Here is a 106,593-nt window from a genome sequence, read left to right on the forward strand (position 1 = left end):
GAAATGGACAGCAGCAGCCTTAAACGCAACAAATACCGCTTTATGGTGTTTGGCTTGGCCACGTTCATCGTTCCCTTCGTACTCATTTACCTCTTGGGAACAACGTTTTTGCATTACAGCATGCCTGCCTCGCTGCTCTTGGCCACGCTCATGGCGTCGAATACACTTATCGCCTACCCCATCATTGGCCGCTACGGACTTCAACGAAACTCGGCCGTATCGCTCAGTGTAGGCTCCACCATGATTGCGTTGTTCCTCTCCTTGGTGGTGCTGGCCATGATAGTGGCCGCCCACAACGAAGGCGGAGGCGGGCTGTTTTGGCTTTGGTTCGTGGTAAAAGTGGTGGGATTTTGCGTGGCAATGGCCTTTTTCATCCCCCGACTAACGCGTTGGTTCCTGCGCAGATACAGCGATGCCGTGATGCAATTCATCTTTGTGATGGCCATTCTCTTCCTTAGTGCGGCCGTTTCTTCAGCCATTGGGCTCGAAGGAATATTCGGAGCGTTCCTTGCCGGCCTTATTCTTAACCGCTATGTGCCGCGACTTTCGCCACTGATGAACCGCATCGAGTTCATCGGCAACGCCATCTTCATTCCCTATTTCCTTATCGGTGTGGGCATGCTCATCAATCTTCGCCTGCTGTTTCAGGGGCAAGGCATCGTTTGGGTGGTGCTGGCCATCACCCTTGTTGGCACATTGGGCAAGGCCATTGCGGCCTACATCACCAGTTGGCGTTTCAAAATGCCCGCCCCTTCTGGGCAAATGATGTTCGGTTTAACCTCTGCCCACGCCGCCGGAGCTATCGCCATCGTGATGGTTGGCATGCACTTACAGGTTGAACCTGGCCGTTACCTCATCACCGACGACATTCTTAACGCCGTGGTTATCATGATTTTGATAACCTGCATCATCTCTTCGGTGATGACCGAACGGGCTGCCAAGACCTTTATTCTTAGCGAAAAGAACATACCAGCAAGCGAAATAAGCGAGCAAGACGACGAAAGTATGCTCGTACCCGTGAAATATCCAGAGTACGCCAACCGACTTATGGGCTTGGCCATCATGATGCGCAACCCAAAACTAAACCGCGGTATCATCGCATTGAACCTTGTTTACGACGACGAGAACATGCGCGCCAACCAAGAAAAGGGGCGACAACTGCTAGACCAAGTGTCGAAATACGCCGCCGCCACCGACGTGCGAACGCAAACGCAGGTGCGCATAGCGGCCAACATTGCCAACGGCATTAAGCACGCCTTTAACGAATTTCATGCCTCGGAGATTATCATCGGCTTGCATACGCATAAGGAAGTGTCGCCAAAGTTTTGGGGGCAGTTCCACCAAAGCTTATTCAACGGCCTGAATCGGCAGATTATCATGGCGCGTTTAAACCAGCCACTAAGCACCATCCGTCGCATACAAGTGGCCGTTCCGTCGCGTGCGCAGTACGAACCGGGTTTCTATCGCTGGCTCGAACGTCTGGCGCGCGTGGTGTTGAACCTCGAATGCCGCATCGTTTTCCACGGTCGTCAAGACACGTTGGCACTTATCAACGAGTTTGTTCGCAACCGCCATGCCTCTATGCGTGCCGAATATGCGCTGATGAACCACTGGAACGAACTGCCTTCGCTGGCTGCCACCATCGCCCCCGACCACCTTTTCGTGGTGGTTACGGCACGAAAGGGAACCGTTAGCTATAAAACGGCGCTCGACAGACTGCCGGATGAGATAACCAGACATTTCTCTGGAACCAATCTGATGATTGTGTTCCCCGACCAATATGGCGACGGCATCGAGGAACTTACCTTTGCCGAGCCACAACATACCGAGGGCACCAGTGCCTACGAGGACGTTGGAAAGTGGGTGAAGAAGTTGAAGAAGTAGTCTGAGTTGTAAAGTAATAAGGAGAAAGTAGTAAGTAGTAAGGGAACAAGGAGGAAGTAGTAAGTGATGAAGAGAAAGGAGGAAGTAGTAAGTGATGAGGAGAAAGAAGAAAGTATTAAGCAATGAGGAGGAAGTGGTAAAGCAATATGGAGTTATTTGAGGAATTAAGCCAATATCTTTATGGGGTTAGCTGGCGCGGTTACAAGTTAACGAATTAACAAGAGTATTTGCCATTCTGCCTCATAAGCATTTGCACTTACTACTTTACTACCTTACGACTTTACTACTAAAAATATAATTCATTATGATAACAATAAAATCTATAACCAAGAGTTTCGGATCGTTGCAAGTGCTTAAAGGCATCGACTTGCAAATCAACAAGGGCGAAGTGGTGAGCATCGTTGGACCTAGCGGTGCCGGAAAAACCACGCTGTTACAAATTATCGGTACGCTAGACCGACCCGATGGCGGCGAAGTGGTGGTGGACGGTGTGGACGTTGGCACACTATCGAGTAAGAAGTTGAGCGATTTCCGCAACCAACACTTGGGCTTTATCTTCCAGTTTCACCAGCTGCTGCCTGAGTTTACGGCTCTCGAAAACGTAATGATACCAGCCTACATCGCAGGTAAGAAGAAGAGCGAGGCCATGCAAAGGGCTAACGAACTGCTCTCTTTTCTTGGCCTTGCCGACCGTGCTAACCACAAGCCTGCCGAGCTATCGGGGGGCGAAAAGCAAAGGGTGGCCGTGGCGCGCGCACTGATTAACGGGCCTGCTGTGGTGTTGGCCGACGAGCCTTCGGGCAGTCTGGACTCGAAGAACAAGGCCGAACTACACCAATTGTTCTTCGATCTGCGCGACAAGTTCGGCCAAACGTTCGTCATTGTCACGCACGATGAAGAGCTTGCCAAACTTACCGACCGCACCATTCATCTACGCGACGGCATGGTGGAGCGCAATTTGGCAACCGAACAACCATCAGAAACAGCTGAACAAAACGAAGAAGTGGCATTGTAAGCGGCCTTTGAAGTTGGCAAGTTTACGCACTTGTCCGTGGATTAGCCCCAAACGGACTTGAATTTTCGTAAGCTTGCCAACTTATAATATAACAAATGGCCTTAAAATGGCGTGCAAAAGGGGGCGAACTTAAACCCCGATGCCCCTTAACAACAAAACTAATGCGTTTGGAATGGTACACGAAAGGCTATCTACTTGCAACCAAAAAACATCATAACAAAACAAGTAACGCCTTCAAAAACACATGAAAACTTTTTACAAAACACACATTTCCTGCCACCCATTCTAGAAAGCGAAACAGCCAAAAAGCAAGAAATTAGGCCGATTTTTTCGGTCTAAGGCTCCTCCATCGCTGTCCATTTTAAGGAAATCTAATGCATTTTGCACCATTTTACCTTTCTAGATTGCGCGCCGATCGTCATTTTCATCACCCAAAATCCATGCTAAAAGCAGCAAAAAACCACCTTTTAAAGCAACTTCTAGCCCCAAAACACGTCTGTTTTCAATCAAAAGTCATGATAAAACGCTCCAATCCCAGTGCATTAATATACACTTGCGCACACCATTTGCCCCATATCACCCCGCGTTTTGGTGCATTTTACACTGCGTTTTGGTGCATTTCGCATTGTGTTTTGGTGCATTTTGCACTGCGTTTTAGTGCATTTCGCACTGCGTTTTGGTGCATTTTGCATTGTGTTTTGCTACATTTTGCCCTGCGTTTTGCTGCAAATCGCAAGTCGCGCCATAGAGATTGCATATTGATGTAATAAAAAATGGGGCTGCATACATGTATATGCAACCCCATTTTGTATCAAAAACAACTCGCGCAAGAATCGATTAATTGCAACCGAGTGGACAATCGGCTGGAAAAACGGCAGCCATTAAGCGGTTATTCGTTCGGAAGAAGTGACATTATTGAGGAGTTAAAGGAGTTATGGAGTTAAGGAGTTAAGCCAATTGCTTTGACGGCGTTAGCCATTTTTTCACCCTTTCACCTTTTCACCTTTTCACTCTTTCACCTTTACATATACCCCAATGCGCGGAGCACATCGTTAAGGTTAGCCATAACCATTAATATAATAAGAATGGAAATGCCTGCATACTCGGCGCGCACCATGAACTTTTCGCTGGGTTTGCGCCTTGTAATCATCTCGTAGAGCAAGAAAAGCACGTGACCACCATCGAGAGCGGGTATGGGAAGAATGTTCATAAAGGCGAGAATGATGCTAAGGAAAGCCGTCATAAGCCAAAACATGTGCCAATCCCACATTGGAGGGAAAAGACTTCCTATCGCGCCGAAACCACCCAACGACTTAGCACCATCGGCCGAGAACAGGTATTTCATGTCGCCTACATAGCCTTTAAGCACCTTTACGCCATAGGCTGCGCCAGCAGGAAAGCTCTCAAAGAAACCATATTCCACGTGTGTTTCCTTATATTTGGCCAGTCCGTTGGTGAAAACCATACCAAAAAGCAAGTCGGCATTAAGCTTAACAGCTGCCGTGGTGGCCGTTGTGTCGCCCTGATGAACAAAGGATATGGTGGTGTTTAGTGCCTTGGCACTGTCGGCAGGAGTGGTTGCAGCGGCCAAAATATCGCCCAAACGCTCTTTCTCGAAATTAAAATCGTTTTGCGAATCAATGGGTTTTCCTGCAAAAGCCACAATCTTATCGCCAGCTTTCAGACCCGCTTTGGCTGCAATGCTGTTGGGCATTACGCTGTCGATGGTGTTGGGCATCATTATCATTACAAAGCGGGGCGACGATTTAAGCATGTTCAGCAAGTCGAGATTGCCAGGCATGGGCAGGCTCATGTGCTTGCCTTGGCGCACCAAATCCACACGAGTGGCAGTGGCCAAATCGCGGAAGAAGTCGGCATCGAAAGTCTTAAACTCGCCTTTCTCGGTGCCAAGAAGTACGTCGCCATCTTTAAATCCAAGGGCTTTTGCCTCCGAATTAAACTTCATTCCGGCCGTCATGTCCTTCACTTGCACGTAACTGTCGCCCCAATGGAACAGCACCATCGAATAGATAAACAAGGCCAAGAGGAAGTTAACGATAACGCCGCCCAACATAATGAGCAGCCTTTGCCATGCCGGTTTAACCCTAAACTCCCACGGTTGGGCGGGTTTGGCCATCTGTTCTGTGTCGAACGACTCGTCTACCATTCCCGAAATCTTGCAATATCCGCCCAAAGGCAGCCAGCCCATGCCGTAGGCCGTGCCGCTTTTCTTAGACTTAAACTCGAAAAGATGAAACCAAGGGTCGAAGAATAGGTAGAACTTTTCTACCCTTACGCCAAACAAACGGGCGAAGAAGAAATGCCCCCCCTCGTGGAGTAGCACCAAAATAGATATGGCCAGCATGAACTGCAACAGCCTAATGAGAAATATTTCCATGTTTGTTTTATTGTTTTCTGTATTAATTAGGATGCCAATGGGTAAGCATCAAGGCTCTTTATGGCATATTCCTTGGTATTATCCGCTGCGGCAAAAGCCGCTTGGCAGTATGGGTTTCAACGCAGTTGGGCAACCAGTTCGCTGGCCTTTCGGCGCGATTCGGCATCCGTTTGCAGGTATGTATCTAACGAAGGAGCCGCATCGAAAGGCACTTTTTGCATCGTTTCTTCGATAATTCGCGGCATGTCTAAAAAGCCAATGCGGTCGGCCCTGAATGCCTCGTTCACCACTTCGTTGGCTGCATTGAGTATGCAAGGCATGTTTCCACCGCGGTTAATGGCATCGAAGGCCAATTGCAAGCAGCGGAACTTACGCATGTCGGGTTCGAAAAACTCCAACGGCTGTGCAAAAAAGTCGAGCCTTGGCCCGTTAAGCGGCAGCCTATCGGGGTAAGAGAAGGCGTATTGTATGGGCAAACGCATGTCGGGCATGCCTAGTTGCGCCTTTACCGAGCCGTCTTCGAACTGCACCGCGCTATGAACAATGCTCTGCGGATGCACAAGCACCTGTATCTTTTCGGCCTCAACGCCGAACAACCACTTGGCCTCAATCACCTCGAAGCCTTTGTTCATCATCGTGGCAGAGTCGATTGTTATCTTCGCACCCATGTCCCACGTGGGATGGCGCAAGGCATCGGCCTTGGTAACTTTGGCCAATTGCTCTTCGGGCAGTAGGCGAAATGGGCCTCCACTTGCCGTAAGCAATATCCGTTCGATGGCATTATCGCCCTCGCCCACTATGCTTTGGAATATGGCCGAGTGCTCACTGTCTACGGGAAGTATGGGTGCGCGGTTGGCTATGGCCAACTCGTTGATAAGTTCTCCGGCCACAACAAGCGTCTCTTTATTGGCCAAACATATCTTCTTATGCGCTTTAATGGCATGTATTGTGGGTTCTAAACCGGCAAAACCAACCATCGCCGTAAGCACCATGTCGATGGGTTCGGCCTCCACGATGTCGCAAAGAGCCTGCTTACCAGCGTAAACCTTAACTTCGGGAAGGTCGGTTAAGAGGTCTTGCAGCTGCTGGTAGCGACTTTCGTCGGCCACAACAACGGCCGCCGGCCTGAACTTCCGTGCCTGTTGAGCCAGTAATTCAACGCGTGTGTTTGCCGTTAGGCAGTACACTTCGTACTTGTCGGCGTGTTGTGCAATCACGTCGAGGGCTTGCGTGCCTATCGAACCCGTGCTGCCAAGAATACATATTTGTTTCTTCATTTGTTCAGTCTAGGTCTAGTATTCCATCTGGAATGTGCATCGTTATTTCACGTTTCTTTGCGTCAACGCCTGCAATCAAGTCGTAAGATGCAGGCAATAGCAGGGGTGCAGAACCGTTAACGTCTACTTCAAAAAGGGTGTTCACCGTGCTGTCGTCTACGGCAAGGAGGGTGCCCAGCCGCTTGTTGGTGGCCGCATCCTTAACGGTAAAGCCCACAATGGCCGCCCATGACAGTTCGGCATCGGGGTTATCGGCCTCCTGTCGCGGAAAAAACACGTTGCAGCCCGTTAGTTCCTTTGCCCGTTCTTGCGTGTCTATGTTCACGAATTTCACCAATGCCGTCTTGCTACCCTTAAAACGATACTCCTCGAAAAAGAAGGGAACAAGCAGCCCCTCCACTTCGAGCGCAAGGAAATCGGCCTCTATTCGGTCGAAGATGTCGTCGTCGAAGTGGAAAGATATTTCGCCTTTCACGCCGTGCGGCTTGCCAAGCTTGCCTATCTTATAGAAGTTGTCGGCTTGCCATTGCGGTCGTGTGGATGATTGTTGGGACATGTGGTGTGGGGTATATGTGGCTTTTAATGTTTGTTGGGATGGGCTGTTGCGCGACTCTTGCTTTCGCTTTTTGCTGGGCTAAACGCGTTTGATACTGGCTCCGAGGGCGTTAAGTCGCGCCTCGATGTCTTCGTATCCGCGGTCTATCTGTGCGATATTGTCTATCTGACTGGTGCCGTTGGCACTTAATGCGGCGATAAGCAAGGCGATACCTGCACGTATGTCGGGGCTAGTCATACGGCCTGCGCGCAGTTGCAGCTTGTGGTCGTGACCTATAACTACTGCTCGATGCGGATCGCAAAGTATGATTTGCGCGCCCATGTCGATTATCTTGTCTACGAAGAACAGCCTACTTTCGAACATCTTTTGGTGGAACAGCACGCTGCCGCGCGCCTGAGTAGCCACCACAATGAGTACCGAAAGGAGGTCGGGAGTTAGTCCTGGCCACGGTGCATCGGCCAAAGTCATTATCGAACCGTCGATAAATGCCTCCACTTGATAATGTTCGTGGTGTGGGATAAAGAGGTCGTCGCCCTCAATATTAATCGTAATGCCCAATCGTTTAAAGGTATCGGGTATCAGTCCGAGGTTCTCTACAGACACGTTCTTGATGCGTATGCCCTGCCCAACCATAGCGGCCATACCGATGAACGAGCCTACTTCAATCATGTCGGGCAACACTTGGTGGGTTGCTCCGTGCAATGTTTCAACCCCTTCGATGGTAAGCAGGTTGCTGCCTATGCCGCCAATGCGTGCCCCCATGCGGTTAAGCAGTCGGCAAAGCTGCTGTATGTAGGGTTCGCAAGCAGCATTATAGATGGTGGTTGTGCCCTTAGCCAGCACTGCGGCCATGATAATGTTGGCCGTTCCTGTTACCGATGCCTCATCAAGCAGCATGTAACGCCCCTGCAATTGGTTGGCTCGCAGTTGATAAACGTTGCGGTTGGGCAGCTTTTCAAAGCTTGCACCGAGCATGCGAAAGCCCCAAAAGTGAGTGTCTAGCCGGCGCCTGCCAATCTTATCGCCACCAGGTTGGGCCACCATCGCTTGGCCAAAGCGCCCCAAAAGCGGACCGATGAGCAGCACACTGCCACGCAAAGCCGCACATTTGCGCACGAACTCGTCGCTAGAAAGGAAGTCGAGGTTCAGCTCGTCGGCCTTAAACGAATAGTCGTTACGCGCATGCCGTGTCACCTTCACGCCGATGTCCGCCAGCAAAAGGATAAGGTTGTTCACGTCTAAGATGTCGGGAACGTTGCTGATACGCACCTCTTCGGCAGTTAGTATGGCCGCGCAAATCACCTCCAAGGCCTCGTTCTTGGCTCCTTGCGGCGTGATAGTGCCTTGCAAAGGGCGTCCGCCCTCGATGAGAAAGGATTGCATGGCTACTTCTTCTTGCGTTTTTTCTCAGGTTCTTTTGCAGGCAATTTCTCGAACTTAAACGTATCTAGGTCGAGCTGTATCTTGCCATTGGTGAACGCAGCAAGGTCTGATGCCACGCGTTCGTTATCTGCTGCGCCGTGTCCCCACTGCGCCAGCGAACGTTTCATTTGGTTGGCAGTGAGCCTAACCAGTGCATCGCGTTCGTCTCCGGCAGGCATGTCTTTCAGCCTTTCAAATGTTTCGAAGAGCAATTTGCCATAATGGCGCACAGGAATGCGCGACGAAGTGTAGCCCACATGCTGGGGTTTGGTGGTGGCACGCGTGGCCTCCGACACGTCGAACGGGTAGTCGATGTCGAGTTTAAAGTCGCTCATGATGGCCAAATGGTCCCACAATTTGTGTTCTAGGTCTACGGCATCGTACCCTTGCGGAAAGAGAATGCTCATCGTTGCGATGATAGACTCGGCGCAAGCTTGCCTTTCTTGTTTGGTTGGCAGGGTCATTGCGTGGTTCACCATCTTTTGTATCTCACGTCCGTACTCGGGAAGTATCAGCCGTTCGCGTTGCGTGTTATAGTCCAATCCTTCTATGTTCATTATCTTAGTGGTGGATGTTCGGTTGTTCATTCTTTATTCGTTATTCGGCATTTGGTTTGCCATTGCAGTTAGAGTAGCGGCTTGGCGGCTTTCGCCACAAAGTCTTTTAGGTAGAACGGCACAAAGTATGCCACATCTTCAAAACGCTCTTCGGCCATAGCTTTCTCTGCCAATGGTGTCATATTCTTGGCCAAAGGCTTCACATTGTCGATGAAGTGGGCGTTGGGGTGAACGATTTCGGCCTTGCACTTGTCGGCTCCGTTGCCGAAGAAGAACACGTGATGTTGGTCTAGAAAGGCCTTGTAGGTGTCGGCCTCCACGATGTCGGCTCCCACAGACCTTACTTCTTTCAGTGCCCTATCGTAGAGGGCGGCATACACTTCCATGCGTCGGGCGTCGAGCATGGGACAAAGCAGGGCGTCGTCGGGCGTTATTTGTTCGCGCAACAGCAGCGGAACGCACAGCAATTGCAGCGTTGGCACGGCCAATAGCTTTGCGTTGCGAGCGTAGCACACGCCTTTGGCCATCGAAACGCCAATGCGCAGACCCGTGTAAGAGCCCGGACCGCAACTCACCGCCACGGCATCGAGCGGCAAAGCGTGACTGTCGGCAAACGAAAGGGCCTCGTCTACGAACGTACCTAGCTTTATGGCGTGGTTCGGACCATCGTGGTCTTCGGCGTTAAAGATGCACTCGCCATCGTTACTAACGGCCACCGAACACACCGCGGTACTTGTTTCTATATTTAATATGCACGACATAATCCTATTCAGTATATTTATATTAAAGTGCAAAATTACGCTTTTTCCGTTTAAAATGTGTACATTTGCAGAAAATTAACGCGCAAACTATGATACAATCCATGACGGGTTACGGCAAGGCTGTCGTGACCTTTAACGACAAGAAAATAAACGTAGAGATTAGATCGCTTAACAGCAAGACGCTAGACCTTTCTACACGCGTTGCTCCACTGTATCGCGAAAAGGAGATTGAGATGCGACAGATGGTGGCAAAAGCACTCACTAGGGGAAAGGTTGACTTCTCTATATGGGTGGAAAAAGACGCGGTGGCGGACGCAACGCCCATAAACGCCGCATTGGTTGAAAACTATTACCAACAGATTAAGGAGATTTCGGCCAGAACAGGCATTCCCGAACCGCAAGATTGGTACGCCACACTGCTGAAAATGCCCGACGTTACCACCCGCACCGAAATGGAAACGCTGGACGAAGACGAATGGAAGGCGGCTGCCGAGGCCATAAAGCAGGCCCTTGAACACATCGTGGCTTTTCGCAAACAGGAGGGCATGGCCCTGCAAAAGAAGTTTGAAGAGAACCTGCAAAACATCGGTAAGCTGATGGCCGACATCGAACCGTACGAGAAAGCGAGGGTGGAGAAGATTAGAACACGTATTGTAGACGCGCTGAAAGACATCCCCGAAGTGGACTACGACAAGAACCGCTTGGAGCAAGAACTGATATATTATATTGAGAAGTTGGACATTAGCGAAGAGAAACAGCGACTGACCAATCACTTAAAATACTTTGCCAAGACCATGAACGATGAAAGCGAACAGGGCAAAAAACTGGGGTTCATCGCACAAGAGATGGGTCGCGAGATTAACACAACGGGCTCTAAGAGCAACCAAGCCGAGATGCAGAACATCGTTGTGATGATGAAAGACGAGCTGGAACAGATTAAAGAGCAAGTGCTGAATGTGTTGTAAGTTTATAAGTTTTTGAGTCGGTGAGATTTTGAGGTTGTGAGTTTGTGAGGTTTTAAGTTTCTAAGTATTTGCGTATTTAGTCTTACGAACGATAAACTTAGCAACAAGATAAGGCCGAAGAACGCACAAACCAGCTTTCTGCAATAAGCCCAACCCCATCAACTCACCAACTTAAAAGCTCAAAAAAATCAGAAACTTACCCACCCATCAACGCAAAAACTCAAATAAAAACTCCCCTCTCATCATCTCAAATAAACTCAAAGACTATGGACAATAACCAGCATATCGACCCAAACGGGCAGTCTTCTACACAGCACAAAGGTGCTTTGGTGATATTCTCCGCACCATCGGGTTCGGGCAAAAGCACCATCATCAATTGGCTCATGCAAAGCCATCCCGAACTGCGGCTGGCCTTTTCCATATCGTGTACCAGCAGAGCACCGCGCGGAACAGAACAACATGGCGTGGAATATTTCTTCCTTTCGCCCGAAGAATTTAAGCAACGCATTGCCCAAGACGAGTTCTTGGAGTACGAAGAAGTGTACAAAGACCGCTTTTATGGCACGTTGAAAGAGCAGGTTCAACGCCAATTAGACGCTGGGCAGAACGTTGTTTTCGACGTTGACGTTAAGGGCGGATGCAACATTAAGCGATTTTATGGCGACAAGGCGTTGAGCATTTTCATCCAACCACCATCAATCGAGGCCCTGCGCCAGCGACTTGAAGGGCGCGCAACCGATGCACCAGAGGTGATAAACGACCGCATTGCACGAGCCGAATACGAGCTGTCGTTTGCTCCGCAGTTTGACAAGGTCATCATAAACGACGACTTGGAGACGGCCAAGAGCCAGACTCTCGAAGTGATTAACGCCTTTCTTTCGCGCCCATGATACGCACTGGTTTCTATGGCGGCTCGTTCAACCCCATACATAACGGGCACATCGCCTTGGCTCAACAGTTTTTAGACGACATGGGATTAGACGAAGTGTGGTTTGTCGTGTCGCCTCAAAACCCCTTTAAACGCAACGCCAACGACCTGATGGCCGACAAAGCCCGGCTCGAAATAGTGCGCGCTGCCACGGCCAACGAGCCTCGTTTCTGCGCCACCGACTACGAACTGCACCTGCCAACGCCTTCGTACACCTGGCGAACGCTGCAAGCTTTGGCCCACGACGAGCCGCAACGCTCGTTCGTTCTCCTTATCGGAGCCGACAATTGGGTGTCGTTCCCCAAGTGGAATCACCACGAAGACATACTCGCCAGCCACGACATCGCGATATTTCCACGCCGTGGCTACGACATAAACGCTAACGAACTGCCCGCCAATGTAACCCTTCTCAACACGCCCTTCTACGACATTTCGAGCACCGACATCCGTCATCGCATCGCCGAAGGCCTGCCTATCGACCACCTTGTGCCGTCTGCGGTGAAAGACATGGTGATAAAGACGTATGCAAATGGCGATATGACACAAAGAGAACAATGAATATTCCACGAATTGAATAACGCTAAAAGACAATGAACACAACAAAAACCGACAAGGAAGAGGTAATACGTACAGTCGTAAGTGCATGCGTAGAATGCTACGCTTCAGGCTTTTCGGATAGACATCTCGCTGAACGAGACGATGCCGATGGCACAATAAACATGAAGATACACAACGTTTTCATCGCCGCTCTTGGCCCAGAAATACAATATTATTCGGCTTTGGCTCGCTCATTGGATAGTTCTTTGGGTAACATGCTTGAGAAAATGGCAATCAAAATCGCCTCCTTAAATTATGAAGTGAGTCAACATGTAGAAGGTATATTATACAAACAGCAAACAGACAAGATTGCTGAGTTACTCGAACGCTATAAACGGCACGACTTAAAACCCAGCGTTGACGATTATACAGGGCTGTCTAAAATGACAGGCGAAGTAATTGAGAAACGACATGAGAGTGATTATTACCTTATAGATAAGGAGACGGGGATGCGTTATCTCATCGAATTGAAAATCGGTGGAGACCTAGACAACAAGAAAGCGCGTTCTGAAAAGGAGGCGTTACTTGAACAATATTGCATCCTGACCAATAGCTTAGGGAGCGAAGAACAAGTAAAAATACTTTTTGCAACAGCTTATAACCGTTATGGTGAGGGGCATCCGTGGACACAAGGACGTGTCAGACAATTCTTTGCAGAAGAAGAATTATGCATCAGCAGAGATTTCTGGAACCTCGTTTGTAAGTCGGAAAATGGATACGACATTGTTATCGACGAGTATAGAAAGAACGCTCACTTCATCAATGAGGCACTAGAACGAATAAAGAAAACATACCTACCAAGCGTTTAATGGAAGTTCCTAATTGGAAAAAGTGCTTGATACAAGCCGACAGCAAACAGGTTCTGCGGAAGATCCCCGACCAATCGGTTGATTTCATCTTTACGGATCCCCCTTATAATATAGGGAGGCACTCCACGGGCAACATCCCCTTGCCTGGCAGAGCGCCTATGAACAACGACGTTGCAGATTGGGACTGGGTGGATTTCTATCCAGAAGAGTGGGCAGATGAACTTGTAAGAGTATTAAAACCAACAGGAAACCTCTTCATTTTTACGTCTTACAACCAACTAGGTAAGTGGTATGAGTGCCTGGATCACCGGTTTGACACATCCAACTTTATGGTTTGGCACAAGACAAACCCCGCTCCCAAAATCTTCAAGGCTGGTTTCTTGAATAGCTGTGAGATGATATTTACATGTTGGAACAAACGCCATACATGGAACTTCATTTCCCAAAAAGAAATGCATAATTTCATAGAGAGCCCCATTTGCATGCGCCCAGAGCGATTAAGTTGTCCCAAACATCCCGCTCAAAAGCCAGTGAGCATATTAAAAAAGATAATTGAAATAGCTACCAATGCAAACGATATTGTTCTCGACCCCTTCATGGGAGTAGGCTCGATAGGGGTTGCAGCCCTAGCTTTGGAGCGCAGATATATCGGAATAGAGATAAATAACGAATATTTTAAAGCAGCAAAAAAAAGAGTAGAGAGTATGCTTACACCAATGTATGAAGAAACTGATTGGGCATGCGAAAACCCAAAATCAAACGAAACGAATGGCTATGTCAACAGCGACACCTTGCCATTCGAGTACGAAAATAAGGCGAATGACACGCAACCAGACGTGGTCAACCGCCATTTACGTCCACTCTTGAAGTGGGCTGGTGGGAAGGAACGAGAACTGCAATACATTCTTCCCAACCTGCCTACTTTTGAAAGATATTTCGAACCCTTTGTGGGAGGGGGAGCCGTTTTTACAGCTGTGCATGCGAAACGTTACTTTGTGAACGACCTCTCGCAAGAGCTGACCGACATCTACCAATACATCGCAACACAAGATGAACTTTTTTTCAAATATGCCAATGCAATTGTAGATACATGGGACATGGCTAAGGACTTCTTTTTGCAGAACTCTAATCTGCTAAGTCTGTACCAAAACTACCAACGCGGGGTGCTTTCGCGCGCTAATTTGGAACAAGCAATAACCGTCTTTTGCAAGGATAAGAACAAAGATATTGCTGCAATGCTTGGGAAAGACCTACAATGCGCGCAGAAAGTGCTGCAAACAGAAATAAAAAAGAACCTTCAACGCAAGATGTTACGCATGCGAAAACTTGAAGAAGAACGAGGAGAATTGCCTGTAAAGGACATTGAAGACAATTTGGAGACAGCCATCAAAAGTGCACTTTACATGGCGTTAAGACATCTTTATAACGACAAAAGCATTACCTCTGGCAACCGAAAATTGCATGGCGCATTGTTTCTTTTCATCCGAAACTATGCGTACAGTGGCATGTTTAGATACAATGCACGGGGGGATTTTAACGTGCCATATGGTGGAATTGGCTATAACAGCAAGTCTATGCGAAAGAAACTAGACTACTACTTGTCTGCACCTTTGCACGACCTCTTTACTCAAACAACCATATTCAACCAAGACTTCGAAGTGTTTCTCAAAAGAAACACCCCAAGCAAGAACGACTTTATCTTTCTCGACCCACCCTACGATAGTGAGTTTAGCACATACGCACAAAACGAATTTACCCAATCCGATCAGCAACGCTTAGCAAATTATCTGCTAAACGAATGTCAAGCGAAGTGGATGCTGGTTATCAAGAATACTGATTTCATTTTTGGTCTATATAATAAAGACGGGATACACATCCGTTCTTTTGAGAAATCGTATGCAGTTAGCTTCATGAATAGAAACGACAAACGTACTACACACTTGCTCATCACCAACTACAGTTGACACGAAAAAGCCTCTTATACAACAAGTGTAAGAGGCCCAATGAACAATTATGATGAAATGTGCCGCCTGTTAGAACGAGGCGGCTTGCAATTCCGATTTAATATTATCTACGCAGGCCGACAAACGCTTGTACGTTTTCTCACCTGCGGTTTTAATTCCACTACTATACTGCCGCATTAAAGAGGGGTTTATACCTGCCCGTTTAGCTATTTCAGTAACATTAAGGAAGTTGAAATAGTTGAAAAACGATTGCAAATCGTACTGATACTCAAACTCCACATCCGGCATTTCCTTGCCTTCCGCCTTCATATCAGCTTTGGCCTCCTCATAACACTCCAACAAATCAGCCTTCGCAGAGGCTACATCCTTACCACATGCGTTTAGTCCAACACCTGCAATGTCCGTCTCTGTTCTACACCAAAAAGCACCATCCGAAGACTGTTCTACTATAATAATAACCTTTTGCATTGTATAATAGCGGTATAATTCACGTCTATGCAAAGATAAGAAAAAGGCTGCAATTGCGTAAACAACCAGATAACATTTTTGTTATAACCCGCTTTCACCACCTCTCTTAACGCAAAAAACCTCGTTCCCAGAGTTTGGAAACGAGGTTTCTTTTTTGTGTGGGCGCTGACGGATTCGAACCGCCGACCCTCTGCTTGTAAGGCAGATGCTCTAAACCAGCTGAGCTAAGCGCCCCCAATGCTCTTGTTTTTCAAAAGCGATGCAAAGGTAAGGAGATTTCGCCACACCACCAAACAAAACGCGAAAAAAATGTTTTGAACGGCCGATTTTGTGGAAAATGCGGCCGTTTTTCGCATCAAACGTAAAATAAAGCTAATCAAACAGACGACAATAAGCACTTTTTTATTACATTTGCACAACAAACCCCAAACAGAAATAAGCAAATGACAAGACCCATATATACACTTACCCTACTGTTTTTCGTGCTCACTACGATATGCGCACGAAACAAAAAAGCGGATGCAAACTGTATCGGCAACATCTTTCCTGCCACCGAAACGGATAGCACACAACTGTATATTGAGGAGGAAGACAAGACCGACTACTCCAAGTTTGCCATTCAACCCATACGCGTAGACACCATTTGGGGAGACTGGGAGATACATGCACACCAGTTTTACGACGGCAATAAGTTCACCTACGATAAGGAAACGCACGCCGATTATGCCGTGAGGTTTAACGTATTCAAGGGTGGCAAGCCTGTGTTTAAAGGCTACAAAGTAAACTCCAAGTCGCTTATGGGTCCTAACTACATCAAAGGTTTCGAGCTGGGCCTATTCGAACAGTTCGAGATTACCCCCACATCGGTGTACATTGGCTTTGGCTATTGCGAACCCGAAACCGACAATTGCCTTGAAAAAGTATTGGCATTGAATGCCGATGGCACGGTGCGCAAGTACGAAACGTCCATCGCCTCGGCCGAAGGAGATATAGATATGTACGTCACCGACATTTATTGGCTTTACACTTTGTACGTAAACGAACTAAGCCTAGCTACACCTAACGCTGCCAGCATACAGAAAGTGCTGAACAAATACTGCACAACAGACTTTGCTAAACGACTGCAACGAGAGACGTTGAAGAAGAACTTGCTCTTGGGTTCGGACCAATTCGATTACCAATGGCTGCGCTCTTTGGAGGTGCACTTGATGGACGAGAAAACAAACACGTGCATCGTTAACTACAAACGCGCTGACGGTAAGATGGTTTACAAACGCATTCACCTGCAACTTAAACCAGAAACGGAGTACGAATACTTGGTTAGTGGCGTGTCTGATGCCACCGAAAAAGACTTGCCCACGATGTAGAATGGCAAAGAATGGCCTGTTGACGACCGACGATGTATTGCGCACTTAACACGCAAAAGCATAACCATACGCATGCACAACGGGCAAACAACCCCGTCATTGGCACGCCTGCGAAGACCCACCGCTCAGTCTGAAAAACCCTCCAAGCTGACAACAACAACTGAACAAAGCGTTTGAAATGCGCGATTATTTGGTAGAAAAGTCCTTTTTCTGCGTTGTATGCATAATAATAGGGAGCAGATGGGCGGCAATAAGTGTTTTTTTTGCTACATTTGCAGCACTAACCCACATAGAAATTGACAAATGAAAAAACTCGCACTAACATTTTCCCTCATCGCAATTACATTGTTAACAGCCTGTTCGGGAAATAAAAAAGCCGATGCAAACGGCGCAGGAAACGACTCGATTGCCGCCAAAACAGACAGTGTGCCGCTGTATGTAGAGGAAGAAGACAAGACAGACTACTCGAAGTTTGCCGTTCAGCCCACGCGTATAGACACCACCGTTGGCGATTGGGAAATACACATACGCGAATTTTATGACGGCAAGAAGTTTAAGCTTGGCAACCAAGTCTTCGCCAATTATTCTTTAAAGGTCAACATTTTTAAGGGAGGTAAGCCCGTGTTTAAAGACCACAAGATAGACGCTAAGGCGGTTGCAGGCTCCAATTACATAAAAGATTTCACCCTTGGCGTGTCCGAAAATGTTTTCGTTACCGAAACAACAGTGTACCTAGACCTATCGTACTGCGAACCCGAAACCGACAATTGCCAGATGTACACCTTGGCTTTATGTGCCAACGGACAAGTAAGAAAGGTTCAAACAGCCGCAGAATCGTACGAAGGCGACATGGACGGATATGTGTTTGACGTCTACGACTTCTATGCCATGTACGTAAACGAACTTACCCAACCCCAGCCCAACAAGGCCGCCATACAGAAAGTGCTGAACAAATACTGCACAAAAGGTTTCGCACAAAAGATGCAAAGCCACACCAGTAAGAACAATCCGCTGCTCGGCTCTGGCAAGTTCGAGTTCCAATGGCTACGTTCTTTCATCGTACACAGCAAGGAGGCAGGCACAAATTCGTGCATCATACACTACCAAATACCCGGTGGAAAGAAGGTATATAAACGTGTGCTGCTGCAAAAGAAACCCAGAACAGAGTACGATTTCATCATCTCTGGCGTGCAGGATGCCACCGAAGACGAACTGCCCTCGATGTCGGATGGCGAAGAAGAGTATGCAGAAGACGACGAAATGTAAGCTTTTCGTGGCCCAACAAGCAAACCTACACCCGTCGGCGAAGGCCGAACCGCCTTGCATCTACACGTAGATGGGGGCGATTTTGCCGCTCGCAAGCCCAGCCTGTACCCACTAAACGCAAGAGGGAAAAAGGTTTCAAATGCTCGATTATGCTGCAAAGAAACCTTTTTCCACATGCCGTTTGCAAAACAATCAAAGCCTAATAGGCGGCGATAGATGTCTTTATAACCCAAAAGCAGTAGTTTTGGAATGACATTGCCTTATGGGCCTGTTTGCCCATATCGGGCGCAAGCATCAGTACACAGCACCTTGTACTCACACTACAAGCGTCTTGTACAGACACTACAAGCACCTTGTACTGGCACTACAAGCAGCTTGTACTCGCGCTACAAAGTATCTTGTACTCTTGCTACAAAGTGCTTGTAGTGTCTGTACAAATAACTTTTCGCTGCGCTGCCAATGCTGTTGCTTTGATACATGGATGGCAAAGTGGGGTATGCTAACCCACTTTCTAAACTCAATTCCTTCTAACTATATATTGCCCTTGCTGCACCAACCCGCATGGAGATAACAATGAAAAAGCTTACCTTTACCCTTTCGTTCATCGCAATTACCCTGCTAACGGGCTGTTCGGGAGATAAAAAAGCCGATGCAAACAGCACTGGCAACGACTCGATTAGTGCAAAGACAGACAGCGTACAGCCGTATGTAGAGGAAAAAGACACAACCGACTACTCGAAGTTTGCTAACCCACCCACACGCATAGACACCACTGTTGGCGATTGGGAAATACATGTACGCGAGTTTTATGAGGGTAAGAAGATTAATTATCCAGAGAGATACATGTCGTATACTTCTTTGAAGGTGAACATTTATAAAGCAGGTAAGCCCGTATTTAAAAACTACAAGCTAGACATTAAATCTCTTGTAGGCAAAGACATCAACAGCAGCTTCACCCTCTTTGCGCCCCAAGAAGTTTACGTAACCCCAACAACAGTGTACCTAAGCCTATCGTATTGCGATGAAATTCTCGCCTTAGACCGTATATACACCCTGGCCTTTTGTGCCAACGGACAAACCAGAAAGGTTGAAATAACCAACGAATCGTACGAAGGAGAATACAACAGGTATATATTTGACCTCTACAACTTCTATGCCATGTACGTAAACGAGCTTGCTCAACCACAACCTAACCCTGCCGCCATACGCCAAGTGCTGAACAAATACTGCACAAAAGGTTTCGCACAAAAGATGCAAAGCCATACAATCAAGAACAATCCGCTGCTTGGTCCGGGCATGTTCCAGTTCCAATGGCTACGTTCTTTCGCCGTACACAGCAAGATAGCCAAAACCAATGCGTGCTTAATACACTATCAAACACCTGGCGGAAAGAAGGTGTATAAACTGCTACAATTGCAAAAGAAACCCAAATCAGAGGACGATTTCCTCATCGACGGCGTATCGAATGCCACCGAAAACGACCGCCCCGTGATGGATTATGACGACGAAACATTTGTAACAGACAACGAAATATAAGGCTTTCTTGGCGTAATAAGCAAAATTTTACTACATTTGCACACACTAGCCCACATTAAAAATAAGCCCCAATCAGTTTGTTAAACTGCTTATCAAATGTTTTAAGTCGTTTCCATTACGTCCTGTTCACCTTTCGTTTGCCTGTGGGCATCTTGTCTGCCTTATTCTCTCGATGTAGTCCACTATACCTTTAATAATAAGACAGACAACATACGCAACAATCAAACAATGTCCGCGCAGGCTCCAACGACCGATTTGAATGAAGATGAAAATGCTTACATTACACCATAGGCAACGTGTTGGGCACCCCCAAAACAGAACGCCAATAACAACATAACAATGAAACTGCACAAGAAACAAGCATTGCTTTTAGCCCTACTTCTCATGCCCTTGCATGGGTTGCAAACCAGCGCGCAACCCCAACCTGCGCCCTCAACACAGCCCTTACCGACGGCAGCGCCCACCTTATGGGGGGCAAACGCAAAGACATACGCAGGCCACTTGCCCGTGCATGTAGACAGCGGACGTATATATATGGAGATACCCACTGCCTGCATTGGGCGCGATGTGCTTATCAGTGCGCAAGTAAACCGCGGTTTCGACTTCAATGCTCACCCCATAAAGTCGTTGGGCGTGGTGCAAATTGTCGCTCCCAACACCGAAACCATCCTTCTAAAACCACTGAAAAATGTAGCAGAAGGCGAAATGATAGTAGTGAAAAATGAGGCCGATCGGGGCATCGCGTACCCTGTTTTGGGGCGCACAAAGGCAGGAGCAGCCGTCATCGACATTACCAACGAACTGCTAACGGGCAAGCAATGGTTCAGCTATCAAGAGCTGTACACCATTCGCGAGATGGTTCCCGACCTCTCTTCGCTCTTGGATGTAAAGGTCAACAATGGCATAACGCAGTTTCGCATAAGGCGTTATCACGGGCAGCAAGCCGAAGAAGGCAACTTTTCTAGCTCGATGATCGTGTTGCCCGAGGGTAGCGTTCCCTTGGAGTTAAGTTGTCGCGTACAACTTCTTCCGCAGACTTATGCTCCCATAAGACTGGCAACAAAGGGCGTTAAAAACCTTACTGTGCCCACCGAAAGCACTTCGCCAACCGCCGAAAGCAACATGCCCATTCAGCGTTGGGCACTCAATCGTCCGCTAACATTCTACATAGACAGTCTGTTTCCGCCCCAATACATCGGTGCAGTAAAGGCAGGCGTGGCGGCATGGAACAAGGCGTTGGCCGATGCTGGCATACCCAACGCGCTGCAAGTTGAACAGGTTACGCCCCAAACAGACGTCACTCAACCACGCATGTACGTTTCTTTCGAGCTTGGCCAGCATGAAACTACGAGCAAAATGCTGTGCCACCCACTCTCTGGCGAATTGTTACGCGGTTGGATTAACGTGGGTAAAGCCGTGTTGGAGGGCAGGAAACTCGACTATTTCCTTTACCTACCCCACTTCGACATGCGTTTTTGGGACGAGAACAGCACCGATGCCATTGTTCAAGAAACCATTCAAGGCAGGGTGATGGCGAAGGTGGCGAAGGTGTTGGGCATATCTACAGAAACCGATTACGGACCAAGTGCGTTGCAACTAACCGATGCCGACAGGCGTGCTGTGGCCTATGCCTACGCCACGGCGCAAGGGAACACACCCTACGAGCAGCGTGCCGACCTGATAAAACGCCTTTCCATCAAACCGCAAGCCGCAACTGGCGATACGCCTGCCTTTGACAAGCGCGTGCGGATAATGGATAATGTGCTGCAACTGATGCCACAAATCGACCAAAAAGCCAACATGGCGAAGTTTAAAAAAGAACAAGGCTTTGCCCTATGGCATCTTTATCGTGATGCCGTGGACACGTACGGCGATCAACTGGTGGCCTTATCCGAAACTTTCTATAAGGAGGACCCAACGCCATTACAACGCAAGGCCATGCGTTTGTTGTCAAAATACATCATGCTAGCCGACAGTGGACTAGAAAGTAAGCGAATAAACGAAAACCAATTGGCCAGTAAGGGCCATGAACTAAGTATGTCGCTCGATGGCGTTTTCGGCAATTTGTTTAGCACCGACACCTTCAACATGCTGTTAAAACAAGGCACAAAGAGGGGTGGATACGGCATTAACGAGCACATAGGCATACTTTGCGATGCCTTTTTCAACAACATCGAAACATCGCGCATGCCCTCAAACTATCTTGCCAACCTGCAACTACGCTATATAATGGCACTGAACAAGGCGGCGAAAGATGCACATAAAGGCAGCAAACTGCAACTATGGCTACAACACAAGATAGCAACCACGCGCACGATGCTGGCAACGATGGCACAAAAATGCAACTCGAACGAGGGAAAAGCATGGTACAAGCTGTTGCAAGATAGGCGTTAGCACAACGCCTTTCGGTAAACGTTCTTTACGAATAAACTTGTTCCTACCGCTCCATTCCAAAGAAAAACCCAATACAACAAAAGCTTTTAAATATTGGGATTTGCAAGTTTAAAATCGGGTACGAGTGCCCCCATGCCCTCCTCATTAAAAGAAAGGCTTGTCCATAAGCGGTTTCAACACATCTTCGTACAAAGTTTTTCTGTCTATTAGTGTTCTTACCTCATTGCCCACTATCTGAGACGGGGGGATAATACAGATGATGTAAGCACAGCCGTCTATAAAGTATGGAACGGCATACAAAGGCGCTTTGCATTCTTCAACCATGAATTTTTCTCTCTTAAAAGCACTGATGCTCCACCGCGTTTCGGCAGACTTGAAGGCCATGACGCTTATTACATCTTTCTCTACGCCGTCTCTAAGCAGCCACACATCCTTTACCGTAACCCAAAGAGCGTGCCTCAACCAATTAGGATTCATGCCTTTCATCACAGCTTTTATCAGCCACGTATTGCCTTTGTTTTTGTGTCTGCCGGTAAAAGCCTTGCCCGTCCACCGCAGTGTGTCGGTGTTCTCAACAGATAACACACGATAACTTGGCGTATTGCTCTCTCTCACGGAGTCCACCTGCCGTGTCTCACTCTTGTTTTGCAGCGTCGTGTCTGTTGAAGTCGGCGCAGTTTGTGCTTTGCAATTGCAAAGCATACCCATTAGGCATATAATATGTAACGCTAATCTCTGCATAATTTTAGATTATTATTTTGCTGTAAAGGTAGCGTTTTTTCTGTTCGCCACTCAACTCTCTCGCCTTAATTATCCTTAATTGTATGGGGGGGGGTAAGTTGAAGAGTAAACGAGTTGACAAGTTGATAAGAGCGAGGTTGGGCGCGTGGCCGTTTTCTTTTACCAAACAAATTAAACGCTTGCATTGGCGGTTATCAATGATAAAAAGTGTAAATTTGCATAATATTACGAACCGATACCGCATTTTAGAACAATGCGCAGACGTGTTCCATGCGGCACACAACAGGTCTGAACAAGCTGTTGTGCGCCTATTTGTGGCAATATACATATATAAAGAAAAAAGGAACTAAAAAGAAATGACCTTAACAGTATTGAGAAAAAAAATCTTTGGCTACGTGGTTAAACCCCTACAAATCAATGCGCCGTTCTTCGTGTCGATGTACCTCTTGGGCGTGATTTGTGCATGGCTAACCCTCCCCCACAGTGCAAACGAGAAAATCTACAGGCACCTTTACACCGAGCTACTGGCAGACCTCTACACCCTTTGCCTGCTTTTAAGTATCTTGCCACAACGTATCCGCCCGTGGGTTCGCGGCGTTCTATACCTTATCTTATACCTAACGACGGCCGTCGACGTGTTTTGCCGCGTTCAGTTAGACTCCGTCATCACCCCCACCATGTTGCTTTTGGTGGGCGAAACCAATGGTCGCGAGGCCACAGAGTTTCTTTCCAGCTACCTTTCTTTCAGCATTCTGTTTAGCAAATTTGGGTGGATTGTGCTTTTCGCCCTTTCTCATTTGGCCTATACGTTACGCCGTTTCGCCCCCAAGCGGTTGAAGGCGGCCTGCCAAAAGCTTTCGGGCAAACTTCCCACCATCAGCACACCATTGGCCAACAAGCTCAAAAGGTATGCCCCCATCGGCTTTACTGGCATTCTGATTTGGAGTTTTTGCGTTACCGCCGGCAACAAAGTGGCCCTTTGGAAACTGATGCATGGCAAGAGCGTTGGCGAAGTGGAACACATGCTTACCGAGCAAAACCACGGAGAATGCTACCACCCTGTGCACCATTTAATATTCTCGATATATGCCAACTCATTGGCATCGCAACAGCTAAACAAGCTCATTGCAGCCGCCAAAACGGCAAAAGTAGACAGCTGCACGTACACCAGCCCGCACATCGTGCTGATTATCGGTGAGAGTTTCGGCAAACATCATTCGCAGCAATACGGATATGTGCAACCCACAACGCCACGGCAAATACGCCGCGAACGCAGCAAACAACTGGTGAAATTCAACGATGTGGTGTCGCCTTGGAACCTTACCAGCTACGTTTTCAAACATGTTTTTTCGCTCTACGATGTGGGCGACCGCGGAGAATGGTGCGACTATCCGCTCTTTCCCCAACTGTTTCGCAAAGCGGGCTATCACGTAACGTTCATCACCAACCAATTTTTGCCCCAAGCAAAAGAAAACGTTTACGATTTTAGCGGCGGCTTTTTTCTGAACAACCCCACACTGAACAAGGCCATGTTCGATACGCGAAACGACAGCTTGCACATCTTCGACGAAGACCTGGTGCGCGAATACGCACGCTTAAAGTCGCAAGAAGGCCGGCACAACCTCACCATTTTCCACCTCATTGGGCAGCACGTAGGGTACAAATTCCGCACGCCAAACGACCGCCGGCGATGGAATGGCACCGACTACAAAACACTTCGCCCCGACTTAACCCCCGGTCAGCGCAGCGTCCTGGCACTTTACGACGATGCCGTGCTATACAACGACTCGGTGGTTGACCTTATCGTGAAGCAGTTTGAAAGCGAAGATGCCATCGTTATCTACATGCCCGACCACGGCGAAGAATGTTATGAGGAGAACCGCGGCATCGTTTGCCGCAACCATTCGGCTGCCATCGACTACCCTTTGGCAAAGTATGAGTTCGAAATACCTTTTTGGATATGGTGTTCGCGAACCTACATCGCCCGCCATCCCGACATCTATCGGCAGATACAAAACGCGCGCAACCGCCGTTTTATGACCGATGCCCTACCCCATTTGCTGCTCTATCTGGCCGGAATAAAAACCAAGAGCTATCGCGAAGAGAACAATTTGATTAGTCCGAAGTACAACGAAAATCGGCCTCGAATACTCAAAGGCACCACCGATTACGACAAATTGCCGCGCCCCAAGCCCAAAAGTGCAGCATCAAACATCGGCCAACGCCTTACAACACATTAACCTTAACCCATCATTATGCCACCAAACGAGCGACACAAAGAAGAAAAAAACGCTGTGCAAACCTGCCAACAGCAGGCCACGGCGCATGCCAACAGCCACGCCAACAAGTCCACTAGCGGCCAAAACGCCACTAGCATCAACGCTTGTATGCGCGGCCTGGCCATCATAGGCATATTCTTGCACAACTATTGCCATTGGCTTGGCCCGATAGTTAAGGAGAACGAGTACACCTTTAACGCCGAAAACGTAACGCGCATGAACCACGCCCTGGTGCATCCCGATGCACAACTACCCATGCACCTGCTATCGTTCTTCGGTCATTACGGCGTGCCCGTGTTCCTTTTCCTCAGCGGATACGGCCTTTTCAAGAAGTATCACGGCGTTCAGGTGCCTGCGGGCAAGTTCCTGTTTAGCCATTATCTTAAACTGTTTCGCATGATGGCGGTGGGCTTTGCGCTCTTTATCGTCGTAGACACGCTTTATCCGCCCAGCTGGCATTACGATAGTTTGAAGGTTATCTCTCAGCTATTGATGTTCAATAACCTGCTGCCCCGTCCCGACAAGATGATTTGGCCTGGCGCTTTTTGGTTCTTCGGGCTGATGATGCAGTTCTATTTGCTCTATCGTTTGGTTCTTCATCGCCGTCATTGGGGCATAACTGCGCTGCTTATGGCGTTGTGTTTGATTGTGCAATTGCAGCTTTCGCCCCTAGGCGAGCCAATGAATCGCTACCGTTACAACTTCATGGGCGGCATGCTACCCTTTGGTCTAGGCTTGCTTTATGCCCAATTTCAAAAGTCGGCCACGCTGTGGGGCGACGACAACGTTAAGCAATCGGCCGCCCTTTTAGTGTGCATCGTCCTGACTTATTACCTCAGTCAAACATTCTTAGGGTGGACTTTCGTCCCTGCCGTTATTTGTCTTGCAACCCTCTTAACCGCCAATTTGCTGGCCCGCGCCCCTGTAATGGCGTGGCTTTATCGCGCCCTTTGCTGGATGGGCGGCATCTCGGCGGCTCTCTTTGTAACCCACCCCGTCACCCGAAAGCTCATCATTCCCATCTCGCGCCAAGGCCAACCCTACCTCGGATTGCTGCTCTACATCGTGGCATCCGTTGCTTTGGCCTGGGCTACAGATAAGCTTATCAGGCGCATTCCGCTACCCAAACGTTAACATCCGCAACCAATGATCCCAACAACAAACGGCATCCGCTTTGCCAACATCAGCCTACATCGAAGTGAACTAATGGGTCTGGCCATGATATCCATTGTGCTTTTCCATGTCAGCTTGCCCCGTTTGTCGCCCTTCTATGGGCTTTGGCGTATGGGAAACATCGGTGTCGACGTGTTTCTTTTCCTTAGTGGCGTGGGACTTTGGTATGCCCTAACAGGCAACAAGTCGCTCAAACGTTTCTTCACACGCCGCTATCTGCGCATCTATCCCACGTGGTTTCTCGTGGCGTGTCTTTACTATGTGCCGCGCTTTTGGCAAGGTCAACACGGTTGGAAACAGGTTATAGACCTTGCTGGCGACGTGCTGGTGAACTGGGATTTTTGGCTACACGATGAGCTAACGTTTTGGTACATACCAGCAACAATGATGCTCTACTTCTTCGCTCCCGCCTATGTGCGACTCGTTTCACGCCATCCTGCCTACCGCTGGTTGCCTGTTTTGATGATTGTTTGGTGCGTGGCCGTGCAATGGGTAAGCCCCATACACGATGCAGTTGGCCACATCGAGATATTTTGGAGCCGTGTTCCCATCTTCTTTATTGGCATCAATTGCGGTGCGTTGGTAAAGCAAGGACTAACACTCAGCCCCCAAAGCGTTTGGCTTTTGCTGGCTGCCGCGGTGCTCTCTCTTGGCGTAGACATCTACTTAGAGCAGACAAGGCACGGACTTTTTCCGCTTTTCATCGGGCGGATGCTCTACATCCCCGCCACGTTCAGCCTTGTTTTGCTATTGGGAAACTGGCTTACGGCCGTTCCGCAGCGCATAAAACGCGGTCTGCGACTGGTTGGAACCGTGAGCCTAGAAATGTATCTGCTGCACGCCCACTTCGTATTGGTGTACATAAAGCGGCTGCAATGGGGCTATTGGCCCACGTTCTTAGCCTGTTTCGCCATCACGCTGCCCTTGGCATGGCTGCTAAACAAGGGGATGGAACAACTAACAAAGCGATTTGAAAGATGAAAAAAACGCTCTTACTTATTCGTCCGCAACAATGGATTAAGAATGGGTTTGTGCTCATTCCCATGTTCTTTGGTGGACGACTGCTGAATGCCGACGATGTCATCGCAAGCGTCGTTACTTTCTTTGCATTCAGTTTTGCGGCATCGGCTATTTATTGTTTCAACGACATCGTTGACGTAGATGCCGACCGCCGACACCCCGTAAAATGCCACCGACCCATTGCATCGGGCGCGGTAAGTGTGCCAACGGCCTATGCCTTAATGGCCGTCTTGGCGTTGTTGTCGGCCTTATTGCTGTTCTTCCTACCCCAACGGGCAGGCGAAACGGCAGGCATCGTGGCCTTTTACTTCTTGCTTAACATGGCTTATTGCCTATGGTTGAAACGCCATGCCATCATAGATGTGTGCACGGTGGCCTTTGGTTTCGTGCTACGAATACTGGCTGGCGGCATGGCTTGCGATGTGGCGGTGAGCAATTGGTTGGTGTTGATGACCTTCCTACTTGCGCTTTTCCTTTCGTTTGCCAAACGGCGCGACGACGTTTTGCGCATGAACGAGACGGGCGAACCGCCTCGCCGCAACACCATACGCTACAATCTCACCTTCGTAAACCAAGCCATCACCGTTACGGGTACCGTTACTTTGGTGTGCTACATCATGTACACGGTGTCGCCCGAGGTGGTTAGTCGGTTCCATGCACCCTACCTTTACCTCACCAGCATTTTCGTTTTGGTGGGTCTTTTGCGCTACATGCAGCTCACAGTGGTAGACGAAGTGAGTGGCGACCCTACCAAAATACTACTCCGCGACCGATTTACGCAAGCCATTGTAGTGGCATGGATCATGGCGTTTCTGTTGATCATATACTAGGAGTAAAGGGAGTAAGGAGGTGAGGAGTAAGTAGGTGGGTGAGGAGTAAGGAGTTAAGGAGTTAAGGAGTTAAGCCAAATGTATAGGTAGTGTTAGGCTAATAGGATAAGTCTGACCAGTCTGACTTGTCCGACCTGTCCGACCTGTCCGACTTGTCCGAAAGCTAGAATGAACTAGAAACCTAGAAACCGCTAGACACCTTTAAAGGCGTTAGCCATCTTTTCACCCTTTCACCTTTTCACCCTTTCACCCTTTCACCCTTTCACCCTTTCACCCTTTCACTTTTAAAGATGAGACCGATTATATGATGACTACAAATTCTACAACGTCCATACGCGTTTCACTTTTCGACTTCGACGGCACGCTAACCACGCTCGACACCCTGCCCGCCTTCATCGCCCATGCTGTGGGAAGGTGGCGAATGCTCGTGGGATTTGGGCTTTACCTGCCCCTGATCGTGCTGATGAAGTTGCACCTATATGCAAACGGACGAGTCAAAGAACGGCTATTCGCCCACTTCTTCAAAGGGATGACGCTCGAAACGTTCGATGCACACTGCCAATCGTTTGCTAAAAACAACGTACACATACTGCGCCCGCAAGGCATGAAAACCGTAGAGGAAGCCTGCCAACGGGGCGAAAGCGTGCTGATTGTTAGTGCCAGCATCACCAATTGGGTGCTACCCTTCTTTCGTCAACTGCCACGAGTGCAGGTTATCGGCACACAAATAGCCGTAGAAAATGGGAGGCTGACGGGGCGATTTGCCTCGCCCAACTGTCATGGAGCAGAAAAAGTGCGGCGCGTGGAAAACCTTTTCGCACCCCGACATCAATACTATATCACTGCCTACGGCGACAGCCAAGGCGACAAAGAAATGTTAGCTTATGCAGATGAACCACATTACAAACCCTTCAGAACAAAATAAACGACAAAGCTTAGGCGAAATGTTGCGCTTCGGCATCGTTGGCTTGACGGCCACCGCCATACAATACGCCACTTATTGGGTGGGGTTGCAGTTTACCAACCACAACCTAGCCATGACCGTGGCTTATCTTCTAAGCTTTGCCTTTAACCTCTGGGCCAGCCTGCGTTACACCTTCCGTGTGGGCGCAACTCCTGGCCGTTGGGCTGGTTTTGCCGTGGCTCATGTGGTGAACTATCTGTTGCAAATGGCCACACTCAACCTTTTTGTTGACCTTGGCGTAAGCAAAACACTCGCGCCCTTGCCCATGTTTGCCGTTTGCGTGCCCATCAACTTCCTGCTGGTACGTTTCTTTCTCAAACACAACGGCATACGTATGTTTGCCGTCTTCAAGGTTCGGCGCGAAGAATGGGGCGTTGGTGCGCCTTTGCTTATCCTCTTCGTGGGACTGCACGCCCTGCTCATCGCACATTATTACGCGCTTTTCACGCCCCTGCAAGCCCATTACTGGGACCTTTTCATACGCAACTTCCACCTTTCGGGGTTCGACCCCATCACCTACGTCGTGGTTAGCGATTGGCAAGTCGGCTACAACGTGTATCGCCATCCCCTACTAGCCTTCTTCATGTATGTGCCATACATGATTAACCAAGGCCTGATGTGGCTCACGGGCATCAACTGCGCCATCTTCGTTGTGGCTGCGTTGCAAACCTTCGCCGCTTTCTATTCATTGGTGTTTCTTCACAGGTTGTTGCGCCGCATTATGGGGCTAACCTTGTTCGATACCCGTCTGCTAAGCTTGTTTTTCTTCGCCTTGGCCTACATCATCGTATCGGCCATTGCGCCCGACCACTTCATCCTTTCGCTCTTTGCCCTGCTACTCACCCTCTTAGTAGCCGCCAACCACCAACAACAAGCCACAACCATGCCCACGTGGAAGGCCCTTTGCCTATTCGTTCTCACGGCTGGCATATCGCTTAACAATGGCTTAAAAGTATTCGTTGCCGCACTTTTCGCCAACGGCCGCCGCTTTTTCCGCCCCCGTTTTCTACTCTTTGCCGTGCTACTGCCTTCGGCCTTGATATGGGTTTTCGCCCGTTTCGAGTACAAACGCTTTGTTTGGCCGGGCGAAGTTAAGCGGCATCAGGCACGCGACAAGCGTAAGGCTGAGGCCAAAAAGAAAGCCGAAGAGGAGGCCCGAAAACGCCAATTGGCATGGGAAGAGGCCGTGCGAGAGGCGAAAAAGAAAAATCCACATAACCCCAAATTACCGCCACGCCCCACCAACACCACTACAAAGAAAAAACCAAACAATGGCGCAGCTGCCAAAATGGGCAAGCCCTTGATGCAAGGAGAGTTTATGCGATGGACCGACATCAGCACTTCGCGACTGCAATCGGTTACAGAAAACCTCTTTGGCGAGAGCATTCAGCTGCATCGCGACCATCTGTTGGAAGACATGTATGGGCGTAGGCCTGTCATTGTGCACTATCGTTGGGCCATCAACTACGTGGCCGAAGGGTTGCTGGTGCTGCTCTTCGTGGTAGGACTTTGGGTGGGACGGCGCAACAAACTGTTGCTCATGGCCCTGGCCTTTGCCGCAATGGACTGGGTGTTACACGTGGGATTGGGTTTCGGTCTTAACGAGGTGTACATCATGACAGCCCATTGGGCCTACGTGTTGCCTTTGGGTTTGGCCGCCCTTTTCGTAGTTGCCACAGGCCGAAAGCGCACCTTTCTGCGCATCGCCATTGGCTCGCTCACCCTTTGGCTATACGCTTGGAACTTATACTCTGTGGTAGATTATCTGCTCAACAGCTAGGCACACACCCATAAATAAGTAATTATATTTTACAAACAGTGCCCTATTTGCCACCCACTTCTAGCGAAAATACGGGCTAAAAAGCAAGCAATTGGTCGCTATTTGCAGCCTTGGGCATTTCTTTTTCTGTCCAATTTTAAGAACATCAGCTGCATTTAGCACCATTTTGCCTTTCTATTTGGCGTTTGGTTCGTTGTTTTTGCACCCCCAAAAACCTGCATTTAGCCCCTAAAATGCCACTTTTTAATGGATATTTTGCCCTTTTGAGCCATGTTTTTCATGGTTCGAAAGGGTTTGTTTATACCATTTGCAGTGGATGTTTATGCTTTTCGCCTTGCATTTAGCACCAAAACGCACTGCGTTTAGCACCATTTTACCTTGCGTTTAGCAGCAAAACGCACGGCATTTAGCGGCAAAATGCACTGTATTTTGCTGCAAATTGCCCCAAAACGGGTGCAAATGGCGGTTCTTTTAAATAAAAATTCATTTTGCCGCATGCACAAGCTAACCCCATTTTGCACCAAAACAAACCTTCGCGAGAATTGGATTTTTGCGGCAAGGTGAGCAGTTGGTGGATAAAAAGGGCACTTTTAATGTTAAAATTCTTACTGAAAAGTAGACAAATTTCGGACTGGTGAGTTAGTAAGGGAGTTTTTAAGGTTATAAGTTTATGAGTTTGTGCGTTGTCAACTTTACAAGTTAACGAGTTAACAAGCCAGCAAGCAAATTACATACCGCCCGAACTTTTTGTGATATAATGTGGTCCTCTCTATATAAAAAATGCTACATTTGCATATATAAACCATTTAAGGCAGGTTCTAAAAGACGGCTTGTTTGGCACATAGCCCAAGCCGTAAGGCACGCATAACATATACTTAGAACACATGTTAAAACTAAGAAAAGAAGAAAAACCACTGGCCCTAGTGGCCTTCTTGGTGTTTGCATTGCAAAATGCACTCACCCTATATAAGTACCACGACCTTTTTACACGCGTGGGATTTAGGGGCTATTGGGTGCTGTTTCACGAGATGTTCCATGTTTCGGGCTACGATGCCTACTCGTGTATCTATCTTTCAAACGGCAAAATATACTACGAACTCTCGCGCCATCCGCTGTTCGGTCCGTTGCTCGCACCGTTCTATTGGCTCAACGATGCCATCATCAAGCAATTCGATTTCAACGCCGCCAGCTACATCATGGCCGTGTTGCTAACACTCAGTGCCACCCTCAGCGCGGTGTTGTTGTTTCGCATTTTGCGTTCGCAAATAGGCTTAAAGCTGGCAGATGCACTTGCGCTTACCGCACTGTTGTTTTCGTTTGCATCGATTATGTTGGCCGTCATGCTACCCGACCATTTTTGCTTTTCGTTGCTATTGCTCATCCTCACCTTATATATAGCCAACAAAGGCAAGGCCATGGCATGGTGGCAAACGGCACTGCTGTTGCTGTTTACGGCCGGCATAACGCTTAGCAACGGCGCAAAAACACTCTTGGCCGACCTCTTCGGCACGGGTAAGGCCTTCTTTAAGCCACGCCGCCTGCTGCTGGCTGGCGTGTTGCCGCTAGTTGTTTTGGGTGCCGCCTTCTATGCCCAATACACGCTACAACTGCTACCACGCGAGCAGGAGTCGGCAAGGATTGAGGCGCAAGTGCAAAAAAAGAACCCCAATGCCATTAAGCGGAGTGTGGCACACGAGGCCCGAAAGGAACGAATTATCGGCAAACCAATGGGTAACGACCCCGTACTTAAATGGACCGACAAGGACACACCACGACTAACGAGCGTGGTGGAAAACGTGTTTGGCGAGAGCATACAGCTGCATCGCGACCATTTATTGGAAGATCTGTTTATCTCGCGCCCTGTTGTTGTGCATTACGAGCATTGGTTTTTCTACGCCGTGGAGGCTTTCGTGGTGGTGCTTTTCGTTGCAGGACTGCTTTGCGGCATGCGCCAAAGGCTGCTTTGGCTCTGCCTGTCGTGGCTGGGGGTAGACATCTTTTTGCACATTATTCTGGGGTTCGGGCTGAACGAGGCCTACATCATGGGCACCCATTGGCTGTTCATCATCCCCATCGCCATAGCCTTTATGTTCAAGCGTATGTCGGCCAAGCCCGCCCTTGTGCTGCGCTGGGCAATTGTGGCATTGGCCCTCTATCTCTACGTTTACAACGCACGGCTCGTCTTCCAATTTATGTCTCATCCCTTAACCATTGGCTAAATACCACAGCGCAACATGCCCAACCCACGCACATACATCACTGCCGACGAGTTGTTTCGCCGCATCGACCACACCTTATCCACGGCAACCACAAACCCCGAAAGCATCAACAAGCAACTGCACGACACCCTTTCGCTGGCCTGCGACGGTGCATTGCAAGACAGTTTACAGGCCTTCGGCAATTTATTTTCCAAGGTAGACTTTCTTTGCAAACGGCATCGCATCGCCCTGCGCGATGTGGTGGCCATACAACAGATGCGTAGGGAGAGCAATAAGGCACAGCCCATACCCGCGGCAGACGTGCCATATCATTGTAGGGCACTAGCTATCTTCGTGTCGGCTGTGTACAACAAGCACATCCCCAGCATGCTTGTTGGGCGCATCGCACCCACAAACAAGCCGCCAAAAGAGTTGCGACACGTGGACTTTCGCTACCTGCGCTGCATTGTAGACCAATGCGACGGCAACCAAATAATGGTAAAAATAGACCACGAAAGCTATGAAGAGCCTATGGTTCTGAACTTAGAGACAGAAGAACAAACCTACCTTAAACCCCTGCTCCGCATGGGAATGCAACTCAACTTGCTAGATTGCACCAAGCAAGGCCATGCGCTTTTGCCGCGATTGGTGGTGATAGAGCCCGACTTCTTGCTCGACATCAGTGCCATTGCACGCTGTTTTACCGATTATGGACACCACCCCTTGGCCTATACCGTCAACAGAATGGGGGCCAATGCCAATTCGCAAGCCATACTGGTGGGTAGCTTTGCGGGCGCGGCACTAGACGACATCATTAACAACAACACCGATTACGACTGGCGACAAACCTTTACCAACACCTTTAAAGAGCGCACAATGGACTTTTGCACCTGCCCCGACCTCAACGTGCGAGAGCCTTTTCGCGAGGTGGCAGTTAACCAAGCCAACAACATTGAAGAGATTGTAGACCGCCTTTTCGATAACGAACAAGAGGGGTTCGACCGCTCGAAAGCCTTGCTCGAACCCTCGTTTGTGTGCGAAGAACTGGGCTTGCAAGGTCGCGTTGACCTCATGACAAGCGACTTTCGGCTGCTGGTGGAACAGAAATCGGGCGCTAATTACAACATTCAGCGCAACCAACCCAACGAGTTTGGCAGCTTTCAAAAAGAAGACCATTATGTGCAATTGCTGCTATATTACGGCGTTTTGCGCCACAACTTCCGCCTGTCTAACCATCAAGTAGACATCCGTCTGCTTTATTCCAAATATCCTTTGCCTGGCGGATTGGTGGTGGTGGCCTATCTGCAACGCCTTTTTCACGAGGCCATACGCCTGCGCAACGAAATTGTGGCGCAAGAATTTGGCATCGCCCAACAAGGCTTTGACAGCGTTATCGACAAGCTTTCGCCCGACACGCTGAACCAAAACCAACTCTGTTCTACCTTCTATCATCGTTATCTCGAACCCCAAATTGCAGCCGTAACCACACCACTGCATAAGCTAGAAACACTGGAACGCGCCTACGTCTGCCGCATGCTTACCTTCGTTTACAACGAACAGTTGTTGGCAAAGGTTGGCGCACAACAGACGCAAGGCCACAGCGGAGCCGACCTTTGGAACATGCCGTTGGCCGAAAAAAGAGAAACAGGAAACATTTTTACCGCCCTTAAACTACAAAAGGCAGAGAAAAGCAACAGCTATAATGGGGTGGACACGCTGACGTTCGACGTTCCTGAACAGGCCGACGACTTCCTTCCGAACTTTCGTCGCGGCGACATGGTGTACCTCTATGCCTACGAACCCGATGCCGAACCCGACGTGCGGCAAAGCATTTTGTTTAAAGGCGTGCTGGTAGACATCGCCGTTGGGCAGATTGTTGTGCACCTGAACGATGGTCTGCAAAACGAAAATTACTTGCAAGGCGATAAGCATTTTGCCATAGAACATGCCACAAGCGACGTGGGTAGCACATCGGCCGTGAAGGCTTTACATAGCTTTGCCACGGCCAACGCTCAGCGCAAAGCCTTGCTACTGGGGCAAAGGGCACCGAAATACGATGCCGCGGCGGAACTGTCGCGAAGTTATCATCCCAGTTACGACGAGGTGCTGTTGCGCATAAAACAAGCGCGCGACTACTTTTTGCTTGTTGGTCCGCCTGGAACGGGCAAGACTTCGATGGCCCTGCGCTTTATCGTTGAAGAGCAAGCGGGTAACATTCTGCTGATGTCGTACACCAACAGGGCGGTAGACGAGATATGCGACATGCTGCTATCTGCGGCTATTCCTTTTCTTCGTATCGGCAACGAATACAGCTGCGACGAACGTTTTCGCCCCTTTTTGCTAGACCGACTGGTGGACAGCGACCCCAAATTGAGCCTTATCAAACAGCGTATCGCGGCCTGTCGCGTATTTGTTGGCACAACATCCACCATGCAATCGCGCTCCAACATCTTTGCGTTGAAACACTTCGACCTGGCCGTTATCGATGAGGCATCGCAGATATTAGAACCCAACATCGTGGGTTTGCTCTCTGCCAATCTGCCTCACGACACGGCCATGGCCCATGGATTGCGCCCCCAAAGCGACAGTTTGCCAGCCATAGACAAGTTTGTGCTTATCGGCGACCATAAGCAATTGCCCGCCGTGGTTCAGCAAAACGCCGCCCAAGCCGCCGTGAACCACCCGCAACTAAATGCCATCGGCATAACCGATTGTCGCCAATCGCTCTTCGAACGGTTGATACATTGGGAACGAAGTCAAGGTCGTACGCGTTTCATCGGCACACTTAACCGCCAAGGACGCATGCACCCGCACATCGCACGTTTCCCCAACGAGATGTTTTATGCCCACGAACGGCTCGATGTGGTGCCGTGTCCGCATCAGGAAGAGCAACAACTTGACTACAGCCAGCCATCGCAAGACGTGCTAGACGACCAGCTGAAAGCCCATCGCCTGCTGTTCTTCGCGGCAGAAAACAACGAAAACGAAAGCCCATCAGACAAGGCTAACCCTGCCGAGGCGCGCATCGTGGCTCGCATATTGGGGCGCATCCACCGCTTTTACGGCAAGCACTTCGATGCCAACCGCACTGTTGGGGTCATCGTTCCTTACCGAAACCAAATTGCAATGATACGTCGCGAGTTGCAAAAGTTGGGTGTTGCCGAGTTGAACGGCATCACCATCGACACCGTTGAACGCTATCAAGGGTCGCAAAGAGACGTCATTGTCTATTCGTTCACCATCACTCACCGCTACCAACTGGACTTCCTCACTGCCAATTGCTTTGAGGAAGACGGCCGAATTATCGACCGTAAACTGAACGTGGCACTCACACGAGCACGCAAACAGATGATTATAACGGGACACATTCCCACCCTAAGCCATAACAGAACATTCAAGGCACTTATACAACACGTAAGGGAAAATGGATTGGTGGTGGAAGAAGAAGGGTAAGACAACAAGCTTATGAATTTGTGGGGATGAGAATTTCATCCTACTCATCCTATATATACGTGCCTACACGCACATGAAAGGCATCAGTTTAAGATAACAAACAACGTCCAATGCGTTTATTTCTTGGCCTTTCTCCAGGTGAAAGCCACCTGCTCAAGACAACAAATAACTCATAACAACCCATGTACATGTTAGTGGCGTTGCACCAACTATCGCTATGCGGTAGGTAGTGCAACGCCACTCAAAACGTTTAATATGAGAGAAAATGTGGGCCTCAATACTCCGTCTTCTCCACCTTCGCCTCCCACATTTTAAAGGCATTGATGGCCTCGTTGGGCAGCAACAGTTCCATATTCTTGCTGCGTTCGCTGGGTTTCAACGCCATTTCGTGGTAGATAAAATCATCGTCGAAACCGATGTTGGCGGCATCTTCGCGGTTGTTGGCGTAGTAAACGTTGTCGAGACGCGCCCAATAAATGGCACCCAGACACATAGGACAAGGCTCGCACGAGGTGTAAATGTCGCACCCCGAAAGGTTAAACGTGCCCAACTTACTACTAGCCAACCTAATGGCGCTTACCTCCGCATGCGCCGTAGGGTCGTGATCTAAGGTAACACGATTGGCTGCCTCGGCAATAATCTCGCCTTTGCGTGCAATCACCGCCCCAAAAGGGCCTCCTCCGTTTTTCACACTTTCTTCGCTCAGAGCTATTGCCCTGCGCATCAGTTCCTCATTGTTCATTTTTATTCTTTCTGTATAATCTTAAGGTAATCGTCGTACGCGATAAACCGCCCACCCATCGAGCGCAAGTGCGGCGTTTCGAATTGGCAGTCGATTATTAGGCCGCCATGGTCGCTCATATAATGCGCCAAGTGGATAAGGGCAAGCTTGCTAGCACTGGGTGCCAACGAGAACATACTCTCGCCAAAGAAACAACGGCCGAGGGTTACGCCGTAAAGACCACCCACAAGTCGGTCGCTTTGCCACACTTCAACACTGGCGGCGAACCCCTGTTCGTGCATCTTGCGGTAGGCTTTCACCATATCAACCCCCAGCCAAGCCCCATCTTCCTTGATGCGTAGTCGACTGCAATGTCTTATCACCTCGTCGAACTCTTGGTTAAAGGTAACATGATAGGTCCCTCTGTTTATCAACGAGCGCATGGAATGCGACACATGAACCTCGGCAGGGAAGATAACAAACCGCTGCATGGGGCAATACCACAATATTTCGCGGTTGTAGCGGAACGAGTACCACGGGAAAATGCCATAGCTGTAGGCCAGCAACATGCGGTCTACCGACAAGTCTCCGCCAACAGCCAGCAAGCCGTCGGGTTCACCCAAATGCGGGTCGGGGAACGAGAGTGTTTTATCTAACGCGAACACCATAGTTAATTAGGAATTTGGTTAACACCATCAACGCTCCAAAACGTCTTCGCCGCATATACGGATACGGCAAAGGAAAAGATTGTTTTTGAAACGCAGAATTCCCCCCTCAACGACCTTTTCAGCCCATTGTATGCGTAAAGATTGCTATATGTAGAAACAAACTTGGGCATTGCGAGAGAGATTTTTAAAACGATGTTAGCGGTTGTAGCAGCTCATTTAGGCACGTCGAGCACCAGCTGCACATTGGTGTCGTCGGGTGTTGGCGGTTCGTGGCCTTTCGTTTTCACGATGGCCTTGCCGCCTTTTTTCAGCTTTCCGAAAAGCATTTCTCGGGTAAGCAGAGGTTTTAGCAATGCGGCGATAACGCGATCCATTTCGCGTGCGCCATACTGCGGTGTGAAACCCTTTCGCAACAGGTAGCTTTCGGCCGCACCATCGAGCGTAAGCTCCACGTTGCGCGCAGCCAACTGCTGTTGCAGGGCCTTTACTTTCTTCTTCAATATCAGTTGCGCCATAGGCTCGTCCATATCGCGGAACACCACGGTGGCCGAGAGGCGGTTGATAAATTCGGGTTTAAACGTCTTCTTAACCTGCGCCATCATAGCCTCGCCACGCGACACATTGCCGGCAAATCCCACGCTGGCTTGCGAGGCAAATTGCGCACCGGCGTTGCTCGTCATGATGAGAACTACGTTGCGGAAGTCGGCTTTCTGACCTTTATTATCCGTCAATCGGGCATAATCCATCACTTGCAGCAGGATGTTGTAGATGTCGGCGTGTGCCTTTTCTATCTCGTCGAGCAGCAATACGCAGTTGGGTGTCTTGCGTATCGCATCGGTAAGCAGACCCCCATCTTCGTATCCCACGTATCCCGCAGGCGAACCAATGAGCTTTGCCACAGCATGTTTCTCGGTGTATTCGCTCATGTCGAACCGCACCAATTCAATACCAAGTTCGGTGGCCAACACGCGTGCCACCTCCGTTTTTCCCACGCCCGTAGGTCCAACAAACAGCATGGCAGCCAGCGGTTTCCCCTCTTCGGTAAGTCCGGCCTTAGCCGTCTGTATGGCTTGCGTAACCAATTCCACGGCTTGGTTCTGACCGTAAATCAGTTCTTTCATGCGCTTTTCCAGCGTAAACAGTGCCTCGTTGCCATCGTCTTTCAAGGCAACAGCCTGCACCTTGCACACCTTCGTAAGCACATCGGCCACCAAGGCCTTGTCCACTTTCTGCCGTTTTGTGGGCAAAGGGTGCATTTGGCGGTAGGCCCCAGCCTCGTCAATCAAGTCGATTGCCTTGTCGGGCAGGAACCTATCGTTAACATACTTGGCACTGGCATGCACGGCAAAGTCGATAACATCGGGCGAATAGTGCACATTATGGAACTTCTCGTACTGCCTTTTCAGTCCGTTAAGTATCTTGATTGCCTCTTCGGGCGACGGTTCGGGTACGTCTATCTGTTGGAAACGGCGCACAATACCGGCACTCTTGGCAAAATATCGGTTGTATTCGGCATAGGTGGTGCTGCCGATAAAGCGCACATCTCCCCCTTCCAGATAGGGTTTGAGCATGTTCGATGCGTCCATTGAGCCTTCGCTCGAACGGCCCGCGCCCACCAAGTTGTGTATTTCGTCGATGTAAAGGATGGTGTTTCCCTCCGTCAGCAGTCCGTTCATCACCTGCTTAATGCGCTTTTCCAAGTCGCCCCGAAATTGCGTTCCGGCCAAGATGGTGCCCATGTCCATTTGGTAAATGCGGCATCCCCTCAGCCTTTGCGGCACGTCGCCCCGCTCTATCATGGCCGCCAGCCCATACACCAAGGATGTTTTGCCCACACCAGGTTCGCCCACATGCAGCGGGTTGTTCTTTTCCTTGCGGCACAACACCTGTATGGTGCGTTGCAGTTCTTCTTCCCTTCCAATAAGCGGATTATGTTTTTTGTACGTGTCGTTCACGCATGTAACGAGCGAACGCCACGGTGCCTCTTCCTCATCTTCCTCATCATCGTTGCCGAAGACGGGCATGTCGTCGTCTTCATCATACAGTTCCACCAGTTCGGCCACGAAGTTAGAGGCATTCTCGCCCAGCTGTCTGCTCAGCAGATAAGCCGCATCAGAGTTTTGCAAACCTAGAAGTGCCGTTACCAAATGCGGCACTTGCAGCATGTCCACATCGGCCATCATGGCCAGCTTGCGGGCATTGGTAAGCACTTCGGCCGTCTGCACCGAATTTTCCGGCACATGAAACCACTCCGTGGGCACCTTTTCCATCTTCCCCACCACGTTGTCTAGCTGGGCCATCAGCCTAGTGGTGTTGCCCCCCGATGCTTGTAATGCAATAGAAAAGTTATCTAAGTTTGTCATGGCCATGAGCAGATGCTCGGGTGTGACAAACTCGTTTCTGTACAACATGCAATAGTTCAACGCACTATTGAGTACTTGGTCGGTTTCATGAGAATTGATATATATTGGCATGGCGGTTATCCAGGTTGACAGGTTAAACGTAGCGGGTAGCCGGCATGGCGCGCCATGTCTGTGGCCTTACTCACTTTCGACATGGCCACATCGTAGCTATAAACGCCCACAACGGCCTTGTCGCTTCTATGCACGGCAAGCATCAGGGCCTCGGCTTCGGTCTCCGACTTAAAGAACACAACTTTCAGTATCATCACAACGAAGTCCATTGTGGTGAAGTCGTCGTTATGAATAAGCACCTTATATTTGCGCGGTTCGCGCAGATTGGTGCGTATGCGCTCTCTAATTGCCTCTTGTTGCTTTGCCATACAAGTGCAAATATAGTGCGAAAGCACGAAAGTGCAAAATTTTTTAGCTTAAAACATTAACCCAAAATGTAGTTTTTCCTAATGTGATACAACCTTTCAGCCATGTAGAACAAGATGCAAGGGCTTTGAACGGGGAAAAATGCATACCAAAACACATAGCATTGCTTTTCGAGGGATGGAGCCGTGTTGAATTTAAACTCCAATCAACTGTTATGGTTCGTGCAGATTTTGTTTGCTTGTTGAGCATATTGCCTGCCTCATTCTTAAAGGCATGACGGGGTGCGTGGAGAGGACAAGACCGACTAGATGCCCACAAGCAAACGAAAGAAGAACACGAAACGACGGGAGAAACCTAAACGATTGATAAGTGACCTGACGGCCGATTGGGTTTATCGCCAAACAGAACTGCTATTGGAAAATTGTTGTTAGAAGAATGTGAGATGTGCGTAGCATGGCATCAAGAAACCCTTACGCAAAGGAAAAAGGCAGCCATTTTATTTGCTTACAATGCTCAGCTGGCTTTCCAAATCCAATTTTGTTTAACGCTAAACACGTCCATAAATTGAATGGAGCTTGTTTCTTTATGCCACAAACACAATACCAACACGCCCCACGTGCAAGGCATAGCCAAACAGAATTGCTTTTGGAAATTTGTTGTTAGAAGGTTGCAAGATGTACGTAGCATGGATAAACAAGCCCCTACGCAGGCGAAAATGAACACTTTGGTTTGCTTACGGCATATTTTATGGTTTTCCAAGTACAACCCTGTTTGACCATAAATCCACTCACAAGCCTATCCACTCACAAGACTCAACAACTCCCGAACGCATCAACTCATCAACCAGCAAACACAAGAACTCATAAACTTAACAACCCACAACCTCATCTAACCCACCACCCCACCCTTCTTGTCAGCCCGTCAACTTGCCAACTCGGCAACCAACGAGCCCACCAACCCACCACTCTTGTCAACTCGCCAACTTGTCAACTCATCAACTTGTTAACTCGTCAACTATCAAACCCACCAACCCACCACTCTTGCAGACCCGTCAACTCGTTAACTCGTCAACCAACAAACCCACCAGTTCAAACCTTAAATTCACACTTTTTACTTTACAAATCCCATCAATTTTTCACGCCATTCTAGCGAAAATATTGGCTAAAAGGTAGGATAATTCCTACCATTTTCACCCTCTCACGCCCCTCACCTTGTCCATTTTTAAGAACAGCACCCGCATTTTGCACCATTTTGCCTTTCTAGTTTGGTTGGAAGACCGAATTTTTTCAACCCCAATTACACCCATTTTACCCCTAAAAACCCACTTTTCGACAGACATTTTGCCCCTATGAGCCATATATTTCATGGTTCAAGAAGGTTATATTCATACCATTCCAGCGGATATTTATGCTTTTCGTCTCGCATTTAGTGCCCTTTTACACTGCATTTAGCACCATTTCACCTTGCATTTTGCACCAAAACGCACTCCGTTTTGCACCAAAACGCACTGCATTTTGCACCAAAACACACTGCATTTAGCACCAAAACGCACCCCATTTAGCTGCAAATAGCCCCAAAATGGGTGTTAGTGGCGGTTAGTTTAAATAAAAATTCATTTTGCCTGCATGTACAACTAACCCCTTTTTACACCAAAACAAACCTCCGCGAGAATCGATTTTTTGCGACAAGGCGGGCGATTGATTACCAGAAAGGGCACTCATAATGTTAAATTTCTTACCAAAATCAAGACAAAATCAAGTGTGGCCCACACACGCACATCTGCAACGACACGGAAAACACATACACCTACTGCCGCCAACGCGAGCTGTTGCTGGGCATACATTAAAGGTCAAGACCACTTCATTGTTCTGCATCAATCCCTATATTTTTTGCTTAAATGTTTGAACAAAACAAGAATAATCGCTATATTTGCATCTGTAACATTAACCGACTTACTCAAACAATTTATCAACACCAAATGTTCTTTTGTATGACGAAACTTATACAGAAGTGCCGTGTCGCACAACAAGGTGGGCATTGAGGGACTCTACACCTATGGGCTGTCGCACAACCTGAAAGACGTTGGCCAGCTTGCGCAAATAAGGTACGCATATAGGGGAAGTGAAGATGAATTTTAACAACAGAAGAATGAGAGTTGCGCTATGAACAATAAATTAAAAATGATTTTGTTATCAACCCAAACGCTAATGCTTACGGGCTGCCCGATGATAGACAGCGAGAGTGTAAATATAAAAATCATTAATCGGAGTGATAAGGAAATCTCATTTCAACCCTATGAGTTTGCGTACCCTTTTTCGAAGAAAGATACGCTGCTGCAAAATCACATACCCGTCTGCGGGATAAAGGCCAAGGGGCATTATCTGTATTCTGCAACAACAAATTCGGATTGGAGGAGGGAGCTGTATGGAGGGAGGATTTTACAAATCCTTGTGATTGAAGATGGCGACCAATTCCTAAAATACTGGCCAAGTCATGAAGATACGTTACGAAAGTATGTGCCGGTGGTGCAACGCTATCATTTGACAATAAAAGATTTGGAACGATTGCACTGGACTGTTTCCTATCCGCCAACAGAGGACATGAAAGACGTTAACATGTGGCCACCCTATAAGAAATAAGTATTGACATAAACAAATATAGATATGAAGTTTTGTTGTTTCGCTTTTGAAATGTATTATACGTTAGAGAACCAATATTGCTACAATATCAGAAAGGTAAAGCTAACGTCTCCCCGCCTGACAGAATACGGCATGATGAAGTATTATAACATACCCTCCTTGCGTGGAACCAGACATAAGCGAGCGGACATTTGTTTCGTTATGACGATGGGCTATGATACATTTACATTTGACGCACCAACGGTGTTCATTTCGTTCTGCCCATTTTGTGGTGTGAATTTGTACGACTACTACAAGAGTGACGAATACGTGAATGAGATAGAAGGAGAAACCTTTAAGTTCTTTAAAGACCAATGAGGGGTGTAGTATTATGATGTAGCTAGTTTCTACTGCCATTGTGCAAGGCATAAAGACAAGCAGAGCGATGAGGTTGCGTTGGCATTTTAAGGGGAAACAAGCAAGAAAGAAGGGTTTTGGCGTATCGATGGATGCTCCAGCAGTTAACGGAAAGGATGGCAAGCCATTGCTTATCTGGTTCAGATGCAAAACAGTGTATACAGAACGGAGGAGGAGTTTTGGCGAGCAGTGAGGGATTTCTTCGAACGCATCACCGATGACAAAGAAGAGTTGGGGGCGTTTCTAACTCTCAATTTCCGATTGGTTAATTCCAAAACCATTTCGTTGTAACTATAAACTATCCATGCGAATCGTTTTTAGGACAGGAAAATTGGCCAAATTTCATAATTTGGCGCAACATGACGTAAGTTTTACAAAAAAATAATTGACACTACTGGAGAATTTTCTTACCTTTGCCATGACAAGGCAAGTGTCAACTTAAAAATAGATTTAGGTGAAAATAGTGACAATATCCTTTGCTCTTTAAATTAAGGTTAGGATTTGTCAATTTAAAATCGTTTTAATAAACAAGGCCTTAAGCCTTATTCCTGTATAGACCAATACAATATTGAACTTATTATCATATGATAAAAAGAATAATTGCAATCATAACTATATTGATTTTAGTAAATACCAATCTTATAGGCCAAACCGTTATCGAGATGGAGCCTTATGGTGGGGTGTATCGTATCCCGTGCACAGTCAATGGTGCAAGGATGAAATTTATTTTCGATACTGGAGCAAGTAATGTTTGTATTTCAAAAGCCATTGCTGAATATTTGTTAGATAATGGCTATCTAACAAAAGAGGATATCTATGGTGTCGGGCATAGCTCAGTCGCAGATGGTAGCATTGTGGACCATATTAAAATTCGGCTCAAGGATGTTGAGATTCAAGGTACTCATCTAAAGGATGTTGATGCGATTGTCATTGATGGACAAAACGCTCCACTTCTTATGGGGCAAAGTGCCATACAAAAACTTGGTATGATCGAGATTCATGGCAAAAAGTTGATTATAAATAATGGTACTCCGAGAAAAAGAAGTAGCCATATTACCAACAATCCGAGCGATTACAAGTATATTGATACTTATCTCAACAAAGAACATGTGTTGACAAATCTAAGACATAATGCCCAGAGCTATGTAAAATTTAAAAGATGGGATGAAAGCAAAGCAAGTGAGTTTTATTCAGCATTAGAAATTTTTATAAAGGCTATTGACGCGGGGCGTTTATCGTCTGATTTACAGGGAAATATCAATGATTCGGCTGGGCTAATAGATGATGGCACAGCAAACTGGAGAAACCAGTATGGAAGGGTTTTGACCGAAGAGGAATTTCAAAAATTAAGTAAAAGAGACAAGGCAAAATGCACAAAGAATTTCTATCCAAACAGGGAAGTCGCACTATATATTAATACTATCGTCAAGTCTATGTTTAGCCGTTCTCGGGATTAGGTTAAGTTGATAAGCATCAGGCTCATGCACGAATTGCGTTAATTTTGTTGCATACGCCGAGTAATAATATTCGTTGGTGGAATAAAATCAAATCAATAAATGTAGATTAAAAAATTGGGAACCGTCTTTCATTTCACTTGCCAAGGCAAGAAAGAGAATTGAAACGCTTTTCTCACAACTCACCGACCAATTCTCACCATAAGAAATTACGCCAAGATAACGAGTGGCTTGTACGCCAGAATCATTGCCAAAATTAGCGCACTAACCATTCCTCAGTATGTGAATTCCATTAACAACAAACCCATCGGCAGAATTAAGTATGCCCTAAATTAATTCCACTAACGGGTTAACGATACTATTACCGATGGCTTTAGAACTGGTTATGTTTACTTGGGCTGTAGCGATTGCAAAGTGCACAAGTCGATAATGATTGAAATTGTTAAGAAGGAATGTGAAAAGCAATAATTATGGAGTTGTCTTGACCTTGCCTTTCATCCTTTCATCTGAATAAGTGCGAGAGACATAAAATATCGCACAGAAAACAAGCATAATGAGCACCACATATCATAACCCCTTATCGGTTCATTAAACTGCTTGTCAATTATTCTTGTCTGTTTCCATCGCCTTCTGTTTGCCTTTCGACTTGGGCTTGAATGTCGACAGCCTCCCCCACGCTCCCCTTTACTTAGTACCCCGCAAGTAAAAGCCAAAAATATTTACCTACCATTCGGTATTGCGAAAGTTGTAATTTATTAAGACCTTTGCAAGGATTTTTCAATACAGTGCAATTCAACAGCTGTTAACGCAAAGGGAATATCAACACAAGCACCTATCGCCGTTCGAAGAGGACAACGGTTACTTTCGTTCCACCGCAAATTCAGGGATGGCAGTGAGAGTCTTTACGAACAGCACATGGTGCAAACTCCTTAATATCAATAAGGTGGTTTTCAGAAAAAGGCAGTGCCTAGTACAAACCCACATAAGGTTTTGGAGCGACATGTCAAAGCCACCTTGGCAACCGAACGACGAGCATCATCAGCCAGATAAGCAGGCAAAGGCACGCACGCGCCGCCCTGTTCTCGCTTTTGCAGGATAGCACCGCCACGTTCAAGGGTTGCCGTTTACAAGCCAAAACACATCTACTCAAAGAAACGGGGCAGGCCTTAGAACCCCCCATAACGAGGTTATACCACATTAACAGGGAAACTGTAACATTCCCTATATCAGGAACTAAAATGAAGAAAAACGAGAAAGACGAAAGGTTCACAGACACTTCCGCAAGCATAGCCGGGCATGCCACGCTATGCCTGGCACTGCTGTTGTGCTTAGGAGGAAGGCCACAAGGGGCATTTGGAAGTCCAAAGCCAGGTGCAGAGGTGCACGTCAACGCAGAAGAAACCACACAAACCGTGGTGGTGAAGAGCGAAAGTACAGGCGAACCCATTGCGGGAGCCGTGGTGAGATGCGACGCCGCCGCTGCACCCGCCGTAACAGACATTAACGGACTATGTCGACTGCAACTGAAAGGCAAGACCGAAAAGGTCAAGATAGAGGTATCGTCGGTGGGTTACAAACGCCTTACGCAAACCATTACGCCCACCCCTAAGCAAACGCTGACGCTGAAAATGGTCGACGATGCCAAGATGATTGGCAACGTGGAGGTGACGGCACAGAAACGACATACCACACAATTGCAACAAACGGCCACCATCGGCAGCGACGCTTTGGAGAAAGGTGGAGCCACATCGTTGGCCAAACTGCTGGAAACGGTGCCTGGCGTAAGCTCGATCAGCACCGGAAACACCATCGCCAAACCCGTAATTCAGGGCATGCACAGCAGTAGGATATTGCTGATGAACAACGGCGTGAGGCTGGAAAGCCAGAGTTGGGGCGCCGACCACGCACCCGAATTAGACTACACGGGGTCGAGCATGGTTGAAGTTGTGAAGGGAGCAGAATGCATACGCTATGGTTTCGGTGCCATGGGCGGCGTGGTATTGCTCAACGATGCACCGCTGCCTTGGGGCAACAAGCGGGTGACAACCAAGGGAAACGTGAACATGGGGTACGACACCAATGCCAAAGGGGCAAGCGGAAGTGCAACCGTAGAGGCGGGTTACGGCCCGTGGGGAGCGCGTGTGCACGGCATGTACACCAAAGGCGGCGACTATCGCACGGCCGACTACCGCCTGAACAACACGGGATACAACACCATCAGCCTGTCGGGCATGGTGGGGTTTGAGGGAAAACACATTACGGCCACACTCTTCTCCAGCATTTATTATCAGCGTAGCGGCATCTACTATGCCAGTAAAGTGAGCGACCTGGACCAGCTGGTGAAACGATTTGAGTATGGCCGGCCCGACCCACAGACCATCCAACCCTTCTCGTACGAGATAAAACCGCCCTTCCAACAGTCGCAGCATGTCACCCTGAAAGGCGAAGTGAAATGGCGACTCAACCCAAGCCATCAGATTGATTTCACCCTCTCGTTCCAAGAGAACCTCCGCCAGGAGTTTGAAAACCGCAAGAAAGCGCAGTGGAGCTGGATACCCGTGCAAGACCTCATCCTTAAAACCTACAAGGTAGACGTGCTTTGGCATGCCAAGTGGAAGCTGTGGAAGATGACCACCGACGCAGGCCTTTCCAACACTTACCAAACCAACTACAACTACCCAGGGACAAAACAGCCGGCCTTCGTGCCCAACTTCGCCGCCCTTTCGATGGGAGGCTACTTCCTGCACAAGGCCGAATGGGGACGGTTGCAAATGGCGTTGGGCATGCGTTACGACTTCCGCGTGATGTCGGTTAACGGCTACACCAGCCTGAGCAACTACACCTACTACGACGACTTTAAGCTTTACAGCAACTTCACGGCCAGCCTTGCAGGCCATTACCAGATAGACGACAACTGGGACGTAAGGGCAAACATCGGATGGTCGTGGCGTCCGCCAGACATCAATGAGCTTTATGCCATCGGCCTGCAAGAAGGCTCGTACTGGGTGGTGGGCAACAGACACCTGGCCAGCGAGCGTGGTTACAAGTCGGTAGTGGGTGCGCGATACCGCAACACATGGCTCAACGTAGAGCCCAGTTTCTTCTACCAACGCATCAACAGCTACATATACGACCACATCGGAACGGGCAAAAACCGCTTTCACAACCACCCCAGCGGCAAGTATCCCAAGTTTATTTACGACCAAGACGACGTGCGGCTCATGGGCGGCGACATTGAAGCCACAGCCAAACCCATCGAAGGCCTATCGCTCGTGGCAAAGGGCGAGTGGATGTTTGCGCGAAACATCACCCGCGACGACTGGCTGCCCTTCATGCCCTCAGACCGCTACGGGCTCTCGGCCACCTACACGCACGCCATAGACAAAAGCGGGAAATGGCGCGGAACGGTGTCGCTCTCGGGCATATACGTAACCAAACAAACACGGTTCGACCCCGACAAAGACCTTGTAAGCGACTCGCCCGCCCCCTACTTCCTGCTCAACGGCACGGCCGAAGTGGCCTTGCGCATGCCCCAACACCGCGAGCTGAAACTCATGCTCGTGGGCGACAACATCCTGAACAACCTTTATAAGGAGTACACCGACCGATTTAGGTACTACGCACACGAACGTGGAGCCAACTTCTCCATCAGGACACTCTTTAAATTTTAATTCCTAACGTTCTCCATATAACGCAACAAAAGCGACAACATCATGCAACGCATACACCTTAAAACAGCGGCAATGGCCATCGCCCTTTCGGCCCTTTCGGCAAGCTGCACCAACGAACAAGTGGACGATTTCTTCAAGAAAATCGTGCAAGCGCCCCCTTCGTCCATCGAACGCGACGTAAAGGGGCACGACCAAATATACAGCGTACACGCCATCCTGCGAATGGGATACAAGGGCGGACTTATCGGCGTGGGTCCCAATGGCGACGATTCCGTTAGGGTTTACAACACCTATCACGTGGCCGCCGACACCACCGTGATACCCATAACGCAAGAAATAGACATCGCCAAAGACGACAATGGCGAAATGACCGTCACCACGCAACGCCGCCAGTTCGACGTGGTGGCATCGCCAGACATCTATTATGGCCTGGAACTGAAATACTACGACCAAAACGGAATGCTCATCAACCACCAGTTTTCCACCTATCCCTTCACCAAAGACAAGGAAGGCGTAAGCGTTCCCGACGAGAACAGCTCCACCCTCATGATGCACCAACACTTCTTCGGCATAGGCAACACCACGCTAGGAGGTGAAACAAAAGAGACCGACAAGGCCGAAACGCCCGACCAACAGGGGCTGCAGCTGGCCTATCCGCGCTCGCTGGACGAACCCGCCACCTACATAGACCGCTACACTTTCAGGCAAAACGGCGGCCAACCTGTACCGGCCACCAAGTTTTCGGCCACAAATGTCTTCGCACCCAGCGGTTTCGAATACGGAAAGAACAACGTGCCATACAGCCCCGAGTTGGCTTGGAAAGCCATAGAACGCTCTGGAAAGCCCGAAGCCACACAACCCTACACGGCATCCGACGGTAAAACCTATAACCTATTTCGGGTGATGGACATGATGGAACTCAACAAAATAACGCCCGAAGTGTTCACCTACGAATATCGGGACACCGACCCCGTGGAGGAAGAACTGGGAAAACTCTTCGTAGACTCGTACAACGACGACTTCATCGACCCCGACACCGATGCCCCAAGACAACGCTATGGCGAAACCGTGGGGTTGCTCAGGCAGGCACGGAGCCTAGATGCAGGCGCACCACTCGATAGGCTGGGCTTCAAGGGCGTGCTGCAATTCAAGCAAGCCCACATCTGTTTCTCGCTTCAAGTGAAAATCTGCAACATCCTCAACAAAGGTCAGCAGCATGTGGGCGAGCCCGAAAAACCGGCCAAATACGTGAATACGGCCAACAGCGAGAATGGTTACCTGTGGGACTTCAACCAAATACAATCGGGCTGGGACAGTTTCGACATCGACTATCCCCTACCCGTGCGCGTCATCGCCGACGTGAAAGACGGTCAAGCCAAATGCGTTCAAGATGCCAAACGTTTCTATCCCTCGGCAGATGCGGCGCAACTATGGCTCCTCTTCACACAACCCGCCACCTTCTTCTACAAACACCGCAAAAGCGTGGTGGCGATGTAACGGGTGCACACACACCGCACAAACCTATCCAATGGGGCACACCCAGCAATTCAGAAAAGAAACAAAGACATGGATAAAACAAACCAACCAAGCAACGCCAATAAGGCAAATTCGCAAAGAAACGGTGCCGCATGGCGCGCGCGAACCATCGTCACAATGCTTGCAGTTGCCACAACGCTCGTCTTCACCTCCTGCGACGATTTCATCTTCGGCAACGTAAACATCAACTACAACGACAATCCGTTGGAGGCAAAACCCATACCGCACAGCGGAGCCGACAAGTATGTAGACAGCCTGAAGAAGATACGCACCACCCAACCTATGGCCAACCCCGACCCCAATGGGGCATTCGCCAACTGGGCTACGTGCCTGGCCATGTTCAAAGAAGGGCACTCGCACGGCGACGGTATGATGCACGGCAACTTTGTTTACCACAACGCACCGTGGCGACAAGAGCAGTTTGTCATCGTACACAACGGCACCGACAAATGGCCTAGCGTACAAGTGCAACGCCAAAGCACCGTTACCTACCTCGAACAATATGCGGGAAAACAAGGTCCCGACTATATCCGCATCATCGGCGGAAAGCTAAAACGTTGGGGGTTGTGCCTCTATTTCTTCGACAAGGAGGGCAAACTCATGAACGACGACATACTGAACCACTCGGACGAATACCAGATTTTCTTCACCGTAAGCGATGTCGACGACAAGGGAACCCCCTACGAAGTGACCGACTGCCGAGGCACGTGGCATCCCAACAAAAACAAGTTCGGCGAATGGAAAAAAGGTGGAACGGTAGACAACACGCCCGTTCCGTCGCCTTTCTTCGCCGACAAAACCACGTGGAAACAACGTGCCGACGCAACACCCAAAATATTCGAATACACCTATCGCGACACGTGGATACACGATGCAATGGGCGACGGCGCGCGAGAGCTGTTCAACCAAAGGCTGCTACCACCACTTACGCGCAAAGATGCCGACTGGGCCGTGGCCCCATACGACCAAGACCGCGTGGGACTTAAAGGCCATTTCAACTTCGACCTCGATGCCGACGAAAACGACAAGCTGCACAGCGAATGGCCGTTCGAGATAACCAAACGTACCGACCCCGCCACAGGAGAGGCCGGCAAATACACTCGCCCATCCTACTTGCTGCCCAAGTTCTACCTCTCGGTAAGGGTTATGAAATGCCCCAAGGGGAAGAAAGCGCTCATACCACGCGACGAATACCTCAAACGCCATTCCACTTACGAGTTCATCAGCAAGCTTATCTGCGCCGACTGGTTCAATCCCGACGAGCCTAAGGAATACGGTGCCGACTCGCAGTGGCAAGAGGTGATACGCTTCAACATACCCATCAAGGTTTATTGCAGTAGTTTCGACACCGACCCAACGGCCATCGACCCCAACGACCCCTTTTATTATTACCTGGGATTGGAAATAGGACTGTCGCCCGCCGATGCGCTGGAAGCATCGCAAAACCTGCAAACCCACGGCGTGGGAGGCGGCTCGGGATTTGGCAACTGGTTCCTCTAAACCAAGCATGCAAGCAGCCAACGCCGAACATCAACACAACATTAAAAGACAACACAACATGAAACAACTTGCAACACTCGTTTTACTGGCCCTACTCGCGGGCTGCGTACGAAACGAATTGCCCACCAAGCAATCCAACGCCAAAAGCAAGGTAGACCACCTTATCATCAAGGAGGTGTTCTACATTGGGCACTATTGGGTGCGCGACGTGAGCAAATGGGGATTCAAAAACACCAACAACAACTACAACGACGACCAATACATCGAGATATATAACCCCACAGACCAGGTGCAATACCTCGACAACATGGCCCTTTGCGCCCATGCCATCGACCCCACGAAGGTTATCACCTTCGCCCCGAAAGACGATTTCGTGAACCGATACTACGGCGTGAACGCCATCTCGTACTTCCCCGGCAGCGGACACGACCTGCCCATACAGCCCAAACAATCGATAATCGTGGCGAAATACGCCACAGACCATAAGGCGATGTTTGAGAAAGAACTCGAAGGCGAAGACCTCTCCTTGTACAAGGGGCTAGACGCTTTCTTAGACCTACGCAAAGCCAACTTCGAATGGACAAACGCCAATTACGACCACTCGGGAAAGAACAACCCCGACGTACCCGACTTGCAAGCCATCATGACACGTAAAGACAAAAGCGGCAACACCATACCTTCGTACGAGATGCAAGAAATATCCGAACACGGAGGATTGGCATTGGTGAGGCTGCCGTGGACGCCCGAAGACTTTGCGAAAAACTACAAGGACACCAAAGACAAGCGAGGATACCTGCACTACATCACCGTCACCAGTAGTGCCTTCGCCGACTTCGAGGCAATAGAAATCCCTTTCGAATACGTTGTAGACTGCATCACGATTTGCCCTAGAAGCCAATTCCAGATGCGCCCCAGCAAACTGGACAAGGGTTACAACGCCGTAACCGACGTACCTTTCGTCAGTCTCAAGAACAGCGACTATCCCACTTACTCGGGATTGGCCCTAACCCGACGATGGGATGGGAGGAAATTCGTTGACGACGACAACACCAAATCCGACTTTAAGGTGCAAGTGGCATCGCTCTCTAGAAAAGACGACAAGGGAAATCCCATCAAATAACTTTATCCGTTGGCGGTGCATCCGGATTTGTTCCGAATGCACCGCCAACCGTTTTTCGCATCAGGGCGGAACATTCTCCCCCGCATACACCTAAACAAAAGCAAAAGGTTAATTGCTTGAAACCGCTGCACCCCCTCGGCAAGGATTTTTTAGAACAAGAGCTTATTGATAACTCATGCCAGTTTTTTTTAGCATATAGGGCTTTTCAGAAATCTCCGCTTGTTTGTTTTCAATGTTATCTTGTGGAGAAATGGGAATAAGCGCATCTAACATTTAGGCTTTAACAAATTGTGGAATTTATCCTAGTTCTCCTAATTATTCTAACCCTTCGAGGGGAGCTAGTTCTTATAGCCATTCTACCCATCCTAGCCTTCCTGTTGTCCTAGCCTCAACTATCACACGCAACCATCTTGTTATCTTTGTGATACCAACACAAGGTAAACTCTCCGCACGTACACGATGTGCAGAACAAATCAACTAACGGGCTTTTAAACGTACGAAAGCCCAACAATTCCCTAATACATCAACTTACAAACAGAAAAACTCACAAACTTACAAAGAGGAAAACCCAAAAAGAGGAAAACTCAAAAAATCATCAACTCAGAAACTCACAAACACAAAAACTCATCAACTCATAAACTTGACAACTCACAAACATATAACCTTAAAAACCCACTTCTCAACTCGTCAATCCGCCCCTATTGTCAACTTTTCAGCACGAGTTTTAACATTATGAATACCCTTTCCATTCACCAATCGCCAACCTTGCCACAAAAAATCGATTCTCGCGAAGGTTTGTTTTGATGCAAAAAGGGGGTAGCTATACAAGCAGGCAAAATGAATTTTTATTTAAAGCAACCGCCATTTTCATCAGTTATTGGGCTGTTTGTTGCTAAATGTAGTGCGTTTTGGTGCTAAACGCAGTGTAATATGCCGCTAAACGCAGTGCGTTTTGGTGCTAAATGGAGTGCGTTTTGGTGCTAAACGCAAGGTAAAATGGTGCTAAATGCAGTGTAAAATGCCGCTAAACGCCATTCGAGAAGCATAAATATCCACCGCAATTGCATAAACAAAACCTTATCGAACCATGAAACACATAGCCGAAAAGGGCGAAATGGTGGTTAAAAAGTAGGATTTTAGGGTCTAAAAGTGGGTATTGGGGCCTGAAAAATTACGAGCCGTCAACCAAACTAGAAAGGCAAAATGGTGCAAAATGCAGGTTTTGTTCTTGAAAACAGACAAAGCAAGAGACGTGAAAAGCCAGAAATTGGGGCTATTTACCCGTTTTATGGCCAATATTTTCGCTAGAACGGGGTGAAAAATAGAGTGAGATTGTAAAACAAAAGATAACAATTTAAGCTTTTGAGTTAGAGAGTTGGTGAGTTGGCGAGCTAGCCTTTCTAGCTAACCAAGCCTTCCTAGTTATCCTTGCCTTTCTAGTTATCCTAGCCTTTCCAGTTAGCCTAGCCTTTCCAGTTATCCCAGTCTTTCTAGTTATCCTAGTCTTTCTAGTTATCCCAGTCTTTCTAGTTATCCTAGTCTTTCTAGTTATCCCAGTCTTTCCAGTTATCCCAGTCTTTCCAGTTATCCCAGTCTTTCCAGTTATCCTAGCCATTCCAGTTATCCTAGTCTTTCCAGTTTTCCTAGCCTTTCCAGTTATCCTAGTCTTTCCAGTTTTCCTAGCCTTTTCTGTTATCCTAGTCTTCCTAACTATCCTTGCCTTCCTAGTTATCCTTGCCTCAACTAGCCCATGCAGCCATCTTTTCCCCTTTTTCACTTTTAGGAGTTAAGGAGTTAGGGAATTAAGGAGTTAAGCCAAATGTACAGGTGGCGTTAGCCATCTTTTCACCCTTTCACCTTTTCACCTTTTCACTTTTAAAGGCGTTAGCCATTTTTCCACCTTTTCACCTTTTCACCTTTAAAGGCGTTAGCCATCTTTTCACCCTTTCACCTTTATAACCCTTTTCACCTTTATAACCTCCATTTCAAAAAAAAGCCTTACCTTTGCATCGTTATTAAGGATAAGGCCTGCCTTTGCAGGCCAGTGCAAACATAAATAAGCATTCGTTCATCGGCTATAATGGCTAAACAGTTTTTCGTTATTTTCGGATGTCTTGCCCTCGGCGAGGTTGTCGTTTGGGCGACAGGCATCAAGCTACCATCGAGCATCATTGGCATGCTGCTCCTCACCTTCTTTCTCAAAACCAAGATAGTAAAGCTAGAATGGGTAGAGAAACTCTCCCAGTTTCTGCTTGCAAACCTTGGTTTCTTCTTCGTGCCCCCTGGCGTGGCCATCATGCTCTATCTCGATGTTATCCAAAAAGAGCTGCTGCCCATTGCTATGGCCACCCTGCTAAGCACCATACTCGTATTGGTAGTAACGGGACACATGCACCAGTTCGTTGTGAAGGCCGAGCGGAAACTGCTGGCCATGCACATGCGCAGGCATAAGAGAAAGCAACAAGACCACACACAAGCCGTTGCGTCCACCAACGACGACGAAGTATAACCCCACAGTCACCAATCACTTATAGCGGGCCAACAGGCCCAACATCACATACCCCACACGCAAATGCAACAGCTTTTCTCCAACCAATACATCATCTTGGCCCTCACCTTTGCCGTATTCTACTATTTCCGCCGACTGCAATATCGCACGGGTTGGGTACTGCTTAACCCCATACTCATAGCCATCGTGCTGCTCATAGCCTATCTGAAACTAACGGGCGTATCGTTCGAAACATTCGAACAGAGCGGTCAGCTCATCGACTTTTGGCTCAAACCAGCCGTCGTGGCCTTGGGCGTGCCACTCTATTTACAGTTCGAGGCCATTAAGAAGTTATGGTTCCCCATCGTTCTGTCGCAGTTGGTGGGTTGTCTGGTGGGCATTGTCAGCGTAGTTGTGGTGGCCCAGCTTTTCGGTGCGTCTAATGTGGTTATCATCTCCATGGCCAGCAAATCGGTAACAACGCCCATCGCCATGGAAGTAACCCAAGCCCTTGGCGGCATCCCCTCGCTCACGGCGGCCGTAGTGGTAATAACAGGCATCTTGGGTGCCATACTGGGCTTTAAGGCTTTGGCCTTAGGCCACGTCAGCAGTCCCATTGCCAAGGGGCTGTCCATGGGAACGGCTTCGCATGCCGTAGGGGCATCCACGGCTATGGGCATCAGCAACAAGTATGGCGCCTTCGCATCACTGGGAATAACCCTCAACGGCATTTTCACCGCCCTGCTTACGCCTACCATACTTAGGATAATGGGGATTATATAGGGGTTGAGGTGTTAAGGAGTTAAAGGAGTTATGGAGTTATGGAGTTAAGCCAAATGCTTTGGTGACGTCAAGCTAATAGTACCAGTCCGACTTGTCTGACCTGTCCGACCTGTCCGACCTGTCCGAAAGCTAGAATGAACTAGGACTCTAGAAACCGCTTAGACACCTTTTAAAGGCGCAGCCATCTTTTCACCCTTTCACCCTTAAAAGCTAAACACCTTGTTTCCACTTGCTGAACACATCGTACCAATGGGTTAAATGCAATGCCTAGGCAAGTGAAAACAAGGTATTTGGCAAATGATAGCGGGTCGATAACCAACTGTTGTTGCTTAGTTTATTATCGGCCCACTTTACTAATGGTGTATTCTTCTTCCGAAAGCAGGAGCGAACATGCCGTTCGTAAACCCGAACGGTTTTAACGCCTTACGGCACTTATGCTTGTGCACGTGTGGCAAATGTGGAAAAACGATGCGGCTGTTCAGTGCGCTATTCCGCGGCCTTTACTTTACTTCAACGGTTGTTGAAGGCTGGCTTTCGGCATTGTCCTTTTTGCTTACGGCCGTAACAAAGTAAGTTCCAGTTTCGTTTAGCGTAACCTCTTGTTGGTATGTAACGGCTATTGTTGTGGCCTCTTTGCCCGCTCCGTTGCTGCGATATACCGCGAAATAGGCACCGTCTGCCCCATTCCATTGCAGCGTTTTGCCGTTGGCGCGCACGTTGGTGGGCGCAGAAGGCGGTGTGGCTTGCTGTTTCCCAAGGTACGGCAGCACGGCAGGATGCTTGTAAACGTCCTTAATCACCGAGAGAATGCCAACCGGATTGTTCAGCAAGTCTTTGGCACTGTAAAGCACGCTGCCCTTTACTTTGTGGAACTTTTGGGCAAAAGCGAACTGGTTAGCCAGTTCGGCGGAACTCTGATAGGCCGCTGCCTCGTCTGAACCAAAACGATAAGTGCCATATCCAACAAAAAGCGCATTGTTATATGTAAATTGCGACCACCAATGTAGGCGGTGGTTGAAACCAGACTCGGCACTACCCATGGGGAAATAGAGCTGTGGGATGATGGCTTCAGACCAACCCTCGCGCGACCATTTCAGCACATCGGCATACATGGTGTTGAAGTTGTAGTCGGGGTCTCCCGCCGGACTGATGGTGAAAGCCACCTCGGGGCGCGTAGCCTGTATAACATCGTGTATGCCCTTAACGGTTAAATCCACGTTGTTACGGCGGAAATCTTCTACCGTGATGGTGGGTTTTCCATCCTTATCTTTAGCTACATACTGCTCATATTCTTTCTCATCCTTGATGGTTTCGCCAGATGCGAGCGAGGGATAGAAGTAGTCGTCGATGTGCACGCCGTCCACATCGTATTTGGTGATGAGTTCTTTCACGATGTCGAAGATGCGTTGGCGCACCTCGGGCAAAGCGGGATTGTACATCCTAATCGTTTTATAGTCTACTGTCATGGCCTGGGGTATGCGACTGTCTAGCGCAGGGAATGCCGCTGCATCTGCCTTTTTTGTGGCTACGCGATAGGGGTTTAGCCATGCGTGGAAGGCTATTCCGCGCTTGTGGGCCTCGTCTATCATGAAGCGCAGCACGTCGTATCCCGGGTCTTTGTCTGCCTGACCCGTGAGATATTGGCACCACGGCTCGTAGGCCGACTTATAAAATGCGTCGGCCATGCCCCTTACCTGCACGAACACGGCATTGATGTTGTTTTGTTTAAAGAGGTCCATATAGGCGATATAGCTGGCCTTTTGGGCTTCGGCATCATACTCGCCCTGTGGCCAATCTAGTCCCCACACGGTGGCCATCCATACGCCACGCAATTCTTTCTTGGGCAGAATGGGTTGGTTGGAGAGGTCGGGCTGGTCGTTATTGTCGTCACGATGACAGGCCACAACCAACAATACGCACAGGGCTAGGGCTACTTTCTTCCACGTTTTCATAATTATGATGTTTTAAATGTTTCGCACACGCGGCTTTGAAAAATTACAGGAGTTAAGAGGTTATCACTCGCTTGGCTCGTTGGGAGCTAAGACTTTTTTGAGTTGGGAAGTTGATGAGTTGATGAATTGGGGAGTTGATGAGCCTGGGAGCTAATGAGTTTATAAGTTGAGGGGTTGGTGGGGTTGACGTGCTTTGTCGTCCATCCCGCAACAAGTCATTCGCCTAAACCTTTGTCACTTCAACTTTTCGATTCATTGTCTCAACAACTTATAACTCATAAGTCCACAAACTCACCAACGTCAGATTAATCATCCTTATCTTGCGCCATAGGCACTTCAACGATGACGAAACCCGATTCGCCTCGCGATGCGAAGAGATAAAGTTTGGCATCTTTACCTTGTGCATCGCGTTCGATATAGAAGTTGGTGCAAGGCGAGGGGGCACCGTTCCCAGCCCCACCTAAGATGAAGGAGTAAACGGGCTCGTGTTCGCTAGCAGCATCAAAGCGTTCGAGAGCCTCAGCCAAGTTGTTGCCTTTGCTGATGTCGAAGACATAGAGCGTGGGCGTGGCCTTGCTTGCGCTGCCGAAACCGGCGGAACAGGTGATGAGGTAGCGTTTGTTGTTGAACATGAATGCGCGGGCGGCAACGGCCTCTGCGGGCTGGTGCTCGGCTGAAAGACTGAACTTCTTTTCGGCAGCGTTGCCCGAAAGGGTGATGGGCATGGCCAAACCGCTATACAGATAGTCACCCGTATTTTCGTAACGATAGATGTTCATTGCCACCTTCATCTTCGGGTCGGCAGACAAAATGGTTGGCTCTGACACAGTCTTATGGTTTGAAACAGTGAGGCGAAGAATGTTCTGCGCCGTGTTTTCGCCAAAGAAGATGTGCCCATCGCCGTTCTTGTCGATGTTGAGCGACATGTTATCGCCATAGCGTTTGCCCGATTCGGGTATGTCTTGCACAGTGGAACTGAATATCACTTCGGGTTTCGATGTGGGCGTTTCCCAATAATAAATCTTCAAGGGCGAGGGCTTTCCGCCAGCAAGTGTTGCCATATAGATGTGCCCGTTGGCCAATGCGCCCATGTTGTAGGGGAACGTTCCGCCCGAAACATCGGTGAGGTCAAGCGGTATTCGGTTGATGTTACCCGCTTTGAGGTCGTCTACTTTCAGCAAGTGTGGCTTGTTGTCCGTACGTGTTACCACCAGCACATGCTGTCCATCGAAGTCGGCACAGCGTGTATATAATGTTTTAAAGTCTTCGTAACGATTGTCGCCAGCGAAACTATACACCTTAGCATCCTTAAAGTCGGCACCTATGGGCGGAATGCGTTTGCGCACAAACATGAAGTAGTCTTTGTACCTGTTGTGGTTAAGCACGCGTATGGTGAGTTTCTTTTGCTCGTCGTCGGGTGTCATCTTGCAGTCTATCTCGGTCTTGTCGAGTTGTGCACCGTCAGATAGTTTCGCTTCTAGTCGCAGTGCGGCGAAGTTGGTGAGCGTGTCTAGCTTGGGGAAGTTCACTTCTTTCTTATCTTCGTCAATTCTTCCTTCCACCACTTGGTCGCCCTTTTCGCCCGCGTTCATTATTTTAATGCCGAGCAAGTCGGTGTCGTAGGGCGCGTCCATGCTGTCGGGATAGTTGTCGCCACACGAAACAAATGCCGTCGCCATCATCATGGCAATGGCTGCCAGACCTATGTTCTTTATCTTGTACATGCCTTCTTTTGTTTAAAGTTTGTTGTTTGTTGAGGGGCTTTTTAAAGGAGTTATGGAGTTATGGAGTTATGGAGTTAAGCCAAATGCCTAGATGGCGTTAGCCATTTTTTCACCTTTTCACTTTTAGAAGTTAAGGAGTTAGGGAGCTAAGGAATTAAGCCAAATGCCTAGATGGCGTTAGCCATTTTTTCACCTTTACACCCTTTCACCTTTTCACTTTTAGGAGTTAAGTCAAATGCTTGTGAGCAGCGTAACTAATATCCTTTTTTCTCGTTAACTGAATCTCCTTGTTAACTCGGCAACTAAATTTCCTTGTCAACTCGTAAACTTATCAACTAAATCTCCTTGTTAACTCGTCAACCTCATTTCCTCTTCCCCTCGTCAACTAAATTAATATCCTTCGGGCCATCCCTTTGTTTGTGAGAGGTGATAGCCTCGTTCGGCGTATTTCCGAATGTCGTTGTAGCCGATGGGCGAGAGATAGGGGTTCACGTTGGGCAGGTTAAGGAAAGGAAGTCTGCCAATTGTCTCCTTGGGATAGAAGAAACCCTTCATGTCTTTGGCGTTCTTGCCATTGTAAGTAACGAGCTTGCCTGCCGCATTTTGTACACGATAGGCTCCCACAGTCTTTTCGTTTAGCACGCCGGGCAGTTCTGTTGGGAAGTTCACCCATGCGCCAAGAAGCAAGTCGGGGTTAGCATCGGTATCCATGTAGTTCAGCTTTTTCCATCGGCGCAAGTCGATAATGCGCGAGAACTCGAAAGCAAGTTCCATACGTCTTTCGCGTCTAATCTCCCACAACAGTTGTGGAACATCGGCATCTCGCTTGGGGTCGTTGTTCAGTTGGTCAAGTTTCATGGCTGCCGTTTGTTTTACGTGGCGTTGCATCGCCTCTGCATCGAGCGGCCTTTTGCGAATGGCGTTGACGGAGATGTCGATGTCGGCCTGTGTAACAGCCGCCTCGCCCAGCGTGGCTAGCTCGGCTTTTGCCTCAATCCAGTTAAGCAGCACTTCGGCGTAACGCATAACAGGATAGCCCGTAACGTTCTTGTCGCCCTGGAATTCGGGTGCAGGCGTACCTCCTTCGATGTTGAGGTAAGACAAGGCCGAACGTGGAATGAACTTCGTAACATATAGTCCGCAGCTTTTGGCATTCTCCGTTGGCTTGTAATAGAAGGTGGCTTCGAAACGCGGGTCGCGGGTCTTGATAAGACTGTCGAGCGTGAAATCCTTAGCGGCTGCCATTGTGGTGGAGTTCCAATCCTTACCATCGTTGCAGATAAACGCCTTGATCAGGTCGAGGTTGGGACCAAGGTCGGTGGGGTTGCTGGGCAGGCAATAGGATGCCACGCAGTGCGTAACGCCTTGTTCGGCATCGTATTTGCGATAGAGGATGCAGTCTTTCGAGTCGCTCAGGTTTGTAGAGCCGAAGAGCGAACGGAAGTCGGTAGCGATGCCATATTTGCCGCTGTCTATAATCATCTGTGCCGCCTCTGTGGCCAGTTTGAAACAAGCTTTGGCGCGTTCGTTGTCTTGATAATGGTATTTTTGCCAGCTCCCTTCGAACAAGGCCCACCTAGACACGAAGGCGGCCACCACGTAACGGTTTACGTTTTGTGCGCCATCGTTCAGGCGAACGTTCTGCATGGCGTACCTGAAATCGGAGAACACCGAGTCCATCACCTCGTTGCGTGGGGTGCGGTCTTTGTAAATTTCGTTCAGTTCGTCGCGATGTATCTCGTGGTTATAGTACGGCACGTCGCCGAACACGTTCACCAAGCGGGCATATTCCAATGCGTGGAAGAATCGTGCGATGCCCAACCAGTGGCGATATTGCTCGTCGGTGAGCTTGTCGGCCATCAGTTGCGCAATGCGGTCTTTCATCACATTGGCTTTCCTCACCCATGCAAAGTTCCATGTTGGCCCGCTGAATTGACTTTCCCAACCGAGCGACAACGTAGTGCTTCCCTTCGAACTGGGCACCGCTTTCGAGAACTGCGGCTGTGTTCCTTTCAGCACTACGTCGTCGTTAAAGTTGTAGTTGTTGTTCGGGGTGTATGCCGTAACCCCATACCCCACCCCATATCCGGGGAAGAAATTGGGATAAAAGGCATTGGCATAGAGCCTCACGTTGTTCTCGCTAACCCAATATTCAGGGTCTTCGGCCGAGGTAAGCGAGGGTCGGTCTAAGACGTCGTTGCACGCTGAGCAAACCAAAGTGCAAACGGCGATAAATGAAAATATTTTTAGTTTCATAGGGATTGCTTTTTAGAATGTGAGCTGTGCGCCAAACGAAAGCGACTTGAACACGGGCGTTCCCGTACCTGTTCGCCCGTTGTTGTAGTTTTGTTTAGAGGTGAACATCGAGTAACCGGAGATGGCTTCGGGGTCGATGGGCAGTCCGCGCAGGTTGTCGAAGGTGAAGAAGTTCTCCAACGAGAGATAGAGCCTTGCCCTTGTTAGGCCCACTTTGCTTATCCAATTCTGTTGGAACGAATATCCAAAGTTGATGTTCTTCACGCGGAGGTAGGCCATGTTGAGCAAGTACTTGCTCTGACGCTGCATGCTGAACCCCGTGCTATTGTTGCCTAGGTTCCATGCCCGCGGATAGAAGGCGTCTGTTCTGTCCTCTCGCCAGTAGTCGGTAGCGAAGGTCTTGGGGATTGCTCCTTCCTTGGCATTAAATCCGGGGATGGCCAACTGACCTTCTCCCCATATCTTACGCTTGCCAATGCCTTGGCAGAAGATGGAGAGATCAAATCCCTTATAGTCTACGCCGATGCGGAAACTATACTCGTAACGCGGCGTAGAGTTGCCTATCACGGCCAAATCGCCGTGGTCGCCGTTGGTTCCTGCACCTCCAGAGATGTATCCGTCGCCGTCAAGGTCTTTGAATTTCACGTCGCCCGGTGCAAAAACCAGCTTGTCGCCGTCTTCGTATTGCACTTGGTAAACGGGGTGGCGAGCCGTCTGCTTGTTGGTAGAGCGCAACGTACCTTTATATATAACGTTTGTGCGGACGATGTTCTTGCCGTCGGCATCGTATTCAAAGTCGTCCTTTTGGAAGAGTCTGTCGGTTACAAGGCCATAGATGTCGCCATAGCGGCGGCCTGTGGAGTATTGGTCGTAAACACTTCGCAGTTCCCACGGCTTTTGATAGTCGGCACCTTGAATAACGGTTGTGATGGCATCCGCCAGTGTGAAGTTGGCATTAACGCCCAGTCCGTTGGCGAAACGGTGATTGAAGTCTACAGAAACTTCCCAACCTTTGGTTTGCAAATGTCCGAAGTTTCCTTTTGGCGACGATGTTCCGAGGGTTACAGGCAGGTCGTCGCCGGGTACAATCATGTTTTTGGTGTCGCGCTTAAACCAATCGAACGTTACCCCAATCTTATTGTCGAGGAAACGCAGGTCTACACCAAGGTCAAGCGTTTCGATGCGTTGCCAGGTAATGTTCCTGTCTATTAAGGCGGGCGTTCCGAACAGCGGCACGCGCTTGTTGTTGCCGTCGAGCCACGTGCTAGAACCACTTTCCATCACGGCCCGATAGAGCGTGTTGGCCACAGACTGGTCGCCGATGCTACCCCACGATGCCCTGAACTTACCAAAGCTAAGCACTTTGATGATGGGTTGGGCCAAAGGTTCGTTGGTAAACACCCATCCGGCCGAGAACGAGGGGAAGGTTTGCCAGCGCAGATGCTTGGGGAACTTCGACGAACCGTCGCGCCTTACGTTGGCTTCTAGCAGATAACGGTCGGCGTAGGCATAGTTCAGGCGGCCGAAGAAGCCCAGTTGTGCCTCCCAATTGCGGTTTCCGTCGCCGTCATAGGTGCCTCCTGCCAAGTGGAACTGCGGGTTGGTTTGGTCGATAAGCCCGTTGCGCAGGGTTTCGTGTGAAGTCCATTTGCTGGTTACTTGGTTCATACCGGCCATGAATTTAAAGGCATGCTCTTTCTCTGCACCCAGCCTTAGGTTGTACGTGGTGTAGGCGTTGATGGTGTTGTTGTCTGTTGCCCTGCTGGACTGTTGCACATAGCTCGATGCCACATTCGAGTAATAGTCTGCAACGGGAAAACGATATGCAGGTTTTCCGCCTGTGTCTGTGCGGTTTCCGTTTTCGTCTACGTACACGGGATAACCGTTTTCAAGCCACTGAACGGGGTTGTACCACACTTGCCCTGCGCGGTATTGAATGGCCGACTCGTTCGTTTCCTGTGCGTTGTGGTCGTAAGTGTAATCCAGCTTAAAGTCCCAATTCTTGGTGATGTTTACGGTTACGCCGAGGTTGATGTTGAAATACTTGTTCTGTATGTTGTCGGTGTTAGCCGCACCCAGTTCGTAAGAGGGTTCGTGTAGCGGACTGCCATTGCTGGTTACGCCGATGGGGAACTGCGGGCTCCAACGGTAAAGGTAGAGCCAGGGGTCGGCAGATGTGGTTCCAACGCCGGGATAACGCTTGTTACGGTCGGAATAAAGCGAGCTCATGCGCACCGTAACCCACTGGTTAATCTCCGATTGCAGCGACAGCGTTGCATTGTAGCGGCGGAAGTCGTCTTTCTTTGCCGTGCGCGACATACCATCCTGGGTGAAGTAACCCAGCCCAATGTTATAAGAGGTGTTGCCCGACTTGCCGTTCACCGACAGGTTGTGCGTCATCGTTGGTGCCCAGTCGCGCACCATCGCTTTTACGCCATCGTAAAGGCGGTAGCCGTATTTCTCTCCGCCAATCACTTCCCAGTCGCGCCCATAAAGCACGGGGTCGTTCCATTTAACGCTGCCTCCGTATTTCTCTTGCCATTCGCGCATGCGCTTGATGCTTTCAGGACTTACGCGCCACATACCGCCGGCAGGCAGGGGCGCGCCGCGGTTTATTTGTGCATCGAGCGTGTATTGCAAGCCGTCGATGCCGCCCATCTCCAATTTCCTTGCGGTGCTTTGGAACGAGAAGTTGTTAGAGTAGTTCACCTCTAAGCGGTTGCTCTTGGCGCCGTTCTTCGTGGTGATGAGCACAACACCAAAGGCAGCCTTTGCACCGTAGATAGAGGCCGAGGCCGCATCTTTAAGCACCGATATGCTTTCTACATCGTTGGGGTTAACCACTTGTATGCTGGGTATCTCCACATTGTCGAGCAAGATGAGCGGCGCATTGCTGCCTTCGATGGAGCCAATCTGTCCGCGTATCTTGATAAGCGGGTCCGAACCCACCTCGCCAGTGGGTACGCGGATGTTCATGCCGGGCACAACGCCTTGCAGGCCGCGGCCGATGTCGGCAATGGGTCGGCTCGAAAGGTTTTTGTTAACGTCTACACTCGTTACCGCCCCCGTAAGGTTGGCTTTCTTTTGTGCGCCATATCCCACAACCACCACTTCGTTAAGTGCCTTGCTGTCTTCTTTCAGCACGATGTGCATGTTGGTTGTAGCCCTAAGCGTTTGGGGCAGGAAACCCACATACGACACCACGACTTGGGCGTTGGCAGAGGATAGGCGCAGTTCGAACTCGCCGTTTACGTTGGTTACATAGGCGTTGTTTGTGCCCTTTTCGGTAACACTTACGCCGATAAGCGGTTCGCCGTTGCTGTCTGTCACCACGCCCTTGGCCACCTTGCTTTGCTGTTGCAGGGCTATCGGGTTAGGCAAAAGGCCGTTGGCGGGCGTGCTGTTGGCAAGCGCCGCAGACGGCATGGCCCCAAGCGAGAGCGCGAGGGACAACATGAGCGTAGTTCGCATGGGTGCGGAACTAAGCGCAAGTCTTTTTCTTTGGAGTCCTTTGTGAAGGTTGTCCGATTGGGTAGATTTCTCGTTCATCTCATTTACATCTATTAAGATTCAACGTTTTTAGTTCTTTGTTGAGCGTGGCATCGCTGCCATTGCCGTCTCCTTTTTCTCGTCATTTGCTGTTTGTTCGCCAGCTAGTTGGGGTTGTATCAGTTGGCCGTTGTAGGCGAACAATACGTTCGGCAGGCTACATGGCCGTGTTTGCGAGTTAGGCGGACGAAGGCGACAGTTTAAGAATGTTTGGGCATCTGGTGCAGACCAAGGGCATTGCGCCGCGCTTGTTAAATGGTCTGATAGAGGGTGAAAGCGGCCTATTGTTAGGCTCCATCGCTTTGCGTATGGTGGTTCGTTGGTTGCGGTAAAGGCATTTGGGCGTTACGGTTTGGCCTTTTTGTCGGCATGCCGGTGCCTGCAACCACTTGTATAACGTGGTGTTGGCATTAACTACTGGTGTGCAGTAGGTTATTTGTTGCCATTGGGGATGTTGCTGTTTGGGTTGTATAGGTCATGTGTAGGATATTTTTGTATGATTGATACTTCTTAGAAAGGTTTTACAAATATAAGCTAAATATCAATAGGTTGGTTTGTTTTGATTGATTTTTAAGGCTTGTTTTCATATTGTTAATAGATTTTAATGTTTAAGACGGGTTAACTTCTAGTCTGCCTATCAATTGAGAGGCGTTTGTTGTCTTTGTGACACAAAACCAAGGCGAACAGAACCCGATTGTAAACCAGTATTGATAGGAGTATATTATCTTTTTGATGCAAAACCAAGGCGAACAGAACTCGATTGTAAACCAATATTGATAGGAGTATATTATCTTTATGATGCAAAACCAAGGCGAACAGAACTCGATTGTAAACCAGTATTGATAGGAGTATATTATCTTTGAGATGCAAAAACAAGACAGCCACTCCTCTCAGGTACGAAGTACTGAACAAGGATACGCTAAAATCCAAAATTCTGCCCCATTTGCCTGCTGAAAACCATGGCAAGGGTGCAAAAAAGTAATATTTTCAGTAGAAAATTCAACGCCATGAGTGCCCATTTTGTCCCCAATCGCCCAACTTGCCGCAAAAAATCGATTCTCGCGAAGGTTTGTTTTGATGCTAAAAAGGGGCAGTGTGTGAATGCGACAAAATGAATATTTATTTCAAAAGGTCGCCATTTGTACCCCTTTTGGGGCTGTTTGTTGCCAAAAATGGTGCAATATGGTGCAAAACGCATTGCGTTTTGGTGCTAAATGCAATGCGTTTTGATGCTAAATGCATTGCGTTTTGGTGCTAAATGCAGTGCGTTTTGGTGCTAAATGCAAGGTAAAACGGTGCAAAATGCCGTACAAAATGGTGCTAACCGCAAGGCAAAAAGCATAAATATCCGCTGAAATGGTATAGATATAACCCTCTCGAGCCAGTAAAGGAATGACTCGAAGGGGCAAAACAGCCCTCAAAAAGTGGTTTTTTGGGGGTAAAAAGTGGGTAATTGGACCTAAAAAATCGCGAGATGACAACCAAACTAGAAAGGCAAAATGGTGCAAAATGCAGCTATTTTGCCTAAAAACAGACAAAAGGAAAGACGTGAAAGAGGAGAAATGGTAGTAATTTGCCTACTTTATGACCTATTTTTTCGCTAGAACGGAGTGGAAAACAGACCGCTTTTGTAAAATAAAAGCAATGATTTAAGTTGACGAGTTGAGAAGTTAACAAGTTAACCAGTTAACCCGTCAACTTGTCAACCTGGTTATAGTTAAACAGAATTGCATTTGGAAAATAGTTGTTTGAAGAATGCAAAACGTGCGTTGCATAACATCAATAAGCCCTTACGCAGAGGAAAAGGAGTACTTTTGTTTGCTTACGATGCAGCTATGGCTTTCCAAATCCAATTCTGTTTGACTATAACTCGTTAACTAGTCCACTTGTTAATTCGTCAACCTGGTTAACTCGTCAACTGGTTAACTTGTTAACTCCCCAACTCGTAACCTCTACCTTATAAAGAGCAGTTCTCGATATTTGGGCAGCGTCCACAGCTCGTCGGCCACCAGCAGTTCCAGCTTATCCACTTCGTAGCGAATGGCCTCCATTCTTGGTGCGATATTGTCGTGATAGGCAATTGCCTTCTCTCTTTCGCATTGAATATTGTTAGCCACCTTACGTGCCGCAACCAGTTCTTCCACCTTCGTTTCGATGGTTTGCGTGCGTTGAGCAATCTCTTCGATGATTTTCACGTTGCGCGAAGTAAGTATGCGCGCCTTTTCGCTGGCGAAGATGCCGAACATACTCTGCACGTTCTTGGCCAATCTGCTTTGATAATGTGTGGCCACGGGTATGATGTGGTTCATGCAGAGGTCGCCCAGCACGCGCGCCTCAATCTGTATCTTCTTGGTGTAGGTTTCCCATTTCACTTCGTTGCGGGCTTGCAATTCGTTTCGGTGCATCACGTTCAGACTCTCGAACATCTGCACACTATCCTCGTCGAGATACCTGTCGAACACCAACGGACAGCTTGTTTCTGTGTCCAACCCGCGACGTTTGGCCTCTCGCACCCACTCTTCCGAATAGCCATTGCCGTCGAACACGATGGGGCGGCAGGCCCGTATGTCATCGCGCAACACGCTCACGATGGCGCGTTTAAGGTCAATGCCCTGCTGCACAAGTGCGTCTACGCGTTGTTTAAAGCTGTTGAGTGCCTCGGCAACGGCAGAGTTTAGCACGATGAGTGCCGACGAGCAGTTGGCCTCCGAGCCAAGGGCGCGAAACTCAAAGCGGTTTCCCGTAAAGGCAAAGGGCGAAGTGCGGTTGCGGTCGGTGTTGTCGATAAGCAGTTGGGGAATTTGGTCGATGTCTAGTTCCACTCCCTTTTTGCCAGCCACGGCAAAGCACTCGTCGTCGTCGGCACGCTCGATTTGTGCCAACAGCGTGCTGAGTTGCGTGCCCAGAAACGAGGAAATGATGGCTGGCGGAGCCTCGTGACCGCCCAGGCGGTGGGCATTGGTTGCACTCATTATCGATGCTTTCAGCAATCCGTTGTGGCGATACACGCCCATGAGCGTTTCTACGATGAACACTACGAAGCGCAGGTTGTCGTCGTAGCCCTTGCCAGGTGCATGCAACAGCACGCCCGTATCGGTAGACAAGCTCCAATTGTTGTGCTTTCCGCTGCCGTTAACGCCGGCGAAAGGCTTTTCGTGGAGCAGCACGCGGAAACTGTGCTTGCGTGCCACTTTCTTCATGAGCGACATCAATAGCATGTTGTGGTCTACGGCCAGGTTGGCCTCTTCGAAGATGGGCGCCAGTTCAAATTGGTTGGGCGCCACTTCGTTGTGGCGCGTTTTGCAAGGTATGCCTAGTTCTAGGGCCTGTATTTCGAGGTCTTTCATAAAGGCCTGCACGCGTTCGGGAATAGTTCCGAAATAGTGGTCGTCCATCTGTTGGTTCTTGGCCGAGTCGTGTCCCATGAGCGTTCGGCCTGTTAGCATTAGGTCGGGACGGGCAAAGTAAAGGCTCTCGTCAACCAAAAAATACTCTTGTTCCCAGCCTAGGTTGCAGCAAACCTTCTTCACATTGGGGTCGAAATATTGGGCCACGGCGGCGGCAGCGGTGTTAACGGCCTGCAACGAACGCAGCAGCGGCGCCTTATAGTCGAGCGATTCGCCCGTGTAAGAAATGAAGATGGTGGGGATGCAAAGCGTGTCGTCGATGATGAAGACGGGCGAAGTGGGGTCCCACGCCGAATAGCCGCGAGCCTCGAAGGTGTTGCGGATGCCGCCGTTGGGGAACGAAGAGGCATCGGGTTCTTGCTGAACGAGCAGCTTTCCCGAAAACTCTTCAATCATTCCACCCTTGCCGTCGGGCTCCACAAAGGCATCGTGCTTTTCTGCCGTGCCCTCTGTTAGGGGCTGAAACCAGTGTGTGTAATGTGTCACCCCGTTTTCGTTGGCCCATTGTTTCATGCCTTTGGCCACTGCATCGGCGATGGAACGGTCTAAACGGGTGCCGTTGTCGATAACGTCGGTAAGCTTTTCGTAAACGTCGGCGGGTAGGTATTTGTACATCTTTGCTCGGTTGAAGACGTACTTCGCGAAAAACTCAGATGGTCTTTCGGCGGGTGTAATCACTTCCAGCGGTTTCTTCTTGTAGGCTTCTGCCACAACTTCAAATCTCAAGTTTGCCATTGTCGATATGTTTTTTATCTATATTGTTGTGCTGATGATGGGCGAAGGTGGCCCCTTTATGCTGCCGCACTGACGCCCTATGCCTACAAAAGTACAACTTTTTGCGCGAAAAAGTGGCGTGTTGACGGCATAATGATGGGAAGGGAAAGGGGAAAAGGGTGAAAGGGTGAAAAGGTGAAAAGGTGAAAAGGTGAAAAGGTGAAAAGGTGAAAAGATAAAAAGATAAAAAGATAAAAAGTGAAAAGGTGAAAAGGTGAAAAGGTGAAAAGACGGCTAACGCCACCTAGGCATTTGGCTTAACTCCTTAACTCCCTAACTCCTTAACTCCTAAAAGTGAAAAGGTGAAAAAATGGCTAACGCCACCTAGGCATTTGGCTTAACTCCTTAACTCCCTAACTCCTTAACTCCTAAAAGTGAAAAGGTGGAAAAATGGCTAACGCCACCTAGGCATTTGGCTTAACTCCTTAACTCCCTAACTCCTTAACTCCTAAAAGTGAAAAGGTGGAAAAATGGCTAACGCCACCTAGGGTACATAAAATGCCCATGCGCGCCTTCCGGTTTGCTCCGAAAGCGGCATGGGCATAAATAAAAATAAACCCCAATCGGTTCATTAGACCGCATATCAAACATTTTAAGTTATGTCCATCGCTTCCTGGTATATTCCGTTCGCTTGTCGACATCTTGCCCATCTTATCCTTTAAACGTAGCCTGCTACGCCTTCAAGAACAAGACAGACAATAGTTTCAACAATCAAATGAAATCTGCACAGGCTTTAATGAACCGATTTGGGGTTAAACGTTATGGACTATTACTATTTCTTCACGAAGACGGGGAAAAAGAAGTCGGCCAAGACGTATTTAAATCCGTTGTTGTTCTTAGGCATGCCTGTTGGCGGCACATTGTCGTGCAACACGAAACAAAAGCGCGTAATGGGCCGTTCTTCCCTCCCTTCAAGGAAACCAGTTGGCCTTATGCTAAGTTTCCCTTCGGCGTTAGGCAATATACGACCAGCTATGGTTGTGCTCGTTGTAAGATACGACCAAAGCCTTTGGTAGTCGGCCACGAGATAGAGCAACGGCGTGTAATTGTCGAGTTTACCCCCGCATCTGACGCTACCGTCGAGCATGAACCTGGCGGGAATAGACTTCTTTAAACGGAATGGGATGGACACCTTGCCGTGGTTTGCACTGTTTATCCGAATGGAATCCTTGTCGAAAGTGCAGTCTATTTGTTGGCGTGTAAGGCCAGTGGTATCCAATTTTGAAAAGTAAGTCAAAGTCCAACTGCCGTTCATCTGCGTTTCTACATCCCAATTTTGCTGGATGTTGATACGTATGGGAAACCTTCTGCCCGAGCTGATGTCAACATATCCGTCTCTTTGCTTGTTGCCGTTGTTGGCGGCCACCTTGATGATTACCTTGCCGTTCTCTACTGTGGGCGAAAGCCATTCTCCCTGCTTGTGGGTAGTGACAGATACCCCATCGATGTGCCGGAAACTGATGACAATGCTGGTATCTTTGTTGCTTACCAGGTATTGGGTTCTTTCTCCTATGGTAAATCCGGGCAGCCCTTGTTGGTGAACAGGCACGTTAATGCTGTCGGTGCCAACCCAAATGGTGAGGTTAGCTACCCTAGAAGTGAACGACGTGTTTTGCGTTGCCTCAACGGTGACGACGTTTCCGCTGAACGTGCTTTTGCACCAATCGTTGGAAACGGCCGTTTTTGTAATGGGACCTGCGGCCTTTACGGTAACCCTTCCTGTGGAAGGTGCATCCGTGAAGGTGACGCTCGAGCTGTCTATGGTGATTGCCTTGTCGCCAAACGTTCGTCCCACATTGTCGTCATGGCTGCAAGCCACTGTTGCAAACAGGGCAACGGCGGCAAGGAATGCTCTGAAAATATTTTTCATATTGATATTCTCTTTACGTTTGTATTATTGCCTTCTTTTAAGTTTGAGCAACTGGTCCAGTCTCTCGTATGCGCGACCGAAGAGGTAAGCATTCGGCACTTTGAGTGCCTTGGCGTTGCCCAAGAAAGACCATTGACTATCGTATACGCCTAAGAACCAGCCGGATGAGGGGTATCCCCATTCCCCTTTGGGGCGGAAAACGTAAGCATTAGCCGCGTTGTCCCACTTCAATGAGAAACAGGCGCTGGGCGAAGTGGTAAGGCGCCCGGCAGAAGTTGAGAAAGTTGTTAACATCAATACGTTGCCATCTGGAAATCTTCTTATTTGTTGCGGCGCAACAATCATCGCCTCCTCTTTACGGTCGAACGTCAGCCTGATATTATATCCCAGCAACGCTCCCTCCATCTCGTAGCCCTTGTAGTCGGCTGTGAGTTTCAAGTCGACATCGAGTTCCACGCTGTAGTCCGTGTTGTTGAGGGAATAGACGGCCTCCAATGTGTATTTTCCTGCGGCATTGGCGTATGCCGGAAACCACTTCGGCTGTTCGGCTTTCAGGATTATCTCCTCATTGTTGGCGCCCTTGGCCCGATAGGTTGAGTCGGATGCGTTGAAGGTAAGCTCGCCGAAGGTTGTGCCACCTATTTGCAATGGGCGGTAGGTTCTAACGCCCCTGTCGGTAAAGGCGATGGCAGTGGTTTCCTCCTTTTGGCCGGAGTTGTAGGTCAGTTTCAGTTCCGAAGCATCCAGTTCGCCCTGAACATCAGTGCCATTCACCTTGCCTTTAAAAGACCAAAGCCCGGTGGGGGTGAAGTCTGCGCTGAAACTGTCCACCTTATTAATATACTTGGCTGCGGGCATGTCTAGCTTTCTCAGATACATCACGTTCTTTGTGCGGTAGCCGTGCACTTTTATGAGGTTCTCCGACACACTGTCTACCACGAACTCGAAGTCGCCTTTCAAGGCTTGGAATCTGGCCGACGACGGGTTGGAGAAATAATGCATCAAGGGGTTGTAGGTGTCGAAAGTGATGGCAGGCCCCACTTCGGAGGTCATTTTATAGTAAGACTCGTCTTCACGACTTGCGTCCAGCACGCTCCGCACCTTGCATTTCTCTCTGTCGAACTTTAAGGTGAAGGCGTATCCCCCATAGGCCTGTGTCCGTTCGGGATAGATGTCGAAGGCCCACCCATAGGGTGCATCCACTAGGGTTTTCTGCGTTTTGTCTAGATACTCTTGCAGGCGCAGCGACGATGCGTTGTCGAACACGTCGGCCTGGTCTTTTAGGCACGATTGCAAACCCAGCGTTACGGCGAGCGTCAGCAGTGCCGAAAGTATATGATGAATTTTCTTCATTGTTGTATGCGTTAGGTTTTGTTATAGTGAAATGTTGGTGAGGTCTACCTTTCCCTTTACGATATCGTCTTCTCTCCTAAGGTACACGTCGCGAAGTTTGTCGATGTCGATGTTCCAGGATTCACGCATGTAGTTCCGAACATAGTCTAGTTTGGTTAAGATATTGTCCTTTTGTCCTTTTGCATTGGCAATATCCAGCCAGGCGTTCCACTTTTTCGGAGAGCTGGTAACGTAGATGGAGAACATCTCGGCGAAGTCTTCCACGTCTGAATGTTGGGCATAGGCCGAGATGAAACCATGCTCGTAGCAATAGTTGGTGTTGGCGTATGGGCTCTCGCTCCATTTGTCGGCCACGTACCCTGAGCCTGTAACCAGTTTGAAGTCGGCCGAATAGGGCTTCGTTTGGTTCAGGATGTGGGTGAACTCGTGATAGACGGTCTTGAGGTAATAGGTATTGATATCCTCGGCACTTTGGATGAACTTGTCTATGAAGTTGGTGCCAGCAAGCAATATTTTCTTTCCTCCCTCGGCCGTACCCAGAATAAATGTGCCGTTGTTCTTGTATTCCCAGTTGCCGGTGAGGTAAATCAGTTTGGGGAAATTGGCCTTCGTGAAGTCGGGTCCGGCCACTTCGTCGAATGCTTCGAGGCAAGAATACTTCACGAGGTTGGCCATCTTTATGGCCATTTGGTAGCTTGCGGGCACGGTATAATACTTCATGTCGCTTTCTATGTCTTCGTATCGATACTTGAAATTGATGTTGTACGTAGACACATAATATCGGTCGAGCCAAAGGTCTAGTGGTGTGGGCGTACGCTTGTCGGCAGTTATTACGCTGTTGGGTGAGAGTTTCTCGTCAGCGCACCCCGCCATCGTCCCTATGCAGATAACAGATGCGAGGATATATAATAATGTATTCTTCTTCATTGCTGTTTTGTTAAGCGTTGGTTTGGTGTTGTCTCACTCATTTATTGCGTGGGTTCATCGGCACACCGGCATCCCTCACGTCTTGCGGCAGCTGTATGGCTCGCCTTGGATCATCGGGTGCCAAGCTGTCGGTAAGCTCCTGGGGCGTGCCGTTTTCGTTGATGAGGCGCCGCATCACGGTGATGTTGTAGCGTTTGATGTCGAACCATCGTGCGCCCGTTTGAAGCTGTTCGATGCGTTTGAAACCCAGCACGCATTGCAACATACACTCTTGCAGGCTACCCTCGGTGTCGATGGCGAACTTGGGATGTAGGTGTTTCTTGATGGTGGACTGCAACTTCTTGTCGTCACTGTACGAGTAGTCTATGGGTTTATAGAATGCCTCAATGCTTGTGGGGGTAAGCACCACGTTCGTGTTGACGATGTTCTGCATCCACGTCGTGAGGTCGGCCGCCGCCAAGTCGTATTTCTTAAGCATGATGTAGGCCTCTGCACGGTTGAGCAACGTCTCGTCGGTGGTGAGTATGGGCATAATCGAAGATTGGTAACCAGTGCCCGCCACGGGGTCGGTGTATTGGAAAAGATAGGGTATGCGCCAAGTGATGTCGTAGGTTTCTGTGGCGCCGACCCGGTAGAAGAACGGCCCGTTGTCCCAGTAATTGGCCTCTCCCCAAATGTTTTTGGCCAACATCGTCTCGTTGTTGTCTAGGTAAGGGCCGTGGGCGTATTTCTTACCTCTGGAGTAGTTGTTGAACAACAGGCCCGCTTCCGTATATGCTTTTTGCATAAGCAGGTTGCACTTGTTCTCCGTGTTGACGTACTTTAGGGTGTAGGCCTCGATGTTGCGTGTCATGCTTTGGTAGCTTCGCCAGTCTCTCAACAACGTTTGGGGCGAGCTGCCCAGGCATTCGTTGGCGTATTTTACTGCCTTCTCCCATTCTTCGTGGAAGAGGTAAAAGCGTGTGGCGAAAGCGTAGGCCGCCTTCTTGTTAAAGTGGAACTTGGGCACTTTAAGGTGCGCGTCGCCCACTAAGGGCAGGCCTTCTTCCAAATCCTTAGCTATCTTTTGGTAAACCTCGGCCACCGTTCCGCGCGGGTTCACTTGTCCGATGCGCGTGTCGGTGTCGTACATATAGTATATGCCCATGTCCGTGTTGCTGTTGGGCATTCCATAGTTCATGCAAAAGATATTGGCGAGCATGAAGTGGGCATAGGCGCGACAGAGCAAGGCCTCTCCCTTGCACAGTGCGAGCAACTCTGTTTTCGGGCCGCCCAGTTTGTCGATGGCTTTCAGTGCCTCGTTGGCATTGGCGATAGACGCGTAATATGTGCGCCACAGCCTGTCGGGCGAGTCGTTGGTGGTTTGGGTGGCGTCTTTCCAACGGTAGTATTCGTCTAGCGAGACGTCTGTCCTGGGGTTCTGATATTCGTCCACGTTGTCCGACATGTACTCGGCCATCACGAAATACGAGTTCTCAGGGTATGCCGAAACAAGAACCTGCCTCACCTTCTCGGGCGTGTCTATCTGCGTGCGGTTGTCGGGGTTCTCGTTCAAAAAGTCGTTGCAAGAGCCCAACAGTATTGTACCTGTGGCCAGTGCCAAACAGATGATATGTTGTTTTTTCATTGTTGTGTTCCTTTCGAGTGTTTAGAGTCCTACCTTAAGCGTAAGCGTAAATTGTTTGGCCATAGGTACGGCCACACCTCCTGTATTGAAGAACTCCGGATCTTGTCCGTTGAGTTTCTTGTCGGCATAAATTAGGAAGAGGTTCGTGCCTTGTACCTTAACCGATGCCGTTCGCAAACCGAGGTACCCCACCAGTTTCTGAGGGAAATCGTAGTTCAGCGAAAGTTCCTTCATGCGGATAAAGTCGCCCTTGGCGATGCGTGCGTCCGAATAGTTGTAGGCATTATATGCCCTGTACAGATTGGGATTGTCGTAAACCTGACGCAAGGTGGCGATGGTGGGTATGTCGGTGTACGCCTCGTCTCCAGGCGTGCGCCAGCGGTTGCGGAACTCTTTGGGCATGGCCGAGAGATCTGTATACCTAGACTTGAATGCGGGGTAAAGGCGCACAACGTTACCAAACGAATAGGTGACGAAGACGTTAAGGGTGAACCCCTTGTAGGTGAACACGTTGCCAAGACTACCCGTGTTGGTGGGGTCCGTGGGGCCTTCGTACTTCAAGAATTTCAGTTTCTCCGGGTCCGACTCCTGGAAGTTCACGTTGGTAATGCTGATGTTTCCCTCCTGATCTCGGAACGTTGGCAGGCCATCGCCCGTCAATCCCATGAACGGAACGGAAAACAAGGCACGCGAAGGGTAGCCCTTGCGAGCGTAACCCACACCGCTGATAAAGTTTATCATACGGCTACGGGCTTTCAAGTCGGTAATTTCGTTGTGCACATACGAATAGATGAAGTTGGTTTTCCAGCTGAAGTCTTTCGTCTTCAGGTTCGTCGTAGAGAGGCTCAGCTCCACACCGTTACTCTTCATTGCGGCCACATTACCGTATTTTACGAGAAAGCCGTCGGTGCCGTCGGTCGGGATGGGGCCAACCAAATCGTAGTTGTTGCGCTTATACCAGTCTACCGACATGTTGATGCGGTTGTTCAGAAATCCTGCATCCAACCCCAGGTTAAGCTCATGTTTCTTCTCATAGGTGAGGTCGGGGTTGGCCGGGCTCGTCCTTTCAAGTCCTGTTTCAGTGTTGCCGGTTCTATATCGCCATGGCGTATTGGCCTTGATGATGGCGAGGGCGTTGGTAACGGGCGGACGGTCGGCTGTGAGCGAGTACGACGCTTTGAGCGTGAGGTGCGACAACACCTTGCCCAACTTTTGGTCGAACCAGCTTTCTTCGTGGGCGTTCCACGCTCCCGACACGTTCCATGTGGGCAGCCAACGCGACTGGCGCGACAGGCCCAAGCCGTTTGTGCCCTCATAGCGCAGGGTGCCATTGATGGTGTAGCGGCCTTTCCAAGAGTAGGTTACGTTTCCGAAGAAAGCCGCACTGCGTGTGTTGGTGTTGCCCAGACCATAATAGTCGTTGCCGCCTTCTTGCATTTTCTTGAAGTTTTGGTAAGCCCAGTTGGCCTCTTCACCCAAGTCGTATTGCAGGCCATAGCCCTTGAACCAGGTGTTGTGCCTAGTGTACGAGTTCGTTTCCATGCCGGCGTAGGTGTTCAGGATGTGGTCTTTGTTGAACACGTCGTTGTAGCTTACCGATGCACGGAAGTCCCAGCCGAACATGCGGTTGTCTGCGCGCGTGATTATACCGCCATAGGGCATCACGCTAAAGGGTAGCGCAAAGATGTTGTCGGGGTCGTGGTAAAGGTAAGAGTTGGCTTGCCTTATAACCGTTGTCTGCATCGCCCTGTAAGCTTCGGCTTGGTTGGAATATTCGGTTACGTGGTGTTCGCGCGATGTACCTGCGTATTTCACTGCGCCCAGCACGCTGATGTCTACCTTGGTGATGGGCTTGTAACTAAGCTTGGCCTGTGCGCGGAAGTCGTTTACGTTTAGGTCCATAAAGTTGTTCTGCAACTCATGGAGAATGTTGAAGGGCGCGTAGTTGCTGGTGTAGAAGGTGTTGCGGTCTAGTGTTCGCGACGTGTTTACGGCATACGAGTAGGGGTTGATGTCGAAGTCGCGGCTCACCTCGCCCGTAACCACGTTGGTGCTGGCAGCTAATGTTCCGGGTGCCTCCTGCTTGCGGTAGTTGCCCGTGCTGATAAGGTTCAGTTGTAATTTTTTGCTAAGCTTGAAGGTGGCGTTGAGATTGGCCGTATAGCGTTGAACGTTGCTTCGGCGTGTCCATCCCGGGTCGAACATGGCGCTTAGCGAGGCATAGTATTGGGCCTTGTCGCTTCCGGCCGAGATGCTTACCGAGTGGTTGTGCATCACGGTGTTGGAGAACAGCTCGTTGAACCAGTCTGTGTTGCGGAACTCGGCATTGCGCAGGTAGGCTGCTTTGGCATCGGGTGTGTTGGCCAATGCAAACTGCCCCGTAACAGGGTTGTATTCGCTCAGCATCTGGTACATCTTGCCATATACGCCCGAGTTGGAAGCGTTGGCCGTCTCGGCATATTTCAGCCAGCCCTTTTGCTCCATGTCTTGGTACACGTCCATCTGCTCTTGCGAGTTCATCAGGTTAAGTTGTCTGTACGATGGTATCAGGCGCATGGTATATTCGCCCATGTAGTTGATGTGTGCCTGTCCGGCCTTTCCTCTTTTTGTAGTAATGACGATGACGCCGGCCATGGCGCGCGCACCGTAGATGGAGGTGGCCGAACCGTCTTTCAGTATTTGGAAACTCTCAATGTCGTCCGAGTTAAGTCCGGCGATGGCCGATGAGATGAGCGTTTCGGCATCACCAGAAGAGAGTTGGTCGGCACTGACATCCACCACGTCTTCCATTATCACCCCGTCTACCACCCATAGGGGCTTGCTGTCGCCGTAGATGGAGGTTGCTCCGCGTACGCGTATCTTCGGTGCCGTACCGAATGTTCCGCTTACGTTTTGCACACTGACGCCCGCTGCGCGCCCTTCCAACGAACGGCTCACGTCGGCCATACCGTTAATCTTGGCATCGGCCGCATCGATTTTGGTGGTAGAGCCCGTAAACAGGCGTTTGTCTGTGGTGGTCATACCCGTCACAACCACCTCTTGCAGGGTTTGGTTGGGGTTCATCCGCACGGTCATGCCGTTTTTGGCTTTGAGCGTTTGTGTGGCCATACCCACATAGCTCACGACGATTGTGGTTCCCTCGTTGACGTTGAGGGTGAATGCCCCGTCGACATTGGTAACGGTTCGCACGTTACTGCCTTGCACGCTGACGGTGGCTCCGATGATGGGTTCATCGTTTTCTGCCGAGATAATTGTTCCCGTGAGTTTACTTTGGGCCACTACTGTTCCTATAAACAAAAATAGGAAGGCCCAAAAAACGCTAAGTCGCTTTTTTTTCATACTTGGTCCTCATGTTAAGTTAAGCATTAATGAATACGTATCATATCAGTCGCAAAAGTATGAAACATATTTATATAGTGCAAGAAAAACGAAGTGGAAAATACATCTTTTTGCAGAAATATTACAGATAAGGAGTACTATTTGTATTACAGAACAGAAAAAACGCTAATTTATAAGAATTTACGATGTGGCAGATGTTGTGGTAGCGGGTACGTGTGCAGATAGTGCTGTGACATAGGCCAACAGGCTGCCTATTTAAGGTCAAGCCGGCCATTGGAGCCTGTGCAGATTCTGTTTGTTTGTCGGCATCTTGCCTGTCTTATTCTTGAAGGCGTAGCAGGCAACGTCGAGAGAACAAAATTGGCAAGATGCCCCACAAGCGTACGAAAGACAAACAAGCAGCAATGCAAACAACTTAAAATATCTGCCAAGCGGCCTAATGCCCCCATTTGGGTTTAATGCGCCTATAACAGAAGGGTTTGTTGCCTTTGCTATACCGACTCTAGATAAACTCTCCTTTCATATACAACGTTCAGAACTAACCAGCTCAATGGATTATAAACACACGAAGACACAACAACTCACGAATGCGCCAACCCATCAACTCAAAATATCATCAACCCATCAACTCAAAAAAATCAACCCACAAACTCAAAACTCATCAACCCATCAACTCAAAAAAATCAACCCACAAACTCAAAAACTCATCAACTCAAAAACTAAAAAACTCATCAACTCAAAAACTAAAAAAATCATTAACCCCAAAAATCAGAAGCTCATCAACCCACAAACTTATCAACCCATCAACTCAAAAACTCAAAAAATCATCAACTCAAAAACTAAAAAAATCATCAACCAAAAAAAATCACAAGCTCATCAACCCACAAACTCAAAAACTCAAAAACTTAAATTATTATTTTTTATTTTACAACAACGCTCTATTTTTCGTACCATTCTAGCGAAAATTTGGGGTAAAAAGTAGGTATTCAGGCACTATCTTCAGCCTTCCACGCCTTTCAAGATGTCTACTTTTAAGAACAAAACCTGCATTTTGCACCTTTTTGCCTTTCTAGTTTGGTTGCCAACTCATAATTTTTAATGCCCAACAACTCGCTTTTTACCCCTAAAAAGCCCCATTTTAATGACCATTTTGCCCTTTCGAGCCATTAAAAACGCAACTCGTAAAGGTTTTGTTTATACAATTTCAGTGTATTTTTATACTTTCCGTTTCGCATTTCGCACCATTTCGTACTGCATTTAGCACCATTTTACCTTGCATTTAGCACCAAAACACACTGCATTTAGCACCAAAACGCCTTGCATTTAGCACCAAAACGCACTGCGTTTAGCATCAAAACGCACTACATTTAGCAGCAAACAGCCCAATAACTGGTGCAAATGCCGGTTGCTTTAAATAAAAATTCATTTTGTAGCATTCACAGGCTACTCCCTTTTTGCATCAAAACCAACCCTCGCGAGAATCGATTTTTTGCGGCAAGGTGAGCGGTTCGTGGGCAGAAAGGGCACTCAGAATGTTAAATTTCTTACCAAAAATTAGACAAACCGCCTAAGTGGGAGGTTAAAAGTAAAGGCAGTTTCATTGTGCGTTTATTTGTTGGCAGGTGTCTAAGTTCATGCCTTTGTAAGGTTACGTACAAGTAAGTTTACGCTGGTTCGGGATAAATGTCGCTTTACGCGGCATACAAACAAACCGCTATGGCAAACTCACCATAGCGGTCTTATTTGTGCAAAGCGGTCTACTATTAGGGCTTAGCCTGCCCGCCCGTCAAAAGATGTAGCCGAAGCCCACATTCAGATAGATGGGGTGCATGGCAAAGGTGATGGTGTGGAAATCGGCATTAAAGATGTTGTTAAAGCCGTAAGTAAGGTCGGCGTTCACCGTGAAATGCTTGAAAGCGCGCCACGAACCGCCCATTTGCCAGCCCCAAAGCCAGCGGCGAAGGTCGTTAGAGAAGTTGTAGGCGGCCGTTTGCCCATTGGTGAAACCAACTTTCTCGCCTATGGGCGACCCACTGCGCAGGTATCCTTCGCTCACAAAACCCGAAAACTCGCCGTCCATTCTGTACGATACATACAGGCCTGCACGCAACTTCCAGCTGTCGCCCAGCCTATAAGCCCCTAGTACGGGCAGCGTAACGAACGAACTCTTGTAAACGGTGTTCACATCGCCCGTCCAATACCCCGAAATGCGTTGGCCGCCGTCTATTATCTCCATGCCGTAGTTTTTCACTGTGGCGGCTGTTTCCATGCCTTTCTCTTCCAACCGTAGGCCAAGGGTTATGCCCAAGTTCCTGTTGCAATCTAACCATTTGGTCATCATGCCCGCAATACTTCCGTTAAACTTAGGACTATAACTGTTTATCTTCCTTATTTCTTTTGGCAACGGCATCGGACTTGCGCCGCCAATGTTAACGCCAGCGCGCACTTCGTATTCCCATCCGTTTTTTTCGGATTGTATTAGGCTTTCGTTGCGTTCGTTTTGCGCAAAAACAGCTGTGGCAGGTGCAAAGGCCACGAGCGCAAGAGCCAATAGGATATGTTTTCTTCTCATCATTAAGCTTTATTCGTGAAACAATTGCATCTCGTCTACCCACAATGTGCTGCCAACGGCACCGCGGAAGAAGGCACCGCCTTGGCTCGAAGACATCACGATAGCCAAGTTGTACTTGCCGCTGCGTAGCTTTTCGGGGTCGAGCGTGCGCCCCTCAACGCTCTCAAAGGGCATAACAAAGCGTGTCCACTGGTCTGTTGCCTTGCGTTCTTTCACTTGTGCTATCATTACAATGTTGGGATGCGTCTTGATATTGGTTCCGTCTAGGTACGGAACGTCTTTCGTGCTCTCGTACATCACGGCATAGATGTCGAATGTGTCGCTTTGGTTGGGTATTTCTTTCGAGTATTTGTCGATAAGCACGTTGCCTGGCTTATATTTATAATACCCAACAACGGCCACGGGCCTGCTGGTGTAGGGCAAGCCAAAGCGAGTGGATTTGGCCATGTCGCTAAGTTCAACCGTAAAGTTACCAAGAAACAAGTTTCCTGCGGCAATGGGCGCATACAACATCTTCCCAAAAGCCCCGGTACTCCTTGTAACAAGCTTTGCGCACTTTCCTATATAGCCTTCGTCGTCTTGCGCCGTAGGAAAATCCTTTGGTTTAGCCGCCTGGCTGGCTATCATATAGCCGGGATTTCCGCTGCTCCATTCTGTCTTCGAGCCGTCCGTGTCTATCTCATACAGCTTTTCAAACTTGTTAACTCCCTCGAAAGTGTAGTATTCTACGTTCTCAAAGTGGTATTCGGTGAGCAAGTCGGTGATAAATCTCACGGTGTATGTCTTTTTCCATCGCCCGTCTTGCGAAGTAACCACATAGGTTTGCGGCTTAGTGAAGTCTCTTTCTGTTCCGCTGGCGGGCGATATTGTCGCGCCAGGAGTAAGTTCGAAACGTGGGGCAAGCTTGCTGCGGTCTTCCCATCCGTTGATATAGAGCTTCACTTCGTCATTAGTTATCACCGGTTCGCGTATCAGTAAGTTGCCGTCGAGGTGAAAGGCAGTGATGTCTGCCTCGGCGTTCAGTGCCTCTTCGCGTATGCAAGCCGTGAAAATCGTCGCTAACGCGAGTGCGGCGACAATGGCTTTAAATGGTTTTGGAAATCTCATAAATACTAAATTTATTGATGTATCGTGGTGCAGAGCAGTGCATCGCCCTACGCAACGTTGCTTGTCAAAAGACAAAACGCACTGCAAAAATACGACAAATATTTTAAACGGCCGTGATTTTCAGTGGGATTATAAGCGTTACCTGGTATATTTCAAAGAGATATAAACGGCAAATTCAACGGACAAACATTGGAAAATAGGAAAGGAATGCTTATCTTTGTTCCAAATAAACGATGGAATTATGCAAGTTATAACTATGCGAGAATTTAACGCCAATCAGAATAAATACTTTGAGTTGGCTGAGAACGAAGTGGTTTATGTTGTTTGGAAGGATGCCCGGCTTATTGCTATTCGTGCCACAAGCAATGAAGACGACCTTTCGGAGGCAGAGTTGCAATCTATCCAAAAGGGTCTTGACGACATCAAGAACGGCAGAACGTACAGAATGCACGAAGGGGAAAGTCTGAAGTTGTCTTGACTTTTAATGGTTCTATAACTTGGGTGGAGTTTGTTTTCTTTGTGTGGTAAAACCAAGATAAACATTCTGCTCATGCACAAAGTACTAGACGAGAATACGATAAAAACCTGAGATATTGCCCCAAGTTGTCTGTGGCAAAACGTGTTTGTGTTTCAGAAGGCGACTTGGCGGAAGTTGTTCCATACGTTTTCTACAAGTTGAAAGCCTGGCTATCAATGGCAGATTACTTCTGCTTTTCCATGATGTCGCCTTGGTTGGTGGTGAGCAACATCCCCCACAACCGCTCGCGCTGGCCGTTGCAAGCCTACATGTTTTCTGTGTCGTTGCCCACTCGCGCGTGTTTACGGCATAATTCTTTTTGTATAGTTTTTAGTAATAAATTTAACATTATGAGCGCCTTTTTATCCACCAATCGCTCACTTGGCTGCAAAAAATCGATTCTCGCGAAGGTTTGTTTTGATGCAAAAAGAGGTTAGCATGTGAATGCAGCGAAATGAATATTTATTTAAAGAAGTCACCATTTGCACCAACTTTTGGGCTATTTATAGCAAAATATAGTGCAACATGCCGCTAAACGCAGTGCATTTTGGTGCTAAATGCAGTGCGTTTTGGTGCAAAACGCAAGGTAAAATGGTGCTAAACGCAGTGCAAAATGCAGCTAAACGCAAGGCAAAAAGCATAAACATCCACCGCAAATGTATAAACAGAACCTTTAAGAACCATGAAATACATGGCTAGAAATGGTAAAATGGTGGTTAAAAAGTTGGTTTTTGGGGTCTAAAAGTGGGTTTTGGGGCTGCAAAAATCATGGGCTGGCAACCAAACTAGAAAGGCAAAATGGTGCAAAATGCAGGTGGTTTTCTTAAAATTGAACATATTGTAAGGCGTGAAAGACTAGAAATAGGGGCGATTTACCTACATTAGGGCCTATTTTTTCGCTAGAACGGAGCAAAAATTAGAGTGATATTGTAAAATAAAAGATAATGATTTAAGAATTGAGTGGATGTGTTTGTGGGTTTTCCAGTTTGTAAGTTGATGTGTTCGGGAATTGTTGGTCTTTCGTGAGTTTATAAGCCAGTGGTTTGATTTGCAAAGCTCAAGGCGCGGTATATACATGGTTTGTTGCAAACCTATATAAAGAAAACACGCTGCTTCTCTCAACGAGATGCAGCGTATCACTATGTTTAACTAAAAATTCTTTCTTAACAAATGAAAGCCTCACGGTTTCCATTGTCATCCGTTAAACAATCTAACAATCTACCTTAATCTAATAACTAAAAACCTAAATCTAATATTACTAACCTAAACAATCTATTAACCTTTTGACAATGCAAAGTTACAACGACTTTCACTTTCTCGCAATACTTAGCACATACTTTCGTTATAAAATCGCGTTATTCTTGATGTAAATCAACATTGTGTGTTCGAACACAGCCTAATTAATGTTCGCAATTTGTCTGTTTTACTGCCTTTTTGCTGTATTTTTCCCCATCTCGGCAATGCATTCGTACCGCATTGGGCCGGAATATGCCTTTTTCGTAGCAACCGCATACAGTTTTCGCAGTAACCGCATGCCATATTTCGGGATAACCGCATGCCACTTTCGTATCAACTGTAAGCCTTTTTCGTAGCCACTGCATGCCTTTTTCGTAGCAACCGCATGCCACACAAGGCAGCCTTAACCTTTGGCGTTTGAATATTTTTCTGTAAGTTTGCAGTGTCGTAGCGATGCGCCAGTGCACAGCCAACGCACCGCCATACACCCACTTGAACACCAAATACACATATTATATATATAGGATGCGAATACTGATTGTTAACACAAGCGAACGCACAGGCGGAGCTGCCGTGGCCGCAGGAAGGCTTGTTTCGGCCCTAAACAACAGTGGCGTGCAGGCACGAATGCTGGTGCGCGACAAGCAAACCACCAATCCCGTGGTGGTCGCATTGCCCAAAGGCGTGCGCAGCCGATGGCGTTTCCTTTGGGAAAGGTGGACTATCTTTTGGCATCTCCACTTCAATCGCCACAACCTTTTCGCCATAGACGTGGCCAATACGGGCGCAGACATCACTTCGTTACGCGAGTTTAAGCAAGCCGACGTTATCCATCTGTCGTGGATTAACCAAGGAATGCTCTCGCTCAGCACCATCCGAAAAATCGTGAACAGCGGCAAACCCGTGGTGTGGACCATGCACGACATCTGGCCAGCAACGGCCATTTGCCACCTAACTCTTGGCTGCAACAACTTTAAGCAGCAGTGTAGGCGATGCAAATACCTGCCAGGCAGGGGTGGCGACAACGACCTTTCGGCCAAGGTTTGGAACAAGAAGAAGCGCATATACGAGAAAAGCGACATCCATTTTGTGGCATGCAGCCGATGGTTGGCCGACCAAGCGCGCCAAAGTCAGCTGCTGCGCGGCCGCCATGTGTTCGCCATTCCCAACCCCATTGATACGCGCGTGTTCGCTCCGAAGAACAAAATAGAGTCGGCCCAGCGCATGAACCTGCCCACAAACAAACGCCTAATACTCTTCGCCGCACAGCGAGCTACCAACGCAAACAAGGGTTTGGCCTATCTCATTGAGGCCTGTAACCTGCTGGCGGCGCAATATCCAGAGCTGAAAGAAAGCATCGCGCTGGTGGTTCTCGGCGGAAAAGCCAACCAAGCCGTGGCCGAACTGCCCTTCCCCACCATCCCCATCGACTATGTTAGCGACACCGCTACCCTCGTTTCGCTTTATAATGCCGTGCACACATTTGTCCTTCCATCGCTCTCCGAGAACCTTCCCAATACCATTATGGAGGCAATGGCATGCGGCGTGCCCTGCGTGGGCTTTAACGTGGGCGGCATTCCAGAAGAGATTGACCATCAAAAAAACGGCTATGTGGCGCGCTATCGCGATGCGGCCGACTTGGCACAAGGCATCAGATGGGTGCTGTGCGAGGCCGATTATGCCGAACTTAGCGCGCAAGCCGTGCGCAAGGTGTTGGCCAATTACTCGCAACAGGCCGTTGCCCTTCAATATATAGAGGTGTACAATCAGGCACTCGCCTTCAAAAAATGTATGTTATGATAAGATTTTCGGTTATTACCTGCACCTATAACGCCGCCGCCGAGCTACCCCGAACGCTCAAAAGTGTGGCCGAACAAACCTATCCGCACGTAGAACACTTGCTGGTCGACGGACTTTCTGCCGACAATACGCGCCAGCTTATCGACCAATATGTGGCCGATATGGCCCAAACCGAAAGTCTACACACCATAAAAGTGAAGGCCGAAACCGATGCCGGGCTGTACGATGCCATGAACAAAGGCATCGAAATGGCCACTGGCACCTATCTTGTTTTCATCAATGCGGGCGACGTTTTCCCTTCGCCCCAAACGCTCGAGACCGTTGCCAACGCCGTTGGCGAGGCCGAAACGCTGCCTGCCGTGCTTTATGGCGACACCGACATTGTAGATGCCGACGGCCGTTTTCTTCGCCATCGCCGTCCTGTTCCGCGCCAAGGTCTGTCGTGGCGGTCGTTCAGTCGCGGCATGTTGGTGTGCCATCAGGCCTTTTACGCCCTCACTTCGCTGGCCAAACAAACGCCTTACAATCTGGCATATCGTTTTTCGGCCGACGTAGATTGGTGCATCCGCGTGATGAAAGCAGGCCAAGCGGCCAATCTACCCCTTAAAAACGTGCAAGCGGTGGTGGCCAATTACCTCGATGGAGGAATGACCGTGAAAAACCATCGCGCCTCGCTTAAAGAGCGTTTCGCCGTTATGCGCGCCCATTACGGCCTGCCCCTTACCCTTGCCATGCACGCTTGGTTTGTGTTGCGGGCTATTGGAAATAAGTTTAAAAGCTAGCATTAGTATTGTACGGGGAAACTTCGATAAGAACATTTTTTAATCTAACAGTTAATGAGATTTATATTCTTTATTTTCTTTTTCTTTGTGTCGCTCTTTGCGAAAGCCGGCGATAGTTCAAAGCTTTTCGGATACAGGTGGTGGCCTCATTATCAACATCTATTCTTTCGGTTTGATTTAGGCACAACCGCTGTACAAAAGCAATTACGTCTCGAAATCGTAGCACCGCTCAAAGGCGTTTGGAGTACGCTGTTGCCTACATACCACCTTAGTGGCGAAGCAAACGACATTACGCTGAAAGTAAAATACAAGTCGAAAGACGTACAGCACTTTTACGTAACACTCAACTCCATAACTAATGGGGCGCGTATAGCCCGTCGTGACACGATAACGCTACCCGCATCGCCCAATTGGGCAGAAGCCACAAGTCAACTACATTTAAAGCACACCGACCTGCTAGGTGTTTCTTTCGAGGCTATGGGGAAAAAAGATACGGTAGGAACAATTCAACTTGCCGATTTTGGCCTATACGCAGACGGCAAGAAACTAAGTAATGAAGTGTCCGATGTAGAAGTTGCACCATTGTTTCAACGCAGCGACTTGCTTAATTGGACTTTCGGTAACTACGGAAACATCCCTTGCATGGATAGCCCAATACTTGGCATTGCCGAAACTATACACGGCACAAAGACGATGAATGCCGTAGCCATGGACATGATGAAAGAACGCATACTGAAATATCAATGTAAATTGGTGATGTTAGAACTGCCCATGGAGAGTATCTTCTATATAAATAGGTATGTAAAAAACGACCCGCGTTTTAAGTTTTCTTACATATCGAATTACATTGACAACCCTTTACTTGGCGAACCTACAAAGGCTTTCATTGAGTGGCTTAAGCAATATAATGCCACCCACGACAACAGTGTGTCGCTCCTTGGTTTCGATGCCAATTTAGAATGGATGCAAAGCGAAATCAATCTTTTTAATTTCTTCTATACACTTAATGATGGAAAGAACGCTCCTGAAATGAAAAAAATCTGTAAGGCAGTGCTTCAAGATATGGGTCCTTTCTCGAAAAGGGACATCGCGGCCTTACTCGACAGCAGCGAGGTTGTGAAAAGCTGCCTGCAAAAAGATGAGCTGTTGCTGGTGCGTAAGAGCATAAGGCTAATGCAATGGTTCGCAAAACACAGTGTCCGTTTCGGACAACGGGACACGTTGATGGCGCAGTTCGCTCAATTTGCCATCGACAGCGTCTTCCCCAAAGAAACAGTAGTTACAATGTATGCTCACACAGGGCATTTAAACTACTCACAGGCAACATCACTTGTGCACCTCAATTATTTTGGTGCTGGGCATTACCTAAAAGAGAAGTATGGTGAAAACTATCGTTGCATAGACATTGCCACTTATCAAGGTGCAACAATCGTAAGTGCTAAGTTTGGCGCTTATGCTGGTGGCAAGCTTGCTGCCGTACCACAACGCAGCATTGAATACCAGTTGGGACAGTTGGGCGTAGACTCGGTTTACTTACCTATGAGTAAACTTCAATCTAGCGAAGCTTTGCAAATGCGTATGGCAGGGAATGGAAGCATAAAGGTGCAATTCGCCTATTGCTATCCTCAAACAAGGGTGGATGGTGTGCTCTTTGTTCGCAATGTCGAACCGGTGATAAAGAGTGAACGGGTTATAAAGGGATGGCAAGAAGGAGACATACCAATGCTTAATGCCTACAAGGAGGCACTAGACAAAATGAAAGCCATGTAAATAACCACGATATGAAGATTGCATTTCTAACAACACTAGACCCCGAAGACACTAATACATGGTCGGGAACGTCATACCACATCCTGCAAGCCTTATGCAAGAGCCATGATGTGAAAATAGTTGGGCAAAATATGCTTGCACAAGCATTGTTCTTTGCAAAAGGAAACATATCCCCCAAACGAGATATGCGAGAATATTCTCCTGTCTTTTGAAAATTGTGTGCTGAAGAAGTGGCAGATTGCGACCTTGTGTTCTTTGGCGACTTATATCTTAGTCTATTCCTTGATACAAACATTCCCATGGTTCATTTAAGCGACGTTATCTATCACGCATTCAAAGACTACATGCACAACGACAGCAAACCTGAGGAAATAAGACAAACAGAAGATGCGGAGCGCAAACTCTTAAACAAATACAACACCATTATATACAGCTCTGAATGGGCGAAGCAAAGTGCAGTTAGCTATTACGGCATCGACCCTTCGAAGATACATGTGGTGGAGTTTGGCGCGAACATTCCTCATCCCAACGATTACCAAATAGACATTGACACAAGCGTTTGCAACTTGGTGTTTGTCGGGCGAAACTGGGAAAAGAAAGGTGGCGACAAGGCCTTGGGGGCATATCGGGAGCTAAAAGCTATGGGAATGAACTGCACACTGACCATCATTGGCTGCCAACCGCCTTATGCAGAAGACGAGGGCGTCGTGGTTTATCCCTTCCTCGACAAGTCCAAACCCGCTCATCTGTCGAAACTATGCTCCATACTTCGCAACGCGCATTTCCTCATTCTCCCCACCCAGTTCGACGCTTTCGGCATCGTGTTTTGCGAAGCCTCGGCCTACGGTGTGCCAAGTGTGGCTGCAAACGTGCAAGGAACGGGGCAACCCATCTGCGAAGGTAAAACGGTTTCTTGCTCCCACCCACGGCAACGGCAATTGATTATGCCCAAAAGATACACTCGATATTCTGCGACAAGGACAAATACATCGCACTAAGAAAGTCGTCGCGCAAGGAATACGAAACCCGATTGAACTGGGACGTATGGGCAAAGAAAGTGAACATCATACTGGAACAGACCATCTTAAACTACAAAAAGACGTATGGAAGACAGCAATAACGGGTTTTACCTACCCGTATACGTTATCAATTTGGAAGAGCGTACCGAACGCCGGCAGCACATTGAGGAACAATTCAGCGACAGAACGGAGTTCGAGCTTACGTGGATAAAGGCTGTAAAGCACCCCATTGGCGCAGTTGGGCTCTGGAAAAGCATGGTGCAAGCCATACGAAAGGCTGAGGAAAACGAAGACGATATCATCGTTATTTGTGAAGACGACCACACCTTTACCCCTGCATACAACAGGGAATATCTCTTCCGTAACATCCTCGAAGCCGAGGCGCAAGGCATCGAATTGCTTTCGGGAGGCATTGGGGGGTTCGGCATGACCATACCCGTTGCAGACAATCGCTATTGGGTTGACTGGTTCTGGAGCACGCAATTTATCGTTGTTTTCAAGCCTTTGTTTAAGCGAATACTAGATTACGACTTTAAGGATACCGACACGGCCGATGGTGTGCTGTCGGCACTTACCCTGGATAAAGCGACCATGTACCCCTTTATCTCCATACAGACAGACTTTGGCTACTCGGATGTTACACGCACCAATAACGACAGCGTGGGGCTGGTAGACCATCTTTTCTTGCGCTCTACCTTACGTTTGCGTATCGTTCAGCAGGTTGCGCGCAAATATGGGAGAACTGTTCATGGAAGACAATAAGCGCAATGAAAGGTCGGAAGAGGTGCAAGCCATCGTAGACCGTATGCCCACGGAGTGGGTTAAATGGGTTGCACTGTGCGTTGGCGTGCTGATGGGCATCGTCGTTTTGCTTGGTTTCCTCATTCAATACCCCGACACGGTAGACGGCCCCATATCGGTTACCGCTAACACCGCGCCCGTTCGTTTGGTGGCAAACGGCAACGGACGCATATACTTGTTAAAGACAAATAAGACCAAGGTGAAGAAAGGCGACGTTATATCTTATCTTGAAAGTGGAGCCAACTATCGACACATCCTGAAAGTGGAAGGCTTGCTAAGCAACCTTAACAAGAACATGCAAGCCGCCATAGACCTTCCCGATACGCTCATATTGGGCGAAGTGAGTTCGGCCTACAATGCGTTTATGCTGGCCTACATGCAATATCGACGCGTGCTGTCGTCGAACATCTATGGCACGATGCATAGAAACCTACGCCAACAGATAACTTCGGACAAGTCTGTAATAGCTAACATCAACAATGAAGTGGCGCTTAAACGTCAATTGCTTCACGTTTCCGCTAATCAGCTCAAGAAAGACAGCGTATTGCTTGCAGCCAAAGTAATCAGTGAGCAAGAATTTCAACAACAGCATGCCGCACATCTATCGTTACAAGAAGCTTTGCTCAACCTGCAAAGTACCCGAATGTTGAAACAATCGGAAGTAAACCACAACCAGATGGAAATACAGCGCATTCTCTTAGAAGAGTCTGAGTCTAAGGATAAGGTTTACACAGATTTTGTTACGAGAAAGAACGAACTGTCTAACGTAATCAATATTTGGAAAGAACGATACTTACAATACGCGCCTGTTGCAGGCCAACTTGAATACCTTGGCTTTTGGCGAGACAACCGCTTTGTTCAGAATGGGCAGGAGCTGTTTTCTATCATACCCAGTAAAAACAATATCTTGGGCGAAGTCACTATTCCCTCTTTTGGCGTGGGAAAAGTGGCCATAGGTCAGCACGTCAACGTTAAAATAAGCAATTTCCCCTACGATGAATACGGACAGCTAAAGGGTGTTGTAAAATCTATTTCGCGTATTAGCCACAAAATGAAGGTACAAGATAAGGAAGTGGACGCCTATCTCGTGTTGATTTCTTTTCCACACGGCACGCTTACCAATTTCGGTAAACGTCTTCCGCTCGATTTTGAAAGCAACGGTACCGCCGAGATTATAACGAAAAGAAAACGGCTGATAGAAAGGCTGTTTGATAACCTCAAAGCCAAAGGCGAAAAATAAGATGATGAAGTTTTGTCGATTTCCTGTAGAATATCAGATGGATTCACATGACTGTGGACCGGCCTCACTTAAAATCATTGCCAAACATTTTGGCAAATATTACTCGTTGCAGTATCTCCGCGACCGTTGCGGTATCACCAAAGAAGGTGTGTCGTTACACGACATTAGTGTTGGAGCAGAAAACATTGGTCTTCGTACACTGGCTGTAAAATGCGATGTCAACGAGATTGTTAACAGTGTTCCTTTTCCCGCCATCATATTTTGGAACAACAATCATTTTGTTGTGGTGTATCATGCCGACAAGAAACGCATTTACGTTTCCGACCCCGCAAGAGGGCGCGTAAAATATTCGCACGAAACGTTCAAACAAGGTTGGTATCAGAGGGGCGAAAACCAAGGCGTGCTGCTAGCCGTTGAACCCACAGTCGACTTTAAGGAAACCAAGGCCGAAAAAGAGCAAAAACGAAATAGTTTTCTAAGCATTCTAAAGTATTTCACCCCATACTCGCACTCGTTTGCTTTGATTTTCGTGATCATGTTTATTGTTACGGCATTGCAAGGTGTGCTGCCTTTTATCTCAAAAGCGGTGATTGACGTGGGCATTAAAACATCCGACGTTAACTTTATCAACATGATACTCATTGGCAACATTAGTATTCTGTTGAGCGTAATGGTTTTCAATGTGCTCAGAGATTGGATCTTGTTGCATATCACTGCACGCGTTAACATTGCACTAATATCCGATTATCTGATAAAACTGATGAATTTGCCCGTCACCTTCTTTGAAAACAAGCTGATGGGAGACATCCTGCAGCGTGCGCAAGACCACGAACGCATTCGCAGTTTCATCATGAACAATTCTCTGTCTCTCATTTTTTCTATGCTTACCTTTGTGGTATTTGCCATCATATTACTGATATACAATGTGGTTATCTTTCTTATTTTCTTGGCAGGTTCTGCACTTTATGTGGGCTGGGTTTTACTTTTCCTAAATGTTAGGAAAAAGTTAGATTGGGAATATTTCGAACTCCTTTCAAGGAACCAAAGCTATTGGGTGGAGACGGTTTCAGCCATTCAAGATGTGAAAATAAACAATTACGAAAAGCAACGCCGCTGGAAATGGGAAGAGATACAGACACGGCTATATCATGTCAACAAGCGCGTACTCGCCATAACAAACATGCAAAACCTGGGGGCACAGTTTATTGAAAGCATAAAAAACATGGGTATCGTGTTCTTTTGCGCTGTGGCCGTCATCAATGGCGACATAACCTTTGGGGTGATGATTTCCACACAGTTCATTATCGGCATGTTAAATGGGCCTTTATCCCAATTCATCAGCTTTGTTATGGGTGCCCAATATGCCAAGATAAGCTTTCTGCGCATCAACGAGATTCGCCAACTTGAAGATGAGGAAGAGTTACTTTCGGTCGGTAACACATGTATACTGCCCAACGAAAAATCTATAACCTTGTCTAACGTACACTTCCAATATTCGGCTAACTCGCCTTTCGTGCTGAAAGGCATCTATCTGCAGATTCCTGAAAATAAGGTTACGGCAATTGTCGGAGGTAGTGGTTGTGGAAAGTCTACGTTGCTAAAACTTCTCGTTAGACTGTATAAGCCTTCATTCGGAGACATCAAGATGGACACGATGAACGTGGATGCCATCAATTTGCGTCAATGGCGAAACTTGTGTGGGGTGGTGATGCAAGACGGAAAGGTGTTTAGCGACACCATCATTAACAATATCGTGCTAGATGCCGACCGCATAGACTACGACCGCCTGCATGAGGTTTGCAAGATTGCCCAACTGGAAGAAGAGATAAACGCCATGCCTAATGGATTCGACACAACGGTAGGCGAAACAGGCCGAGGACTTAGTGGAGGGCAGAAACAACGCCTGCTTATTGCACGTGCACTATACAGAAACCCCAAAATGTTGTTCCTCGATGAAGCTACTAATGCTTTAGACACCATCAACGAGCGTAAGATTGTAGATGCACTAAACAATGCTTTCGAACATCGCACAGTTGTCGTGATTGCACATCGGCTTAGCACTATCCAAAATGCCGACCAAATTGTAGTGCTCGACAAAGGCTATATCGTAGAAGTTGGAACACACAAAACGTTGATGGAAAATAAGAAACGATACTATGAGTTGGTTTCCTCGCAAACGCAAACGTTGCCGTAATGCGAAAGGAAAATCTGTGATTTCATACAGCATCCCTAAGGATTACGACTTAATTTGTAGCCGATTTCTCTCTCTGTTATTATTTCTCCTTACGACTAATCTTCTTGCTAACACATAGAAGTGGATGCACAAAATAGCTATTGTTCAACATTTTTTCCGCATTTTATTTGGCCGAACGCGAAAAAATACATACCTTTGCATCGCTTTTAGAAACAAAGCACGGGCGTTTAGCTCAGCTGGTTTAGAGCATCTGCCTTACAAGCAGAGGGTCGGCGGTTCGAATCCGTCAACGCCCACAACGCAGAAGTCCCGCAATCTAACATGGTTGCGGGATTTTTTTTTAGCAAAAGAAGTGGGTAATACTGGCGGATTGGTTGGTTGGACCAACCGGAATTATCCGACAAGTCGGACATGTCTGACCAGTCCGACTGGTCCGACCGGTCTGACAAGTCCCACTACCCCCAACATTAAACAAATAAACAAACATCAATATGGAAAAAGTAGTAAGCGGAATCAGGCCCACAGGAAATCTTCACTTGGGCAACTATTTCGGAGCGGTAAAGAGTTTCGTGAAGATGCAAGACGAGTACGAAAGCCTCTTCTTCATCGCCGATTGGCACTCGCTTACCACCAGTCCGAAGCCCGAAGACATACAACGCAGCGCGCGTGTAATCCTTGCCGAGTACCTTGCCTGCGGCATCGACCCACAAAAGGCCAAGATATATGTGCAGAGCGACGTGAAAGAAACGCTCGAACTGTACCTGTTCTTCAACATGAACATGTACTTGGGCGAGCTGGAACGCGTAACTACCTTTAAGGATAAGGCGCGCCAACAGCCCGACAACGTTAACGCTGGCTTGCTAACTTATCCCACGTTGATGGCTGCCGACATTCTGCAACATCGTGCGCACAAAGTGCCTGTGGGCAAAGACCAAGAGCAGAACATGGAGATGGCGCGCAAGTGCGCACGCCGTTTCAACCATATCTATGGGGTCGACTTCTTTCCAGAGCCGCAAAACTTCTACTTTAACACGCAGGCCGTGAAGGTTCCTGGGCTTGACGGCAGCGGAAAGATGGGTAAGAGCGATGGCAACTGCATCTATCTGTACGAAGAAGATGCCGCTATCCGTAAGAAAGTGATGAAGGCCGTAACCGACATGGGGCCGCAAGCGCCCAACAGTCCGAAGCCCGAAGTGATTGAAAACCTCTTTACCTTCTTGCGTATTTGCTCGGAACCCGAAACTTACAACTACTTCGACGAGAAGTGGAATGATTGCTCCATCCGTTATGGCGACTTGAAAAAGCAAATCGCCGAAGACATCATTAAGACCGTTACGCCCATTCGCGAACGCATTAGGGAGTATAGCTCAAACACCCAATTGCTCGACCGCATAGCCCAAGAAGGAGCCGAAGTGGCACGTGCAAGTGCTTGCGCAACGCTTAAAGAGGTGCGTCAGATTATCGGGTTTAGATAAGCAGACCTGCCCTTGCAGCACAGCCTAACGAGTTAGCTTGCCAATTCATCAGCTTGTTAACTCGTTAACTGGTCAACTCTGATTTTGTCCGCTTTTCAGCAAGAATTTTAACATTATGAGTGCCTTCGTAATCCACCAACTCACAACCCAGCCGCGAATAATCGATTCTCGCGAAGGTTTGTTATGATGCAAGATGGGGTTAGGTTGTGAATATGGCAAAGTGAATTTTTATTTAAAGCAACCGCCATTTGCACCCGTTTTGGGGCTATTTGCTGCTAAACGCACTGCGTTTTGGTGCTAAATACAGTGCGTTTTGGTGCTAAATACGGTGCGTTTTGGTGCTAAATGCAGTGCATTTTGGTGCTAAATACAGTGCGTTTTGGTGCTAAATGCAAGGTAAAATGCTGCTAAATGCGAAACGATGTGCATAAATATCCGCCGAAATAACATAAATAAAACCCTTTCGAGCCATGTTTTTAATGGCTCGAAGGGGCAAAACAACTATCAAAAAGTGGGTTTTTAGGGGTAAAAAGCGTGTTATTGGGCTTTAAAAATTACGAGTTGGCAACCAAACTAGAAAGGCCAAATGGTGCAAAATGCAGGTTGTTTTCTCAAAAGTAGGCAAACGCGAAGGCATGAAAGACCAGAGATTGTGGCTATTTACCCACTTTATAACCTATATTTTCGCTAGAACGGAGCGAAAAACAGAGCCGTTTTGTAAAATAAAATCAATAATTTTGGTTTTGAGTTGAGGAGTTTTTGAATTGGTGAGTTCATAAGTTAGTGAGTTTGTTAGCTGGTAAGCTTGCGAGTTTATAAGGTGGTAAGTTTACAAGTTCGTAAGTTTATGGGTTGAAGAACTGGTGGTTAAGCCAGGTTTGCAGCTGTTTTGCACGTGCCACATTCTAAATGCAGCCATCGCTTCATCTTGCCATACGCCCGTTGTAGAATGGAGTTTTGCCAAGCATAGCCTTCTTTTACGTTCTCTTTTTAAGTCGTTTTGCCTTCCTTTTCATACCTTTTCCATGTTCTTTATTCTTTACCCTGAGTTCGTCTACCTGCTATGACGTTTCATATTCAAGGTGTCTGTTTTATAATTATTGTTAATTAAATTGAGTTTTTGAACACAGAACTTTTGAGATAGACATAAAAATAACTACATTTGCTCGTTGCTAATCTGAGAGAGGTAGGTTCTGAATAGTTGCCATCGGCACGTTGCGCGTTACACGACTTTGATTTCGCAGGGCTTTGCAAAGAATGATAGTTGACAAGGAGATTGAGTTGACGAGTTGATAAGTTGACGAGGAGATTGAGTTAACAAGTTGACGAGTAACAAGTTGACAAGGAAATTGAGTTGACAAGGAAGTACTGTTGACGAGTTGACAAGTTGACAAGGACATTGAGTTAACGAGTTAACAAGAGCAAGTGCTAGCAAGATGTGAGAAACCTAGCGGGGTGAGAGCATGTGAAAAGAATGACGCAACGAAAGACGCAGCCGAAAGAAAAAGCGCACAACGACAACAAATACATGGGGATTATGCCGACTAGGGACAACAAACCGACATAACCTACAGCGTATAATCTACGGAACAACCAGCAAGGAGAATGTTTACTTCATTATGGATGTTTGCCCAAGGGGGCTGGCAATGGCTGCAAGCCATGCCGTGTTTTGCAATGCTTAAACCTAGGCGTACGCAAAACAAATGGTACACATTGCAGGCAGAACAAATCACGACCAACTAAATAAATACAGTCAAAATAGATGAAAGTTTTATGAACAAAAAGCTACTTATGTGTTTGGTTACGTTCTTGCTGTGCGTTAGTGCAGCCGTAGCACAAACTAAAATCTCTGGTACGGTGGTGTCGGCTGGCGATAACGAGCCGGTTATCGGCGCCACCATCACCGTGGTAGGCACCAAAACGGCGGCTGTTACCGACTTCGATGGTAAGTTTTCGCTTACTACCGACGTGCCCAACCCACAAGTAACCATTAGCTACATCGGCATGGTGGCACAGACGTTAAAGGCAACTGCCAACATGCACGTTGAGCTAAAAGCCAACGCCCAGGTGCTTAACGAGGTGGTGGTGACGGGTCTTACCCGAACAGACCGCCGCTTGTTTACCGGTGCTACCGACAAAGTGGATGCCGAGAAAGCCCGATTGAGCGGTGTGGCCGACATCAGTCGCTCGCTTGAAGGGCAGGCAGCAGGCGTTTCGGTGCAAAACGTGAGCGGAACGTTTGGTACTGCCCCGAAGATACGCGTGCGCGGAGCAACCTCTATCTACGGCAGCAGCAAGCCCCTGTGGGTGGTCGACGGCGTTATCATGGAAGATGCAGCCAACGTGGGAGCTGACGATTTGGCATCGGGAAACCCCGAAACGCTTATCTCTTCGGCTATCGCCGGACTTAACGCCGACGACATCGAAAGCTTTCAGATATTGAAAGACGGTTCGGCCACATCCATCTATGGCGCGCGTGCCATGGCCGGCGTTATCGTTGTTACCACCAAGAAAGGCAAGCAAGGACAAGCCCACATCAGCTATACGGGCGAATTTACCACAAGGCTTGTGCCTTCGTACAACAACTTCGACATCCTCGACTCGAAAGAACAGATGGGCATTTACAGGGAAATGGCCGACAAAGGCTGGCTCAACCTCTCTGAAATACTCAACGGCAGCGAGTATGGCGTGTACGGAAAGATGTACGAATTGATAAACCGATACGATGCGCGCACGGGCCGTTTTGCATTAGAGAACACCACCGAAGCAAAGAACCGCTACTTGCGACAGGCAGAGTTTAGAAACACCGACTGGTTTAACGAGCTTTTTACGCCCAGCATCATGCAGAACCACTCGATAAGCCTGAGCGGCGGAACACAAAACTCTAACTATTACGCCTCGTTCAGTGCCATGTTGGATCCAGGATGGTACAAGCAGAGCAACGTTAACCGCTATACGCTCAGCTTAAACTTAACGCAACACCTCTCTGATAAGCTTTCGCTCAACTTCATCGGCAGCGCAGCCTATCGCAAGCAGCGCGCACCGGGAACCTTAGGGCAAGATGTTGACGTTGTTGGCGGCGAAGTGAAGCGCGACTTCGACATCAACCCCTACTCTTACGCCAGCAACACGTCGCGCGTGTTAGACCCCAACGAGTATTACGTGGCCAATTTCGCCCCGTTCAACATCTTCAACGAGCTGAACAACAACTACATCGACCTCAATGTTCTTGATGCCAAGTTCCAGTTAGAGTTGAAGTACAAGCCCATAAAGGGACTTGAACTCTCGGCTTTGGGTGCGTTTAAGTACATGGCCTCAACGCAAGAGCACAACGTAAAGGACAATTCCAATCAGGCAATGGCCTATCGTGCCATGTCTAACGGCATCATCCGCGAGGCCAACAAGTACCTTTACAACGACCCATCCAACCCTTACAAGATGCCTTTCTCGGTGTTGCCCTATGGCGGTTTGTACCATAAGGGTGACAATAGGATGAGCGATTACGACCTGCGCGCAACGGCCAACTACAACCATACCTTTGCAGATACGCACATCATGAACCTTTTTGCAGGTACGGAAGTGAAGAGCATCGAACGCCAACGCAACTCTTTCGAGGGTTCGGGCTTGCGTTACGATGCGGGTCAGGTGCCGTTTTACATTTACGAATACTTCAAACGAGCTGTCGAAGGGGGCAACACCTATTATATGATAACGCCAACCAATTCGCGCAGTGTGGCATTCTACGGCAACGCCACTTACAGCTATAAGGGTCGTTACGTGTTTAACGGCACCCTTCGCTACGAGGGTTCGAACCAAATGGGCCGCGACACCAACGCCCGATGGATGCCAACATGGAACGTTTCGGGTGCATGGAACGTGCACGAAGAGGGCTGGTTTGGCAAGCTTTCGCCCCTTTCGCGCCTAACTTTGCGTGCATCGTACAGCCTTACGGGTACACCTCCCGATGCCTCGTACAGCAACTCTACGGCCATTATCAAGGCATCCAACCCCTTCCGCCTTTTTGCAGAAGACCAAGAGCCGCAACTAGAAATATACGAATTGGCTAACGCCAACCTTACTTACGAGAAGAAGAACGAGCTTAACCTAGGTTTCGACGCCTCGTTATGGAACAATCGCCTGGGCATAACCTTCGATTTCTACACCCGAAGGAACTTCGACGAAATCGGTCCGATGGTAACAGCGGGTACGGGCGGCCAAATTATCCGCGCTGCCAACGTGGCCGAGATGAGCTCGAACGGCGTTGAACTCAGCCTTTCGTCGGTGAACATGAAGAACAAACACTTCTCTTGGACAACCAATTTCATCTATGCCTACGCCCACACCGAGATAACCAAGCTCTTTAATCAAGGCAACGTGATGAGTTTGGTTAGCGGCAGCGGATTTGCCAAGCGCGGTTATCCTGCCCGTTCGTTGTTCTCGATACCCTTCGTTGGCCTTAACGACGAGGGCATGCCACTGGTGTTGAACGAGAAAGGGATGATAACATCCGACGACATTAACTTCCAAGAACGAACGCTTACCGACTTCCTTAGATACGAAGGACCCACCGATCCGCTGCACACAGGCTCCATTGGCAACATGTTTACCTACCGCGGTTTTAGGCTCAACGTATTTGTAACCTACGCTTTCGGCAACGTTGTGCGCCTCGACCCCAAGTTCCGCGCACGCTACAACGACCTCGTTTCGATGACCAACGCTTTTAAAAACAGGTGGACAAAGCCGGGAGAGGAAGACCAAACCAACGTGCCGGGCATCATCTCTAAGGCACAATACATGGCCAACACCAACCTTCGCTTGGGCTATAACGCTTACAACTACACCAGTCTTCGCGTTGCCAAGGGCGACTTTATCCGCCTAAAAGAGGTGTCGTTGGGCTACGACCTGCCTGCCCAATGGTTCCAAAAGGCGATGGTGAAGAACGTGTCGTTGAAACTGCAAGCCACAAACCTCTTCTTGCTCTATGCCGACAAACGGCTCAATGGGCAAGACCCCGAATTCTACAACGTGGGTGGTGTGGCCTCGCCTATGCCCAAACAATTCACACTAACAATAAAACTCGGACTTTAAACCCTACGAAGATGAAAGTCAACAAATACATAACGGGGCTGTCGATGGCTGCCATTTCGTTCGCGCTAGCATCGTGCAACGAATTCTTAGACAAGTATCCCGACAGCCGTATGGACCTCAAGAACCCATCAGAAGTTAGCCAGCTCTTGGTTAGCGCCTACCCTTCGGCACATCCGGCCTACCTTACCGAGATGTATTCGGACAATACCGACGAGCAGATGCACAGCACGTGGAGCACGTTCGACAGGTTTCAAGAGCAGGCTTACCAATGGAAAGACATCCAAGAGGTGCGCAATTCCGAAACGCCTTATCAGCTTTGGGAGGCCCACTACACGGCTGTGGCCACGGCCAACGAGGCCATTGCGCACATCAAAAGCGTAAGCAACCCGCACGATTACGACGCACAGCTGGGTGAAGCGTTGCTTTGCAGGGCCTTTGCCATGTTTCAATTGAGCACCGTTTTCTGCCAAGCTTACGATAAAACCACGGCGCAAGGCAACTTAGGCTTGCCTTATCCAACAGAACCCGAACAAGTTGTGGGCCGTTTGATGGAGCGTGGAACGCTTGAACAACTTTACGCCAACATCGAAAAAGACCTTTTGGAAGGCATCTCGCTTGTTGGAACCAAGTATGCACGGCCCAAATTCCACTTTACCAAACAGGCCGCTTACGCTTTCGCCACACGTTTCTACCTCTATGCCCAACAATATGATAAGGCCATTAAGTATGCCGACTTGGTGCTAGGCAACCAACCGGGCGACATTCTGCGCAATTGGGCAGAGTGGAACCAACTGGGCCCAAGCGGAAACGTTCAACCCAACGCGTTTGTGCAAGCATCCAACAACGCCAACATCTTGTTGTTGCCCGTTCCCTCCGAGTGGGGCGTGATAAGCATCCCCGTATTGGCTGGAAGTAAGTACGCGCACGGCGAGATGCTGAGCAAAAACGAAACGCTACAAGCGCCAGGGCCGTGGGGAAACAGCGGAACAGAATTGCTCTACACCGTTACTTACAACAATGGCGTGTCGAAATACGCCTTGCGCAAGATACCATACGTGCCGCGCGTGATTGACGTAACGGCCGGCATTGGCATCCCTTACAGCGAGTACGCCGTGTTCAACACTGACGAAACGCTGCTAGAACGTGCCGAGGCCTATGCACTTTCGGGAAAATATGCCGAGGCTTTGAAGGACATCAACACCGAGTTGACGGCTTTCTCGAAAAAGAAAGTGCAGCTAACACTCGACAAAATTAAGGACTTCTACAACTCGCAAGCTTATTACACCCCCACTAAGCCCACGCCGAGGAAAGCCCTTAACCCGCTTTTCGCGATAGAAAAAACCACGCAAGAGCCGCTGTTGCAATGCCTATTGCAGTTGCGCCGCATCCTAACCATACACGAAGGGTTCAGGTTGCAGGATGTGAAACGCTATGGAATAACGATGTATCGCAGGCAAGTAGACGTGCAATCGAAGGTTAACGCCCTAACCGACTCGATGAAAGTGGGCGACCCACGCCTGGCCATCCAGCTGCCCCAAGACGTTATCTCTGCCGGAATAACGCCCAATCCCCGTAACAAATAAAAAACATACGCTCATGAAGAAGTATCTATATCTAGTGGCAAGCGCATGCTTATGCTGCGGCGCAATATTGCAGTCGTGCGGCGAAAGCAAGCTGAGCGGCGACTCCATTTTCTCTACCGAGGCGCAAAAACGAAACGCTTTCGACCAATGGTTGTACAAAAACTACACCATGCCTTATAACATAGACTTCCAGTATCGCCTTAAAACAGAGGAAACAGATAAGGCTTATAACTTCGTACCAGCCGATTCGGCCAAGACCGCAAAGCTGGCTATCATCACCAAGTTTATGTGGTTCGACCCCTATGCGGAAACCATTGGCCTGGATTTCGTGAAAGAAAATGTGCCACGCATCATCGTGGCCGTAGGTATTCCGGGCTATACGCGCTACCGAACAGAGGTGGTGGGCAGTGCCGAAGGCGGATATAAGGTGACGTTGAGCAAGGTGAACGCCCTTACCGACGACTTGCTGAAAGACTATCACAGCATGACGGCCTTTTATTTCCACACCATGCACCACGAGTTTATGCACATCCTGAACCAGAAAAAGCCCTACGACGAGTCGTACGACAACATCTCGCGCGCCGATTATGTAAGCGGCAACTGGACTTCCGTACCCGAAAAGCGGGCATACGCGCTGGGTTTCGTGTCGCCCTATTCGATGGAAAACCCTGCCGAAGACATCGCCGAGCTATACTCCATATACGTAACCAGCACGCCAGACGAATGGAACAACATCTTGAAGGCGGCCGGAAATAAGGGCGCAAGCACCATCAACAGGAAACTGAAGATGGTTCGCGACTATATGAAAAACTCTTGGAATGCCGACATCGACCTGTTGCGCAACGCCGTATTGCGGAGAGGTGGGAAAATATCCACGCTCGATTTGAACAGCTTGAACTAACAAGGCGGCGAATATGAAGATTAAAAACATTAAAGAAGAAGTAAACGATAAGCAAATGAAAAAGGCATATTTCCTATTCATGGCTGTGGTGCTAACGCTATTGATGCAAGCGTGTCTGCACGACAACAAAACGGCTTTCGACCTTCCTGCCGCACAGCGGATAGACCAAAGCGTGGCCGAATATACTGTGCTTTTAGAGTCGTCGGAGGGTGGTTGGATGCTGCAATACTATGCAGGGAAGAATTATAGCTACGGCGGTTACACGCTGTTGTTGAAGTTTAAGGATGGGCATGTTACCGCTATGGGCGACGTGCTAGACCCCGAAGCGGTGGCCACATCAGACTATGAAGTGGTGAAAGACCAAGGCCCGATGCTCTCTTTCAACGTATATAATAAGGTGATACACCCCCTGGCAGAGGCTTGGCTGGGCAATCCCGAGGGCATACAGGGCGACTACGAGTTCTCCATTCTGCGCGCAACAACAGATAGTATTGTGCTTAGGGGCAGAAAATGGAAGAACGAAATGGTGCTGACACGCCTGCCGAAAGATGCCAATTGGGAGGAAATGATGTTGGGCATCATCACCGTTAAAGACGGCATGAGCGTGAGCACTTACAATTTTATCCAAGGCAACGACACCTTGGCGCAAGGCTCCATCGACCCCACTACGCGCCGACTTTCTGTCACCTTGGGCAAAACCACATGGGACATGCCCTATTGCACCCATGCAACGGGCATCGTACTTCGCCAACCTATCGTTATCGGCAATAAGCAATACCAAAACTTTACGTGGAACGAAACCGACAAGGTGCTTACAGATAACGACCTGAAACTGGCGCAGTTTGTGCCAAAGAACCATAAAACGCTCGACTTCTGGGTGGGCGAATGGCAACTCAAAACAAGCCTGAGAAAGCGCATAACGCTGACTTTGGAACTTGGAACGACCGCCAACACCTTGAAGGGACACTTGCTTTACGACAAGGTGAGCTATGAATTGCAACTTACCTACGACCCCGCCACAGGACGTATTGAACTGCCTGGCCAACCCGTTATCGACCCAACCTACAAGTATCCGGCAGGAATTGTGCTCATACCGGCATCGCTAAAAGAGAAGAAAATATTTGGAGAGGGCAAGGGCAGCATGTATTTCACATGGAATGGAGACATGGAACGGGCCGATGCAGAAGACAGCGGGCAGATAACGGGCCACACGGTAGACTCGTTCTTTGGCGTTGCCTATGGCGAAGACCTAAGTCCCATACTCGATCCGAAGGGTGATTATGTGTACGCTTTCACGCTGCCCAACATTGAATACATGAGGAAAATAAAATAACAACGACTATGAACAAGTTGATTTCTATATCGATGGCCACGGCCTTGGCCGCTTTTGTCGTGGCGTGCAGCAGCGACAAAGAACTGCCAGAGTATGCCGCAGGGCTATCGGTGGTAAAGGCACAAACCGCCTTCGGCGTGCTTGGCGGAACGCAAGAGGTGACGATGGCCGCACAACCGGCACAAGCCTATGCGCAAGACGCATGGTTAAGCGTAGCAACGAAAGCTGAAACCATCGCCCTGACTGCCCAGACGAACACCAGTGCGCAAACGCGAAACACCCTCTTGGTAATAAAGAACCAACAAGGCGACTCGATTACACTTAACGTTCAGCAAGAGGGTGTGGCCTTCGGACTGCCTGTTGGCGAAGACATCTACACCGGCGACGAGGCTTTCTCCAAGTCGTTCACAACGCCAGCCAACGTGCCTGTAACCTACCAAGGCACCGAAAGCTGGATAACCGTGGAGGATAAAGGTGGCGCAATCAACGTGAAACTGGCCGCCAATGCCACAGGGAAACCACGCGTGGGCTGGGTAACGGCCAAGGCCGTTGGGCTTACCGACTCGCTTAAAGTGGTGCAAGCGGCCTTGTCAGACGTTGAAGGCGAGTACACACAAACGGCTTTGATGCGCCTGCCCAATAGGGAACTGGAAGAGAAAACCACCGATGTGCGCATCGTGGCAACGGGTGCCAACACGGCGAACTTCATCGTTGAAGGCAAGTATTCGTGGGAAGTGGCCTTTACTCCGGGTAAGGGTTTCACCATGAATAACGGCAAGATAGTGGGGAAAAACGAAGTTAAACCAGGCGTTTACGAGTATCTTATCACCGTGATTGTGGCCGACGATTTCAGGAAAGGACACGAAACGGCCATCAACGGAACGAAAGAAAGCGTGTTGCTTACTTTCGACGATAAGGGCAATCTCGTTTTCAAGGAGGCGCAGAAAATCGCATCCGAACAAACGTTCTCGTCCTATGGCTGGAACCGTTTCTCCGATTCTAAACCCGTAATGGGTGCTTTTCGCGGTATTGGCGAGGTGTTTGTGAAACCCAAACTCACGCGCAAGCCTTAATCCGCACCACATTTTACGCATTTGCGCACTAAGCTTATAGGCGCGCCACGCAAGTTATTTGCCACTTGGCAGGGTTACTTGCGGGGCGCGCCATTTGCGTTTCTATGCCATAAATCGGTTATTCTAGTTTTTCGGAGTTAAGGAGTTAGGGTGTAAAGGAGTTAAGCCAAATGCTTGGTTGCAGAGTGGACGATAATCCTTGTCAACTCGTTAACTAACATCCTAGTTAAGGAGTTAAACCAAACACCTAGCTGGGCGTTAGCCATCTTTTCACCTTTTCACCCTTTCACCTTTAGAAGTTAAGCCAAATGTCTGTCTGCACTATTACACCTGCTCTTGTTTACTCGCCAACTTGTTTACTCGTAAACCTGTCAACTTGTCAACTCGTTAACCTGTCAACTCGTCAACTCGTTAACTTGTTAACCCGCCAACTCGTCAACCTGTTAACTCGTAAACCTATAGGTTCGTCAACTTTTTGGTATAGATTTTAACATTATGAGTGGCCTTTTTATCCACCAATCGATCACCTTGCCGCAAAAAATCGATTCTCGCGAAGGTTTGCTTGGGTGCAACAGGGGGGTAGTTGTACATGTAGGCAAAATGAATTTTTATTTAAACCGACCGCCACTAACACCCGTTTTTGGGCCATTTTCAGCAAAATGAAGTGCGTTTTGGTGCTAAATGCAGTGCAATATGCCGCTAAACGCAGTGCGTTTTGGTGCTAAATACAATGCGTTTTGGTGCTAAACGCAAGGTAAAATGGTGCTAAATGCAGTGCAAAATGCTGAGAAATGCAAGGTGAAAAGCATAATAATTCACCGCAATTGGTATAAACATACCTATTAGAACCATTAAAAACATGGCCGAAAAGGGCAAAATACCCGTTAAAATGTGGTATTTTAGGGGCTAAATGCAGGTTTTTGGGGTGAAAAAACAACGAGCTTGGCATCAAATAGAAAGGCAAAA

General features: G+C 48.6%; 70 protein-coding genes, 2 tRNA genes and 1 pseudogene (1 of these 73 only partly in view). 46 read left to right on the forward strand and 27 right to left on the reverse strand.

Features of this window, described 5'->3' with window-relative positions; all coding sequences use genetic code 11:
- Together HMPREF0670_RS09795 and HMPREF0670_RS09800 are read left to right on the forward strand one after the other, a co-directional pair.
- Window positions 1-1,884 carry the 3' portion of a cation:proton antiporter gene (locus tag HMPREF0670_RS09795; protein ID WP_009230998.1) on the forward strand. It extends 231 nt beyond the left edge of the window, so the window shows 1,884 of its 2,115 coding nt (coding positions 232-2,115); its start codon lies off the left edge, out of view; its stop codon occupies window positions 1,882-1,884.
- Between the two features lie 304 nt (window positions 1,885-2,188).
- Window positions 2,189-2,899 carry an ABC transporter ATP-binding protein gene (locus HMPREF0670_RS09800; protein ID WP_044078106.1) on the forward strand — a complete coding sequence of 237 codons (711 nt, stop codon included), beginning with the start codon at window positions 2,189-2,191 and terminating at the stop codon, window positions 2,897-2,899.
- Window positions 2,900-3,920: 1,021 nt separating this feature from the next.
- Here HMPREF0670_RS09800 and rseP read toward each other — a convergent pair.
- The 6 genes from rseP to tsaB form a co-directional block, all read right to left on the reverse strand.
- Complete coding sequence (gene rseP, locus HMPREF0670_RS09805) at window positions 3,921-5,297, reverse strand: RIP metalloprotease RseP (RefSeq protein WP_009231001.1); 1,377 nt, start codon at window positions 5,295-5,297, stop codon at window positions 3,921-3,923.
- Window positions 5,298-5,413: 116 nt separating this feature from the next.
- Window positions 5,414-6,574 carry a 1-deoxy-D-xylulose-5-phosphate reductoisomerase gene (locus HMPREF0670_RS09810; protein WP_009231002.1) on the reverse strand — a complete coding sequence of 387 codons (1,161 nt, stop codon included), beginning with the start codon at window positions 6,572-6,574 and terminating at the stop codon, window positions 5,414-5,416.
- Between the two features lie 4 nt (window positions 6,575-6,578).
- A complete protein-coding gene (rimM, locus tag HMPREF0670_RS09815) occupies window positions 6,579-7,130 on the reverse strand; it encodes a ribosome maturation factor RimM (protein WP_009231003.1) in 552 nt (183 codons plus the stop codon).
- 78 nt (window positions 7,131-7,208) lie between these two features.
- The gene (gene murA / locus HMPREF0670_RS09820) at window positions 7,209-8,513 is read right to left on the reverse strand and encodes a UDP-N-acetylglucosamine 1-carboxyvinyltransferase (RefSeq protein WP_009231004.1); all 1,305 of its coding nucleotides are present in this window, start codon (window positions 8,511-8,513) and stop codon (window positions 7,209-7,211) included.
- Window positions 8,514-8,515: 2 nt separating this feature from the next.
- Window positions 8,516-9,139, reverse strand: a complete 624-nt coding sequence (locus tag HMPREF0670_RS09825) for a DUF4290 domain-containing protein (protein ID WP_009231005.1) — start codon at window positions 9,137-9,139, stop codon at window positions 8,516-8,518.
- Between the two features lie 38 nt (window positions 9,140-9,177).
- Window positions 9,178-9,870 carry a tRNA (adenosine(37)-N6)-threonylcarbamoyltransferase complex dimerization subunit type 1 TsaB gene (tsaB, locus tag HMPREF0670_RS09830; protein WP_044078107.1) on the reverse strand — a complete coding sequence of 231 codons (693 nt, stop codon included), beginning with the start codon at window positions 9,868-9,870 and terminating at the stop codon, window positions 9,178-9,180.
- 89 nt (window positions 9,871-9,959) lie between these two features.
- Between tsaB and HMPREF0670_RS09835 the strand changes: the two genes are divergently transcribed.
- The 5 genes from HMPREF0670_RS09835 (at window position 9,960) to HMPREF0670_RS16730 (ending at window position 15,133) form a co-directional block, all read left to right on the forward strand.
- The gene (locus tag HMPREF0670_RS09835; protein WP_009231007.1) at window positions 9,960-10,835 is read left to right on the forward strand and encodes a YicC/YloC family endoribonuclease; all 876 of its coding nucleotides are present in this window, start codon (window positions 9,960-9,962) and stop codon (window positions 10,833-10,835) included.
- 266 nt (window positions 10,836-11,101) lie between these two features.
- The gene (gmk, locus tag HMPREF0670_RS09840; RefSeq protein WP_009231008.1) at window positions 11,102-11,725 is read left to right on the forward strand and encodes a guanylate kinase; all 624 of its coding nucleotides are present in this window, start codon (window positions 11,102-11,104) and stop codon (window positions 11,723-11,725) included.
- On the forward strand, window positions 11,722-12,321 hold the full coding sequence (gene nadD, locus HMPREF0670_RS09845; protein ID WP_009231009.1) for a nicotinate (nicotinamide) nucleotide adenylyltransferase: 600 nt from the start codon (window positions 11,722-11,724) through the stop codon (window positions 12,319-12,321). The genes gmk and nadD overlap by 4 nt, the downstream gene beginning before the upstream one ends.
- 32 nt (window positions 12,322-12,353) lie before the next feature.
- Window positions 12,354-13,169 carry a TdeIII family type II restriction endonuclease gene (locus HMPREF0670_RS09850; RefSeq protein WP_009231010.1) on the forward strand — a complete coding sequence of 272 codons (816 nt, stop codon included), beginning with the start codon at window positions 12,354-12,356 and terminating at the stop codon, window positions 13,167-13,169.
- Window positions 13,169-15,133 (forward strand): DNA adenine methylase, encoded by a 1,965-nt coding sequence (locus HMPREF0670_RS16730; protein WP_198009295.1) that lies wholly within the window; start codon window positions 13,169-13,171, stop codon window positions 15,131-15,133. Before HMPREF0670_RS09850 ends, HMPREF0670_RS16730 begins: the two co-directional genes overlap by 1 nt.
- Window positions 15,134-15,202: 69 nt before the next feature.
- On the opposite strand, the gene HMPREF0670_RS09865 is transcribed toward HMPREF0670_RS16730, so the two are convergent.
- Together HMPREF0670_RS09865 and HMPREF0670_RS09870 are read right to left on the reverse strand one after the other, a co-directional pair.
- Window positions 15,203-15,601, reverse strand: coding sequence for a hypothetical protein (locus HMPREF0670_RS09865; RefSeq protein ID WP_009231012.1), 399 nt, complete (start codon window positions 15,599-15,601; stop codon window positions 15,203-15,205).
- 159 nt (window positions 15,602-15,760) lie between these two features.
- Window positions 15,761-15,835: transfer RNA gene (locus HMPREF0670_RS09870), tRNA-Val, on the reverse strand.
- Between the two features lie 209 nt (window positions 15,836-16,044).
- Between HMPREF0670_RS09870 and HMPREF0670_RS09875 the strand changes: the two genes are divergently transcribed.
- The 4 genes from HMPREF0670_RS09875 (at window position 16,045) to HMPREF0670_RS09890 (ending at window position 22,164) form a co-directional block, all read left to right on the forward strand.
- Window positions 16,045-16,968, forward strand: a complete 924-nt coding sequence (locus HMPREF0670_RS09875) for a hypothetical protein (RefSeq protein WP_009231014.1) — start codon at window positions 16,045-16,047, stop codon at window positions 16,966-16,968.
- A gap of 303 nt (window positions 16,969-17,271) precedes the next feature.
- Window positions 17,272-18,234, forward strand: a complete 963-nt coding sequence (locus HMPREF0670_RS09880; protein WP_009231015.1) for a hypothetical protein — start codon at window positions 17,272-17,274, stop codon at window positions 18,232-18,234.
- 573 nt (window positions 18,235-18,807) lie between these two features.
- A complete protein-coding gene (locus HMPREF0670_RS09885; protein WP_044078108.1) occupies window positions 18,808-19,770 on the forward strand; it encodes a hypothetical protein in 963 nt (320 codons plus the stop codon).
- A gap of 339 nt (window positions 19,771-20,109) precedes the next feature.
- Window positions 20,110-22,164, forward strand: coding sequence for a hypothetical protein (locus tag HMPREF0670_RS09890; RefSeq protein ID WP_009231017.1), 2,055 nt, complete (start codon window positions 20,110-20,112; stop codon window positions 22,162-22,164).
- 144 nt (window positions 22,165-22,308) lie between these two features.
- Here the strand turns inward: HMPREF0670_RS09890 and HMPREF0670_RS09895 are convergent, their stop codons facing one another.
- Window positions 22,309-22,905 carry a hypothetical protein gene (locus HMPREF0670_RS09895; protein WP_044078109.1) on the reverse strand — a complete coding sequence of 199 codons (597 nt, stop codon included), beginning with the start codon at window positions 22,903-22,905 and terminating at the stop codon, window positions 22,309-22,311.
- Between the two features lie 356 nt (window positions 22,906-23,261).
- Between HMPREF0670_RS09895 and HMPREF0670_RS09900 the strand changes: the two genes are divergently transcribed.
- The 8 genes from HMPREF0670_RS09900 (at window position 23,262) to HMPREF0670_RS09935 (ending at window position 36,602) form a co-directional block, all read left to right on the forward strand.
- On the forward strand, window positions 23,262-25,145 hold the full coding sequence (locus HMPREF0670_RS09900; RefSeq protein ID WP_044078110.1) for a phosphoethanolamine transferase: 1,884 nt from the start codon (window positions 23,262-23,264) through the stop codon (window positions 25,143-25,145).
- A 15-nt stretch (window positions 25,146-25,160) separates the two neighbouring features.
- Window positions 25,161-26,318, forward strand: coding sequence for an acyltransferase family protein (locus HMPREF0670_RS09905; RefSeq protein WP_083786837.1), 1,158 nt, complete (start codon window positions 25,161-25,163; stop codon window positions 26,316-26,318).
- Between the two features lie 12 nt (window positions 26,319-26,330).
- Window positions 26,331-27,338 (forward strand): acyltransferase family protein, encoded by a 1,008-nt coding sequence (locus HMPREF0670_RS09910; RefSeq protein ID WP_009231021.1) that lies wholly within the window; start codon window positions 26,331-26,333, stop codon window positions 27,336-27,338.
- Window positions 27,335-28,207: a decaprenyl-phosphate phosphoribosyltransferase gene (locus HMPREF0670_RS09915; protein ID WP_009231022.1), complete on the forward strand. Its 873-nt coding sequence runs from the start codon at window positions 27,335-27,337 to the stop codon at window positions 28,205-28,207. The genes HMPREF0670_RS09910 and HMPREF0670_RS09915 overlap by 4 nt, the downstream gene beginning before the upstream one ends.
- Before the next feature lie 307 nt (window positions 28,208-28,514).
- Complete coding sequence (locus tag HMPREF0670_RS09920; RefSeq protein WP_009231023.1) at window positions 28,515-29,132, forward strand: HAD-IB family hydrolase; 618 nt, start codon at window positions 28,515-28,517, stop codon at window positions 29,130-29,132.
- On the forward strand, window positions 29,098-30,951 hold the full coding sequence (locus HMPREF0670_RS09925) for a DUF6080 domain-containing protein (protein WP_044078111.1): 1,854 nt from the start codon (window positions 29,098-29,100) through the stop codon (window positions 30,949-30,951). The genes HMPREF0670_RS09920 and HMPREF0670_RS09925 overlap by 35 nt, the downstream gene beginning before the upstream one ends.
- Window positions 30,952-31,835: 884 nt before the next feature.
- Window positions 31,836-33,170, forward strand: coding sequence for a DUF6080 domain-containing protein (locus HMPREF0670_RS09930; RefSeq protein WP_009231025.1), 1,335 nt, complete (start codon window positions 31,836-31,838; stop codon window positions 33,168-33,170).
- A 15-nt stretch (window positions 33,171-33,185) separates the two neighbouring features.
- Window positions 33,186-36,602, forward strand: a complete 3,417-nt coding sequence (locus tag HMPREF0670_RS09935; RefSeq protein WP_009231026.1) for a DEAD/DEAH box helicase — start codon at window positions 33,186-33,188, stop codon at window positions 36,600-36,602.
- 274 nt (window positions 36,603-36,876) lie between these two features.
- On the opposite strand, the gene HMPREF0670_RS09940 is transcribed toward HMPREF0670_RS09935, so the two are convergent.
- The 4 genes from HMPREF0670_RS09940 to HMPREF0670_RS09955 form a co-directional block, all read right to left on the reverse strand.
- A complete protein-coding gene (locus tag HMPREF0670_RS09940; protein ID WP_009231027.1) occupies window positions 36,877-37,344 on the reverse strand; it encodes a nucleoside deaminase in 468 nt (155 codons plus the stop codon).
- 2 nt (window positions 37,345-37,346) lie between these two features.
- The gene (gene aat / locus HMPREF0670_RS09945) at window positions 37,347-37,991 is read right to left on the reverse strand and encodes a leucyl/phenylalanyl-tRNA--protein transferase (protein ID WP_009231028.1); all 645 of its coding nucleotides are present in this window, start codon (window positions 37,989-37,991) and stop codon (window positions 37,347-37,349) included.
- Window positions 37,992-38,203: 212 nt separating this feature from the next.
- On the reverse strand, window positions 38,204-40,465 hold the full coding sequence (locus tag HMPREF0670_RS09950; protein WP_009231030.1) for an AAA family ATPase: 2,262 nt from the start codon (window positions 40,463-40,465) through the stop codon (window positions 38,204-38,206).
- Window positions 40,466-40,470: 5 nt separating this feature from the next.
- Entirely contained in the window at window positions 40,471-40,773 is a 303-nt protein-coding gene (locus HMPREF0670_RS09955; protein ID WP_044078192.1) for an ATP-dependent Clp protease adaptor ClpS, read from the reverse strand.
- A 2,160-nt stretch (window positions 40,774-42,933) separates the two neighbouring features.
- On the opposite strand from HMPREF0670_RS09955, the gene HMPREF0670_RS17110 reads away from it, so the two are divergent.
- The 9 genes and pseudogenes from HMPREF0670_RS17110 to HMPREF0670_RS09995 all read left to right on the forward strand — a co-directional run bounded on the left by HMPREF0670_RS17110 (window position 42,934) and on the right by HMPREF0670_RS09995 (window position 53,087).
- The gene (locus tag HMPREF0670_RS17110; protein ID WP_009231032.1) at window positions 42,934-43,410 is read left to right on the forward strand and encodes a hypothetical protein; all 477 of its coding nucleotides are present in this window, start codon (window positions 42,934-42,936) and stop codon (window positions 43,408-43,410) included.
- 24 nt (window positions 43,411-43,434) lie between these two features.
- Window positions 43,435-43,767 (forward strand): hypothetical protein, encoded by a 333-nt coding sequence (locus HMPREF0670_RS09970; protein ID WP_009231033.1) that lies wholly within the window; start codon window positions 43,435-43,437, stop codon window positions 43,765-43,767.
- A gap of 183 nt (window positions 43,768-43,950) precedes the next feature.
- Window positions 43,951-44,097, forward strand: a complete 147-nt coding sequence (locus HMPREF0670_RS15780) for a hypothetical protein (RefSeq protein ID WP_198009296.1) — start codon at window positions 43,951-43,953, stop codon at window positions 44,095-44,097.
- A 293-nt stretch (window positions 44,098-44,390) separates the two neighbouring features.
- The gene (locus HMPREF0670_RS15340; protein WP_052296875.1) at window positions 44,391-45,263 is read left to right on the forward strand and encodes a TIGR02281 family clan AA aspartic protease; all 873 of its coding nucleotides are present in this window, start codon (window positions 44,391-44,393) and stop codon (window positions 45,261-45,263) included.
- Between the two features lie 97 nt (window positions 45,264-45,360).
- A pseudogene (locus HMPREF0670_RS15785) lies at window positions 45,361-45,596 on the forward strand (IS982 family transposase); the annotation flags it as partial.
- Window positions 45,597-46,498: 902 nt separating this feature from the next.
- Complete coding sequence (locus tag HMPREF0670_RS09980; protein ID WP_232213899.1) at window positions 46,499-48,931, forward strand: TonB-dependent receptor; 2,433 nt, start codon at window positions 46,499-46,501, stop codon at window positions 48,929-48,931.
- 42 nt (window positions 48,932-48,973) lie between these two features.
- Window positions 48,974-50,428 carry a hypothetical protein gene (locus tag HMPREF0670_RS09985; RefSeq protein ID WP_009231038.1) on the forward strand — a complete coding sequence of 485 codons (1,455 nt, stop codon included), beginning with the start codon at window positions 48,974-48,976 and terminating at the stop codon, window positions 50,426-50,428.
- Between the two features lie 156 nt (window positions 50,429-50,584).
- Window positions 50,585-51,967: a hypothetical protein gene (locus HMPREF0670_RS09990; protein ID WP_044078196.1), complete on the forward strand. Its 1,383-nt coding sequence runs from the start codon at window positions 50,585-50,587 to the stop codon at window positions 51,965-51,967.
- Between the two features lie 58 nt (window positions 51,968-52,025).
- Window positions 52,026-53,087 (forward strand): DUF4876 domain-containing protein, encoded by a 1,062-nt coding sequence (locus tag HMPREF0670_RS09995; RefSeq protein WP_044078197.1) that lies wholly within the window; start codon window positions 52,026-52,028, stop codon window positions 53,085-53,087.
- 1,354 nt (window positions 53,088-54,441) lie between these two features.
- Here the strand turns inward: HMPREF0670_RS09995 and HMPREF0670_RS10000 are convergent.
- Window positions 54,442-54,864: a hypothetical protein gene (locus HMPREF0670_RS10000; protein WP_044078114.1), complete on the reverse strand. Its 423-nt coding sequence runs from the start codon at window positions 54,862-54,864 to the stop codon at window positions 54,442-54,444.
- 303 nt (window positions 54,865-55,167) lie between these two features.
- On the opposite strand from HMPREF0670_RS10000, the gene HMPREF0670_RS10005 reads away from it, so the two are divergent.
- Both HMPREF0670_RS10005 and HMPREF0670_RS10010 read left to right on the forward strand, forming a co-directional pair.
- A complete protein-coding gene (locus HMPREF0670_RS10005) occupies window positions 55,168-55,596 on the forward strand; it encodes a CidA/LrgA family protein (protein ID WP_009231041.1) in 429 nt (142 codons plus the stop codon).
- Window positions 55,597-55,659: 63 nt separating this feature from the next.
- Complete coding sequence (locus tag HMPREF0670_RS10010; protein WP_009231042.1) at window positions 55,660-56,358, forward strand: LrgB family protein; 699 nt, start codon at window positions 55,660-55,662, stop codon at window positions 56,356-56,358.
- 500 nt (window positions 56,359-56,858) lie between these two features.
- Here the strand turns inward: HMPREF0670_RS10010 and HMPREF0670_RS10015 are convergent, their stop codons facing one another.
- The 10 genes from HMPREF0670_RS10015 to HMPREF0670_RS10065 all read right to left on the reverse strand — a co-directional run bounded on the left by HMPREF0670_RS10015 (window position 56,859) and on the right by HMPREF0670_RS10065 (window position 79,136).
- Window positions 56,859-58,310: a glycoside hydrolase family 10 protein gene (locus HMPREF0670_RS10015; RefSeq protein ID WP_009231043.1), complete on the reverse strand. Its 1,452-nt coding sequence runs from the start codon at window positions 58,308-58,310 to the stop codon at window positions 56,859-56,861.
- A gap of 305 nt (window positions 58,311-58,615) precedes the next feature.
- Window positions 58,616-60,034: a DUF4623 domain-containing protein gene (locus HMPREF0670_RS10020; protein WP_009231044.1), complete on the reverse strand. Its 1,419-nt coding sequence runs from the start codon at window positions 60,032-60,034 to the stop codon at window positions 58,616-58,618.
- 390 nt (window positions 60,035-60,424) lie between these two features.
- Window positions 60,425-62,290, reverse strand: coding sequence for a RagB/SusD family nutrient uptake outer membrane protein (locus HMPREF0670_RS10025; protein ID WP_009231045.1), 1,866 nt, complete (start codon window positions 62,288-62,290; stop codon window positions 60,425-60,427).
- A gap of 12 nt (window positions 62,291-62,302) precedes the next feature.
- A complete protein-coding gene (locus HMPREF0670_RS10030; protein ID WP_044078115.1) occupies window positions 62,303-65,839 on the reverse strand; it encodes a SusC/RagA family TonB-linked outer membrane protein in 3,537 nt (1,178 codons plus the stop codon).
- 1,952 nt (window positions 65,840-67,791) lie between these two features.
- Entirely contained in the window at window positions 67,792-69,981 is a 2,190-nt protein-coding gene (locus tag HMPREF0670_RS10040; RefSeq protein WP_009231047.1) for a glutamine synthetase III, read from the reverse strand.
- 811 nt (window positions 69,982-70,792) lie between these two features.
- Window positions 70,793-71,890: a BACON domain-containing protein gene (locus tag HMPREF0670_RS10045; RefSeq protein ID WP_009231049.1), complete on the reverse strand. Its 1,098-nt coding sequence runs from the start codon at window positions 71,888-71,890 to the stop codon at window positions 70,793-70,795.
- A gap of 24 nt (window positions 71,891-71,914) precedes the next feature.
- Window positions 71,915-73,243: a DUF4302 domain-containing protein gene (locus HMPREF0670_RS10050; protein ID WP_009231050.1), complete on the reverse strand. Its 1,329-nt coding sequence runs from the start codon at window positions 73,241-73,243 to the stop codon at window positions 71,915-71,917.
- A gap of 21 nt (window positions 73,244-73,264) precedes the next feature.
- Window positions 73,265-74,170, reverse strand: a complete 906-nt coding sequence (locus HMPREF0670_RS10055; RefSeq protein WP_009231051.1) for a putative zinc-binding metallopeptidase — start codon at window positions 74,168-74,170, stop codon at window positions 73,265-73,267.
- Between the two features lie 37 nt (window positions 74,171-74,207).
- The gene (locus tag HMPREF0670_RS10060; protein ID WP_009231052.1) at window positions 74,208-75,797 is read right to left on the reverse strand and encodes a RagB/SusD family nutrient uptake outer membrane protein; all 1,590 of its coding nucleotides are present in this window, start codon (window positions 75,795-75,797) and stop codon (window positions 74,208-74,210) included.
- A 21-nt stretch (window positions 75,798-75,818) separates the two neighbouring features.
- Window positions 75,819-79,136 (reverse strand): SusC/RagA family TonB-linked outer membrane protein, encoded by a 3,318-nt coding sequence (locus HMPREF0670_RS10065; RefSeq protein ID WP_009231053.1) that lies wholly within the window; start codon window positions 79,134-79,136, stop codon window positions 75,819-75,821.
- A 550-nt stretch (window positions 79,137-79,686) separates the two neighbouring features.
- Here HMPREF0670_RS10065 and HMPREF0670_RS10070 point away from each other — a divergent pair.
- A complete protein-coding gene (locus HMPREF0670_RS10070; RefSeq protein ID WP_009231054.1) occupies window positions 79,687-80,118 on the forward strand; it encodes a hypothetical protein in 432 nt (143 codons plus the stop codon).
- An 804-nt stretch (window positions 80,119-80,922) separates the two neighbouring features.
- Here the strand turns inward: HMPREF0670_RS10070 and HMPREF0670_RS10075 are convergent.
- Both HMPREF0670_RS10075 and HMPREF0670_RS10080 read right to left on the reverse strand, forming a co-directional pair.
- Complete coding sequence (locus tag HMPREF0670_RS10075) at window positions 80,923-81,711, reverse strand: porin family protein (RefSeq protein ID WP_083786839.1); 789 nt, start codon at window positions 81,709-81,711, stop codon at window positions 80,923-80,925.
- Between the two features lie 6 nt (window positions 81,712-81,717).
- Window positions 81,718-82,815 carry a PCMD domain-containing protein gene (locus HMPREF0670_RS10080; RefSeq protein ID WP_009231056.1) on the reverse strand — a complete coding sequence of 366 codons (1,098 nt, stop codon included), beginning with the start codon at window positions 82,813-82,815 and terminating at the stop codon, window positions 81,718-81,720.
- A 241-nt stretch (window positions 82,816-83,056) separates the two neighbouring features.
- Between HMPREF0670_RS10080 and HMPREF0670_RS10085 the strand changes: the two genes are divergently transcribed.
- From HMPREF0670_RS10085 to HMPREF0670_RS10160, 15 genes are all read left to right on the forward strand, one after another.
- Window positions 83,057-83,293: a hypothetical protein gene (locus HMPREF0670_RS10085; protein WP_009231057.1), complete on the forward strand. Its 237-nt coding sequence runs from the start codon at window positions 83,057-83,059 to the stop codon at window positions 83,291-83,293.
- 1,800 nt (window positions 83,294-85,093) lie between these two features.
- The gene (locus HMPREF0670_RS10095; RefSeq protein WP_009231058.1) at window positions 85,094-86,368 is read left to right on the forward strand and encodes a glycosyltransferase family 4 protein; all 1,275 of its coding nucleotides are present in this window, start codon (window positions 85,094-85,096) and stop codon (window positions 86,366-86,368) included.
- On the forward strand, window positions 86,365-87,150 hold the full coding sequence (locus HMPREF0670_RS10100; protein ID WP_044078119.1) for a glycosyltransferase family 2 protein: 786 nt from the start codon (window positions 86,365-86,367) through the stop codon (window positions 87,148-87,150). Before HMPREF0670_RS10095 ends, HMPREF0670_RS10100 begins: the two co-directional genes overlap by 4 nt.
- Before the next feature lie 54 nt (window positions 87,151-87,204).
- Window positions 87,205-88,920, forward strand: a complete 1,716-nt coding sequence (locus HMPREF0670_RS10105; protein WP_009231060.1) for an erythromycin esterase family protein — start codon at window positions 87,205-87,207, stop codon at window positions 88,918-88,920.
- A gap of 299 nt (window positions 88,921-89,219) precedes the next feature.
- Window positions 89,220-89,918 (forward strand): glycosyltransferase family 4 protein, encoded by a 699-nt coding sequence (locus HMPREF0670_RS17115; RefSeq protein ID WP_232213900.1) that lies wholly within the window; start codon window positions 89,220-89,222, stop codon window positions 89,916-89,918.
- A 105-nt stretch (window positions 89,919-90,023) separates the two neighbouring features.
- On the forward strand, window positions 90,024-90,701 hold the full coding sequence (locus HMPREF0670_RS10115; RefSeq protein WP_009231062.1) for a glycosyl transferase: 678 nt from the start codon (window positions 90,024-90,026) through the stop codon (window positions 90,699-90,701).
- Window positions 90,688-91,980, forward strand: coding sequence for an HlyD family efflux transporter periplasmic adaptor subunit (locus HMPREF0670_RS10120; protein ID WP_009231063.1), 1,293 nt, complete (start codon window positions 90,688-90,690; stop codon window positions 91,978-91,980). Before HMPREF0670_RS10115 ends, HMPREF0670_RS10120 begins: the two co-directional genes overlap by 14 nt.
- A 4-nt stretch (window positions 91,981-91,984) precedes the next feature.
- On the forward strand, window positions 91,985-94,174 hold the full coding sequence (locus tag HMPREF0670_RS10125) for a peptidase domain-containing ABC transporter (RefSeq protein WP_044078198.1): 2,190 nt from the start codon (window positions 91,985-91,987) through the stop codon (window positions 94,172-94,174).
- A 221-nt stretch (window positions 94,175-94,395) separates the two neighbouring features.
- Window positions 94,396-94,470: transfer RNA gene (locus tag HMPREF0670_RS10130), tRNA-Val, on the forward strand.
- Window positions 94,471-94,665: 195 nt separating this feature from the next.
- Window positions 94,666-95,649: a tryptophan--tRNA ligase gene (gene trpS / locus HMPREF0670_RS10135; RefSeq protein WP_009231065.1), complete on the forward strand. Its 984-nt coding sequence runs from the start codon at window positions 94,666-94,668 to the stop codon at window positions 95,647-95,649.
- 1,773 nt (window positions 95,650-97,422) lie between these two features.
- Window positions 97,423-100,737 carry a SusC/RagA family TonB-linked outer membrane protein gene (locus HMPREF0670_RS10140; protein WP_009231066.1) on the forward strand — a complete coding sequence of 1,105 codons (3,315 nt, stop codon included), beginning with the start codon at window positions 97,423-97,425 and terminating at the stop codon, window positions 100,735-100,737.
- An 11-nt stretch (window positions 100,738-100,748) separates the two neighbouring features.
- Window positions 100,749-102,320 (forward strand): RagB/SusD family nutrient uptake outer membrane protein, encoded by a 1,572-nt coding sequence (locus HMPREF0670_RS10145; protein WP_009231067.1) that lies wholly within the window; start codon window positions 100,749-100,751, stop codon window positions 102,318-102,320.
- 13 nt (window positions 102,321-102,333) lie between these two features.
- Window positions 102,334-103,221 carry a putative zinc-binding metallopeptidase gene (locus tag HMPREF0670_RS10150; RefSeq protein WP_009231068.1) on the forward strand — a complete coding sequence of 296 codons (888 nt, stop codon included), beginning with the start codon at window positions 102,334-102,336 and terminating at the stop codon, window positions 103,219-103,221.
- Window positions 103,222-103,234: 13 nt separating this feature from the next.
- Window positions 103,235-104,554: a DUF4302 domain-containing protein gene (locus HMPREF0670_RS10155; RefSeq protein ID WP_009231069.1), complete on the forward strand. Its 1,320-nt coding sequence runs from the start codon at window positions 103,235-103,237 to the stop codon at window positions 104,552-104,554.
- Window positions 104,555-104,562: 8 nt separating this feature from the next.
- Window positions 104,563-105,627, forward strand: coding sequence for a BACON domain-containing protein (locus HMPREF0670_RS10160; protein ID WP_009231070.1), 1,065 nt, complete (start codon window positions 104,563-104,565; stop codon window positions 105,625-105,627).
- 721 nt (window positions 105,628-106,348) lie between these two features.
- Here HMPREF0670_RS10160 and HMPREF0670_RS17120 read toward each other — a convergent pair.
- The coding region (locus HMPREF0670_RS17120; RefSeq protein ID WP_232213901.1) for a hypothetical protein at window positions 106,349-106,593 on the reverse strand (245 nt) is incomplete at its 5' end.

Source organism: Prevotella sp. oral taxon 317 str. F0108, from assembly GCF_000162415.1.
GTDB lineage: Bacteria > Bacteroidota > Bacteroidia > Bacteroidales > Bacteroidaceae > Prevotella > Prevotella conceptionensis.

Coding starts and splice junctions, on each gene's coding strand:
- HMPREF0670_RS09800 (WP_044078106.1), top strand. CDS start 2,189: ATGATAACAATAAAATCTATAACCAAGAGTTTCGGATCGTTGCAAGTG.
- rseP (WP_009231001.1), bottom strand. CDS start 5,297: ATGGAAATATTTCTCATTAGGCTGTTGCAGTTCATGCTGGCCATATCT.
- HMPREF0670_RS09810 (WP_009231002.1), bottom strand. CDS start 6,574: ATGAAGAAACAAATATGTATTCTTGGCAGCACGGGTTCGATAGGCACG.
- rimM (WP_009231003.1), bottom strand. CDS start 7,130: ATGTCCCAACAATCATCCACACGACCGCAATGGCAAGCCGACAACTTC.
- murA (WP_009231004.1), bottom strand. CDS start 8,513: ATGCAATCCTTTCTCATCGAGGGCGGACGCCCTTTGCAAGGCACTATC.
- HMPREF0670_RS09825 (WP_009231005.1), bottom strand. CDS start 9,139: ATGAACAACCGAACATCCACCACTAAGATAATGAACATAGAAGGATTG.
- tsaB (WP_044078107.1), bottom strand. CDS start 9,870: ATGTCGTGCATATTAAATATAGAAACAAGTACCGCGGTGTGTTCGGTG.
- HMPREF0670_RS09835 (WP_009231007.1), top strand. CDS start 9,960: ATGATACAATCCATGACGGGTTACGGCAAGGCTGTCGTGACCTTTAAC.
- gmk (WP_009231008.1), top strand. CDS start 11,102: ATGGACAATAACCAGCATATCGACCCAAACGGGCAGTCTTCTACACAG.
- nadD (WP_009231009.1), top strand. CDS start 11,722: ATGATACGCACTGGTTTCTATGGCGGCTCGTTCAACCCCATACATAAC.
- HMPREF0670_RS09850 (WP_009231010.1), top strand. CDS start 12,354: ATGAACACAACAAAAACCGACAAGGAAGAGGTAATACGTACAGTCGTA.
- HMPREF0670_RS16730 (WP_198009295.1), top strand. CDS start 13,169: ATGGAAGTTCCTAATTGGAAAAAGTGCTTGATACAAGCCGACAGCAAA.
- HMPREF0670_RS09865 (WP_009231012.1), bottom strand. CDS start 15,601: ATGCAAAAGGTTATTATTATAGTAGAACAGTCTTCGGATGGTGCTTTT.
- HMPREF0670_RS09875 (WP_009231014.1), top strand. CDS start 16,045: ATGACAAGACCCATATATACACTTACCCTACTGTTTTTCGTGCTCACT.
- HMPREF0670_RS09880 (WP_009231015.1), top strand. CDS start 17,272: ATGAAAAAACTCGCACTAACATTTTCCCTCATCGCAATTACATTGTTA.
- HMPREF0670_RS09885 (WP_044078108.1), top strand. CDS start 18,808: ATGAAAAAGCTTACCTTTACCCTTTCGTTCATCGCAATTACCCTGCTA.
- HMPREF0670_RS09890 (WP_009231017.1), top strand. CDS start 20,110: ATGAAACTGCACAAGAAACAAGCATTGCTTTTAGCCCTACTTCTCATG.
- HMPREF0670_RS09895 (WP_044078109.1), bottom strand. CDS start 22,905: ATGCAGAGATTAGCGTTACATATTATATGCCTAATGGGTATGCTTTGC.
- HMPREF0670_RS09900 (WP_044078110.1), top strand. CDS start 23,262: ATGACCTTAACAGTATTGAGAAAAAAAATCTTTGGCTACGTGGTTAAA.
- HMPREF0670_RS09905 (WP_083786837.1), top strand. CDS start 25,161: ATGCCACCAAACGAGCGACACAAAGAAGAAAAAAACGCTGTGCAAACC.
- HMPREF0670_RS09910 (WP_009231021.1), top strand. CDS start 26,331: ATGATCCCAACAACAAACGGCATCCGCTTTGCCAACATCAGCCTACAT.
- HMPREF0670_RS09915 (WP_009231022.1), top strand. CDS start 27,335: ATGAAAAAAACGCTCTTACTTATTCGTCCGCAACAATGGATTAAGAAT.
- HMPREF0670_RS09920 (WP_009231023.1), top strand. CDS start 28,515: ATGACTACAAATTCTACAACGTCCATACGCGTTTCACTTTTCGACTTC.
- HMPREF0670_RS09925 (WP_044078111.1), top strand. CDS start 29,098: ATGAACCACATTACAAACCCTTCAGAACAAAATAAACGACAAAGCTTA.
- HMPREF0670_RS09930 (WP_009231025.1), top strand. CDS start 31,836: ATGTTAAAACTAAGAAAAGAAGAAAAACCACTGGCCCTAGTGGCCTTC.
- HMPREF0670_RS09935 (WP_009231026.1), top strand. CDS start 33,186: ATGCCCAACCCACGCACATACATCACTGCCGACGAGTTGTTTCGCCGC.
- HMPREF0670_RS09940 (WP_009231027.1), bottom strand. CDS start 37,344: ATGAACAATGAGGAACTGATGCGCAGGGCAATAGCTCTGAGCGAAGAA.
- aat (WP_009231028.1), bottom strand. CDS start 37,991: ATGGTGTTCGCGTTAGATAAAACACTCTCGTTCCCCGACCCGCATTTG.
- HMPREF0670_RS09950 (WP_009231030.1), bottom strand. CDS start 40,465: ATGCCAATATATATCAATTCTCATGAAACCGACCAAGTACTCAATAGT.
- HMPREF0670_RS09955 (WP_044078192.1), bottom strand. CDS start 40,773: ATGGCAAAGCAACAAGAGGCAATTAGAGAGCGCATACGCACCAATCTG.
- HMPREF0670_RS17110 (WP_009231032.1), top strand. CDS start 42,934: ATGAACAATAAATTAAAAATGATTTTGTTATCAACCCAAACGCTAATG.
- HMPREF0670_RS09970 (WP_009231033.1), top strand. CDS start 43,435: ATGAAGTTTTGTTGTTTCGCTTTTGAAATGTATTATACGTTAGAGAAC.
- HMPREF0670_RS15780 (WP_198009296.1), top strand. CDS start 43,951: ATGCAAAACAGTGTATACAGAACGGAGGAGGAGTTTTGGCGAGCAGTG.
- HMPREF0670_RS15340 (WP_052296875.1), top strand. CDS start 44,391: ATGATAAAAAGAATAATTGCAATCATAACTATATTGATTTTAGTAAAT.
- HMPREF0670_RS09980 (WP_232213899.1), top strand. CDS start 46,499: ATGAAGAAAAACGAGAAAGACGAAAGGTTCACAGACACTTCCGCAAGC.
- HMPREF0670_RS09985 (WP_009231038.1), top strand. CDS start 48,974: ATGCAACGCATACACCTTAAAACAGCGGCAATGGCCATCGCCCTTTCG.
- HMPREF0670_RS09990 (WP_044078196.1), top strand. CDS start 50,585: ATGCTTGCAGTTGCCACAACGCTCGTCTTCACCTCCTGCGACGATTTC.
- HMPREF0670_RS09995 (WP_044078197.1), top strand. CDS start 52,026: ATGAAACAACTTGCAACACTCGTTTTACTGGCCCTACTCGCGGGCTGC.
- HMPREF0670_RS10005 (WP_009231041.1), top strand. CDS start 55,168: ATGGCTAAACAGTTTTTCGTTATTTTCGGATGTCTTGCCCTCGGCGAG.
- HMPREF0670_RS10010 (WP_009231042.1), top strand. CDS start 55,660: ATGCAACAGCTTTTCTCCAACCAATACATCATCTTGGCCCTCACCTTT.
- HMPREF0670_RS10015 (WP_009231043.1), bottom strand. CDS start 58,310: ATGAAAACGTGGAAGAAAGTAGCCCTAGCCCTGTGCGTATTGTTGGTT.
- HMPREF0670_RS10020 (WP_009231044.1), bottom strand. CDS start 60,034: ATGTACAAGATAAAGAACATAGGTCTGGCAGCCATTGCCATGATGATG.
- HMPREF0670_RS10025 (WP_009231045.1), bottom strand. CDS start 62,290: ATGAAACTAAAAATATTTTCATTTATCGCCGTTTGCACTTTGGTTTGC.
- HMPREF0670_RS10030 (WP_044078115.1), bottom strand. CDS start 65,839: ATGAACGAGAAATCTACCCAATCGGACAACCTTCACAAAGGACTCCAA.
- HMPREF0670_RS10040 (WP_009231047.1), bottom strand. CDS start 69,981: ATGGCAAACTTGAGATTTGAAGTTGTGGCAGAAGCCTACAAGAAGAAA.
- HMPREF0670_RS10045 (WP_009231049.1), bottom strand. CDS start 71,890: ATGAAAAATATTTTCAGAGCATTCCTTGCCGCCGTTGCCCTGTTTGCA.
- HMPREF0670_RS10050 (WP_009231050.1), bottom strand. CDS start 73,243: ATGAAGAAAATTCATCATATACTTTCGGCACTGCTGACGCTCGCCGTA.
- HMPREF0670_RS10055 (WP_009231051.1), bottom strand. CDS start 74,170: ATGAAGAAGAATACATTATTATATATCCTCGCATCTGTTATCTGCATA.
- HMPREF0670_RS10060 (WP_009231052.1), bottom strand. CDS start 75,797: ATGAAAAAACAACATATCATCTGTTTGGCACTGGCCACAGGTACAATA.
- HMPREF0670_RS10065 (WP_009231053.1), bottom strand. CDS start 79,136: ATGAAAAAAAAGCGACTTAGCGTTTTTTGGGCCTTCCTATTTTTGTTT.
- HMPREF0670_RS10070 (WP_009231054.1), top strand. CDS start 79,687: ATGGATTATAAACACACGAAGACACAACAACTCACGAATGCGCCAACC.
- HMPREF0670_RS10075 (WP_083786839.1), bottom strand. CDS start 81,711: ATGATGAGAAGAAAACATATCCTATTGGCTCTTGCGCTCGTGGCCTTT.
- HMPREF0670_RS10080 (WP_009231056.1), bottom strand. CDS start 82,815: ATGAGATTTCCAAAACCATTTAAAGCCATTGTCGCCGCACTCGCGTTA.
- HMPREF0670_RS10085 (WP_009231057.1), top strand. CDS start 83,057: ATGCAAGTTATAACTATGCGAGAATTTAACGCCAATCAGAATAAATAC.
- HMPREF0670_RS10095 (WP_009231058.1), top strand. CDS start 85,094: ATGCGAATACTGATTGTTAACACAAGCGAACGCACAGGCGGAGCTGCC.
- HMPREF0670_RS10100 (WP_044078119.1), top strand. CDS start 86,365: ATGATAAGATTTTCGGTTATTACCTGCACCTATAACGCCGCCGCCGAG.
- HMPREF0670_RS10105 (WP_009231060.1), top strand. CDS start 87,205: ATGAGATTTATATTCTTTATTTTCTTTTTCTTTGTGTCGCTCTTTGCG.
- HMPREF0670_RS17115 (WP_232213900.1), top strand. CDS start 89,220: ATGGTTCATTTAAGCGACGTTATCTATCACGCATTCAAAGACTACATG.
- HMPREF0670_RS10115 (WP_009231062.1), top strand. CDS start 90,024: ATGGAAGACAGCAATAACGGGTTTTACCTACCCGTATACGTTATCAAT.
- HMPREF0670_RS10120 (WP_009231063.1), top strand. CDS start 90,688: ATGGAAGACAATAAGCGCAATGAAAGGTCGGAAGAGGTGCAAGCCATC.
- HMPREF0670_RS10125 (WP_044078198.1), top strand. CDS start 91,985: ATGAAGTTTTGTCGATTTCCTGTAGAATATCAGATGGATTCACATGAC.
- trpS (WP_009231065.1), top strand. CDS start 94,666: ATGGAAAAAGTAGTAAGCGGAATCAGGCCCACAGGAAATCTTCACTTG.
- HMPREF0670_RS10140 (WP_009231066.1), top strand. CDS start 97,423: ATGAACAAAAAGCTACTTATGTGTTTGGTTACGTTCTTGCTGTGCGTT.
- HMPREF0670_RS10145 (WP_009231067.1), top strand. CDS start 100,749: ATGAAAGTCAACAAATACATAACGGGGCTGTCGATGGCTGCCATTTCG.
- HMPREF0670_RS10150 (WP_009231068.1), top strand. CDS start 102,334: ATGAAGAAGTATCTATATCTAGTGGCAAGCGCATGCTTATGCTGCGGC.
- HMPREF0670_RS10155 (WP_009231069.1), top strand. CDS start 103,235: ATGAAGATTAAAAACATTAAAGAAGAAGTAAACGATAAGCAAATGAAA.
- HMPREF0670_RS10160 (WP_009231070.1), top strand. CDS start 104,563: ATGAACAAGTTGATTTCTATATCGATGGCCACGGCCTTGGCCGCTTTT.